116 protein-coding genes, 2 tRNA genes and 1 other RNA gene (2 of these 119 running past the window's edge) are annotated in these 108,983 nt (G+C 63.6%); 68 read left to right on the forward strand and 51 right to left on the reverse strand.

What is annotated here, in order from left to right; all coding sequences use genetic code 11:
* Positions 1 to 817, forward strand: partial view of an AEC family transporter gene (locus ASD01_RS27725; protein ID WP_034805271.1) — the 3' portion only. Its footprint begins 128 nt before the window's first position; the window shows 817 of its 945 coding nt (coding positions 129-945); the start codon falls outside the window, past its left edge; the stop codon is at positions 815 to 817.
* A 146-nt stretch (positions 818 to 963) separates the two neighbouring features.
* Here the strand turns inward: ASD01_RS27725 and ASD01_RS27730 are convergent, their stop codons facing one another.
* Positions 964 to 1,647 carry a c-type cytochrome gene (locus ASD01_RS27730; RefSeq protein ID WP_034804787.1) on the reverse strand — a complete coding sequence of 228 codons (684 nt, stop codon included), beginning with the start codon at positions 1,645 to 1,647 and terminating at the stop codon, positions 964 to 966.
* A gap of 156 nt (positions 1,648 to 1,803) precedes the next feature.
* Here ASD01_RS27730 and ASD01_RS27735 point away from each other — a divergent pair, with 156 nt between their 5' ends.
* The 3 genes from ASD01_RS27735 to ASD01_RS35035 all read left to right on the forward strand — a co-directional run bounded on the left by ASD01_RS27735 (position 1,804) and on the right by ASD01_RS35035 (position 4,001).
* On the forward strand, positions 1,804 to 2,559 hold the full coding sequence (locus tag ASD01_RS27735) for a 3-deoxy-manno-octulosonate cytidylyltransferase (protein ID WP_034804784.1): 756 nt from the start codon (positions 1,804 to 1,806) through the stop codon (positions 2,557 to 2,559).
* Between the two features lie 26 nt (positions 2,560 to 2,585).
* Positions 2,586 to 3,440 carry a prephenate dehydratase gene (locus tag ASD01_RS27740; protein WP_034804771.1) on the forward strand — a complete coding sequence of 285 codons (855 nt, stop codon included), beginning with the start codon at positions 2,586 to 2,588 and terminating at the stop codon, positions 3,438 to 3,440.
* A 423-nt stretch (positions 3,441 to 3,863) separates the two neighbouring features.
* Entirely contained in the window at positions 3,864 to 4,001 is a 138-nt protein-coding gene (locus tag ASD01_RS35035) for a DUF1127 domain-containing protein (RefSeq protein ID WP_064817013.1), read from the forward strand.
* A 64-nt stretch (positions 4,002 to 4,065) separates the two neighbouring features.
* Here the strand turns inward: ASD01_RS35035 and ASD01_RS27745 are convergent, their stop codons facing one another.
* From ASD01_RS27745 to ASD01_RS27760, 4 genes are all read right to left on the reverse strand, one after another.
* Complete coding sequence (locus tag ASD01_RS27745) at positions 4,066 to 4,434, reverse strand: VOC family protein (RefSeq protein WP_034804768.1); 369 nt, start codon at positions 4,432 to 4,434, stop codon at positions 4,066 to 4,068.
* A gap of 80 nt (positions 4,435 to 4,514) precedes the next feature.
* Positions 4,515 to 5,222: a helix-turn-helix transcriptional regulator gene (locus ASD01_RS27750; RefSeq protein WP_029742353.1), complete on the reverse strand. Its 708-nt coding sequence runs from the start codon at positions 5,220 to 5,222 to the stop codon at positions 4,515 to 4,517.
* Between the two features lie 25 nt (positions 5,223 to 5,247).
* Positions 5,248 to 6,228, reverse strand: coding sequence for an NAD(+) diphosphatase (gene nudC, locus ASD01_RS27755; RefSeq protein WP_034804765.1), 981 nt, complete (start codon positions 6,226 to 6,228; stop codon positions 5,248 to 5,250).
* A 2-nt stretch (positions 6,229 to 6,230) separates the two neighbouring features.
* Positions 6,231 to 6,683 (reverse strand): HIT domain-containing protein, encoded by a 453-nt coding sequence (locus ASD01_RS27760; protein WP_029742355.1) that lies wholly within the window; start codon positions 6,681 to 6,683, stop codon positions 6,231 to 6,233.
* A gap of 64 nt (positions 6,684 to 6,747) precedes the next feature.
* Here ASD01_RS27760 and ffs point away from each other — a divergent pair.
* The 5 genes from ffs (at position 6,748) to ASD01_RS27785 (ending at position 11,171) form a co-directional block, all read left to right on the forward strand.
* Positions 6,748 to 6,845: signal recognition particle sRNA small type (gene ffs, locus ASD01_RS27765), an RNA gene on the forward strand.
* 45 nt (positions 6,846 to 6,890) lie between these two features.
* The gene (locus ASD01_RS27770; protein WP_051659686.1) at positions 6,891 to 8,759 is read left to right on the forward strand and encodes a DNA polymerase III subunit gamma/tau; all 1,869 of its coding nucleotides are present in this window, start codon (positions 6,891 to 6,893) and stop codon (positions 8,757 to 8,759) included.
* 39 nt (positions 8,760 to 8,798) lie between these two features.
* Entirely contained in the window at positions 8,799 to 9,122 is a 324-nt protein-coding gene (locus tag ASD01_RS27775; protein WP_029742357.1) for a YbaB/EbfC family nucleoid-associated protein, read from the forward strand.
* A gap of 162 nt (positions 9,123 to 9,284) precedes the next feature.
* Positions 9,285 to 9,890, forward strand: a complete 606-nt coding sequence (recR, locus tag ASD01_RS27780) for a recombination mediator RecR (protein ID WP_029742358.1) — start codon at positions 9,285 to 9,287, stop codon at positions 9,888 to 9,890.
* 42 nt (positions 9,891 to 9,932) lie between these two features.
* Complete coding sequence (locus ASD01_RS27785; protein ID WP_029742359.1) at positions 9,933 to 11,171, forward strand: lytic murein transglycosylase; 1,239 nt, start codon at positions 9,933 to 9,935, stop codon at positions 11,169 to 11,171.
* Positions 11,172 to 11,280: 109 nt separating this feature from the next.
* Here the strand turns inward: ASD01_RS27785 and ASD01_RS27790 are convergent, their stop codons facing one another.
* Positions 11,281 to 12,915: an MFS transporter gene (locus tag ASD01_RS27790; RefSeq protein WP_029742360.1), complete on the reverse strand. Its 1,635-nt coding sequence runs from the start codon at positions 12,913 to 12,915 to the stop codon at positions 11,281 to 11,283.
* Between the two features lie 273 nt (positions 12,916 to 13,188).
* On the opposite strand from ASD01_RS27790, the gene rimP reads away from it, so the two are divergent.
* The 12 genes from rimP (at position 13,189) to ASD01_RS27850 (ending at position 27,310) form a co-directional block, all read left to right on the forward strand.
* Complete coding sequence (gene rimP / locus ASD01_RS27795) at positions 13,189 to 13,809, forward strand: ribosome maturation factor RimP (protein WP_029742361.1); 621 nt, start codon at positions 13,189 to 13,191, stop codon at positions 13,807 to 13,809.
* 46 nt (positions 13,810 to 13,855) lie between these two features.
* Positions 13,856 to 15,475, forward strand: coding sequence for a transcription termination factor NusA (gene nusA / locus ASD01_RS27800; RefSeq protein WP_029742362.1), 1,620 nt, complete (start codon positions 13,856 to 13,858; stop codon positions 15,473 to 15,475).
* 5 nt (positions 15,476 to 15,480) lie between these two features.
* On the forward strand, positions 15,481 to 16,188 hold the full coding sequence (locus tag ASD01_RS27805) for an RNA-binding protein (RefSeq protein ID WP_029742363.1): 708 nt from the start codon (positions 15,481 to 15,483) through the stop codon (positions 16,186 to 16,188).
* Between the two features lie 105 nt (positions 16,189 to 16,293).
* Positions 16,294 to 19,005, forward strand: a complete 2,712-nt coding sequence (gene infB, locus ASD01_RS27810; protein WP_034804758.1) for a translation initiation factor IF-2 — start codon at positions 16,294 to 16,296, stop codon at positions 19,003 to 19,005.
* Complete coding sequence (locus tag ASD01_RS27815) at positions 19,005 to 19,457, forward strand: hypothetical protein (protein ID WP_034804755.1); 453 nt, start codon at positions 19,005 to 19,007, stop codon at positions 19,455 to 19,457. Before infB ends, ASD01_RS27815 begins: the two co-directional genes overlap by 1 nt.
* A gap of 79 nt (positions 19,458 to 19,536) precedes the next feature.
* Positions 19,537 to 19,944, forward strand: coding sequence for a 30S ribosome-binding factor RbfA (gene rbfA / locus ASD01_RS27820; RefSeq protein WP_029742366.1), 408 nt, complete (start codon positions 19,537 to 19,539; stop codon positions 19,942 to 19,944).
* A gap of 8 nt (positions 19,945 to 19,952) precedes the next feature.
* Positions 19,953 to 20,888 (forward strand): tRNA pseudouridine(55) synthase TruB, encoded by a 936-nt coding sequence (gene truB / locus ASD01_RS27825; protein WP_034804752.1) that lies wholly within the window; start codon positions 19,953 to 19,955, stop codon positions 20,886 to 20,888.
* Between the two features lie 183 nt (positions 20,889 to 21,071).
* Positions 21,072 to 22,784 (forward strand): sensor histidine kinase, encoded by a 1,713-nt coding sequence (locus ASD01_RS27830; RefSeq protein ID WP_162251050.1) that lies wholly within the window; start codon positions 21,072 to 21,074, stop codon positions 22,782 to 22,784.
* Between the two features lie 270 nt (positions 22,785 to 23,054).
* Positions 23,055 to 23,324 (forward strand): 30S ribosomal protein S15, encoded by a 270-nt coding sequence (gene rpsO, locus ASD01_RS27835; protein WP_029742369.1) that lies wholly within the window; start codon positions 23,055 to 23,057, stop codon positions 23,322 to 23,324.
* 355 nt (positions 23,325 to 23,679) lie between these two features.
* Entirely contained in the window at positions 23,680 to 25,833 is a 2,154-nt protein-coding gene (gene pnp / locus ASD01_RS27840) for a polyribonucleotide nucleotidyltransferase (RefSeq protein WP_029742370.1), read from the forward strand.
* Between the two features lie 81 nt (positions 25,834 to 25,914).
* Entirely contained in the window at positions 25,915 to 26,931 is a 1,017-nt protein-coding gene (locus tag ASD01_RS27845; RefSeq protein WP_034804749.1) for a class I SAM-dependent methyltransferase, read from the forward strand.
* A 157-nt stretch (positions 26,932 to 27,088) separates the two neighbouring features.
* The gene (locus ASD01_RS27850) at positions 27,089 to 27,310 is read left to right on the forward strand and encodes a hypothetical protein (protein WP_029742372.1); all 222 of its coding nucleotides are present in this window, start codon (positions 27,089 to 27,091) and stop codon (positions 27,308 to 27,310) included.
* 34 nt (positions 27,311 to 27,344) lie between these two features.
* On the opposite strand, the gene ASD01_RS27855 is transcribed toward ASD01_RS27850, so the two are convergent.
* Together ASD01_RS27855 and ASD01_RS37025 are read right to left on the reverse strand one after the other, a co-directional pair.
* A complete protein-coding gene (locus tag ASD01_RS27855; protein WP_060529531.1) occupies positions 27,345 to 28,544 on the reverse strand; it encodes an MFS transporter in 1,200 nt (399 codons plus the stop codon).
* Between the two features lie 13 nt (positions 28,545 to 28,557).
* A complete protein-coding gene (locus ASD01_RS37025; RefSeq protein WP_051659694.1) occupies positions 28,558 to 28,809 on the reverse strand; it encodes a DUF1127 domain-containing protein in 252 nt (83 codons plus the stop codon).
* 139 nt (positions 28,810 to 28,948) lie between these two features.
* On the opposite strand from ASD01_RS37025, the gene ASD01_RS27865 reads away from it, so the two are divergent.
* On the forward strand, positions 28,949 to 30,454 hold the full coding sequence (locus ASD01_RS27865) for a winged helix-turn-helix domain-containing tetratricopeptide repeat protein (RefSeq protein ID WP_034804746.1): 1,506 nt from the start codon (positions 28,949 to 28,951) through the stop codon (positions 30,452 to 30,454).
* Positions 30,455 to 30,567: 113 nt separating this feature from the next.
* Here the strand turns inward: ASD01_RS27865 and fabI are convergent, their stop codons facing one another.
* From fabI to fabA, 3 genes are read right to left on the reverse strand one after another with little or no spacing between them, the layout of a single operon-like run.
* Positions 30,568 to 31,374 carry an enoyl-ACP reductase FabI gene (gene fabI, locus ASD01_RS27870; RefSeq protein ID WP_029742377.1) on the reverse strand — a complete coding sequence of 269 codons (807 nt, stop codon included), beginning with the start codon at positions 31,372 to 31,374 and terminating at the stop codon, positions 30,568 to 30,570.
* A 4-nt stretch (positions 31,375 to 31,378) separates the two neighbouring features.
* Positions 31,379 to 32,602, reverse strand: coding sequence for a beta-ketoacyl-ACP synthase I (gene fabB, locus ASD01_RS27875; RefSeq protein ID WP_029742378.1), 1,224 nt, complete (start codon positions 32,600 to 32,602; stop codon positions 31,379 to 31,381).
* Positions 32,603 to 32,649: 47 nt separating this feature from the next.
* Entirely contained in the window at positions 32,650 to 33,165 is a 516-nt protein-coding gene (fabA, locus tag ASD01_RS27880) for a 3-hydroxyacyl-[acyl-carrier-protein] dehydratase FabA (protein WP_029742379.1), read from the reverse strand.
* 321 nt (positions 33,166 to 33,486) lie between these two features.
* Between fabA and irrA the strand changes: the two genes are divergently transcribed.
* A complete protein-coding gene (irrA, locus tag ASD01_RS27885; protein WP_029742380.1) occupies positions 33,487 to 33,909 on the forward strand; it encodes an iron response transcriptional regulator IrrA in 423 nt (140 codons plus the stop codon).
* A gap of 45 nt (positions 33,910 to 33,954) precedes the next feature.
* Here irrA and ASD01_RS27890 read toward each other — a convergent pair whose 3' ends face one another.
* The 3 genes from ASD01_RS27890 to ASD01_RS27900 form a co-directional block, all read right to left on the reverse strand.
* On the reverse strand, positions 33,955 to 34,380 hold the full coding sequence (locus ASD01_RS27890; protein WP_034804743.1) for a plastocyanin/azurin family copper-binding protein: 426 nt from the start codon (positions 34,378 to 34,380) through the stop codon (positions 33,955 to 33,957).
* 104 nt (positions 34,381 to 34,484) lie between these two features.
* Complete coding sequence (locus ASD01_RS27895; RefSeq protein ID WP_060644806.1) at positions 34,485 to 35,120, reverse strand: trimeric intracellular cation channel family protein; 636 nt, start codon at positions 35,118 to 35,120, stop codon at positions 34,485 to 34,487.
* 107 nt (positions 35,121 to 35,227) lie between these two features.
* Positions 35,228 to 36,013, reverse strand: a complete 786-nt coding sequence (locus ASD01_RS27900) for a YdcF family protein (protein WP_034804736.1) — start codon at positions 36,011 to 36,013, stop codon at positions 35,228 to 35,230.
* Here ASD01_RS27900 and ASD01_RS35800 point away from each other — a divergent pair.
* Positions 35,982 to 36,512: a hypothetical protein gene (locus ASD01_RS35800; RefSeq protein ID WP_143106248.1), complete on the forward strand. Its 531-nt coding sequence runs from the start codon at positions 35,982 to 35,984 to the stop codon at positions 36,510 to 36,512. The genes ASD01_RS27900 and ASD01_RS35800 overlap by 32 nt on opposite strands.
* A gap of 32 nt (positions 36,513 to 36,544) precedes the next feature.
* On the opposite strand, the gene ASD01_RS27910 is transcribed toward ASD01_RS35800, so the two are convergent.
* A tRNA-Ala gene (locus ASD01_RS27910) sits at positions 36,545 to 36,620 on the reverse strand.
* Between the two features lie 200 nt (positions 36,621 to 36,820).
* Positions 36,821 to 37,213: a TIGR02300 family protein gene (locus ASD01_RS27915; RefSeq protein WP_029742385.1), complete on the reverse strand. Its 393-nt coding sequence runs from the start codon at positions 37,211 to 37,213 to the stop codon at positions 36,821 to 36,823.
* A gap of 297 nt (positions 37,214 to 37,510) precedes the next feature.
* Here ASD01_RS27915 and aroA point away from each other — a divergent pair, with 297 nt between their 5' ends.
* The 4 genes from aroA to rpsA all read left to right on the forward strand — a co-directional run bounded on the left by aroA (position 37,511) and on the right by rpsA (position 42,196).
* Positions 37,511 to 38,857 carry a 3-phosphoshikimate 1-carboxyvinyltransferase gene (aroA, locus tag ASD01_RS27920; RefSeq protein ID WP_034804733.1) on the forward strand — a complete coding sequence of 449 codons (1,347 nt, stop codon included), beginning with the start codon at positions 37,511 to 37,513 and terminating at the stop codon, positions 38,855 to 38,857.
* 23 nt (positions 38,858 to 38,880) lie between these two features.
* The gene (locus tag ASD01_RS27925) at positions 38,881 to 39,687 is read left to right on the forward strand and encodes a hypothetical protein (RefSeq protein ID WP_034804730.1); all 807 of its coding nucleotides are present in this window, start codon (positions 38,881 to 38,883) and stop codon (positions 39,685 to 39,687) included.
* On the forward strand, positions 39,684 to 40,322 hold the full coding sequence (gene cmk, locus ASD01_RS27930; protein WP_034804727.1) for a (d)CMP kinase: 639 nt from the start codon (positions 39,684 to 39,686) through the stop codon (positions 40,320 to 40,322). Before ASD01_RS27925 ends, cmk begins: the two co-directional genes overlap by 4 nt.
* 149 nt (positions 40,323 to 40,471) lie before the next feature.
* On the forward strand, positions 40,472 to 42,196 hold the full coding sequence (gene rpsA, locus ASD01_RS27935; protein WP_082005877.1) for a 30S ribosomal protein S1: 1,725 nt from the start codon (positions 40,472 to 40,474) through the stop codon (positions 42,194 to 42,196).
* A gap of 137 nt (positions 42,197 to 42,333) precedes the next feature.
* Here rpsA and ASD01_RS27940 read toward each other — a convergent pair whose 3' ends face one another.
* Positions 42,334 to 43,926: an ICP22 family protein gene (locus ASD01_RS27940; protein ID WP_034804724.1), complete on the reverse strand. Its 1,593-nt coding sequence runs from the start codon at positions 43,924 to 43,926 to the stop codon at positions 42,334 to 42,336.
* A 340-nt stretch (positions 43,927 to 44,266) separates the two neighbouring features.
* Between ASD01_RS27940 and ASD01_RS27945 the strand changes: the two genes are divergently transcribed.
* Complete coding sequence (locus ASD01_RS27945) at positions 44,267 to 44,608, forward strand: DUF6665 family protein (RefSeq protein ID WP_034804722.1); 342 nt, start codon at positions 44,267 to 44,269, stop codon at positions 44,606 to 44,608.
* Here ASD01_RS27945 and ASD01_RS27950 read toward each other — a convergent pair.
* Complete coding sequence (locus tag ASD01_RS27950; protein ID WP_034804720.1) at positions 44,597 to 45,352, reverse strand: hypothetical protein; 756 nt, start codon at positions 45,350 to 45,352, stop codon at positions 44,597 to 44,599. The genes ASD01_RS27945 and ASD01_RS27950 overlap by 12 nt on opposite strands.
* A gap of 233 nt (positions 45,353 to 45,585) precedes the next feature.
* The gene (locus tag ASD01_RS27955; protein ID WP_244495313.1) at positions 45,586 to 46,191 is read right to left on the reverse strand and encodes a BA14K family protein; all 606 of its coding nucleotides are present in this window, start codon (positions 46,189 to 46,191) and stop codon (positions 45,586 to 45,588) included.
* Between the two features lie 145 nt (positions 46,192 to 46,336).
* On the opposite strand from ASD01_RS27955, the gene ASD01_RS27960 reads away from it, so the two are divergent.
* The 3 genes from ASD01_RS27960 (at position 46,337) to ASD01_RS27970 (ending at position 49,154) form a co-directional block, all read left to right on the forward strand.
* Entirely contained in the window at positions 46,337 to 47,764 is a 1,428-nt protein-coding gene (locus tag ASD01_RS27960; RefSeq protein WP_034805249.1) for a phosphomannomutase, read from the forward strand.
* A 77-nt stretch (positions 47,765 to 47,841) separates the two neighbouring features.
* Positions 47,842 to 47,928, forward strand: a tRNA-Leu gene (locus ASD01_RS27965).
* A 278-nt stretch (positions 47,929 to 48,206) separates the two neighbouring features.
* Positions 48,207 to 49,154: an adenylate/guanylate cyclase domain-containing protein gene (locus tag ASD01_RS27970; protein ID WP_060644807.1), complete on the forward strand. Its 948-nt coding sequence runs from the start codon at positions 48,207 to 48,209 to the stop codon at positions 49,152 to 49,154.
* Positions 49,155 to 49,157: 3 nt separating this feature from the next.
* Here the strand turns inward: ASD01_RS27970 and ASD01_RS27975 are convergent, their stop codons facing one another.
* The 3 genes from ASD01_RS27975 to ASD01_RS27985 form a co-directional block, all read right to left on the reverse strand.
* Positions 49,158 to 51,164 (reverse strand): adenylate/guanylate cyclase domain-containing protein, encoded by a 2,007-nt coding sequence (locus ASD01_RS27975; RefSeq protein WP_082584707.1) that lies wholly within the window; start codon positions 51,162 to 51,164, stop codon positions 49,158 to 49,160.
* 149 nt (positions 51,165 to 51,313) lie between these two features.
* Positions 51,314 to 52,342 carry a hydroxyacid dehydrogenase gene (locus ASD01_RS27980; protein ID WP_034804717.1) on the reverse strand — a complete coding sequence of 343 codons (1,029 nt, stop codon included), beginning with the start codon at positions 52,340 to 52,342 and terminating at the stop codon, positions 51,314 to 51,316.
* Between the two features lie 209 nt (positions 52,343 to 52,551).
* The gene (locus ASD01_RS27985) at positions 52,552 to 52,860 is read right to left on the reverse strand and encodes a hypothetical protein (RefSeq protein ID WP_060644808.1); all 309 of its coding nucleotides are present in this window, start codon (positions 52,858 to 52,860) and stop codon (positions 52,552 to 52,554) included.
* Positions 52,861 to 52,967: 107 nt separating this feature from the next.
* On the opposite strand from ASD01_RS27985, the gene ASD01_RS27990 reads away from it, so the two are divergent.
* Complete coding sequence (locus ASD01_RS27990) at positions 52,968 to 53,594, forward strand: ribonuclease D (RefSeq protein WP_029742400.1); 627 nt, start codon at positions 52,968 to 52,970, stop codon at positions 53,592 to 53,594.
* Between the two features lie 14 nt (positions 53,595 to 53,608).
* Here the strand turns inward: ASD01_RS27990 and ASD01_RS27995 are convergent, their stop codons facing one another.
* Both ASD01_RS27995 and ASD01_RS28000 read right to left on the reverse strand, forming a co-directional pair.
* Positions 53,609 to 53,953 (reverse strand): YqaA family protein, encoded by a 345-nt coding sequence (locus ASD01_RS27995; RefSeq protein ID WP_082566375.1) that lies wholly within the window; start codon positions 53,951 to 53,953, stop codon positions 53,609 to 53,611.
* An 83-nt stretch (positions 53,954 to 54,036) separates the two neighbouring features.
* Positions 54,037 to 54,318: an Rdx family protein gene (locus tag ASD01_RS28000; RefSeq protein WP_029742402.1), complete on the reverse strand. Its 282-nt coding sequence runs from the start codon at positions 54,316 to 54,318 to the stop codon at positions 54,037 to 54,039.
* Between the two features lie 214 nt (positions 54,319 to 54,532).
* Between ASD01_RS28000 and ASD01_RS28005 the strand changes: the two genes are divergently transcribed.
* The gene (locus ASD01_RS28005; RefSeq protein ID WP_029742404.1) at positions 54,533 to 54,988 is read left to right on the forward strand and encodes a DoxX family protein; all 456 of its coding nucleotides are present in this window, start codon (positions 54,533 to 54,535) and stop codon (positions 54,986 to 54,988) included.
* A 95-nt stretch (positions 54,989 to 55,083) separates the two neighbouring features.
* On the opposite strand, the gene rnk is transcribed toward ASD01_RS28005, so the two are convergent.
* On the reverse strand, positions 55,084 to 55,488 hold the full coding sequence (gene rnk / locus ASD01_RS28010; protein WP_029742406.1) for a nucleoside diphosphate kinase regulator: 405 nt from the start codon (positions 55,486 to 55,488) through the stop codon (positions 55,084 to 55,086).
* A 354-nt stretch (positions 55,489 to 55,842) separates the two neighbouring features.
* Between rnk and ASD01_RS28015 the strand changes: the two genes are divergently transcribed.
* From ASD01_RS28015 to ASD01_RS28030, 4 genes are read left to right on the forward strand one after another with little or no spacing between them, the layout of a single operon-like run.
* Entirely contained in the window at positions 55,843 to 56,598 is a 756-nt protein-coding gene (locus ASD01_RS28015; RefSeq protein ID WP_034805243.1) for a type 1 glutamine amidotransferase, read from the forward strand.
* Entirely contained in the window at positions 56,595 to 57,074 is a 480-nt protein-coding gene (locus ASD01_RS28020; RefSeq protein ID WP_034804714.1) for a GFA family protein, read from the forward strand. Before ASD01_RS28015 ends, ASD01_RS28020 begins: the two co-directional genes overlap by 4 nt.
* On the forward strand, positions 57,071 to 57,634 hold the full coding sequence (locus tag ASD01_RS28025) for a sugar O-acetyltransferase (RefSeq protein ID WP_034804712.1): 564 nt from the start codon (positions 57,071 to 57,073) through the stop codon (positions 57,632 to 57,634). The genes ASD01_RS28020 and ASD01_RS28025 overlap by 4 nt, the downstream gene beginning before the upstream one ends.
* A 26-nt stretch (positions 57,635 to 57,660) precedes the next feature.
* Positions 57,661 to 58,173 carry a GNAT family N-acetyltransferase gene (locus ASD01_RS28030; RefSeq protein WP_034804709.1) on the forward strand — a complete coding sequence of 171 codons (513 nt, stop codon included), beginning with the start codon at positions 57,661 to 57,663 and terminating at the stop codon, positions 58,171 to 58,173.
* Positions 58,174 to 58,364: 191 nt separating this feature from the next.
* On the opposite strand, the gene ASD01_RS28035 is transcribed toward ASD01_RS28030, so the two are convergent.
* Complete coding sequence (locus tag ASD01_RS28035) at positions 58,365 to 58,967, reverse strand: TetR/AcrR family transcriptional regulator (protein WP_226020639.1); 603 nt, start codon at positions 58,965 to 58,967, stop codon at positions 58,365 to 58,367.
* Between the two features lie 141 nt (positions 58,968 to 59,108).
* On the opposite strand from ASD01_RS28035, the gene ASD01_RS28040 reads away from it, so the two are divergent.
* Positions 59,109 to 60,575 (forward strand): MFS transporter, encoded by a 1,467-nt coding sequence (locus tag ASD01_RS28040; protein ID WP_034804703.1) that lies wholly within the window; start codon positions 59,109 to 59,111, stop codon positions 60,573 to 60,575.
* Between the two features lie 175 nt (positions 60,576 to 60,750).
* Here ASD01_RS28040 and lepA read toward each other — a convergent pair whose 3' ends face one another.
* On the reverse strand, positions 60,751 to 62,577 hold the full coding sequence (gene lepA / locus ASD01_RS28045) for a translation elongation factor 4 (RefSeq protein ID WP_371273231.1): 1,827 nt from the start codon (positions 62,575 to 62,577) through the stop codon (positions 60,751 to 60,753).
* A gap of 70 nt (positions 62,578 to 62,647) precedes the next feature.
* On the reverse strand, positions 62,648 to 63,889 hold the full coding sequence (locus ASD01_RS28050; RefSeq protein WP_034804697.1) for an MFS transporter: 1,242 nt from the start codon (positions 63,887 to 63,889) through the stop codon (positions 62,648 to 62,650).
* 207 nt (positions 63,890 to 64,096) lie between these two features.
* Between ASD01_RS28050 and ASD01_RS28055 the strand changes: the two genes are divergently transcribed.
* The 4 genes from ASD01_RS28055 to ASD01_RS28070 all read left to right on the forward strand — a co-directional run bounded on the left by ASD01_RS28055 (position 64,097) and on the right by ASD01_RS28070 (position 67,026).
* Positions 64,097 to 64,675, forward strand: a complete 579-nt coding sequence (locus ASD01_RS28055; protein ID WP_177235726.1) for a helix-turn-helix domain-containing protein — start codon at positions 64,097 to 64,099, stop codon at positions 64,673 to 64,675.
* 2 nt (positions 64,676 to 64,677) lie between these two features.
* Complete coding sequence (locus tag ASD01_RS28060; RefSeq protein ID WP_034804683.1) at positions 64,678 to 65,205, forward strand: GNAT family N-acetyltransferase; 528 nt, start codon at positions 64,678 to 64,680, stop codon at positions 65,203 to 65,205.
* Between the two features lie 340 nt (positions 65,206 to 65,545).
* Positions 65,546 to 66,571 carry a histone deacetylase family protein gene (locus tag ASD01_RS28065; RefSeq protein ID WP_034804680.1) on the forward strand — a complete coding sequence of 342 codons (1,026 nt, stop codon included), beginning with the start codon at positions 65,546 to 65,548 and terminating at the stop codon, positions 66,569 to 66,571.
* 101 nt (positions 66,572 to 66,672) lie between these two features.
* A complete protein-coding gene (locus tag ASD01_RS28070; RefSeq protein ID WP_051659684.1) occupies positions 66,673 to 67,026 on the forward strand; it encodes a hypothetical protein in 354 nt (117 codons plus the stop codon).
* Positions 67,027 to 67,138: 112 nt separating this feature from the next.
* On the opposite strand, the gene ASD01_RS28075 is transcribed toward ASD01_RS28070, so the two are convergent.
* Positions 67,139 to 67,777, reverse strand: coding sequence for an exopolysaccharide biosynthesis protein (locus tag ASD01_RS28075; RefSeq protein WP_034804677.1), 639 nt, complete (start codon positions 67,775 to 67,777; stop codon positions 67,139 to 67,141).
* A 203-nt stretch (positions 67,778 to 67,980) separates the two neighbouring features.
* Here ASD01_RS28075 and ASD01_RS28080 point away from each other — a divergent pair, with 203 nt between their 5' ends.
* A complete protein-coding gene (locus ASD01_RS28080; RefSeq protein ID WP_029742421.1) occupies positions 67,981 to 68,643 on the forward strand; it encodes an OmpA family protein in 663 nt (220 codons plus the stop codon).
* A gap of 72 nt (positions 68,644 to 68,715) precedes the next feature.
* On the opposite strand, the gene ASD01_RS28085 is transcribed toward ASD01_RS28080, so the two are convergent.
* The 6 genes from ASD01_RS28085 to epmA form a co-directional block, all read right to left on the reverse strand.
* Complete coding sequence (locus ASD01_RS28085) at positions 68,716 to 69,531, reverse strand: class I SAM-dependent methyltransferase (protein WP_029742422.1); 816 nt, start codon at positions 69,529 to 69,531, stop codon at positions 68,716 to 68,718.
* Positions 69,532 to 69,616: 85 nt separating this feature from the next.
* The gene (locus ASD01_RS28090; RefSeq protein ID WP_082572888.1) at positions 69,617 to 71,044 is read right to left on the reverse strand and encodes an MFS transporter; all 1,428 of its coding nucleotides are present in this window, start codon (positions 71,042 to 71,044) and stop codon (positions 69,617 to 69,619) included.
* A 90-nt stretch (positions 71,045 to 71,134) separates the two neighbouring features.
* Positions 71,135 to 72,028, reverse strand: a complete 894-nt coding sequence (sigJ, locus tag ASD01_RS28095; protein ID WP_034804673.1) for an RNA polymerase sigma factor SigJ — start codon at positions 72,026 to 72,028, stop codon at positions 71,135 to 71,137.
* A 1-nt stretch (position 72,029) separates the two neighbouring features.
* Positions 72,030 to 72,461, reverse strand: coding sequence for a carboxymuconolactone decarboxylase family protein (locus tag ASD01_RS28100; RefSeq protein WP_034804671.1), 432 nt, complete (start codon positions 72,459 to 72,461; stop codon positions 72,030 to 72,032).
* Between the two features lie 169 nt (positions 72,462 to 72,630).
* Entirely contained in the window at positions 72,631 to 73,683 is a 1,053-nt protein-coding gene (locus tag ASD01_RS28105; RefSeq protein WP_034804669.1) for a lysine-2,3-aminomutase-like protein, read from the reverse strand.
* The gene (gene epmA / locus ASD01_RS28110; protein WP_060644809.1) at positions 73,680 to 74,732 is read right to left on the reverse strand and encodes an EF-P lysine aminoacylase EpmA; all 1,053 of its coding nucleotides are present in this window, start codon (positions 74,730 to 74,732) and stop codon (positions 73,680 to 73,682) included. The genes ASD01_RS28105 and epmA overlap by 4 nt, the downstream gene beginning before the upstream one ends.
* 160 nt (positions 74,733 to 74,892) lie before the next feature.
* Here epmA and efp point away from each other — a divergent pair, with 160 nt between their 5' ends.
* Both efp and ASD01_RS28120 read left to right on the forward strand, forming a co-directional pair.
* A complete protein-coding gene (efp, locus tag ASD01_RS28115; RefSeq protein ID WP_029742428.1) occupies positions 74,893 to 75,462 on the forward strand; it encodes an elongation factor P in 570 nt (189 codons plus the stop codon).
* 160 nt (positions 75,463 to 75,622) lie between these two features.
* On the forward strand, positions 75,623 to 76,864 hold the full coding sequence (locus ASD01_RS28120; RefSeq protein WP_029742429.1) for an SAM-dependent methyltransferase: 1,242 nt from the start codon (positions 75,623 to 75,625) through the stop codon (positions 76,862 to 76,864).
* Here ASD01_RS28120 and ASD01_RS28125 read toward each other — a convergent pair.
* The gene (locus tag ASD01_RS28125; RefSeq protein ID WP_034804665.1) at positions 76,854 to 77,684 is read right to left on the reverse strand and encodes a C40 family peptidase; all 831 of its coding nucleotides are present in this window, start codon (positions 77,682 to 77,684) and stop codon (positions 76,854 to 76,856) included. The genes ASD01_RS28120 and ASD01_RS28125 overlap by 11 nt on opposite strands.
* Positions 77,685 to 77,849: 165 nt before the next feature.
* Between ASD01_RS28125 and mbfA the strand changes: the two genes are divergently transcribed.
* Positions 77,850 to 78,833 carry an iron exporter MbfA gene (mbfA, locus tag ASD01_RS28130; RefSeq protein ID WP_029742431.1) on the forward strand — a complete coding sequence of 328 codons (984 nt, stop codon included), beginning with the start codon at positions 77,850 to 77,852 and terminating at the stop codon, positions 78,831 to 78,833.
* Positions 78,834 to 78,905: 72 nt separating this feature from the next.
* On the opposite strand, the gene ASD01_RS28135 is transcribed toward mbfA, so the two are convergent.
* A complete protein-coding gene (locus tag ASD01_RS28135; RefSeq protein WP_029742432.1) occupies positions 78,906 to 79,526 on the reverse strand; it encodes a transglutaminase-like cysteine peptidase in 621 nt (206 codons plus the stop codon).
* A 289-nt stretch (positions 79,527 to 79,815) separates the two neighbouring features.
* A complete protein-coding gene (locus ASD01_RS28140; protein ID WP_034804664.1) occupies positions 79,816 to 80,619 on the reverse strand; it encodes an alpha/beta hydrolase in 804 nt (267 codons plus the stop codon).
* 220 nt (positions 80,620 to 80,839) lie between these two features.
* On the opposite strand from ASD01_RS28140, the gene infC reads away from it, so the two are divergent.
* Positions 80,840 to 81,376, forward strand: coding sequence for a translation initiation factor IF-3 (gene infC / locus ASD01_RS28145; RefSeq protein ID WP_034804663.1), 537 nt, complete (start codon positions 80,840 to 80,842; stop codon positions 81,374 to 81,376).
* Between the two features lie 174 nt (positions 81,377 to 81,550).
* Here infC and ASD01_RS35805 read toward each other — a convergent pair whose 3' ends face one another.
* A complete protein-coding gene (locus tag ASD01_RS35805; protein ID WP_034804662.1) occupies positions 81,551 to 81,865 on the reverse strand; it encodes a hypothetical protein in 315 nt (104 codons plus the stop codon).
* Positions 81,866 to 81,880: 15 nt separating this feature from the next.
* On the opposite strand from ASD01_RS35805, the gene ASD01_RS35810 reads away from it, so the two are divergent.
* The 9 genes from ASD01_RS35810 (at position 81,881) to pheT (ending at position 90,240) form a co-directional block, all read left to right on the forward strand.
* A complete protein-coding gene (locus ASD01_RS35810) occupies positions 81,881 to 82,069 on the forward strand; it encodes a hypothetical protein (protein ID WP_029742436.1) in 189 nt (62 codons plus the stop codon).
* A 280-nt stretch (positions 82,070 to 82,349) separates the two neighbouring features.
* Positions 82,350 to 82,817: a PepSY domain-containing protein gene (locus ASD01_RS28160; protein ID WP_051659683.1), complete on the forward strand. Its 468-nt coding sequence runs from the start codon at positions 82,350 to 82,352 to the stop codon at positions 82,815 to 82,817.
* A 9-nt stretch (positions 82,818 to 82,826) separates the two neighbouring features.
* Positions 82,827 to 83,492 (forward strand): response regulator transcription factor, encoded by a 666-nt coding sequence (locus ASD01_RS28165; protein ID WP_034804661.1) that lies wholly within the window; start codon positions 82,827 to 82,829, stop codon positions 83,490 to 83,492.
* Positions 83,489 to 84,679 carry a sensor histidine kinase gene (locus tag ASD01_RS28170; protein WP_244495314.1) on the forward strand — a complete coding sequence of 397 codons (1,191 nt, stop codon included), beginning with the start codon at positions 83,489 to 83,491 and terminating at the stop codon, positions 84,677 to 84,679. Before ASD01_RS28165 ends, ASD01_RS28170 begins: the two co-directional genes overlap by 4 nt.
* Before the next feature lie 399 nt (positions 84,680 to 85,078).
* Entirely contained in the window at positions 85,079 to 85,282 is a 204-nt protein-coding gene (gene rpmI, locus ASD01_RS28175; RefSeq protein WP_025425550.1) for a 50S ribosomal protein L35, read from the forward strand.
* Between the two features lie 39 nt (positions 85,283 to 85,321).
* A complete protein-coding gene (gene rplT / locus ASD01_RS28180) occupies positions 85,322 to 85,726 on the forward strand; it encodes a 50S ribosomal protein L20 (protein WP_060644811.1) in 405 nt (134 codons plus the stop codon).
* A gap of 145 nt (positions 85,727 to 85,871) precedes the next feature.
* Positions 85,872 to 86,645, forward strand: a complete 774-nt coding sequence (locus tag ASD01_RS28185; protein WP_051659681.1) for a BUD32 family EKC/KEOPS complex subunit — start codon at positions 85,872 to 85,874, stop codon at positions 86,643 to 86,645.
* 52 nt (positions 86,646 to 86,697) lie between these two features.
* The gene (gene pheS, locus ASD01_RS28190; RefSeq protein ID WP_034804648.1) at positions 86,698 to 87,780 is read left to right on the forward strand and encodes a phenylalanine--tRNA ligase subunit alpha; all 1,083 of its coding nucleotides are present in this window, start codon (positions 86,698 to 86,700) and stop codon (positions 87,778 to 87,780) included.
* Between the two features lie 33 nt (positions 87,781 to 87,813).
* On the forward strand, positions 87,814 to 90,240 hold the full coding sequence (pheT, locus tag ASD01_RS28195) for a phenylalanine--tRNA ligase subunit beta (protein ID WP_034804645.1): 2,427 nt from the start codon (positions 87,814 to 87,816) through the stop codon (positions 90,238 to 90,240).
* Positions 90,241 to 90,303: 63 nt separating this feature from the next.
* Here the strand turns inward: pheT and ASD01_RS28200 are convergent, their stop codons facing one another.
* The 3 genes from ASD01_RS28200 to ASD01_RS28210 form a co-directional block, all read right to left on the reverse strand.
* Positions 90,304 to 90,702: a VOC family protein gene (locus ASD01_RS28200; protein WP_051659680.1), complete on the reverse strand. Its 399-nt coding sequence runs from the start codon at positions 90,700 to 90,702 to the stop codon at positions 90,304 to 90,306.
* Complete coding sequence (locus ASD01_RS28205; RefSeq protein ID WP_034804642.1) at positions 90,699 to 91,061, reverse strand: nuclear transport factor 2 family protein; 363 nt, start codon at positions 91,059 to 91,061, stop codon at positions 90,699 to 90,701. The genes ASD01_RS28200 and ASD01_RS28205 overlap by 4 nt, the downstream gene beginning before the upstream one ends.
* 98 nt (positions 91,062 to 91,159) lie before the next feature.
* Positions 91,160 to 92,155 carry an aldo/keto reductase gene (locus tag ASD01_RS28210; RefSeq protein ID WP_034804639.1) on the reverse strand — a complete coding sequence of 332 codons (996 nt, stop codon included), beginning with the start codon at positions 92,153 to 92,155 and terminating at the stop codon, positions 91,160 to 91,162.
* 249 nt (positions 92,156 to 92,404) lie between these two features.
* On the opposite strand from ASD01_RS28210, the gene ASD01_RS28215 reads away from it, so the two are divergent.
* Both ASD01_RS28215 and ASD01_RS28220 read left to right on the forward strand, forming a co-directional pair.
* The gene (locus ASD01_RS28215; RefSeq protein WP_034804636.1) at positions 92,405 to 93,295 is read left to right on the forward strand and encodes a LysR family transcriptional regulator; all 891 of its coding nucleotides are present in this window, start codon (positions 92,405 to 92,407) and stop codon (positions 93,293 to 93,295) included.
* Positions 93,296 to 93,375: 80 nt separating this feature from the next.
* Positions 93,376 to 94,011, forward strand: a complete 636-nt coding sequence (locus tag ASD01_RS28220) for a hypothetical protein (RefSeq protein WP_034804634.1) — start codon at positions 93,376 to 93,378, stop codon at positions 94,009 to 94,011.
* Here ASD01_RS28220 and ASD01_RS28225 read toward each other — a convergent pair.
* Positions 93,963 to 94,436: a GNAT family N-acetyltransferase gene (locus tag ASD01_RS28225; protein ID WP_034804631.1), complete on the reverse strand. Its 474-nt coding sequence runs from the start codon at positions 94,434 to 94,436 to the stop codon at positions 93,963 to 93,965. The genes ASD01_RS28220 and ASD01_RS28225 overlap by 49 nt on opposite strands.
* Positions 94,437 to 94,455: 19 nt before the next feature.
* Positions 94,456 to 95,406, reverse strand: coding sequence for an aldo/keto reductase (locus tag ASD01_RS28230; protein WP_034804629.1), 951 nt, complete (start codon positions 95,404 to 95,406; stop codon positions 94,456 to 94,458).
* Positions 95,407 to 95,605: 199 nt separating this feature from the next.
* Between ASD01_RS28230 and ASD01_RS28235 the strand changes: the two genes are divergently transcribed.
* On the forward strand, positions 95,606 to 96,592 hold the full coding sequence (locus ASD01_RS28235; RefSeq protein ID WP_029742452.1) for a Gfo/Idh/MocA family protein: 987 nt from the start codon (positions 95,606 to 95,608) through the stop codon (positions 96,590 to 96,592).
* A 66-nt stretch (positions 96,593 to 96,658) separates the two neighbouring features.
* On the opposite strand, the gene ASD01_RS28240 is transcribed toward ASD01_RS28235, so the two are convergent.
* A complete protein-coding gene (locus tag ASD01_RS28240; RefSeq protein ID WP_051659679.1) occupies positions 96,659 to 97,114 on the reverse strand; it encodes a hypothetical protein in 456 nt (151 codons plus the stop codon).
* A 77-nt stretch (positions 97,115 to 97,191) separates the two neighbouring features.
* Here ASD01_RS28240 and ASD01_RS28245 point away from each other — a divergent pair, with 77 nt between their 5' ends.
* The gene (locus ASD01_RS28245; protein WP_034804627.1) at positions 97,192 to 97,971 is read left to right on the forward strand and encodes a helix-turn-helix domain-containing protein; all 780 of its coding nucleotides are present in this window, start codon (positions 97,192 to 97,194) and stop codon (positions 97,969 to 97,971) included.
* Between the two features lie 4 nt (positions 97,972 to 97,975).
* On the opposite strand, the gene ASD01_RS28250 is transcribed toward ASD01_RS28245, so the two are convergent.
* From ASD01_RS28250 to ASD01_RS28265, 4 genes are read right to left on the reverse strand one after another with little or no spacing between them, the layout of a single operon-like run.
* Positions 97,976 to 98,185, reverse strand: a complete 210-nt coding sequence (locus ASD01_RS28250) for a hypothetical protein (protein ID WP_034804625.1) — start codon at positions 98,183 to 98,185, stop codon at positions 97,976 to 97,978.
* Positions 98,186 to 98,202: 17 nt separating this feature from the next.
* A complete protein-coding gene (locus tag ASD01_RS28255; RefSeq protein WP_234798717.1) occupies positions 98,203 to 98,571 on the reverse strand; it encodes a DMT family transporter in 369 nt (122 codons plus the stop codon).
* Between the two features lie 3 nt (positions 98,572 to 98,574).
* A complete protein-coding gene (locus ASD01_RS28260; RefSeq protein ID WP_034804623.1) occupies positions 98,575 to 99,282 on the reverse strand; it encodes a class I SAM-dependent methyltransferase in 708 nt (235 codons plus the stop codon).
* A complete protein-coding gene (locus ASD01_RS28265; protein WP_049811024.1) occupies positions 99,279 to 100,340 on the reverse strand; it encodes a glycosyltransferase family 2 protein in 1,062 nt (353 codons plus the stop codon). The genes ASD01_RS28260 and ASD01_RS28265 overlap by 4 nt, the downstream gene beginning before the upstream one ends.
* A gap of 136 nt (positions 100,341 to 100,476) precedes the next feature.
* Here ASD01_RS28265 and ASD01_RS28270 point away from each other — a divergent pair, with 136 nt between their 5' ends.
* The 4 genes from ASD01_RS28270 to ASD01_RS28285 all read left to right on the forward strand — a co-directional run bounded on the left by ASD01_RS28270 (position 100,477) and on the right by ASD01_RS28285 (position 105,382).
* Entirely contained in the window at positions 100,477 to 102,297 is a 1,821-nt protein-coding gene (locus ASD01_RS28270; RefSeq protein ID WP_034804621.1) for a hypothetical protein, read from the forward strand.
* Between the two features lie 73 nt (positions 102,298 to 102,370).
* Positions 102,371 to 103,975 (forward strand): exodeoxyribonuclease VII large subunit, encoded by a 1,605-nt coding sequence (gene xseA, locus ASD01_RS28275; protein ID WP_034805207.1) that lies wholly within the window; start codon positions 102,371 to 102,373, stop codon positions 103,973 to 103,975.
* A gap of 66 nt (positions 103,976 to 104,041) precedes the next feature.
* On the forward strand, positions 104,042 to 104,626 hold the full coding sequence (locus ASD01_RS28280; protein ID WP_051659678.1) for a chloramphenicol phosphotransferase CPT family protein: 585 nt from the start codon (positions 104,042 to 104,044) through the stop codon (positions 104,624 to 104,626).
* Positions 104,627 to 104,791: 165 nt separating this feature from the next.
* Complete coding sequence (locus ASD01_RS28285; RefSeq protein ID WP_034804619.1) at positions 104,792 to 105,382, forward strand: NAD(P)H-dependent oxidoreductase; 591 nt, start codon at positions 104,792 to 104,794, stop codon at positions 105,380 to 105,382.
* Positions 105,383 to 105,388: 6 nt separating this feature from the next.
* Here the strand turns inward: ASD01_RS28285 and ASD01_RS28290 are convergent, their stop codons facing one another.
* A complete protein-coding gene (locus ASD01_RS28290; RefSeq protein ID WP_090426724.1) occupies positions 105,389 to 105,883 on the reverse strand; it encodes a MarR family winged helix-turn-helix transcriptional regulator in 495 nt (164 codons plus the stop codon).
* A gap of 89 nt (positions 105,884 to 105,972) precedes the next feature.
* Between ASD01_RS28290 and ASD01_RS28295 the strand changes: the two genes are divergently transcribed.
* From ASD01_RS28295 to ASD01_RS28305, 3 genes are all read left to right on the forward strand, one after another.
* Positions 105,973 to 106,851, forward strand: a complete 879-nt coding sequence (locus ASD01_RS28295) for an EamA family transporter (RefSeq protein ID WP_034804613.1) — start codon at positions 105,973 to 105,975, stop codon at positions 106,849 to 106,851.
* Positions 106,852 to 106,926: 75 nt separating this feature from the next.
* Positions 106,927 to 107,556, forward strand: a complete 630-nt coding sequence (locus ASD01_RS28300; protein ID WP_034805190.1) for an RNA polymerase sigma factor — start codon at positions 106,927 to 106,929, stop codon at positions 107,554 to 107,556.
* 21 nt (positions 107,557 to 107,577) lie between these two features.
* Positions 107,578 to 107,976 (forward strand): VOC family protein, encoded by a 399-nt coding sequence (locus ASD01_RS28305; RefSeq protein WP_034804610.1) that lies wholly within the window; start codon positions 107,578 to 107,580, stop codon positions 107,974 to 107,976.
* 90 nt (positions 107,977 to 108,066) lie between these two features.
* Here ASD01_RS28305 and ASD01_RS28310 read toward each other — a convergent pair whose 3' ends face one another.
* A protein-coding gene (locus ASD01_RS28310) for an aminopeptidase (protein WP_034804607.1) crosses the window boundary here: on the reverse strand, positions 108,067 to 108,983 show its 3' portion. Its footprint extends 337 nt past the window's final position; only the last 917 of its 1,254 coding nucleotides appear in the window; its start codon lies off the right edge, out of view; its stop codon occupies positions 108,067 to 108,069.

Genomic DNA, 108,983 nt, shown 5'->3' on the forward strand with positions numbered 1-108,983 from the left:
CGTGCCCATCCTGCTGTTTCGCACGATTGCGGAAGCGGATTTCAAGGACGGTTCGCCCTGGCCGCTCTGGGTCGCCTATTTCTCGGGCGTCGCGGTGACCTGGACGTTGGGACACGTGGCGGCGACGCTCGTCTTCGGGCGGGATGCGCGCATGGGGGTTCTCGCTGGCGTCTCCTCCGCCTTCGCCAACACGGTCTTCATCGGCCTGCCGCTGGTGTCGCGAATCGTCGGCGAGGAGGGCATCGTTGCGATCTCGATCCTGCTTTCGGTGCATCTGCCCGTCATGATGATAGCGGGCACGCTCTTGATGGAGCGTGCGGAGCGGCGCGCCGGCGGCAAGCCGGGGCAAAGCCCGCTGCAGCTCTTGGCCGGTGTCGCCCGCAATCTGGTGCGCAACCCGCTGGTGATCGGCCTTGCCTGCGGCGCCGCCTTCCACCTTATCGGCCAGCCGCTTGGCGGTCCGGTCAAGACCGTCGTCGATCAACTGGCGTCGATGGCAGCACCCGCGGCGCTGATCTCGATCGGCATGGCGCTGGATAAATACGGCCTTGCCGGCAATCTCGGGCTCGCTTCGGTGACGAGCGTCTTGAAGCTCGCCGTCATGCCGGCGGTCGTCTATGCGAGCTGCCACCTGCTCGGCCTCAACGACAACTGGACGACGGCGCTGGTGCTGACGTCGGCGGTGCCGACGGGTGTCAATGCCTGGCTGATCGCCAACCATTTCAATGTCGGCCATGGGCTGGCGTCCTCGACGATCACGCTGACGACTGCGCTCGGCGTCATCAGCGTTTCGGTCTGGGCCTATCTGCTGATGTGATTACCGCTCTCTCCGGCAAACTGTTTCGCCGCGGAGGCTTGGATCCGCCTGAACGTTCCGTGCGCAACATCTCCGCCTATCCCCGAATACGAAAAGGCCCGGCGCGAGCCGGGCCTTTTGCATGGGATCGTTTCCGACCGCTGAACTTATTGAGCCGGTGCCGGCTGGCCTTCGGCAGGCTTGGCTTCGGTTGCCGGCGCTTCGGCCGGCTTTGCACCTTCGGCGCCAGCAGCCGGTGCTGCTTCACCGGCAGCCGGTGCGGCTTCGGCAGAACCGGCAGATGCGTCCGGCAGTGCTGCCGGAGCGTCGGCCTGCTCGCGCAGCCAGGCGATCAGGTTGGCGCGCTCGTCGGGCTTCTTGACGCCGGCAAAGCCCATGGCGGTGCCCGGAACGTGCTTCTTCGGTGCTTCGATGAAGTAGCTGAGGTGGTCGTAGTCCCAGACGACCTTGCCGCCTTCGGCAAACGTCTTCATGCCGGCCGAGTAGCTGAAGCCCTCATGCGAAGCGATCGGACGGTTGACGAGGCCCCAGAGGTTCGGACCGACTTTGTTTGCGCCGCCCTTGTCGGCGGTGTGACAGCTTGCGCATTTCTTGAACACGGTTTCACCGGCAGAAGCGTCGGCCTTGAGCAGCAGCGGCTTGATGTCGACTTCGACTTCCGCGGCACCACCGGCACCGGCTTCAGACGTGCCTTCTTCCGCAACGATCGTAAAGCCTTCCTTCTCGGGAGCTTCGGAATGGAAAATGCCTTCCGATGCAATGGACACGGACATCAGAACGAAGACCGTTCCCAGAAAGGCGCCCACGCCCATGTTCACATATGAATTCATCTGCAAACGCTCCCTTTGCCACCGGCGCAAACAAAAACCCGGCCTATCTTGAAATCGCGCGGAACCTATGTCTTTTGGCTCTGCGTTGCAACAGTGATTATCGGCCCCTAACTGAGACTTATTGACACTTTCGGCGGGGTTTTTGAAGGCCAGATCATGAATCGCGAAAATTCAGGTAAAGTCATCGTGCTCATTCCGGCGCGCATGGCCTCGACACGCCTACCCGGAAAGCCGCTCGCCGATATTTGCGGCCTGCCGATGATCGTCCAGGTCGCGACCCGAGCGCAGGAAGCGGACGTCGGCCGCGTCGTCGTTGCCGTTGACGACCAGCAGGTCTTCGACGTCGTGCGCGAGGCCGGCTTCGAAGCGATAATGACCCGCATCGACCACCAGTCCGGCTCCGACCGGATCTACGAAGCGCTGCAGAAGGCCGATCCGAACGGCGAAGCCGAGATCGTCATCAACGTCCAGGGTGACCTTCCGACGGTCGAACCGGCATCGATCCGCGCGGCGCTGAACCCGCTCGAAAATGCCGCCACCGATATCGCCACGCTGACGGTGGCGATCGCCGAGGAGAGCGAGAAGACCAACCCGAACATCGTCAAGGTCGTCGGTTCGCCGCTTTCCGACACGCGCCTGCGTGCGCTCTATTTTACCCGCGCGACCGCGCCTCATGGCGAAGGCCCGCTCTATCATCACATCGGGCTCTATGCCTATCGACGGCAGGCGCTGGAACGCTTCGTCTCGCTTCAGCCCTCCGTGCTCGAACGCCGCGAATCGCTGGAGCAGCTGCGTGCGCTCGAAGCCGGCATGCGCATTGATGTCGAGATCGTCGATTCGGTCCCGCTTGGTGTGGACACGCCGGTGGAGCTGGAAAAGGCCCGCCGCATCCTGTCTGCCCGTACCCGCTGATATCAGAACCTGAGAAGGACGCTACCGTGACCGCCAAGACCAACAGGATTTCCTTCCAGGGCGACTATGGCGCCAATTCCGACATGGCCTGCCGCGACATGTTCCCGTCGATGGAGCCGCTGCCCTGCCAGACCTTCGAGGATGCCTTCGTCGCGGTCGAGAACGGCAACGCCGATCTGGCGATGATCCCGATCGAGAACACGATCGCCGGCCGGGTCGCCGACATCCATCACCTCCTGCCGGAATCGCGGCTGCACATCGTCGGCGAATATTTCATGCCGATCCGTTTTCAGCTGATGGTGCTTCCGGGTGTCACGCGTGACGAGATCCGCACCGTGCACAGCCACATCCATGCGCTCGGCCAGTGCCGCAAGATCGTGCGCTCCAACGGCTGGAAGCCGGTCGTCGCCGGCGATACGGCGGGCGCGGCAAAGCTCGTCTCCGAAAAGGGCGACCGCTCGATGGCCGCGCTCGCGCCGCGGCTTGCCGCCGATCTCTATGGCCTCGAAATCATCGCCGAGAACGTCGAGGATACCGAGAGCAACGTCACCCGCTTCGTCGTGCTGTCCCGGGAAGAGCAGCGCATCGCCCGCACCAGCGACGAAGAGCTGATCATCACCACCTTCGTCTTCAATGTCCGCAACATCCCGGCAGCGCTCTACAAGGCCATGGGCGGTTTCGCCACCAACGGCATCAACATGACCAAGCTCGAGAGCTACCAGCTTGGCGGCCGGTTCGTGGCGACGCAGTTCTATGCGGATATCGAAGGCCACCCGGATGATGTCGGCGTGCGCCATGCCATGGACGAGCTTCGCTTCTTCTCCGAAAAGGTCCGCATCCTCGGAACCTATAACGCGCACCCGATGCGCGGCGTTCTCTGAACAGGCGGCTCCGGCGCCAAGCTGTTGAGAAAGGCCTGCGTAGGCGGGCCTCGACCGCCTCCCAAAGTGGTGAGGCGGTCGCTATCGTTAGCACGCTGCTTGGCCCCTCAGCTCCGCCTGAAGGCCGCGAATGCGCCTGATTTCTGACCAAAATGAAGCCTGCGGTTGTGGTCTTCTCGCGCCGCACATATCTGATCCTGCCATTTGGCTAAGGTTTTCAGAGCATCACGTTTAAGTCCTGAGCGTACCGTTCGCGGTGATTTTCCGAGAGAATCATTGGTTTCGCCGCGCCCTACCGGGGTGAAAGTGGCAAAAATTCGTTAACCGGCTACGCGTCTGACGCATGCCTAGTTTGCAATCGTGGCGCTACACAAATTTTAGGCAAATGCCTATTTGACGCTCGTCAAGTAAGGAGTGTTAAAGATGAAGATCCGTCAGAAGATCATGGAATATGCGAAGACCCGCCGTGCGATCCGCGAGCTGAATGCTCTCGACGATCACGCACTGAGCGACATCGGTCTGTCCCGTTCGCAGATCCAGGCCGCCGTTTACGGCCGCTAATTCCGTACCATTCGCGCATCCCGCCGCTTCAGGCTGGTGGGATGCGCGCAGCATACCCTCTCGCTTAAGAATCGTAGAGGCAGACGCGCAGCCGGTGACCATCCGGATCGAGCGCGACGAAAGTCGGACCGAAATCCATTTCGGTCAATTCCTGCGCAATCGGCAGGCCTTTCCCCTTCCAATCCTCGTAACGTGCGCGCACCGCGCTCTCGTCTTCCACCATGAAGGCCAGTTCCGACCGGCTGCCCGATGCCGCCGGCTCCGGCGCGACCGTATGTTCGGCCCAGAGCCCGAGCGTGAAGCCACCCGGCAGCTCGAAGGACGAGAAGGTCTGGTAGGTGACGCTTGGTTCCTGCGCGAGAAGCGCGCGATAGAAGGTCACGCTTGCGAGCGGGTCCTTGACGTAGAGAACGATGAGATTTGCCTTGGCCATGCTGTTCCTCCTTGTTGCGGAAGGTGCAGGCTAGGGCTGGCCGCTGCCAGTTTCTGTCAGCATCGGCGCACCAACACCCGTCAGGAGCCGACCGTCTCTCGCTTCGACGCCGCCATGTTCTGGCTCGAGCGCCAATCCTTCATCAGCACCTGCCGGCGGCGGGGATAGCGCGCCTCAGTCACCGTCATCTTCTGCATGCGGTCGGCGCGAAAGTGCCGGAAGTCCAGGCGCAGCTCGCACCAGGCCATGACCATGCGCACGTTCTCAAAGAAGCCGAGGGCAAAGGGCCAGACGGTGCGCTGCGTCGCGCTGCCGTCATTGTCGACGTAGTCGAGTTCCACCTTGCGCTCGTTGCGGATTGCGCGCCTAAGCGCGGCGATGTCGATGCCGTTGGTGGCCGGCGGGCTCGGGCCGACGAGCAGGGTCGAACTGTCGAGCTCCTCGCGAAGTTCGGCCGGCAGCACCGCGGCAATCTTGGCGAGCGCATTGGCGGCAGCGCCGGCGAGATCGTCGTCGGTGCGCTTGGAGACCCAGCGCGAGCCGAGCACCAAGGCTTCGATCTCCTCGGCGGAAAACATCATCGGTGGCAGCATGAAGCCGGGCTTGAGCACATAACCGAGCCCCGGTTCGCCCTCGATATCAGCGCCCTGCGCCTGGAGGCTGGCGATATCGCGGTAGAGCGTTCTGAGGCTGACGCCGGTTTCTTCCGCCAGTCGCTGGCCGCTCACCGGCTGGCGGTAGCGCCGGAGCACCTGCAGAAGGTCGAGCAGCCGTTCGGAGCGGGACACGGTCGATCTCCCTGTATCCGTCGCCTTATGTCCGCTCGCCCCAGGCGAGCCAGTCACGCATCAGCTGGTGCGCGATCGCGCCCTTCGGCGGCGGAATATGCGCGTCGCCGGTGTCGGCGACCCCGGTCGACCTTTCGAGCATCGCGATCGTTTCATCGCGCGTGAACCAGCGCACGTCTTCCAGCTCGTGCTCGTCGCGCTTGATGACGGTTGATTTCGCCTCCGCATAGCAGCCGATCATCAGCGTGTGCGGCATCGGCCAGGGCTGCGAGGCATGGTAGCGTACCCGGCCGATATGGATGCCGGACTCCTCGAGCGTTTCCCGCCGCACGGCGTTTTCGATCGTCTCGCCCGGCTCGACGAAGCCGGCAAGGCAAGAATACATGCCCGGCGCGAAATGCGGGCTGCGGCCGAGCAGGCAAAGATCGCGCTCAAGGTCGATCGTCATCATGATGACGACAGGGTCGGTGCGCGGGAAGACCATATGGCCGCAGGCGGTGCAGACCCGGCGATAGCCGCCAGCCTTGCCTTCCATCGGGCCTGCGCAGCGACCGCAGAAGCGGTTGTTGGCATTCCAGGTAATCAAGCTCGAGCCTTGCGCGAACTGGCCGAGCAGTTCCTCCGGCAGCATCTGCTGGCGATAGAGGGTGCGGCCGTCGGCGATCTTGAAGGGCTCGGTGATCGTCTCGTCCGTCAGGCCCGTCGGCACGGCCAGCCGGGGCTCGCCGTTGGCGAGGTAGCCGAGCAGGATCGTCTCGTCGAGAACGGGTTCGAGACCTTCGAGCTCATAAGGCGCAAACAGTGGGTCGATGATCTTCTCGTCATGCTTGACGATCAGCTTCGGTCCGGAGAAGGCCAGGAAATGCGCACCCGGGTGCTTCAGTGCCACCTGCACGCAATCGTCGGCCCGGTGCTCCGACTGGCGATCCAGATGATTCTCCGAGAAGGCGACGAGGGTGCTTGGCTCTGGATGCGGGCTGCGAAGGTCAAAGATCGATTTCGTCATGTTCAGAGGTTTTCCAGAATGCGGGCTGCGAAGGCCTGATGTTCTTTTTCGTCCCACGGCTCCGCCTTGCCGAAGCCCCAGACCGGCCCCGGCCAGTTCGGGTCGCCGTCGCTGCGGGCGATGATATGCACGTGAAGCTGCCGGACGATGTTGCCCAATGCGCCGATATTGATTTTCTCGGCGCCCGTGACCTTCTTCAGCGCCGTCGCTGCCATGGTCGTCTCGAAGGTCAGCATCGTCTGGTCGAGCGGGGTGAGGTCGAAGATCTCAGAAATGCCTTCACGCTGAGGAATGAGCACGAGCCACGGCCAGCGGCGGTCGTTCATCAGCCGCATCTGGCAAAGCCCGATCGAGGCGATCGGAATGCCGTCGCGCTCGAGCCGCTCGTCGAGGGTGAAGGTCGTCAACTGGGTCTCCTCGGCTATTGAGAATGGCGGATTCGCCTTGTTTTGCATATCGATATCAGTTTTTTGACGGCTTGGCTTGCATTTGCTTTCGATATTGCCGATATGGAAGCCGGGAGGTTGGTGGTGGACGAGCCACTCGCCAACCGGGTCAGGTCCGGAAGGAAGCAGCCCCAACGAGCTCCGGCACGGGTCATCGTGCCAGCCTCCCACCTTCTCCGTCCTGTCGGGACAAGAGTTCGAACAGCGGCAGGGTCGATGAGCGACGATACGTCCATTTCATCCGTTGAGAAACCAGCCGCCTACCGTGTTCTGGCGCGCAAGTATCGCCCCAAGGATTTCTCCGACCTGATGGTCGGCCAGGAACCGATGGTGCGCACGCTCACCAACGCGTTCGAAACCGGCCGCATCGCCCAAGCCTACATGCTTACCGGGGTGCGCGGGGTCGGCAAGACCACCACCGCCCGCATTCTCGCCCGCGCGCTGAACTATAAGACACCGGATATCGATCGGCCGACCATCGACCTGCGCGTTCCCGGCGAACATTGCCAGGCGATCATGGATGGGCGTCACGTCGACGTCATCGAAATGGACGCGGCGTCACACACCGGCATCGACGATATCCGCGAGATCATCGAACAGGTGCGCTACCGCCCGGTTTCGGCCCGCTACAAAGTCTACATCATCGACGAAGTGCACATGCTCTCGACCCAGGCCTTCAACGGCCTGCTGAAGACGCTCGAAGAGCCGCCAGAGCATGTGAAATTCATCTTCGCGACCACCGAAATCCGCAAAGTGCCGATCACGGTTCTGTCGCGCTGCCAGCGCTTCGACCTGCGCCGCATCAGCGCGTCCGATCTCGTCGGCCTGTTTTCGACGATCCTCGGCAAGGAAGGCGTATCCTTCGATCCGGAAGCGCTTGCGATGGTGGCCCGCGCTGCCGAAGGCTCGGCGCGCGACGGTCTGTCGCTGCTCGACCAGGCGATCGCCCACGGCGGCGGCGCTGTGGAAGTCGAAACCGTGCGTTCGATGCTCGGCCTTGCAGACCGCGCCCGCATCGTCGACCTCTTCGAGCACGTCGTCAAAGGCGATGTCGCCGCGGCCCTCAAGGAATTCACCGCACAATACGAGGCCGGCGCCAATCCGACGGTCGTATTGACCGACCTTGCCGATTTCACCCATCTCGTCACCCGGATGAAATACGTGCCGGAGGCGGTCAACGACCAGTCCTTGAGCGAGATCGAGCGCACCCGCGGCGCCGTCTTTGCCGAGAGCGTGGCGGTTACGGCGCTCTCGCGCATCTGGCAGATGCTCCTGAAGGGCATTCCGGAAGCCGAAAGCTCGTCGCGCCCGGCGGGTGCCGCCGAAATGGTGCTGATCCGCCTGGCGCATGCGGCACATCTGCCGGCGCCTGAAGAGGCCGCGCGGCGCTTGCTGGAACTTTCCGGCAATGAAGGCGGCGGCGCTCGCCCTGGCCCTTCAGGTGGCAACGGCGGCGGCGCACAGGCCCAGGCTTCCGTGTCCGTGTCGGCGCAGGCATCGCAGCCGATGCCGGTGCAGCGCCCGACGAGCAATGGCGCGACCATGCTGCGCGCCGTCCCGGACGTGCCGCCCCAGGCGGTTGCCGTTGGCCGCATCGAAGAACGCCCGGTGGCGGCGCCTGCGGCCAAGCCGCAGCCGTCGGTGCCGGTCAATTCGATCGCCGACATCGCCGATCTCTGCGCCAAGAACCGCGACATCAAGCTGAAGACGCTGGTGCGCGGCTTTCTGCGGCTCGTGCGGATCGAGCCCGGACGTCTCGACGTCAACGTCTCGGACGACGCGCCGAAGACGCTGCTTGGCGAAGTGGCCGTCAAGCTAAAGGAATGGACCGGCATCCACTGGATCGTCAGCTACAGCCGCGAGGCCGGTGAGCCGACGCTGATCGAGGCGGAACAGCGGGCGCAGGAGCAGCGCGTCAACGACGCGCGCCAGGACCCCGATGTCGCCGCCATTCTCGCCCGGTTCCCGGGCGCCAAGATCACCGACGTGCGCATTCGCGCCGTTGAAGAAGAGGCCGAGAGCCAGGCTCCGGCTACAGCCGAATCCGCCGACGGCGATATCGTCCCTGGCGACGACATCGAATAGTCCCGTCTGCGAGCAGAAACAGAAAGACAGGAGACGACGATGCGCGACATCATGGGGATGATGGGCAAGGTCAAGGAAATGCAGGCCAAGATGGAAAAGATGCAGGCGGAAATCGCCGCGCTCGAAGTCGACGGCACCTCTGGCGGTGGCCTCGTCACCGTTCGCCTCGACGGCAAGGGCACCCTCAAGAGCCTGAAGATCGATCCCTCGCTGTTCAAGGAAGACGACGTCGAGATCCTCGAAGACCTGATCGTCGCCGCCCACAAGGACGCCAAGGACAAGGCCGAAGCCGTGCAGGCGGAAAAGACCCGCGAACTGACCGCCGGCCTGCCGATCCCGCCCGGCATGAAGCTGCCCTTCTGATCGTCTCCGGGCAGTAGGTTCGGGAAGCAGGGCGGTCTGCCGCCCGCAGCATTTGCGCGCCGGCGGTGGTAGCCGCCGGGTACCGCGTCGATACCCGCCGCTTCGCGTGCGGGCGTTTCGAAGGCGATTCCGTTTCGGCGCGATATGGGCTAAAAGCGCCGCATGGCAAAACGAGTCACCGGCCCCGAAATCGAAAAACTCATCCAACTCCTGGCGAAAGTGCCGGGGCTCGGACCGCGTTCGGCGCGCCGCGCCGCCCTGCATCTCGTCAAGAAGAAGGACCAGTTGCTGGGTCCGCTCGCCGACGCGATGGGCGAAGCGCACCGCAAGGTCCGCATCTGTTCCTGCTGCGGCAATGTCGATACGATCGATCCCTGCACCGTTTGTTCGGACGAGCGTCGCGACCACTCCGTGCTCATCGTTGTCGAGGACGTTTCCGATCTCTGGGCACTGGAACGCGCCGGCGCGATGAACGCCGCCTATCATGTGCTCGGCGGCACGCTCTCGCCGCTCGACGGCGTCGGCCCCGACGATCTCAACATCAAGGGTCTCGTCCAGCGCGTCGCCAATGGCGGCGTCCGCGAGCTGATCATCGCCGTCAATGCCACCGTCGAGGGCCAGACGACGGCGCACTACATCACCGACCAGCTCGAAGGCATGGAGGTGAAGATCACCCGGCTTGCCCATGGCGTGCCGGTCGGCGGCGAGCTCGACTACCTCGACGAAGGCACCTTGGCGGCTGCCCTTCGCGCCCGCACGTCGATCTGAGCGTCATTTCGGACGCTGCAATCCAACCGATGGGGAAGCCTTATGCTGAGACTTCTTTCACTGACGACCTTGCTGCTCTGTGGCTGGCTGGGGCTCGCGCAAGCCGCGACCAAAGCCGACGTCGAGGCGCAGTTTCGTACCTGGCTGCAGAATGATCTCTGGCCGGAGGCGAAGAAGGCCGGCATTTCCGCCGGATCCTTCAAGGCGGCCTTTTCCGACGTGAAGCTCAACTGGGACCTGCCGGATCTGGCGCCGCCCGGCTTCCCGAAGCCGAAGGAACAGAAGCAGAGCCAGGCGGAGTTTTCCTCGCCCGGAAACTACTTCTCGGAAAAGCGTCTGCAGGGGCTCGCCGCCACCGGCCGCAGCCTGGCTTCCACCCATGCGTCGACCCTGAAGAAGATCGAGCGCACCTATGGCGTGCCGGGCTCGGTGATCGTTGCCATCTGGGGCCGCGAATCCGGCTTCGGCCGCGCCAAGATCCCCTATCCGGTGGTCGACGTGCTCGCGACCAAGGCGTTTATGTCGACGCGGCCAGACCTGTTTCGCCGCGAGCTGATCGCGGCACTGCACATTCTCGACAGCGGCGATGTCGACGAGGCGGCGATGCGCGGCTCTTGGGCCGGCGCGATGGGTCAGCCGCAGTTCATGCCGTCGAGCTTCCTGCAATATGCCGTCGATTTCGATGGCGACGGCCGCCGCGACATCTGGAATTCGGTGCCAGACAGCCTGGCGTCGATCGCCAATTATCTGGTCAAGAAGGGCTGGCAGCGCGAGCGTGACTGGGGCTTCGAAGTATCGATTCCCGAAGCCGTCTCCTGTGCGCAGGAAGGGCCGGACCTCGCCCAGCCCCTGTCGAGTTGGGCAAACAAGGGGATCGTCAGGATTTCCGGCAAGGCCTTTCCGTCGCACGAATTGTCCGCATCTTCGATGATGCTGGTGCCCGCTGGTCGCCATGGGCCGGAGTTTATCGTCACGCCGAATTTCTACGTGCTCAAGGAATACAACAACTCCGACCTCTACGCGCTCTTCATCGGCAACCTCGCCGACCGCATTGCGACGGGCGGCGGCGCGTTCCGCGGCACGTGGGGCGACGTCGGCAACATGCTGCGCTCGGACGTTCTGAAGATGCAGAAGGCGCTGGTTGCCAAGGGCTACGACGTCGGCAAGGTCGATGGTCTCCCCGGCTACAAGACACGCCGTTCGCTCGGCGACTGGCAGGCAAAGAGCGGCCTTGCCGCCACCTGCTTCCCCGATGCTTCGCTGAAGGCGAAGCTGCGATAGAGCCAATTGCAGCCGGAGGCACTGGTGTGCCGACTGCCGAAAAGAAAAGGCCCCGTCATCGGGGCCTTTTTCGTTGCATGTTCGAGACCGGCGCGAGGGCCGGCACAAGCTAGTGCATGTCCACATTCACCTGGCGCTTGTAGCGCTCGTAATGGGTCGGCACGATCGTCTGGCGCTCGATCATCCGGTGCACGCGCGGTGGTGCTTTGCCGCTATGCAGCGCCGTCAGCCTGTCGCCGACGGCCGCGTCCGCCTGGGTGCGCCGCTGGTTGTGACGCACATATTCGACCCAGGTCGGCACGTGGTAGGTCTCCGTCCAGGTGGTCGGGTTTTCAAGGTCGCGCATCAGCGCCCAGTGTCCGGCGCCGTCACGGATGCGGATGCGCCGCCGTTCCGCCATGGTTGTCAGGAACTCCGGGATGTCGTCGTCGGCGATTTCGTAGTCGATCATGATGACGATCGGGCCGCTGCGCGGTTTCAGGTCCAGTTCGAGCGGCGGCTCGTTGAAGCGGTTCAGCGGATCGAGGTTGAGCGAGGTGAATTCCGGCAAGGGCAGGCGGAAGCCGACCACGACGCCGGCGAACATCAGCAGACAGGAGCCCATCAACGCGTTGGCCGCGCCATATTGCTCGGCGGCCGTACCCCAGAGCCAGCTGCCGCCGGCAATGCCGCCGAAGGTCATGGTCTGGTAGAGCGAAAGGGCGCGGCCAACCACCCAGCGCGGCGTCGACAGCTGCACCGTGGTGTTGAACAGCGATAGCGCCAGCACCCAACAGGCGCCGGAGATGAGCAGCACGAGACAGCTCAGCCAGGCATAGGTGCTCCAGGCCGTGATCGCGGCGCTGGCGGCAAAGCCGGTGAAGGCGATGCGCACGATCGCCTCGCTCGAAAGCTTCTCGCGCAGGCGGGCGGAGAGCAGCGCCCCGCCGATCGCGCCAAGGCCGAAGGCGCCGAGCATCAGACCGTAGGTGAGCGGCCCACCCTGAACGAGGTCGCGGGCGACGAGCGGCAGAAGAGCGAGGATGGCGCTTGCCGAAAGGCCGAAAAGGAAGCCGCGCAAGAGAACCTTGCCGATGTTCGGCGACATCGCGACGTAGCGCAGGCCAGCCGAAATGGCGCGCCCCAGCGTCTCGCGCGGCAACGTGCTCGTCGGCACCTCGCGACGCCAGCGCACCAGCGCAAAGAGGATGGCGAAATAGCTGAGCGTATTGGCGAAGAAGGCAGCCGCCGCACCGAGTGCCGCGACGATGGCGCCGCCGATCGCCGGGCCGACGCTTCGGGTGATGTTGAAGCCCATGCTGTTGAGCGCGACCGCTGCCGGCAGGTCTTCGCGCGGAACCATGTCGCCGACCGACGCCTGCCAGGACGGGTTGTTGAGCGCCGTGCCGCAGCCGATGAGGAAGGTGAAGAGCAGGAGCAGCCAGGGCGTGATCAGCCCGACATAGGCACAGATCGTCAAGAGCGCCGAGACGAAGAGCATGAAACACTGCGCCACCAGCATGATCCGCCGCCGGTCGAAATTGTCGGCAAGCGCGCCAGAGACAAGCGAGAAAAGCATGATCGGCAGCGAGGTCGAAGCCTGCACCAGCGCCACCATGTTCGCCGATGAGGAAATGGAGGTCATCAGCCAGGCGGCCCCGACCGATTGAATAAGGCCGCCGAAATTGGAGGCGAGGCTCGCGATCCATATCGTGCGGAAGATGTCGTGCTTGAAGGGGGCAAGCGGCGAAATACGGGTTGGCACCTCGTCTTCTCTCTTCGTTTCTTGATTGTCGTCTCGAAGCGGTTCGTCTCCTGTTATAGGCCCGACAACGCGAAGTGCCACCCGCTGAAACTGACCTTGTTGGCGAAGATGCTCGCCGGCGGTTCGTCCGGCCATTTGCGTCGGACGGCCCAATGCCTTGCAATTTGCGGCGATGGGGCGTATATGAGCCTCAAATTCTTGATCGGTAGATGAAGAGTGGGCCCGTCAGGACCCGCTCTTTTTTATTAGCCGGTCCGATGAGGAGATGATCGTTTGTCCGATACGACAACGGCTGAAAATGCAAATGAACCCCGCCTGATCACCGAAACCGGTCTCGACCAGCGCGTCGCCGACATCATCGAGCCGGTGATCGTGCCGATGGGCTACCAGCTCGTGCGGGTGCGCATGTCGGGCCAGAACGGCATGACGCTGCAGATCATGGCAGAGCGCACCGACGGCACCATGACCGTCGAGGACTGCGAAGAGATCTCCAAGGCCATTTCGCCGGTGCTCGATGTGGAAGATCCGATCGACAAGGCGTATCATCTCGAAGTGTCGTCGCCGGGCATCGACCGCCCGATGGTGCGCAAGTCCGACTTCTTCCGCTGGCAGGGTCACCTGCTGAAATGCGAGACGTCGGTTCTGGTCGATGGCCGCAAGCGGTTCCGCGGCAAGATCGTTTCTGTCGATGACGACGGTTTCCGGCTTGAGCGCGACCAGGTGGCCTATGGCGAGGAGCCCGTCGTCGTGATCCCGTTCACCACGCTTTCCGAAGCGCGGCTGATCCTGACCGACGATCTGATCCGCGATGCGCTGACGGCCGACAAGAAGGCCAAGGCTGCGCGTGCCGCGAACGAGAATTTCGAAGACGAAGATTCACCTATTGAGGAATAAGTCGGGCGGAGCTTGAAAGCCCCCTGCAACCCAACGGAGACAAGACATGGCAGTCAGTGCTAACCGGCTCGAGCTTCTGCAGATCGCGGATGCTGTCGCGCGTGAAAAGGTGATCGACCGCGAGATCGTTCTGGCCGCGATGGCCGACGCGATCCAGAAGGCCGCCCGCTCGCGCTATGGGTCGGAATCGAACATCCGCGCCGACATCAACTCCAAGACTGGCGAAATCCGCCTGCAGCGTCTTCTGGAAGTGGTCGAGAAGGCTGACGACTACTCCACGCAGATCCCGCTCGAGCTTGCTCGCGATCGCAATCCGGACGCCAAGCTCGGTGACTTCATCGCCGACCCGCTGCCGCCGATGGATTTTGGCCGCATCGCCGCCCAGTCGGCCAAGCAGGTCATAGTGCAGAAGGTGCGTGAAGCCGAGCGCGACCGTCAGTTCGACGAGTTCAAGGATCGCGTCGGCGAGATCGTCAACGGCACGGTCAAGCGCGTCGAATACGGCAACGTCATCGTCGACCTCGGCCGTGGCGAAGGCATCATCCGTCGCGACGAGATGATCCCGCGCGAAAACATGCGCTACGGCGATCGCGTCCGCTCCTTCGTCTACGACGTTCGCCGCGAACAGCGCGGCCCGCAGATCTTCCTGTCGCGTACCCATCCGCAGTTCATGGTGAAGCTCTTCACCATGGAAGTGCCTGAAATTTACGACGGCATCATCCAGATCAAGTCGGTTGCCCGCGACCCGGGTTCGCGCGCCAAGATCGCGGTCGTCTCCAACGATAGCTCGATCGATCCGGTCGGCGCCTGCGTCGGTATGCGCGGTTCGCGCGTTCAGGCCGTCGTTGGCGAGTTGCAGGGCGAAAAGATCGACATCATTCCGTGGTCGCAGGATCCGGCATCGTTCATCGTCAACGCGCTGCAGCCGGCCGAAGTCGCCAAGGTCGTTCTCGACGAAGACGCCGAGCGCATCGAAGTGGTCGTTCCCGACGAGCAGCTGTCGCTCGCCATCGGCCGACGCGGCCAGAACGTTCGCCTCGCTTCGCAGCTGACCGGCTGGGATATCGACATCCTGACCGAGCAGGAAGAGAGCGAACGCCGCCAGAAGGAATTCACCGAGCGCACCAACCTCTTCATGGATGCGCTCGACGTCGACGAAATGGTCGGTCAGGTGCTGGCTTCGGAAGGCTTTGCCGCCGTCGAGGAGCTTGCCTATGTCGATCTCGACGAAATTGCGTCGATCGACGGTTTCGACGACGAGACCGCCAACGAAATCCAGACCCGCGCTCGCGAGTACCTGGACCGGATCGAGGCGGAAATGGATGCCAAGCGCCGCGAACTCGGCGTTGCCGACGAACTGCGCTCAATCGACGGCCTGACGAGCCAGATGCTCGTTGCGCTGGGCGAAGAAGGCATCAAGACGGTCGAGGACTTTGCTGGTTGCGCCGCTGACGATCTCGTCGGCTGGAGCGAACGCAAGGACGGCGAGACCAAGCGTTTCGAAGGCACCTTCTCGAAGTTCGACGTCTCGCGCGCCGAAGCCGAAGCCATGATCGTTCAGGCCCGCCTCGCAGCCGGCTGGATCACGCAAGAGGACCTGGCAAGCGAAGAGGTCGAAGGTGAAGAGCCGATCGACGTTGCCGAAGGCGCCGAGCAGGACGCTTAAGGACGATGATCGCCTCTGATCATGCCGACAGCCTGCCTTCGGACGCCCTGCCCACGGATGGGGGGCCGAAGGATCGCAACGGCAGCACGCGGACCTGCATCGTCACCCGTGAAAGCGGTTCGCCAGACGAGTTGATCCGCTTCGTGGCTGGGCCAGACGGTCGCGTCGTTCCCGATCTGAAGCGTCAGCTTCCGGGGCGCGGCTGCTGGGTCAAGGCCGAGCGGGCGCTGATTGAGAAGGCGGTGGCGAAGAAGTTCTTCGCCCGCGCCCTGAAGGCGGACGTCAAGGCCGACGCGACGCTCGCCGACGATGTCGACCGGCTGCTCGCCGAGCAACTGGCCGGAATGATGAACATGGCGCGCAAGGCGGCCCAGTTCATCTCCGGCGCAACGAAGACGGAGCAGGCCGTCAGGGGACTGGCGGCACTCGCCGTGTTTCACGCGTCCGACGCTGCGGCCGACGGCGTGCGCAAGATAGACCAGGCCCGCAAGGCGATGAGCTTTGTGGCCGACGATGAAATGGAAATACCTTCGTTCCGTCCCTTCACCGGGGCGGAAATGGAGGGCCTTTTAGGAAGTAATGCTTTTATCCATGCCGCAGCGCTTGCAGGGCAGGCGGGTGAAGGTGTAGTGAAGCGCGCAATCATGCTCGAAAAGTACCGAGGATCCGTCCCGGTCCGGGCCGACGGCGGCGCTGGCAAGCCACAGCAATGACCCGCGTCACCGGCACAGTCTGGCATCGCGTACATTGTTTGAGACAATTTGGAAGACAGGGTCAGGTGATACGCATCCGGCCCTGATCGCTAGGAACGGAACGGAATGACCGACAACAACGACGACAAGACAGGCAGCGCAGCGGGCAAGAAGACGCTGACCCTGAAGCCCCACGGGGTTTCGCAGGGGACCGTGCGTCAGGACATGGGCCGTGGCCGCACCAAGGCGGTCGTGGTCGAAACCAAGAAACGCCCCTTCCACCGCCCCAAGGACGAGCGTCCGATCACACCGGTTGCTGCAGCTCCCGCTGCGCGCCCGGCCGATCAGCGCCCGGCTCAGCCGCAGCCTTCGGGTCGCCCGGCACCGCAGCCGCAGCAGCATTCGACGCGTCAGGAAGCCAACCAGGCCAATCGTCCGCGCGTCGGTGTCGTTCTGAACCAGCTATCCGCCGGTGAGATCGATGCGCGCCGCCGTGCTCTGGCCGAAGCCCAGATCCGGGACGCCGAAGAAGCGGTCATCCGCGCTGAGAACGAAGCACGCCGCAAGCGTGAGGAAGAAGCCCGTCTCCAGCAGGAGAAGGAAGAAGCCGCACGCCGCGCTGCCGAGGAAGCAGCCCGCGCGGCGGCCGAGCCCGAAGCCAAAGCCGAAGTTAAGGCCGCAGAGGTTGTTGAAGAGCGCCCCGTGGCTGCTCGCGCACCGGCTTCCACCGAGCGTCGCGTTGACAGCCGCCCGCAGGCAGGACGGCCCGCCGACCAGGCAGGTGGACTTCCGACCCCGGCTCCGGCCGGCGCACTGCGCGGCCGTAAGGTCGACAACGAAAAGGATGACGATCGTGGTCCGCGTCCCGGCGCAGGTCCGGCGCGCGGCAAGGTCGTGCGTCCCGAGCCTGCCAAGGTTCCGGCCCGCCCGAAGGGCGACGACGGCCGCCGCCAGGGCAAGCTGACACTGACCACCGCTGCCGACGAGGATAGCGGCCAGCGCGCCCGTTCGCTGTCGGCCATGCGTCGCCGCCAGGAGAAGTTCAAGCGCAGCCAGATGCAGGAAACCCGCGAGAAGATTTCGCGCGAAGTCATCCTGCCCGAGACCATCACCATTCAGGAGCTGTCGCAGCGCATGTCTGAGCGCGCCGTTGACGTCATCAAGTTCCTGATGAAGGAAGGTCAGATGATGAAGCCCGGCGATCTGATCGATGCCGACCTGGCCGAACTCATCGCCGGCGAATTCGGCCACACGGTCAAGCGCGTTTCGGAATCCGACGTCGAAGAGGGCATCTTCAACGTTTCGGACACGGACGAAGAAATGGAACCGCGTCCGCCGATCGTCACGATCATGGGTCACGTCGACCACGGCAAGACCTCGCTGCTCGATGCGATCCGCCACGCCAACGTGGTGGCCGGCGAAGCCGGTGGCATCACCCAGCACATCGGCGCCTACCAGGTCGAGCAGAACGGCAACAAGATCACCTTCATCGACACCCCCGGCCACGCGGCGTTCACCGCCATGCGTGCTCGCGGTGCCCAGGCGACCGATATCGCGATCCTGGTGGTTGCGGCTGACGACAGCGTGATGCCGCAGACGATCGAATCGATCAACCACGCCAAGGCGGCCGGTGTTCCGATCATCGTGGCGATCAACAAGGTCGACAAGCCGTCGGCAAATCCGCAGAAGGTTCGCACCGAACTGCTGCAGCACGAAGTCTTCGTCGAATCCATGGGCGGTGAAGTCCTCGACGTGGAAGTGTCCGCCAAGAACGGCACCAACCTCGACAAGCTGCTCGAAGCGATCCTGCTTCAGGCGGAAATCCTCGACCTGCGCGCCAATCCGAACCGGACGGCCGAAGGTACGGTCGTGGAAGCCGAGCTTGACCGCGGTCGCGGTGCGGTTGCCACCGTCCTCGTTCAGAAGGGCACGTTGCGTCCGGGTCAGATCATCGTCGCCGGTGATCAGTGGGGCCGTGTGCGCGCGCTCGTCAACGACAAGGGCGAACACGTCAAGGAAGCCGGTCCGTCCATGCCGGTCGAGGTTCTCGGCCTGTCCGGTACGCCGGCAGCCGGCGACAAGTTCGCCGTCGTCGAGAACGAAAGCCGTGCTCGCGAGATCTCCGAGTACCGCCAGCGTCTCGCCCGTGAGAAGCAGGTTGCCCGTCAGTCCGGCTCGCGCGGTTCGCTCGAGCAGATGATGACCCAGCTCCAGACCTCCGGTCTCAAGGAGTTCCCGCTGGTCATCAAGGGCGACGTGCAGGGTTCGATCGAAGCGATCGCCGGTGCTCTCGACAAGCTCGGAACCGACGAAGTGCGTGCGCGCATCGTGCATTCGGGTGCCGGCGGTATCACCGAGTCCGATATCTCGCTCGCCGAGGCATCGAACGCCGCGATCATCGGCTTCAACGTCCGCGCCAACTCGCAGGCCCGTTCGGCCGCCGAGCGTGCCGGCATCGAAATCCGCTACTACAACATCATCTACGATCTGGTAGATGACGTGAAGGCGGCGATGTCGGGCCTGCTCTCGCCGGAGCGTCGCGAAACCTTCCTCGGCAACGCCGAGATCCTGGAGGTGTTCAACATCACCAAGGTCGGCAAGGTCGCGGGTTGCCGCGTCACCGAAGGCAAGGTCGAGCGTGGCGTCGGTGTCCGTCTGGTTCGCGACAACGTCGTTATCCACGAAGGCAAGCTCAAGACCCTCAAGCGCTTCAAGGACGAAGTCTCGGAAGTCAATGTCGGTCAGGAATGCGGCATGGCCTTCGAGAACTACGAAGACATCCGCGCCGGCGATACGATCGAGTGCTTCCGCGTCGAGCATATCACCCGGACGCTCTAATGGGCCTGAAAGCCCGGCAAATCTGCACAACGGCGGCCCTGGCCGCTGTTGTGTCGTTTTGGTGGACGCCGGTCTTCGCGGAAGTCTGCGACAAGATCTATCCCGAATGGGATGGTCAGAAATTCTCGGTTCTCAACGAGGTGGCCGCTTTTCTGACCAATTGGGTCGGCCTGGCGGCGCTTTTCTGTCTGGTTACCGGTTCAGCGGTTTTGCGCCTTCGGGCGCTGCTTTGGGTCGGGAGCCTTCTCGGCGGCCTCCTCCTCCTGGTGGCCATCATGTCCTGGGGAGATGCCGAGCACCAGGTATGGCAGTCGGCCATCAATGAGGGTTGCGCACATCCGCAGTTCGAACTGATCCAATTGCTGTCCGCGCTCGTGTTGACGGCTACGGGCGTCTTTCTGGGACTGCGTCGAAGAAAGCGGGCGCAGGCAATCAGAGCTACCCGTGCCTGAGGCACGGAAGGTATATTACGCTGAAGAGTAAAACGGTTTGCCGCCCCGAGCGGGCGCAATACCTTGGAAAGCAACGACCATGAGCAAAGCCACATCCTCTGCCCCCTCACAGCGCATGCTGCGCGTCGGCGAACAGGTGCGCGCTGCCATCACCCAGGTTCTGCAACGCGGCGAGGTCCGCGATCCGGTGATCGAGAAGACCGTCATCGCGATTTCGGAAGTGCGCATGTCACCGGATCTGAAGATCGCCACGGCCTATGTCACGCCGCTTGGCGTGCCTAACCATGCCGAGGTCATCGACGCGCTCAACCGCAATGCCAAGTACATTCGCGGCCGCCTCGGCCCGCAGCTGCGACAGATGAAATACATGCCCGACGTTCGTTTCCGCGACGATACGAGCTTCGACAATTACAAGAAGATCGACGAGCTCTTGCGTTCGCCGGAAGTTAGCCGCGATCTCGACCAGACCAGCGAAGACGAAGAATAGTAGATTTCATGTCCAAACCGCGTAAGCCCAAGGGCCGCCCGATCTCGGGCTGGCTGATCCTCGACAAGCCGCTCGACTTCGGCTCCACCGAAGCTGTCTCGAAGATCAAGTGGCTGTTCAAGGCCCAGAAGGCCGGCCATGCCGGCACGCTCGATCCGCTGGCCTCCGGCATGTTGCCGATCGCGCTTGGCGATGCGACGAAGACCGTTCCTTACGTCATGGACGGCCGCAAGATCTACGAATTCACCGTCGCCTGGGGCGAGGAACGCTCCACCGACGATCTCGAAGGCGAAGTAACCCATTCCTCGGCCGAACGGCCGAACGAAGAGGCAATCCGCGCGCTTCTGCCGAAATACACCGGCGTCATCAGCCAGGTGCCGCCGCAGTTCTCGGCGATCAAGATCGATGGCGAGCGCGCCTATGATCTCGCCCGCGACGGCGAGACGGTCGAAATCCCGGCCCGCGAGGTCGAGGTCCACCGGCTGACTCTGCTGGGTGCCGCACCCAACCTGGCCCACTTCGAAATCGAATGTGGCAAGGGCACTTATGTGCGCTCACTCGCCCGCGACATGGGCCGCGACCTCGGCTGTTTCGGCCACATCGCGTCGCTGCGCCGCACCTTCGTCGCGCCCTTCGGCGAAGAGGACATGGTGCCGCTTGCCGACCTGGTGGCGTTGGAAAAGATCGAGGACGACCAGGAACGTCTGGCGGCACTCGATGCCTATCTGATCGAGACCGGCGAGGCGCTTTCCAGCCTGCCGCACGTGCCTGTCAATGACGACCAGGCGCACCGTCTGAGGATGGGCAATCCCATTATCCTGCGCGGCCGCGACGCACCGCTGGCGACGCCCGAGGCCTATGCCACGGCGCGCGGCAAGCTGGTCGCGATCGGTGAGATCGCCGAGGGCGAATTCCGCCCCAAGCGCGTCTTCGCCGGAAGCTAAGCACCCGGAACCATTTGCCTTTGCTTTATCCTTGACGCATGATCCCGGCATGGGTTCCCAGTCCATCCGAGGTGATTCCGTTTCCGTATCGCGTTTCGTTGCCGTTTGGCGGTTGCGCCGCTTGCGGCGGCGTGCGCCGAAGGCGTTGATGCCGCCGACAGGGAACCGCAAGGGACGTTGCAGGTGACCGGTGTGACGGAGGAAGGAAAGCGCAGGGCAAGCGATGGCCTGGCGGCGATGGTTGATCGCGCCCGTCATCGGCTGACCCGCCCGTTCAGTTTCTATCTGACGTCGCTGCTGCTGGTCGCCATCGTTCCGGCCTTCATCTTCTCGCTGGTCGTGCTGAAGCGCAGCGTCGACGCGCAGGAACAGGTCATCACCTCGCTGCTGCAGGCCTCGACCGGATCGGTGACGCGCATCGTCGAGCGCGATATCGAGGGCATGTTGACGACGCTGAAGGTGCTGTCGACCTCGCGGGCGATTGAGGACGACAATTTGCAAGCCTTCTACGAGAGAGCCTCGACGGCGCTCGCGCAGACGGATTCCTACCTGATCGTCATGGATCGCAAGCACGAGCAGCGGCTTAACACCCGCGTCCCCTTCGGCACTGAGCTTGGCAAGGGGTCGGATGCGGACTCCATCGAGCGCGCCTTCACCAATAGCGGCGCGCCGCTCGTCTCCAACGTCTTCTTCGGCAAGACCGCCGGAAAATGGGTGTTCAACGTTTATCTGCCGGCAAAACTCTCGACCGGTGAGGAGTATCTGCTGGCGTTGACGCAGAACGCCGAGAACATGGCCAAGGCCGTCAACCGCGATACGCTGTCGCCTGGTTGGAACGCGGCCCTCGTCGACGGCGCGGGAAAGGTCATCATCTCCTCGGACGCGGCGGTCAAGGCCGGGGAGCCGTTCTTCCTCGACAAGGTTCCGGCGATCAGCATCGGCGTTCGCAACATCAAGGAGAACGGCACGGAGTACCGGGTGGCGACCGAATTCTCGGTGATCACCGGCTGGCGGATCATCGCCTGGGCACCGCGGGCGATCGTCGATGCTCCGGCCGTCTGGTCGTTCCTGTGGCTTTCGCTCGGCGGCATCATCTTTGCCGGCATCGCGATCGCCGGTTCGCTGGCAATCGCGCGGCTGTTGTCGCAGGGCGTCAAGCTCGTGGCGCAGGATGCCCGCCGCCTTGGCGCCGGCGAGCGGATCGAGCCGCGCCCGCATATGATCGCCGAGGTCGAACAGGTCTCGGCAGCTCTGGCCCGTGCGGCGGCCGCGCGCACCAAGGCGGAGAGCGAAATCCGTTTCTTGATGCGCGAGGTGGCGCACCGCTCGAAGAACCAGCTGACGGTGATCCAGTCCATGCTGAACCAGTCGGTCTATTCGGCCGAGAGTGCCGCTGATTTCGCCGACAGTTTCCGCAAGCGCATCGCCGGGCTCGCCCGCTCCACCGACCTTATGATCGCCAACGCCGCCCAAGGGGTCGATTTCCGGGAACTGGCCCAGAACCAGCTTCAGCCATTCACGCCTGACGATCCGAGGCGGGTGATCCTGTCCGGCCCGCCTTTGCGGCTCGAGACCCAGATCGCCCAGACACTCGGCATGGCGCTGCACGAGCTCGCGACCAATGCGACCAAATATGGCGCGCTCGCCAACACCTCAGGCGTCGTCAAGCTGAGCTGGTCGCTGGAGGATGAGGGCATTGCCATACGCTGGCGGGAGGAGGGGGCCGATCTCGCGGGCAAGCCCTCAGATCCGATCCGCAAGGGGTTTGGCACGCTCGTGCTCGAACGCATGCTCGGCATGGCCCTGAATGCGGGGCTCGAGCGGATGATGCATGCCGACGGCATCGAGTGGCGGATCACCGTGCCGCGACCGGCCGAAGGGGATGACGTGCCATGACCTGCCGCCGTCACTTTTTCTCCCTCGATCGGGGCCGAACTCCTCCCGATCGCGGCCGAATGAAATCGCCGCCGATGCACCCGTTCCCGACCGGCAATTGAGGCCTTCCGCCGGCCCTCCCGGGCGCCGGTCCATGACCCTTTCCTTTTTCATCCAATTCGTTTATAGGCACGCCAGCAAAAGGCGCATGCCCGTTGCATTCACGGCCGCAGCTGGACGACATCCCGGCTGACGGCGTCCCGAAATCCTCGAAATCGAAAGGATCATCCGATGTCGATTGCTGCAGAGCGTAAGGCTCAGCTCATCAAGGAATTTGCAACCGTTGAAGGCGACACCGGTTCTCCGGAAGTCCAGGTTGCTATCCTGACGGAACGGATCAACAACCTGACCGAACACTTCAAGGGCCACAAGAAGGATAACCATTCCCGCCGTGGTCTGCTCGCGATGGTTTCCAGCCGTCGTTCGCTCCTCGACTATCTGAAGAAGAAAGACGAAGCGCGCTACACCAAGCTGATCGGTGCCCTGGGCATCCGTCGCTAAGCGACTTATCCGGCGGGTCTTTGCGGCCCGCCGGCTTTTTTATGGAGCGTTGAACGCTCGACGATTAAACTCTCCAGCCGCATAGGAAACGTGGCTAAACGAGAGAATCCAGCGAGCCGGATGGGCCGGTATCGCGGATCAACCGATGGCCCGTCATGGGGCAGGATTGCAGGATGCTTCGGCCCCTGCTTGTCGGAAACGCCGCTGAAAGCGGATGGTCGGGCAAAGCGGAAAACAGCCGATTATAGCGTGAAGCCTCCCGTTGTCTTGCCCGTGATGCGCCATTTCATGCGGCCCTTCGACCGCCCGCGCTGTAACAGCCGCGGAGAGGTCCGCCGCACACGAAGGACAGAACATGTTCGATACCCACAAGGTTGAAATCGAATGGGCTGGGCGTCCGCTCAAGCTCGAAACCGGCAAGATCGCCCGTCAGGCTGACGGCGCCGTTCTCGCCACCTACGGCGAAACCGTCGTTCTCGCCACCGTCGTTTCGGCCAAGTCGCCGAAGCCGGGCCAGGACTTCTTCCCGCTGACCGTCAACTACCAGGAAAAGACCTACGCCGCCGGCAAGATCCCGGGTGGCTACTTCAAGCGCGAAGGTCGTCCGAGCGAAAACGAAACGCTCGTCTCGCGCCTGATCGACCGTCCGATCCGTCCGCTCTTCCCCGATGGCTACAAGAACGACACCCAGGTCATCGTCACGGTCATGCAGCATGACCTCGAAAACAACCCCGACGTCCTGTCGATGGTCGCCGCTTCTGCAGCGCTGACGCTGTCGGGCATCCCCTTCATGGGCCCGATCGGTGGCGCGCGCGTCGGCTACATCAACGGCCAGTACGTTCTGAACCCGCATCTCGACGAGATGGACGAATCGACCCTCGACCTCGTCGTCGCCGGCACCCAGGAAGCGGTGCTGATGGTCGAATCTGAAGCCAAGGAACTGCCGGAAGACGTCATGCTCGGCGCCGTCGTCTTCGGTCAGAAGGGCTTCCAGCCGGTCATCGACGCCATCATCAAGCTCGCTGAAGTCGCTGCCAAGGAGCCGCGCGAATTCGAAGCCGAAGATCATTCCGCTCTCGAAAACGCCATGCTCTCGCTTGCCGAAGACGAGCTGCGCAACGCCTACAAGATCACCGAGAAGGCTGCCCGTTACGCTGCCGTCGACGCCGTCAAGGCCAAGGTGAAGGCACACTTCCTGCCTGAGGGCATCGAGAACCCAGCCCATTCGGCCGAAGAAATCGGCGCCGTCTTCAAGCACCTGCAGGCCAAGATCGTTCGCTGGAACATCCTCGACACCAAGAGCCGCATCGACGGCCGCGATCTGGAAACCGTTCGCCCGATCGTGTCGGAAGTCGGCGTTCTGCCGCGCACCCACGGTTCGGCGCTGTTCACCCGCGGCGAAACGCAGGCGATCGTCGTTGCCACGCTCGGCACCGGCGAAGACGAACAGTACGTCGACAGCCTGACCGGCATGTACAAAGAACGCTTCATGCTGCACTACAACTTCCCGCCCTTCTCGGTCGGCGAAACCGGCCGCATGGGCTCCCCGGGCCGCCGCGAAATCGGTCACGGCAAGCTCGCCTGGCGCGCTATCCGCCCGATGCTCCCGGAAGCCGAGCAGTTCCCCTATACGCTGCGCGTCGTTTCCGAGATCACCGAGTCCAACGGCTCGTCCTCGATGGCCACCGTCTGCGGCACCTCGCTCGCTCTCATGGACGCCGGCGTTCCGCTCGCAAAGCCGGTTGCCGGTATCGCCATGGGCCTGATCAAGGAAGATGAGCGCTTCGCCGTTCTCTCCGACATTCTCGGCGACGAAGACCACCTCGGCGACATGGACTTCAAGGTTGCCGGTACCGACGCCGGCATCACCTCGCTCCAGATGGACATCAAGATCGAGGGCATCACCGAAGAGATCATGGGCATCGCGCTCAACCAGGCCAAGGGCGGCCGTCTCCACATCCTCGGCGAAATGGCCAAGGCCATTTCCGAAAGCCGTGGCCAGCTCGGCGAGTTCGCCCCGCGCATCGAAGTCATGAACATTCCGGTCGACAAGATCCGCGAAGTCATCGGTTCGGGTGGCAAGGTCATCCGCGAAATCGTCGAAAAGACCGGCGCCAAGATCAACATCGAAGACGATGGCACCGTGAAGATCGCCTCCTCGTCCGGCAAGGAAATCGAAGCGGCCCGCAAGTGGATCCACTCGATCGTTGCCGAACCGGAAGTCGGCCAGGTCTACGAAGGTACCGTTGTGAAGACCGCCGACTTCGGCGCCTTCGTCAACTTCTTCGGTGCCCGTGACGGTCTCGTCCACATCTCGCAGCTCGCCTCCGAGCGCGTCGCCAAGACGACCGACGTCGTCAAGGAAGGCGACAAGGTCTGGGTCAAGCTCATGGGCTTCGACGAGCGCGGCAAGGTTCGCCTGTCGATGAAGGTCGTCGACCAAGCCACCGGCAAGGAAATCGTTGCCGAAAAGTCTGAAAAGAAGGGCGACGGCGAAGCCGCTGAATAAGCGCGCTTCACCCGAATGCATTCGGGGCGCGGGGCGGATCGCTCCGCGCCCCTTTCTTGTAGGAAGATGACGGATAGACCGATGAGCCGAGATTCGTTGAAGACCCTGTTTTACCCGTTCGACAGCGGCGTGATCGACCCGCCGGGCGAGAGCGAGCGCGTGCTGTTCCTCGGCGCCGAGGCGGGCTACAGGCTGCCGCAGGGCTTCGAGGCGTCGATCTCGGCGGTGCAGCCGCTGCGGCCGCTCTATCGCGCCCTGGAAGCCGCCCGCGCCGACGTGGCGCCTGAAATCACCGGCGAGGACTACGACGTCACGCTGATCCTCTGCGGCAAGCACAAGGGCGAGAACGAAGACCGGATCGCCGAGGCGCTGAAGCGCACGCGCGAGGGCGGTCTGATCGTCGTTGCCGGCGGCAAGGAAGACGGCATCCAGTCGCTGAAGAAGCGCATCGCCAAGTTCGAATGGGACGGCGACCATCTGCCGAAGTATCACGGCGTCGCCTTCTGGTTCACCCGCCCGGAAGATGTCACCGACGCAGTGCAAAAGCTTGCCAAGGTGCCGGTACGCGTCGACGGTCTGTTCGAGGCGTCGCCCGGCATGTTCTCGCACGACCGCATCGATGCCGGCTCCGAGCTGCTGGCGTCGCGTCTGCCGAACGATTTCCATGGCCACGCCGCCGATTTCGGCGCTGGCTGGGGCTATCTCGCAGCCAAGCTTGCTGAAGCGTCACCGGGCACCAAGGGGGTCGATCTCTTCGAGGCCGATCACGAGGCGCTCGAGGCGGCCCGCGTCAACATGATGGCAAACGCGCCTCGCATGCCGGCCCGTTTCTACTGGTTCGACTTGACGAGCGAAGAGCCGCGCGACAAGTACGACCTCATCGTCATGAACCCGCCCTTCCATGAAGGCCACGCGGCTGAGCCGTCGCTCGGCGTCGCCATCATCAAGACGGCGCTGAAGGCGCTGAAGCAGGGTGGCAAGCTGATGATGGTCGCCAATCGTGGCCTTCCCTACGAGCAGGTGCTGGCGGAAAATTCCAAGGAATATGGCGAGACCTGCCGCAACGCCCGATTCAAGGTGCTCTGGGCCAAGCGCTGAGACGCCGCAGGACGCATTTTGCGCCATCCGAGAATGGAAAAAGCCGGGCAGATGACCCGGCTTTTTTGCATCTGGCTGCAAGTCAGAGTTAGCCCGTTGCCTTCGTCGCAGATCCGGCTCACCATGTGCCCGGTTTTACTGCCGGAGGATGAGTTCCATGACGTCGGGAGTGAACAGGCCGCCCTTGAGCGAGGATGCGGCCGAAGCTATTGCCAAGGACATCAAGCAGGGCGAGGGACATGGCGCGACCTCCGAGGTGCCCATGTCGTTCTTGCAGAGCCTCTATCGCTCGCCGCTTGACCCGGCACGCCGGACCCATACGGGCTTCGTCGTGCTGGCGGTCATCGTGGCTCTGCTCGTGCTGTTCGTCCTGATTTGAGCTTGCCGGCAAAAGGCAGGCGGACCGGCGCGCCTCAACCGCGCCTTCTCGCAACGACCAATACCCCCGCAAGGACGGCGCAGAGCAGGCCGAGTGACAACGGCAACCCGTGGTGTCCCGTCACTTGCATGACAAGGCCCGTTGCTGGCGAGCCAACCATGCCGCCGAGGCCCCAGGCGAAGGCAAAGGCGGCGTTGCCGGCGATCAGGGTCAGGCCGCTGAATCGCTCGCCGAGCTGGATCAGCGACAGGGTATAGATCCCGAACGTCACCCCGCCCCAGACGAAAACAAGCGGCCAGATGAGCCAGCTTTCGAACAGCCATGGCAGCAGCAGGCAGCCGGCCAGGGAGGAAAGCACGCAGAACAGCATCGTCTGCCTCGATCCCCTGCGTTCGGAGAGGCGCCCGAGCAGGATCTGCAACGACGCGTTGCCGGCAATGAAGCAGGTGATGAGCGGCGCGACGCGCTCCTCATTGCTGCCAAGCGCTGCGCCATAGACCGCAAGCAGCGAAAGCAGGGTCTGCTCGAAGGCCGCAGCCGTTGCGACTGCAAACAGCAACAAAGGCGCTAGCGCGAAAAACCCGGCGACGGACGTTGCTTCCCCATCCTGCGGCATCTCCGGCAGGCGCGACACCAGGGCAAGCAAGATCAGGCCGCAGGCGACAAAGGCCACGATGCCGATCAGGAACGGCGACCAGCCCGCCGTTCCGACCATCCCGAGCGACAGCGGCCCTATGGCGAAACCGGCTGAAACGACGGAGGAATAGAGACCCATGATGCGGCCCCGGCGGGACGCGGGCGTAATGGCCACCAGCCAGGTCTCGCTGATCACGGAAAGCGGATTGGCGAAGACGCCCAGCAGAAAGCGAAGCGGCATCCAGGCCCAGACGTCGTCAGTCCACGCAATGGCGGCAAGCGTGCTGGCGGCCAGCACCGAACAGAGGATCGCGAGCCGGGCACCGCCCAGCCGCCGCGAAAGCATCGGGATCAGAGGCGCCGACAGGATGAACCCCAGCGGCGTCATGGCCGCCGACAGGCCGATCAGGGCGGGTGCGGTTCGCTGCCGCTCCAGGATGAAGCTGAGCAGCGGATAGGTGAGCCCTTGCGCCACCGCAAAGACGGTAACGGTGGCGATGATACCCGCCATCGCCGCCCAGGGGGCTTGATCCTCGCGGAACGTCGTGATCACCTCGCCAAGGGTCGGCGCCGGTGGCGGTCGCTGGTCCGATGTCATTGCGCGGCTCACCTCAAAGCACTTGCCAGAAGGGCCTGGCGAGCTCCTCCTCGACTTGACGTCGCGTCAGGCCGATATCGTCGATCAGATGCGGATCGCCCTTGAGCTTTCGATCGAGTTCTAGGTGAAATTGGTTCCGTTCACGCCAGGCGGCGACCATCCGTTTCAGCGTCTCGACAGGGGAATGCGAAAGCGTCGGGCTCCTCGGCGCCTCAGGCGCCGCGGCCTGAGGCGATGCAATGGGAGAAAAGGGGGCGTTGTTCATGACAACCTCGCTATCGGCTTTGAGGGTCGGGGGGACCCTCGATCTGAAGGAGGTTGGATTCTGCGGAATAGGATCGGTGCCGTACTTAAGCCCTTCCAAAAAGTTCTCAAAAACTTCCAAACGGGCTATAGATCGCCGCATGCAGGATACACGGTTTGCCTTTGGTCCGTTCGTGCTTGATCCGGGTGCGGGAACGCTCCTGCGGAACGATGATCCGGTTGCGGTCGGGCATCGCGGCGTGAAGCTGCTTGCGGCGCTCGTGGAAAGGCCGGGCGAAATCCTCGCCAAGACCGAGCTGATGGACGCGGCCTGGCCTGGTACGGCCGTCGAGGAAGGCAATCTCACCGTACAGATCGCACAGCTCAGGAAGCTGCTCGGCCGGGCTGCCGACGGCGGCGAGTGGATTTCAACGGTTCCGCGCATCGGCTACCGTTTCATGGGCAGTATCGAGCGGCTGGCAGGCGGGCGAAAGCCGCTGCCGTTGCCGGGCCGGCCTTCGATCGCGGTGCTGCCCTTCGTCAATCTCAGCAACGATCCCGATCAGGATTCCTTCGCGGACGGGCTGACGGAGGATCTGATCACCGATCTCTCCCGGAGCGGTGGTCTGTTCGTCATCGCCCGCAATTCCACCTTTGCCTACAAGGGCAGGGCGATGGATGTACGCGCGATCGCCGAAGACCTCGGCGTGCGCTACCTCCTGGAAGGAAGCGCAAGGCGCGCCTCCGGACGCGTACGCATCAACGCCCAGCTGGTCGATGCGCTGAGCGGAGAGCACCTCTGGGCAGAACGCTTCGACCGCAACCTGGAAGACATCTTTGCCGTTCAGGACGAGGTGACGGCCAAGATCGTCGAGGCGTTGCTCGGTCGGCTGCGCACCCCGCCGTCACGCAATCGCCCCAGGAGCCTCGAGGCCTATGATCTCTGCGTTCGGGCGCGCAAGCTGATCGACGATTCGCCGCAGACCGCCCGGGAAGCGCATCTGATGCTCACTCGCGCCGTTTCGCTCGACCCTGATTATGCCGAGGCCTATCGCTGGCTCGCCATGAACCACTGGATGGGGTGGGTGCACTGGGGCGAGCCGATCGTACCGACCCGCGGCATCGCCCTGGATCTGGCGCGCAAAGCCGTCGCGATCGATCCCAACGACGCCGGTTGCCGCTGGGTGCTGGCCAATCTGCTTGCCTATGAGCGCAACTTCGCCGAGGCCGACGCGGAATTTGCCAGGGCCATCGAGCTTGACCCGAACGAAGCCGACACCTGGGCGACATTGTCCGACATCACGATCCTGGCAGGCCGGGTCGAGGAAGGGCTGGAGCACATTCGCAAGGCGTTCCGGCTGAACCCCTATCCGGCAAGCTGGTACTATCTGACACTCGGCCAGGCGCAGTATGCGGCCGGAGACTACGAAGCCGCGGTCGAGACGCTGCGCAAGGACGAGACCTACCGCACCAGCTCGCGTCGCTTCCTGGCGGCGAGCCTCGCGCAATTGGGGCGGTTCGACGAGGCACGCGCCGAGGTCGACCTGTTCCTCGTCGCCAACCCGCATTTCACGACCGGTTTCTGGGCGACGACCGAGCCGTTTCGTGACGCAGCGACGCTCGCGCACTTCGTGGACGGATTCCACAAGGCCGGCCTTCCGGACTGATGTTTTCTCGGGCCGTCGGGCCCTGTCGACCTCAAAAAAGAAACCCCGGCGAGGTGTCTCGCCGGGGTTTTCTATAGAAGCTGGGTCGTCAGTCAGCGGCTTTGCCGCTGCCGTCACTCTGCGTCGGCGGTCCTGAGCGCATCGAGTGCCGGCATCGACGTAATGTTGTAGCCGGAATCGACATAGTGGATTTCGCCGGTCACGCCGCGCGAAAGGTCCGAAAGAAGGTAGAGGGCCGAGCTGCCGACGTCGTCGATCGTGACGGTGCGGCGCAGCGGCGAATTCTTCTGCTGCCAGGACAGCATCGCCCGGGCGTCGGAAATGCCGGCGCCGGCAAGCGTGCGGATCGGGCCCGCCGAGATCGCGTTGACGCGAATGCCGCGAACGCCATAGTCGGCGGCGAGATAGCGCACCGACGCCTCGAGCGCTGCCTTGGCGACACCCATGACGTTGTAGTTCGGCATGACGCGCATCGAGCCGCCATAGGTGAGCGTCAGCATCGAGCCGCCCTCATCCATCAGTTCGGCAGCCCGCTTGGCGATCTCGGTGAAGGAGAAGCAGGAGATCACCATCGTGCGGCTGAAGTTGTCGCGCGAGGTGTCGGCGTAGAGGCCCTTCAGCTCGTTCTTGTCCGAAAAGCCGATGGCATGAACGATGAAGTCGAGCTTGCCCCAGCGTTCCTTGATCGCATCGATGACCGCATCGACAGACGCAATGTCTTCGACATCGCAAGGAAGCAGGAAGTCGGAACCGAGCTCGGCCGCCAGCGGCTTGACGCGCTTACCCAGCGCCTCGCCCTGAAAGGTGAAGGCCAGTTCCGCGCCTTGCGCTGCAAGCGCCTTGGAGATGCCCCAGGCAATAGAATGGTTGTTGGCCACACCCATGATGAGGCCACGCTTTCCAGTCATCAGTCCCGTCATGGTGTTATCCGTTGTAGCGCTGGAAGACGAGCGTTGCGTTGGTGCCGCCGAAGCCGAAGGAGTTCGAAAGAACCGTATCGATCTTGGCATTGTCGATGCGCTTGCGAACGATCGGAACGCCATCGAATTCCGGATCGAGCTCGCTGATATGCGCGCTTTCGCCGATGAAGCCCGCCTGCATCATCAACAGGCCGTAGATCGATTCCTGCACGCCGGCCGCACCGAGCGAGTGACCCGTGAGCGACTTGGTCGACTGGATGTGCGGCATCTTGCTGCCGAACACTTCGCGGATCGCGCCGATTTCCTTGCTGTCGCCAACCGGGGTGGAGGTGCCGTGGGTGTTGATGTAGTCGACCTCGCCCTTCACGGTCGAGAGCGCCTGACGCATGCAGCGGATTGCGCCTTCGCCCGACGGAGCCACCATGTCGTAGCCGTCGGAGGTGGCGCCGTAGCCGACGATTTCGGCGTAGATCTTCGCGCCGCGGGCCTTGGCGTGCTCCAGTTCTTCGAGAACGAGAACGCCTGCGCCACCGGCAATAACGAAGCCGTCGCGGTTGGCGTCATAGGCGCGCGAAGCCGTCGCCGGCGTTTCGTTGTACTTCGACGACATGGCGCCCATGGCGTCGAACAGGTTGGACATGGTCCAGTCGAGGTCTTCGTGACCCCCGGCAAACATCACGTCCTGTTTGCCCCACTGGATCATCTCGGCGGCGTTGCCGATGCAATGGGCCGAGGTCGAGCAGGCCGACGAGATCGAGTAGTTGACGCCGTGGATCTGGAACCAGGTGGCAAGCGTCGCCGACGCCGTCGAAGACATCGCCTTGGGAACGGCGAACGGGCCGATGCGCTTCGGGCTGACGTTCTTGCGGGTGATGTCGGCCGCTTCAACGATGGTGCGGGTGGACGGTCCGCCCGAGCCCATAATGATACCGGTACGCTCGTTGCGGGCGATGACGGCTTCTTCCAGACCGGAGTCGGCGATCGCCTGCTTCATCGCCACGTGGTTCCAGGCGCCGCCCTGAGACAGGAAGCGCATGGCACGGCGATCGACGAGTTCGGTCGGATCGAGCGACGGCGCGCCCCAGACCTGGCACTTGAAGCCATTCTCGGCGAAATCGGGAGAAAACGTGATGCCCGACTTGGCATCGCGCAACGACGCCGTAACTTCGTCTGCATTGTTCCCGATCGAGGAAACGATGCCGAGGCCCGTGACAACAACCCGTCTCATGGTACTGACCTTTTCTTTATTTCGTTGGCTGCGGAAAGGCCTGAATTTTACTCGGCCTTATCCTTCGACAGGCCGACGCGGAGGTCGGTTGCCTGATAGATAGTCTCGCCATCGGCTTTCAGCCAGCCGTCGGCCGTGCCGAGCACGAGCCGTCCGCGCATGACGCGCTTGAAGTCGATGCCGTACTCGAGAAGCTTGGTATGGGGACGCACCATGCCCTTGAACTTCACTTCGCCGGTGGAAAGTGCCATGCCGCGGCCGGGCTCGCCGAGCCAGCCGAGGTAAAAACCGGTCAGCTGCCACATGCCATCGAGGCCGAGGCAGCCGGGCATGATCGGGTTGCCCTGGAAGTGGCAGGGAAAATACCAGTCGTCCGGCCGCACGTCGTACTCGGCGCGCAGGTAACCCTTGTCGAAGGCGCCGCCGGTCTCGGAGATTTCGGTGATGCGGTGGACCATCAGCATCGGCGGCAGCGGCAGCTGGGCATTGCCGGGGCCAAACAACTCACCACGGCCGCAGGCCAGGATTTCCTCATAGCTGAAGCTGGATTGTCTGGTCGTCATGAATAGATGTTTCCCCGCGTAACAAATTGTGTTGTCCGACCTGCTTTAGAGCAAGTTCGGCTTGAAATGAAGCGTGGCGACCCGGATCTTGCGGTTTTCCGTCCGGTCTCCATCGCTTCTGATGGCGATTTCACTCCGCCGTCGCTTACAGGATCAATGTGGGCGCGACCAGAGTTAATTGCCAGCATTCCCCGAGTTTGACCGGTTTTTCGGGCTTTGCAACGCCTGTCAGGGCTGGAATCTATTGAAAGGCGAGGACGTAAAAGTTATATCGCGGAGGAAGTATTGTGAATTTCGCCGGGATACATGGAACGACCCTTGATGACGAAAGCAACAGAAGTGAGTTCGGAAGAAAGGCTACGCCACTCAGGCCTGCGTCCGACCCGTCAACGCGTTGCCCTCGCCGATCTGATCTTTGCCAAGGGTGATCGCCACCTGACCGTCGAAGAACTGCACGAAGAGGCCGTCATGGCCGGCGTGCCAGTGTCGCTGGCGACCGTCTACAACACGCTGCACCAGTTTACCGAAGCCGGCATGATCCGCGTGCTGGCGGTGGAAAGCGCCAAGACCTATTTCGACACCAACGTGTCGGACCATCATCACTTCTTCGTCGAGGGCCAGAACGAGGTTCTCGATATTCCGGTCAGCAACATCCACATCGACAATCTGCCGGAACCGCCCGAGGGCATGGAGATCGCCCATGTCGACGTGGTCATTCGTCTGCGCCGTAAAAACGACCGCTGATCCGGCGGCCACCGTCATGGTGGCCGCGATGGCGATCGATCGCCGCTATTCCGTCACCGTCAGATTGGCGCGCATGCCGGCCTCGTAGTGTCCTTTGATGTTGCAAAGGAGCACGTAGCTGCCCGGCGCGAGCTTGGCTTTCAGCTGGCCGTCGGCTCCGGGCTTCAGCTCGGAAACCTCGCCGAGGCTCTTGAGCTGCTTTTCGTCGACCCGATGCTTGGCCGCGATGAGATTGATCTTCTGGTCGGCTGATTTCAGCTTCACCAGCACCATCTCGTGCTCTTCCGTCATGGCGTCGTTGTGCACCAGGAAGACAGTCTCTCCGGCCTTTATCGTCGACTGGTCGAGTGTCAGTGTCATCGGGCCGCCCGCTTCACCACCTTCGACGACCTTGACGGTCGTGGCGGCAAATGCCGGCGAGGCCATGCAAAGAAGGGCGAGTGCGGCAAGCTTGTTGCTGAAGAAACGCATGCGGTATCCCTTTCGCTGAAGCCGCCCGGGTGGCGGCCGACACCGCATCAACTACGATACCGGCGCTGTCCGCCGCCTGTCATAGGCACGCACGTGCGAAAGGCTCACATCACGTCGTCCGGATCGCGGCCCGGCAGCGCCTTGCCGGTCGGCAGCGTCCATCCGCACTTGAGCGCACCGGCACGCACGGCAAAGGCCGAGGCCACGCCGAGCGTTGAGGCGGCCACAAGTGGTAGTCCCGCCATCGTCGCCAGCACGTAGGCACTGGCACCGATCAGCGCTGCCGTCACATAGACTTCCGGCCGCAGCAGCACCGAGGGTTCTCCGGCCAGCAGATCGCGAAGCACGCCGCCGAACGTCGCCGTCAGCATGCCGGTAACGAGCGCGACGCTCGGCGACCCCGTCGCTGCATAGCCTTTCGCCGCACCCATCACGCAATAGGCCGACAGCCCGATCGCATCGAGCCAGACGAGGACCCGGTAGCGGGAATCGAAGAGATGGGCGGTGAAGAACAGGAGAACGGCGACCGTCGCGCAGACCAGAAGATAGGTCGGATTGGTGACCCAGAAGACGGGCGTTGCGCCGAGCACGACGTCACGCATCGTGCCGCCGCCGATGCCGGTGACCGAGGCCAGGAACAGATAGCCGATGATGTCGAGTTGCTTGCGCGAGGCCGACAGCGCCCCGGTTGCGGCAAACACGGCCACACCGGCATAGTCGAGGATTTCGAGGATCGGCATGGGCGCTCCGTTTCAGCCCGATTGGCTCCCGCAGATCATTAGCGCACCGTCGGGATGAAGTCAGGAGGCGCGCTGCCATTTGCTGCACTGGGGCGTGTCATGGTCGTCTAGCGCGGCAGCACCGTCTGAGTGCGGCCGAGCAGGTAATAGGCGACGAGCCCGGTCCATTCCTTGGCGGCCGTCGTTGTCAGCTGCGCGTTCAGTGAGGGCTGGGTGAAATCGAAGCCAAGCCGCACCTTGCCGCTGGTGCGGTAGTCGGTCGGCCAGGGCAGGACGTCGATGTCGTTGGCGCGGAACAGCCCGACGGAGCGCGGCATGTGATACGCCGAGGTGACGAGCGCACATTGCGTCAGCCCGTTTGCCGCCAGAAGATCCTTGGTGTAGCGCGCGTTCTCGAAGGTGGTGCGCGAATCTTCCTCGCGGATCACCCGATCGGCCGCAATGCCGAAGATGTCGAAGAACGCCTTCGAGGCCAGCGCATCGCCCTCGTAGGCGCCGCTGATCGAGCCATCGCCGCCGGAGACGAGGATTCGTGCTTCGGGATAGCGCTTGGCGAGGCTCGCTGTCTCGATGAAGCGGTCTGCTGCCTGGTTGAGCTCCGTGCCGCCGCGGCTTGCCATGACTTCGTTTTCGAAGGCGCCGCCGAGCACAATGATGCAGGAAAGCGCTGTCGGCGGCGTCGGGCGCACAAATCGATCCTCAAGCGCTTGCAGGGCATAGGGGCCAGCGGTGGTGAACAGGCTGACGAAAAGAACCAGCGCGCCCAGGCTGCCGAGAACGGCGCCGATGCGTCGCCAGCCGATGGCCGTCGCAAGCAGCCCGGCGATGACGGCGAGCAGCGAGAACGACAGCGGCTGCACAATGAGCCAGAAGATTTTCGAGATCAGAAACATGGCACCAGCTTCTGCGTTCCGCTGCTTAACAAATCATGAATGCATGGCGCGCGGCCGGATGTTGCGCGCGAAACGGCTGTTCGCGTTCGCGCAAGGTAACGCATGCACCATGTTCATCCGAACGTTGCGTGGGCGGCCCCGGCCACCACTTTCATTTGAAGCCGAAAGGAGTATCATCCGCGAGATGACCACGATAGCCGGCTTCCGATCGCAGCTGTTTCGTGCCGCCAACGAGGTCCATGACCTCACCCCGGTGCAGGCACAGCGTTTGCTTGAAGGCGCAGTGGCGCTGATCCGCTGCATGCGCGAGCAGACGGGCATGGAACCGAACACCGAAGCGCCGGACGTGACCAACATCCTGCTGGACATTGCCGGTTCCATACCCAAACGGTCCGAGCGCGAAATCCGCAATGCTCTGCTCGAATCCGCCGACATCATCCGGTTGCTGACGATGATCCTGGATTCGCTGGACGAAATGGCCGCGAACGAGGGTCCCTGAGGACTGGGTACTGATCAATCGAAGGAAGGTTTTGGTGGAGCTAAGCGGGATCGAACCGCTGACCTCTTGCATGCCATGCAAGCGCTCTCCCAGCTGAGCTATAGCCCCATATCGGGTTCCGGCTAGGCCGGTCCGGGAAGTTCGTCGAGCTGTTGTGCTCGGCGAGTGGCGGCTTATTACTTCCCCTTTTTGAGGATGGCAAGCCGAAAAATGCGTGGCCCGTGGATTTATTTTTTGTCCGGGCCGTTTTTCTCCCGTCCGGGCCACTTTGGCCGAGGACGGGAGCATTTCTTTGTCATTTGAAGCGCTTAGACGTCTTCTTCGTCGTCCGACACGCCAATGAGGTCGCTCATGTCGTCGTCATCGTCTTCGTCGTCGGTCTGCAGGAAGGTGTCGTCATCGTCGTCGCCGTCGATTTCGACGTCGTCGTCGCCGAGATCCGGCAGGTCGTCGCCGCCCGCTGCCTCATCATCGGCATCCTCGAGCGAAACGAGTTCGACTTCGGTGTTCTCTGCGTCGACTTCCGTTACCTCTTCTTCTTCTTCCTTCTCGAGCACCTTGGCGACCGAGGTTTCTTCGAAGAAGGACAGCGGATAGGACTTGCCGGTGTAAGGCGAAACGATCGGATCACTGTTCAGATCGTAGAATTTGCGCCCCGTTTCCGGGTCGATGCGCTTTGTTCCAAGTTCCGGTTTTGCCACAGTCAAAGCCTCTTGAATGGCCGGCCGAGCCGGCGCTTGCCGGAAAGCCGGCGGGTGGAAAGGGTATCAAGCTTATGATGATTAGCCGGTCCCCATAATCGTCTTGGCCGCATCTGTCAAAGACAAATCGCCAAAGCCCCGGCGTTGCTGGCTTTCCGGCTCTTGCCCGCCCCTTGTGGCGCTCCTCGAGCGGCCGCAATTTATGGAAACACGCAGCGAGGGTGTGATAGGAGTGCCGCGGTGCGGGCGCGGTTGTGCCCTTCGGTGAGAGCGCCCTTTCGGGCCAGAGGATGCCGCATGTCTCATGGATCGGGCCCGAGACCCGCCACTGCCCGAAAGTCCGCCGATCTGCGCGGCTCGATCCGCATCCCCGGCGACAAGTCGATCTCGCACCGGGCGCTGATGCTGGGCGGGCTTGCTAGCGGCGAGACGCGCATTACCGGCCTGCTACAAGGCGCGGACGTGCTGGCCACCGGCCGCGCGATGCAGGCGATGGGGGCCCGCATTCGTAAGGAGGCCGATACCTTTATCGTCGATGGTGTCGGCAACGGTGCACTGCTTGCGCCGGAAGCGCCGCTCGATTTCGGCAATGCTGGCACAGGCTGCCGTCTGGCGATGGGGTTGGCGGGCGTCTACGACTTCGAAACGACATTCCTTGGCGATGCTTCGCTCGGCCGCCGGCCGATGGCGCGGGTTCTCGAGCCCTTGCGTGAAATGGGCACGCAGGTGAGGGCCGCCGCAGGCGATCGCCTGCCGGTGACCCTACGCGGACCGAAGACGCCTGCCCCGATCACCTATCGCGTGCCCGTCGCCTCGGCACAGGTGAAGTCGGCGTTGCTGCTTGCCGGTCTCAACGCGCCCGGCATCACCACTGTCATCGAACCGGTCATGACGCGCGATCATACGGAACGGATGCTGGAGGCATTTGGCGCCGCGCTCTCTGTCGAGACCGACGTCAGCGGCGTCCGTACGATCCGCCTTGACGGTCGCGGCAAGCTTACCGGCCAGGAGATCGACGTGCCCGGCGATCCCTCGTCCGCGGCTTTCCCGCTGGTCGCAGCCCTGATCGTCCCAGGCTCGGACATCACGATCACCAACGTGCTGATGAACCCGACGCGCACGGGCCTGATCCTGACGCTTAAGGAGATGGGAGGGGATATCGAGGTGATCGGCAGCAGACAGGTTGGCGGGGAGGACGTGGCGGATCTGCGCGTACGGCACTCGGAACTCAGCGGTGTCACCGTTCCCGAAGAGCGCGCCGCCTCGATGATCGACGAGTACCCGGCTCTCGCCATCGCCGCCGCCTTCGCCGAGGGGAATACCGTCATGGCCGGGCTCGACGAACTGCGTGTGAAGGAGTCCGATCGCCTCGCCGCCATCGCCGCGGGCCTGAAGCGCAATGGCGTCGATTGCGAGGAGGGCGCCTCGTCGCTGGTCGTGCGCGGCCGTCGCGACGGTAAGGGGCTCGGAAGCGCTGCCGGCGCGACCGTAAACACCCATCTCGATCACCGCATCGCCATGAGCTTCCTTATTTTCGGGCTTGCATCCGAACATCCGGTCACCGTCGACGACGTGTCGATGGTCGCGACAAGCTTTCCTGAATTCATGCACCTCATGACCAGCCTCGGCGCGAGGATCGCGTGAGACCCACGATTCCGGCGGTAACAATGAGATGGCTGCTGACACTCGCGGTCGTGGTTCTTCTGACGTTGCTGACGCAGATCGGTGGCGCCGTCTGGATCGTCACTCTTGGGCTCCTGCGTCGAAGGAGAGCCGGCGTTGCCGTATTTCTGGCGCTCTTTCTCGGCCTCTATGCGGCAGGGACCGCGCTCAGCTATGCCATTGCGCCGATCTTCGGCCGCGTTCCTCTGCCCTGTTTCGACGACGGCACGTCGCGGCTGAAAATGCAGTCGCCGCTCTTCTGTGTCCTGAACCGCCAATATGTCGTTCCGGAACTGAAGGAAGCGGCCGCTGCCCTGTCACGCCATGTGGATCAGGTATTCCCCGGAACGACCACCTTGGCGCTCGACGCCAACTTTCCGTTCTTCGACGGTTTTCCGCTCTTCCCGCATTTGTCCCATTCGGACGGTCGGAAGCTCGATGTCGCGTTCTTCTATCAGGATGCCGAGGGCAGCTATAAGGATAAGGCGACCCGCTCGCCGATCGGCTATTTTGCCTTCGAGCAGCCGCGACCGGACAGCATTCTCCCATGCCGGGATCGCGAAGACCTCTTGACCTTGCGCTGGGACTTGGACTTCTTGCAATCGCTGTGGCGGCCCTTGCCGCTGGAAGAAGGCCGGACCGCAGAGGCGCTCCGCTGGCTCTCGGCCGAGGGGAGCGGTTTCGGCATCGAGAAGATTTTCGTGGAGCCGCATCTGGCGCAGAGACTTGGCGTCGAAGCGGAGTCCATTCGGTTTCAGGGTTGCCGGGCCGCCAGGCACGACGACCACATACATATGCAGGTTGGAAAATGACGTTCACCATCGCTATCGACGGACCGGCCGCAGCCGGCAAGGGCACGCTCTCGCGCCGCATCGCCGAGGAATACGGCTTCCATCATCTCGATACCGGCCTCACCTACCGCGCCACCGCCAAGGCGCTGCTCGATGGCGGCTTGCCGCTCGACGACGAGGCGGTCGCCGAGAAGGTGGCGCGCGAGGTTGAACTGGCCGGGCTCGATCGCTCGGTGCTTTCCGCCCACGCGATCGGCGAGGCCGCCTCGAAGATCGCGGTCATGCCGGCCGTGCGCCGGGCGCTGGTCGAGGCGCAGCAGGCTTTTTCGCTGCGCGAGCCCGGTACGGTGCTCGACGGCCGCGACATCGGCACGGTCGTCTGCCCGGATGCGCCGGTGAAGCTCTATGTCACAGCATCGCCGGAAGTACGGGCGCAGCGCCGCTACGACGAGATCACCGGCAATGGTCAGCCGGCCGACTACCAGACGATTTTCGAAGATGTGAAGAAGCGCGACGAGCGTGATATGGGCCGCGCCGACAGTCCTTTGCGCCCGGCCGACGACGCGCACTTGCTTGATACGTCTGAAATGAGTATAGAGGCGGCGTTTCAGGCCGCGAAGTCTTTGATCGATGCGGCCCTGATCAAGAAGATCTGAAGAAGAGCCCATCCCCGACACTGTCAGGATCGCTCCTCTTGCATAAGCCTGAAATTCCGTCCACGCGCCGGATTGTCCCTTCGATGGGGCGGACTGGGTTCAGGCCTGTTCAACACCAGCCCCCGGCGCATATGCGTCTCCCCCGTGAGATGCATGCAGGAGATTCCATGTCTGCTACCAACCCAACCCGTGACGATTTCGCAGCGCTTCTCGAAGAATCCTTCGCGAAGACCGATCTCGCCGAAGGCTATGTTGCCAAGGGCATTGTCACGGCCATCGAAAAGGACGTCGCCGTTGTCGACGTCGGTCTGAAGGTCGAAGGCCGCATCGCTCTGAAGGAATTCGGCGCGAAGGCGAAGGACGGCTCGCTCAAGGTCGGCGACGAAGTCGAAGTCTACGTTGAGCGCATCGAAAACGCGCTCGGCGAAGCTGTTCTGTCGCGCGAAAAGGCTCGCCGCGAAGAAAGCTGGATGCGCCTGGAAGTGAAGTTCGAAGCCGGCGAACGCGTCGAAGGCATCATCTTCAACCAGGTCAAGGGTGGCTTCACCGTCGATCTCGACGGCGCCGTTGCCTTCCTTCCGCGCTCGCAGGTCGACATCCGTCCGATCCGCGACGTCACCCCGCTGATGCACAACCCGCAGCCCTTCGAAATCCTCAAGATGGACAAGCGCCGCGGCAACATCGTCGTATCGCGTCGTACGGTTCTCGAAGAGTCCCGCGCCGAGCAGCGTTCTGAAATCGTTCAGAACCTTGAAGAAGGCCAGGTTGTCGAAGGCGTCGTCAAGAACATCACCGACTACGGTGCGTTCGTCGACCTCGGCGGCATCGACGGTCTGCTCCATGTCACCGACATGGCATGGCGCCGCGTGAACCATCCGTCGGAGATCCTGAACATCGGCCAGCAGGTCAAGGTCCAGATCATCCGCATCAACCAGGAAACCCACCGCATCTCGCTCGGCATGAAGCAGCTCGAGTCGGATCCGTGGGATGGCATCGGTGCGAAGTACCCGGTCGGCAAGAAGATCTCCGGTACCGTCACGAACATCACCGACTACGGTGCGTTCGTCGAGCTGGAGCCGGGCATCGAAGGCCTGATCCACATCTCCGAAATGTCCTGGACCAAGAAGAACGTACACCCCGGCAAGATCCTGTCCACGAGCCAGGAAGTCGACGTTGTCGTTCTCGAAGTCGATCCGACCAAGCGTCGTATCTCGCTCGGCCTCAAGCAGACGCTCGAGAACCCGTGGCAGGCATTCGCGCATAGCCATCCGGCTGGCACCGAAGTCGAAGGCGAAGTCAAGAACAAGACCGAATTCGGCCTGTTCATCGGCCTCGACGGCGACGTTGACGGCATGGTTCACCTTTCCGACCTCGACTGGAACCGTCCGGGCGAGCAGGTCATCGAAGAGTTCAACAAGGGCGACGTCGTTCGCGCTGTTGTTCTTGACGTCGACGTCGAGAAGGAGCGCATCTCGCTCGGCATCAAGCAGCTCGGCAAGGATGCAGTCGGCGACGCCGCTGCTTCGGGTGAACTGCGCAAGAACGCCGTTGTTTCGGCCGAGATCATCGCGATCAACGATGGCGGCATCGAAGTGAAGCTCGTCAACCACGAAGACATCACCTCGTTCATCCGCCGCGCTGACCTGTCGCGTGATCGTGACGAACAGCGTCCGGAGCGTTTCTCGGTTGGTCAGGTTGTCGACGCTCGCGTCACCAACTTCTCCAAGAAGGACCGCAAGATCCAGCTGTCGATCAAGGCTCTGGAAATCGCTGAAGAGAAGGAAGCCGTTGCTCAGTTCGGTTCGTCCGACTCGGGCGCTTCGCTCGGCGACATCCTCGGCGCTGCTCTGAAGAACCGCCAGAACAACGAGTAATCGTTGCCTGACGTTTGAATTGGAAAACCCGCGGAGAGCGATCTCCGCGGGTTTTTCTTTCCAACCAAGTCCGAATTGTGAAATCGGCCCCCAGCCCTGGATGGGGCTAGGCCCGCGCTTAAGGCTGAACCGGCGTCTTAGCCGAGACCGCCGAGCCTGCGGTAAAGATCGTAGGCGTCGGGCGTTTCCTGTGCCTCGCCCTCCTGCATGGCTTCGCCGGTCGGCTCTCCGTCTTCCGGATTTCCGTCGCCTCCCTCTTGTGCCGTTTCTTCCTCACTCGCTGCATCTTCGCCCGAGCCTCCGGGCATGCCGCGCGAATGGTCTTCGCCTTCCACCTCGCCGGCGGCCACTGGATAGGGGATCATAGCGAAGGGGATGGCCTCGCGCGGCAGGCCGTTTTCCACCAGTCTGGCGATCATCTGCTGCACCGTCTGCTCGTCCGTGGCGCGTTGCGGGCGAATGTCCGTGGGTCCGCGCGGTGGTGCAGCGGTCTCCTCGGAGCGATCGTCGAGCAGCGACGGCAAGGTCGTGCCGGCGTCCATTACGGCGCGCTGGCGGGCGGCGGCATCAGCGATGCGCATTCCAGCTTCCTTGGCGGCGGGCTGGGGCTGCGTAGCCGGCTCGTCCGTCTGCTGCGTCGCCGATCCCGGATCGCCATCGGCCGCGCCGGCAGGCAAGGCCAAGCTGTCGCGGATGAGCGTCTTGATGGCCTCGGAGAGCACGCGTGCCGAGCGCACCTCCGGATCGTTGCGACCGGCGGCGGTGGTCCTATGGCCGTCTTCTTCGTCGGCATCGGGCAGCGGGCCGTAGGTGCCGTCGGGATCCTCGCCTTCGATCGTGTCGGCAGCCTCCATTTCATCGGCGCCATGCGCTTCAAGCGGTGTTGCGGCACTGTCTCCGGCGGGCGCTTCCGTCTCGCCGTGTCCGACTTCGCCGGATTGCAGGTCCTGCTCGGCCTCGGCGATGGGGCCAGACAGCGATGCCGCTTCCGCGATCTCGCCTTCGCCCGCAAGCAGCGAGGCAGCGCTCCCGATCGGCGTGTCGCCCGATGAAGCGCTCTTCGCGGCGTTCGCGCGCGCCTCACCCCGCTCCGTGGGCTTTTCGCTTCCGCTCTTTGATGGCGCTTCGGTTCCGGCCGCGTCCAGATCCTCGCCCTGCGGCTCGGTCACATCGTTGCCGACGCTAAAGGTCTTCCGCAGCACAGCCTGTAGAAGTGCGACTTCACCACCGAGCGGCGTTCGTGCCGCGGTCTGGCTGAACGGCAGCGCCGGCTGGAGCGAGGGGTTGCGCAGGATGACGTCGCGCGCCTGCGCCGGCATGGGTGTCGCGGTGCCGCCCGGCGCGCTCGTGCCGTTGCGGATCGCCGGCAGGTCCGCTAGCAGGCCGACGCGGATTGAAAGATTGCGCCCGCCAAGCTGACGCTCCAGAAGCAGCCGGTCGGACGTCGGCATCGATTCGAGGAAGGCCACCAACCGCCGGACGAAATCGCGCCCCCCCTCCTGCGGGAGTGGCGGGAACTTCAGGATGCGTGCCAGATCCTCCATCAGGCGCACCAGCGCGTCCTTCGAAAGGATCTCACGACCGGAAAGATGCCGCGTCAGCGCATCGAGGATCTTCTGTATGGCTTCGCCACGCTGGCTGGCGGTCAATGGTGCTGCAGGCTGCAGCGTCCTTGCGCTCGTCTCTTCCGTGGCGGCCGCGGTTCGAGCCGCCTGGATGGGTATCAGCATTCTGGTCTCCATCTCGCTTGACCTCGGTTTGACCATTCGTCGTGGAACGACGAAACGCGCTCGGGCGCGGTCCGATTTTTCGGCTTGCGCGCGACTTTCTGTTCATCACTTGCGGGTTGGCGCCTCATGCGCGTCGTGGCGAATGGCCAGACAGCCGCGGCTCGGCCGCGGATAGGAGAATCGGCATGATGGTTTGAGGTTAGGGCAAAGAGGTTTATGAATTCTTAACCATGTTTCGGCGCCCGGCATGTCGCAGCCCGGCTTGCGGACGGGTCTGCAAGGCCTATCTTTAAGGGAGCCGCTCTGCAGGCTCGAATGGTGTCTGTGCCAGGAGTTTCGGATGACAGTCCGTCCCCCAAAAGCCCTAGGCCCGAACTTCTCGACGGCCGGCGCCTTCAACGTGCTCGAATGCGAATTGATGTCCGAGCGCGCCGATGCGCTTGGCCGGCATGGCCTCAAGGTCGAAAAGGCGCTTGCAGCGCTTGCGGCATTGAAGGGAGATGTGGCGAGGGATCTACGCGAGCGGGTGCTCGACGAGGCGGCCGATGCCGTATGGGCCTTCCTCATTCAGCGGGAGATTTGCGGCCTGCGTGACAGCCGCGATGTGGTTCGCCGCTATGGCATACCCAAGGAGGTCATGGCGCGGCTCGGCATCGTGCGCCGAACGCCGTCAGAGGCTTAGCGCAGCGAGCCTATAGAGGCCGTTGTCGTCGAAGCGCAAAAAGGGGTCGGCTGCCGTGCGTTGGTCGGCAATATCTTCCATCTCGTCCTTGAGGTGGAGCGCCCGCAGATGCTGCTCCTCTTCGTCGAGCGACAGCTTGTCGGTTCTGCGCGTCGGGTCACCGCGCAGGCTGTTGAGCTGGGCTTCCTCGGTCGACGCAGGCTCCGTCGCGCTCTTCAGGCGGTCGACGGCATTTGCGGCTTGTGCAGCGCTTTGAGGTCCCTTGTCACTCGTCTCGCCGAGCGCAACCTTCAGTGCGTCGTTTTCCGGGCCGCCGGGGTTTTTGAGCGCCTCGACCAGCTCCGTAAGCGACAGTCCGAGCTTGTCGAGCCCCAGTTCTTCCTCGATTTTCGCAATGGCGGGCGATTCCAGCTGCTTCAGCTGGTTCTCGATTTCCCTTGCAAAGGCGGAATCGGACTTGAACGTTTCACGCTCGATGTCGAAAAATTTTCCGACCTCACGGATGAGCACGGCGCGGTTGTTGTTGGCGTCGTTGCGAGCATGATCGAAGAAATAGCCGTTGATCTTCTCGTTGGCGGCCTTTTGAGCGCCATCGGGCTCGACCTGCGCCCTCAGGAGCCGGTCGTCCTTTGTGCTCTTGGCCTTTTCTTCTTCCTCCGTCTGCCGCTTTTCGATGTCCTTGAGGATCGAGCCGACCAGATTGGTCGTCGCGGTGGCGGCAGATTGCTGGGTCGGAAGCAGCATGATTCATCCTGGCAGCACAGTGGATCGTTTTGAAACGGTAGGCTCTTGCAGTTAATGCCGGTTTAACTGGCGCTGCCGAGATGTTGGGGCACGCAAGCGCCGGTGATGGCGCGCAAAACTTCTAACTCCCGCTAATGCGGGGCGGAGAGAAGGTGCGCAGGCGGTATGGCCAGGCCGCGCCCCAATTAGGGCGCTAGAGCGTTTCTCGTGCGTTCATGCGGACGCGCCGCGCTCTAGCGATAGGGCGAATAGCAGACCTTGTAAGCGCCGCCGTAGCTCAAGAACCGGTTGGTTGCCGGATTGTAGGAACGGTAGCGCGACAGGCACCAGCTGACATGGGCGTTGCCGCCACCGACATACCGATCGCGATAGTAGTAGTTGCCGCCGTAGTAACGGCGGGGATAATAGCCGCGATTGTAGCCGTAGCGGGGATAGTAGCCGTAGCGGGGGTAGTATCCGCCGCCATAGTAACCGCCGCCGTAGTATCCGCCCGAGCCGAAGTAGAGGGTCAGGCCGGAGCCGCCATAGTAGGGGCTACCCCATCCGCGTCTGTAATAGGGGCCTCCCCAACCGCCTCGCCAGCCGTATCCGCCATATCCGCCGTACGGCGGTGGTAATACTGCACATTCTGGACGTCGCCTTGTGCCTTGATCTGAAGGTCGGGCGCCTGAAGCGGCATCGCCTGCACAGGTCCGACGGGGGTGATCAGGGAGGCGGCGGCCAAGCTGCAGCCGATAACGAAATTGCGAAATCCCGTCATTTTGTCCTCGCTTTCGGAAAGCACTGCCTTCCGGTTGTGTCCCTGCCTGTATTACGTTTTCTTTTCTTGGTTTATTCATGGCAACGGGCAAGGAGCGCGTGGCGGAGAGCCACCGGATTTCCGTCCGTGCGTTGTCATGTCCAGAATGCGCCGGTCCGTGCCGCGCGTCACTGTAATATTTGCCCTGTTTTCCCCGAAACTGGGCAGCGGAGAATGCGATGCAGTTGAAGTTTGGTACCAGCGGCCTGCGTGGCCTTTCAGAGGAACTGAAGGGTGAGCCTTCGGCCCGCTACGCGACCGCGTTTGCGCGCTATCTTCTGACGTCCGGGCGCAGCCAGCCGGGTGACCCGATCGTGATCGCCCGCGACTTTCGCGATTCGAGCCCGGAAATCGCGGCAGTCTGTGCCTCGGCACTCGCGCGCGAAGGACTGCGCGTCTTCGATTGTGGCACGGTGCCGACGCCGGCGCTTGCGCTCTATGGCCGCGAATGCGGAGCCGCTGGTCTGATGATCACCGGCTCCCATATCCCGGCTGATCGAAACGGCATCAAGTTTTATCGGCCGGACGGCGAGATCGACAAGGAAGATGAGGTCGCCATCAGCCGGATTGCCGATGAAATCGCCGGGCAGATCGAGCCGGTCGCCAATCAGGGGATTGGTGAGGACCATGCGTCCCGCGCAGCCATGCTCTTCATCCAGCGAAACCGGCAGTTGTTGCCCGCCGGCGCGCTCGCCGGCCTCAAGGTCGGCGTCTACCAGCACAGCACCGTCGCGCGGGATCTTCTCGCCGATCTGATCGCCTTCTTTGGCGCCGAGGTCGTCGCCCTTGGACGTTCGGAACACTTTATCCCCGTCGATACCGAAGCGGTGTCCACCGACACGATCGAACGCCTTCAGGAATGGGCCCGCGAACACCGGCTCGATGCGATTGTATCGGCGGACGGCGACGGCGACCGGCCGCTGGTCGCGGACGAGAACGGCTTGCCGCTGCGCGGCGATCTCCTCGGGCTGATTGCCTGCGGCTTCCTCGGTGCTACGCTTGCCGTCACGCCGGTCACCTCGAATTCGGGCCTGGAGCGCAGGGAAGGGCTCTCCGTGCTGCGCACCCGTGTCGGGTCGCCCTTCGTGATCGCCGGAATGCAGGAGGCCCTGGACGAGGGGTCGACCAAGGTCGCCGGCTTCGAGGCCAATGGCGGCACGCTGACGGCCAGCCCCTTCGTCGTCAACGGCGCAACCCTCCAGCCGCTGCCCACCCGCGACTGCGTCCTGCCGATCGTCGCCGCATTGGCTGCGGCGGCAGAGGCCAAACTCTCGCTGTCGGTGCTGGCCGCCTCCTATCGGCTTCCCGTGGCGCTCAGCGACCGGCTCGAAAACTTCCCGGTCGAAACCAGCGCCCGGCTGATGGCCCATTTGCGCGGCGGCGACGAAAATCTCGCGGCATTCCTGGCGCCGATCGGCCGGCCGGTCGCCGTCAGCGACATCGACGGGCTGCGGGTGACGCTTGACGACGGTCGCATCATTCACTTCCGCCCCTCCGGAAATGCACCGGAGATGCGTTGCTATGTCGAGGCGGACACGGCCGAGGCGGCCGAGGGACTGCTGTCGAGCGGTCTATCCACAATCCGGCATTGGGCAAAAACCGCCTCGAACTGAGTTTTTTGTCCTCCGACACGAAAACTTCAAAAAGCCTGTTGACACTTCGACTCGAGCCTTTTACACACCCGCTCGTCGCCCAGATGGCGGAATTGGTAGACGCGCCAGCTTCAGGTGCTGGTACTCGAAAGGGTGTGGAGGTTCGAGTCCTCTTCTGGGCACCAAATTCCCAAACCAAATCTTTGATTTGGTTCTGAAAAACCCCGGTTCGCCGGGGTTTTTTCGTTTCTGGCGTTTGGCCGGATTCCGTGGCGATTTCCTGCCTTCCGAGCCTCGCTCTTCGACCAGGATGGTTGCATGCCCAGGATATTTTCGCGTGGTGCGCCTTGAAGCTTGGGCCGGCAGCATTGATATTCTATCGGCTATGAAGGGCAGGCTTTCCGCGTGAGGGCAGTCCCATGTTATCGTCCGCCGGGGCGGCGGCTTTGAGAAGGACGAAGCGATGTCTGAGACACGTCGCAAGCTGACGACCATATTCTCCGCGGACGTCCAGGACTACACGCGGCTGATGCGCGCCGACGAGGAGGGCACGCTCACCACGTTGAAGCGCCATCGCGATGCCATGGGAAGGCTCATCGAGGCGCATGAGGGCCGTGTCGTCAACACCTGGGGTGATGGACTGATCGCCGAGTTTCCGAGCGTCGTGGAAGCGCTGCGCACCGCGATCGACGTGCAGAACGAACTCGCCGGCTGCAACGAGAAATGCGCGGCCGACGAGCAGATGCTGTTTCGCATCGGCATCAATCTCGGCGACGTGATCGCCGAGGGCGACGATCTCTACGGCGACGGCGTCAATGTTGCAGCCAGGCTGCAGGCGTCCGCGCCGGCTGGCGGCATCGTCATCTCCAATACCGTGTACGACCAGGTGCGCAACAAGGTCGCCGTCGGTTTCGATTTTCTGGGGCCTCTTGAGGTCAAGAACATCGATGGCGGTGTGCCGAGCTATGCCGTGCGCATCGGCGCGGACGATCCCCGTCCGACCTTTGCCGCAGAGACCTTCGGCCGCCGTGCTGAAGCAGCCGCTGCCGAGGCGGCCAAGCCGCGTCCGGAGCCGGTGGGCGTGATTGCGGCAATCAGGAGCGGATCGCTCCCGGTTCTCTACATCGTTGCCGCTGGCTTGGTCGCTCTCAACCTGTTGACCTGGAACGGAACCTTCTGGTCCGTCTGGCCGCTGCTTGGCCTCGCCATCCTTGCCGGCCTTGCCTGGATCAAGACCAACCCGTGGGTGGACCGCAGCATCGGCATACTGGTGCTCTCGGGATTGGTGCTTCTCACCATCAATCTCTTGACCTGGCGCGGCGTCTTCTGGGCCGTCTGGCCACTGCTCGCCTTCGCCGTGGTCGGCGGCATTCGCTGGGTCACCCGGCAGAACCGCCGCCTCGGCTCCTGACGTCTATTCGCGGCTTTCGGAGCCGGCCGACAAGTTGTCGTGTGTCTTCGGGCCGTCATCGAGGGCTTCCGGCTCTTTCGGCTCCGCGCCCAGCACTTCGTAAATCTCCAGGGCCGAGGCTCGGCCCTTGGCCTGCGCTGTGCCGAGCGGCCGGAAGTGGATCGTGCCACCCGTATGGGCAACGACCGCGCCGCTCGCCATGATCATCGTGCCGTAGTTCTTGTTCATGCCCTCGAGGCGCGAGGCGACGTTCACCGTGTCGCCCATGGCGGTGTATTGCAGCCGCTCCTTGGCGCCGACATTGCCGACGACGGCGGTGCCGGTGTGAATGCCGAAGCGTGTGCGGAACTCCGGCAGTCCTTTCTTGCGCTGTGCTTCGTTGAAGATGCTGAGGCGCTGCTGGACCGCGAGCGCGCACCGACAGGCATTCTCGGCGTGTTTGTCGTCCGGTGCCGGGGCGTTCCACATCGCAAAGACCGAATCGCCGAGGAACTGGATGATCGTGCCGTCGTGCTCGCCGACCGTCTCGCTGAAGATATCGAAATACTCCGACAGCATCGCCACCACCTCCTCGGGCGAATGCCGTTCGCTGAGCGTAGTGAAATCGTAGATGTCGGTGAAGAGCGCGGTGACTTCCTGACGCCAGGCGGAGCGGCCGCTGAAATGGCCGGATTCGATGCCCTTGCGCACCAGTTCCTTCGGCACATAGAGCGCAAAGGTGAAGATTGCATCGCGGGCCCGGTTCATGGCGCCGCCGAGGGTCGAGATTTCGCTGACATGCGAGGAAACATCGATCGGGGTGGTGAAGTCGAGGTCCTGCAGCCGGTTGGCGCTGGCGGTCAGCTGGTTGAGCCCCTTGGTAATCAGATGCGCCAGCACCAGCGAGGCGAGTACCGCCAAGGCTACCACGGCCCCGGAAATCGCCAGCCCCTGAACGAGCGTCTTGTTGGCGTCCGCCATCAATTCGTCGAGCGGTGCGGCCACCACGGCGCGGTTGCCGGAGAGAAGCAGCGCGGATTCGAGCGGCGTTACCATGACGAGGTAGGTGCGGTCCCCGACCTGGACGAAGTCGGCCTTGTCGGGCGCTGGTGGATGTTGGCGGATGCTCTGGATCAGCGGTTCGCTGTCGGCCTGCACGATCGGGGCGTCCTTGTCCTTGGCAGCCATGATGCGTCGCATCATCACCCGGTCGGAATGGATGATCGGCCGGCCGACGGCATCGAGGATGAAGGACACCGAACCAGCAGTCAGCCGTTCGCGGGCGAGGAAGTCGGTGATCGTATCGAGCACGACATCGGCGCCGATGACGATCTGCGGATTGCCGCGATGCGCCTGCGAGATGGTCATGCCCAGTGTTTCGGTGGTGGCGCTTTCATAAGGGCCGGTCGAGACCGCGGCCTTGCCGTTAACGGCCGCGCGATACCAGGGCCGCGTGCGCGGGTCGAAGCTCGATGGCGGTAGCCGCCGTTCGGAGAATTGCGTGCCGTCCTTGTCGACGAAGAGAACGCGCTGGAGCGGCTTGCCGTTTGAGTCCCTTTCCATCGAGCGCACCGCAATGGCGGCGCCACGGGGCGCGTCGAGCGCCATGCGCCAGGCAACCTGCTTGAGGTCGACGACCTGAAAGAAGGCGCCGTTGGGATAGCCGACATACACCCCATCGATGTGCGGCGAGCGGGTGATGCCTTCACGAAGCACCGCCACCTTGTCGTTCATGCGTTCAGGCGGGGGCACGAGGAAGGAATTGGCGACGGAGGAGACGAGATTGACGAGGGCGGAAGTGTCGCCCGAGAGCACGCCCAGCCGGTCGACAAGGCGGTTCATGAAGCCGCGCATGTTGGCCTCGGCATCAGCGATCGCGGCGTTGCGCGAGCGATGGTAGTCAAGCCCGACAAGCGTCGCGGAAACGACGATCAGCATGGCGACCATGACGAGGCTGAACAGCGATCGCAGCGAACTGTTCCAGCCATCGCGTGCTTTGCCTTGTCGAGCGCCGGGCGCCGTGTCTACCATCGCGTTTCTCTGATCCCGTAACGATGCCTCGGCGACGACCTTAACGTGCAAGGTTGATCGCATGTGCAAGAAAAGTTAAATGCGAATCCCATAAAACACGTTAATCGGCGGGATGCACGATCCCGCCGAGATCCGCAGCGAAAAATGTCTCAGTTCATCGTTACCGGCTTCGAGCGCATGCGCGCGACGGTTTCGCGCTCGGCACGCTTGCAGCGCATCGGTGGCAGGCCGCGATCCATCAGGTCCATGTCTTCGAGCACCATGTCGCCCATTTTCTTGAAGGCGCTGTCGAGCGCGCCGGCGCGGTGCGCCGAACGCAGGAAGCCCGGCAGGCGGCGAACGGGATGGTCGAGCGGCAGGGGCTCCTCCGGAAAGACGTCGCTCGCCGCCACGATATGGCCGCTTGCGACCGCGGCCATCAGCGCCTCGAAATCGACGACGCCGGCGCGACTGAGGAGAATGAAGGCAGCACCCGGACGCATGCGGGCAAACGCCTTCTCGCCAAGGAAGCCTTCGTTCTCGCTGGTAACGGAAGCAACGACGAAGACGAAGTCGCTTTCGCCCAACACGGTCTCGAGCGATGCCGGTTCAACGCCATTGTCCCGCAGGATCGAGGCCGGCATCCAGGGGTCGAAGACGCGGATTTTCGCCCGGAAGCCGGAGAGCACGCGGTTCAGGGCCTTGCCGAGATCGCCGAAGCCGATGATGCCGATCTCGGAGCCGGAAAGCAGGCGCGCCGAACGGTTGCCATCGCCACCCCAGAGTTCGCGGCCTTCACGGAAGGAAAGGTCGGCGTCGACGACGCCGCGGGCGATGTTGAGCGCCATGGCGAGGCCGAGTTCCGCCACCGGCTCGGCAAAGACCTGCCCGGTGGTCACCACATGGATGCCGCGCTCGAACAGCACCTCATAGGGCATGTTGTTGATCAGGTTGCTTTCGACGTTGAGGATCGCCTTCAGCTGGCTCATGCGCCTGAGGGTGGCGTGGTCGAGCGGGGGCTGGCCGATGATGTAGTGGGCGTTGCCGAGCACGTCGTCGCCAAGGCCGGCGATATCCTCCGGGTCCGCTTCGACGATGCGGTAGCGGCGATGCAGGTCCTTGAGGGTTTCCGGTGTGAAGATGAGATCGAGCGTGCGTGGTGCGGGTGCACTGATGGCAAGCGGCCGGTTGTCGGGCATGGTTCCTCCCACTGCAGGTTTCCTTTGATCGGGTCGATCGAAGGATAAAAACATGCAGCACCTCAAAGCGCTACCGTGACCTTTGCGCGGCGCTGAGACGGAGGACGCCCATGCTCTGGCCGTGAGGCTAGGAACAGCTCCACCGCTTGCCAAGCGGCGTGGCGGTCCCGATGCTGTCTTCGCACGAGGATTGCTTGTCGTGTTTTTGCTTAGTAGCCGAGACCACGCTTCTGCCGATAGAGCGAAGGCGGCAGGTCGCTGCCCTGGAAGACCGGCCCGTCGCCACGGCGGCAGTTGTAGATCGTGTCGTAGATGGGGCCGCCGCGGGCCGACGATTCGAACGGATAGTTTCGGTCGACAAAGGTCTGCTCGCATACGGTTTGGTCGCCACCACCATTCAACGGATCCATCTGGCGCACGCCCGGCAGGTCCCGATAGGTCTGCGCCGGTGCCGGCATGGCCGTCAGCCCGATCGCCAGCGCGAGCGTGGAGAGAGCGAGGGCGGGTTGAAAAGACATCGTCAGGACTTTCAAAGGGCAGCCGGCGGGCGGAACGTGACAACGGTATCGCCGACGCCAAACTTGCGCTATAGGCCACACCACTTCGTTTGATCTGGGGATTTTCGATGGCGAATGCAATACGGTTCCATGAAGGCGATATCTCCGCAGCCGACGCCGACCGTTATCGAGGCGCAATCGCGATCGACACGGAAACGCTCGGCCTCATCCCCCGCCGTGATCGCCTTTGCGTGGTGCAGCTGTCTCCGGGCGACGGTACGGCCGACGTGATCCGCATCGCAGCCGGCCAGAAGCAAGCGCCGAACCTCGTCGCCATGCTTGCCGATCCGGCCCGCCAGAAGATCTTCCATTTCGGCCGCTTCGATATCGCCGTCCTCTTCCATACCTTCGGGGTGACGACGACGCCGGTCTTCTGCACCAAGATCGCCTCGCGGCTGACCCGCACTTACACCGATCGCCACGGCCTCAAGGACAACCTCAAGGAAATGCTCGACGTCGACATTTCCAAGCAGCAGCAGTCGTCCGACTGGGCAGCAGAGACCCTGTCGCAGGCGCAGCTCGAATATGCCGCCTCCGACGTGCTGCACCTGCATGCGCTGCGCGACAAGCTGACGGCGCGCCTCATCCGCGATGGTCGCATCGAGCATGCCGAAGCCTGCTTCGCCTTCCTGCCGACGCGCTCCAAGCTTGACCTGCTTGGCTGGGACGAGACGGATATCTTCGCGCACAGCTGAGTTGTGCGGGGCTGTTATGGCGTCAGGTAAAGGACGACCGCATAACGTGCGGCCTTGCCGATGGTGACGAACAGCAGGAACAGCGGCAGCTTCATGCGCAGCAATCCGGCGACCAGCGTCAGTGGGTCGCCGATGACCGGCAGCCAGGAAAGAAGCAGCACCGGCTGGCCGTAGCGGGCAAAGAGCGCCTCTGCCTTTTGCCGATTGGTCGGCGAAACTGGAAACCACCGGCGCCCCTCGAAGCGGATCAGAAAACGCCCGAGCGCAAAATTGACGACGGCGCCGAGCACGTTGCCTGATGTCGCGGCGATGAAGAGGGCAGGGCGGCTCGTTTCGCCGTGCAGGGCGGCGGCCACGATCGCAGCTTCCGACATGCCGAAAAGCAACGTCGCCGACAGGAAGGCCGCGGAAAAGACGCCGGCAAGAATTCCGAAATCCAGGATCAGCTCCTGTCCGTATGACCGAGATCGCGCTCCGGCTCGATGATGTCGCGGATGCGCTGCTTCAGTTCCTTCGGCCCGGGGAAACCGCCGTCCCGCTTGCGCTCCCAGATGAGCGCGTCATCGACGCGGATCTCGAAATTGCCGCCGGTGCCGGGAATGAGCGCCACTTCGCCGAGCGACTGCCCGAACGTCTGCAGCAGTTCCTGCGCCATCCAGCCGGCGCGAAGCAGCCAGTTGCACTGGGTGCAGTAAAGGATGGTGATGCGCGGCTTCTGGTCCATCGGGTGTCTCGGATGTGCTTCGGGCGGCGACCATAGCGGTCGCCTCAGTTGGAAACAACTGCGTTCCGGGGCTCATGCTCACGCTGCGCTCACACGATTGTCAACCAATTTAGTCATGTTTTTATCGGCGGATAGCTTGCTTTGCGCGGTCGTCGCGGCGAGACAATGCGGCATTGCACAAATTGTCGCACCCAACCGCCGGAGAGGCCCCTTAATGACCGACGTCACCGTTTCCAGTTCCCGCCCGCGCGCCATCCTGCCGGCGCTGGAAAAGATCTATCTGCCGCTCAATACATCCGCCGAAACGCTGTTGCGTGTGCTCGCCGGCGCTCTGCTTGCGGTTCACGGTTTTGGCAAGATCACCAATCCCTTCGGCGCGATTGGCATGGTCGAGGGCCTCGGCTTCTATCCCGGCGTCTTCTGGTCGCCGCTGCTCGCCGCGACCGAATTCTTCGGCGGCATTTTGATCGCGATCGGTTTGTTGACGCGCCCGGCCGCCTTTGCCGGCATGATCGTTCTGCTCGTCACCGTCTACTTCCATGGCATCGTGCAGGGTGAGGGCCTCTTCGGCGCAGAGAAGTCGATCCTCTGGGCAGCGATCCTGTTCTTCTTCGCCATCCGCGGCGCCAACAGCCAGTCTGTCGACGCCAAGCTCGGCAAGCAGTTCTGATCGAACGAACGACGCTTAGAAAAACGGGGAGGCGGTGAAAACCGGCCTCCCCGTTTTCGTCTTGCAGCTGGTGAGGCTTTCGCCGTCGCGACCTCTCAGGCGCTTTCCTTCGCCGTCACGCTGCGAATGGTCATCCGGTGGACCTTGCCCGACCGGTCCTGCCAGTCGATCGACTGGCCGACGGAGAGCCCGATCAGCGCCGCGCCGACAGGGGTCAGCACAGAGATGCGGCCGGCCTCGATATCGGCCTCGCCGGGATAGACGAGCGTTACCTGCTTGGCAAAACCATTGTCCGCCTCGAAGGCGACGGTGGAGCCCATCTGCACGCTGTCGGCGGGCAGCGCGTCGGGCGCGCCGACCCGGGCGCGGTCGAGTTCAAAGAGCAGTGCCTCGGCCACATCAGGCACGCGCTCGAGCGCGGAGGAGGCGAGCGCCGTCAGCCGCTTGTGGTCTTCGGCATTGATGATGATCGGGGGAAGTTTCTTGCGGGTTGCCGCCATGATGGGACCTGACACGTTCAATCGAAGCGCACGACAGGGCGCAATCGAATAGGTTTTCTGGAGATTAGGCGCTCGTTCAGCCGCGCTCGGAAATTTCTTCTGCCGACGCGAAAGGCTCCCCTGACCCGGAGAGCGCAAGCGTCCGGGCTGGGGTCAGGTTCCTGCGATCGGGCACACCCGGAAGCAGCAATGAGAAGAAATCGTCGGCATCATCATGTCCCAAGGGTCGGAAAGTTCGCTCACGAAGTCAAGGCCCGCATGAACCCGTCCGCATCATCGCATCGCTATGTGACCTCTTGAACAGTGGCCGCGCTCGTGGTCAATCTCCACGGTCGATGCGAAGGGAATGCGATGATGCGGGTGCTGGTGGTTGAAAACATGGCGAAGACCGAGCTCGGCCAGGTCGGCACGGCGCTTCGCGAGGCAAAGGCCGAGATCGAGATCCGCCGCGCCTATCTCGGCGAGGCCGTTCCTGAAACACCGGAAGGATACGACGCACTGGTGGTGCTTGGCGGCGAGCAGAGCGCGCTCGACGATGCCGCCTATCCCTATCTGCCTGATCTTGCCGCGCTGATGCGCCGCTTCGGTGACAGCGGCCGTTCCGTGCTCGGCATCTGCCTCGGCAGCCAGCTTCTCGCCCGCGCCTATGGGGGCCGGAACCTGCTGGGCGAGGCCAAGGAGTTCGGTTGGTGCGAGGTGGAGGTGCGCGGCGAAGGCGCCGAGGACCCGGTCCTTTCCAGCGTCGGTGAGAGCTTCCCGATCTTCCAGTGGCACGGAGATACTTTCACGCTGCCCGAGGGGGCTGTCCATCTCGCCGAAAACGCCGTCACCCGACATCAGGCCTTCCGCGTCGGCCGCGCCGCCTACGGCACCCAATTCCACTTCGAGGCCGACACACACCTCGTCGAAGACTGGAACCGCGCTTTCCCGGACACCATCAAGCGGCTCGATCCGACCTGGCTTGCGCGCTATCGCGAACACGCCGCGCGCCACGGCCGGCAGGCGGATGCCGCGGGCCTGTCTCTTGCCCGCGCCTGGGTCGCGACGATCGTTCGCCATCAGGGCGGCGCGGTGAATGAGGAACCGGCGTTGGAGGAGGTTACCGGATGAACGAGGCACTAAACGGCGGCTGCTTCTGCGGCAGGATCCGCTATCGGCTGAAGGCGGCGCCGATGTTCGTCAACTGCTGCCATTGCAGCGATTGCCAGCGCCAGGTCGGTAGCGCCTTCGTCGTCAACGGCGTGATCGAGCGCGACAATATCGAACTCATTGAGGGCGAGCCGGTCGTCGTGACGCTTCCGACGGACAGCGGCCGTCCGCATGATGTCTACCGCTGTGCCGAATGCCAGACGGCCCTCTGGAGCGACTACGGCCGGCGCGGCTGGCTTTCCTTCGTCCGGATCGCAAGCCTTGACCGCCCGTCGGACTTCCCGCCGGATGCGCATATCTTCACCCGCTCCAAGGTTGCTTGGCTGTCGCTCGAGGGCGGCGCACCGGCTTTCGAGATTTATTACGACATGAAGACGATGTGGCCGCCGGAAAGCCTGGCACGGCGCGAAGCCGCGGAAGCGAAAGCAAAAGCGTGACAGCCAGCGAACGCGACAAGATGGCAGCCGGAGAATGGTACTCCTGCCTCGTCGACGAACTCGAGGCGCTTCGGATGACGGCACGCAATGCTGTCCATCAGCACAACGCCATGGCGCCGATCGAGCGTGGAAACATGGCGTCGGCGCTGCGGGTGCTGTTCGGTGCGGTCGCTGACGACGTCTTCATCGAGGCGCCATTCCATTGCTCCTACGGCATCAACATCCACCTTGGCGCCCGCGTCTATCTCAATGCCGGCTGCACGATCCTCGACAGCGGCCGCGTGGCGATCGGGGCGGGGACGATGCTGGGGCCGAACGTGCAGATCTATTGCGCCGAGCACCACAGGGATGCCGTGCTTCGCGGCCAAGGCCTCGAAGTCGCCAAGCCGGTGACGATCGGTGCCGATGTCTGGATCGGCGGCGGCGCGATCATTCTCGGCGGTGTCACGATCGGGGATGGCGCGATCGTCGGTGCGGGCTCGGTGGTGACGAAGGACGTGGCGGCCGGCGCCGTGGTCGCCGGCAACCCGGCGCGGCCGCTCCGCCGCGTGTCTACGTAAGGCGATTTCAGGAGGAATGATTTTTGATGACGATTGAGATGAAGACGATCCACGTGCGCCCGGCGCGGCCAGAAGATGCACCTGCGTTGTGCGCTTTCCTCAACGAGATCATCGCGATCGGTGGCACCACGGCCCATCAGACGCCGTTCACGCCTGAGAGCTTCGTGGCGCACTATCTCGCCGGCCCGGGCTTCGTCAGTTGTTTCGTCGCCGAGGACGAGGCGGGTGAGCCTTGCGCCTTCCAGGCGCTCGACCGCTGGGACGGCATACCGCAGGATTGGGCCGACATCGGCACGTTCTCGCGCCCCGACAACAAGGTGCCCGGCGCCGGCACGGCGCTCTTTAAGGCCACCTGCGACTTCGCCCGCTCGATCGGCCTGAAAGCCCTCAACGCCACCATCCGTGCGGACAATGTCAGCGGGCTCAGCTATTACGGCAAGATGGGTTTCGTCGACTACAAGGTCGACAAGGCGGTGCCGCTGAAGGACGGGCAGTTGGTGGATCGCATTTCGAAGCGGTACGTGCTTGAGGACGGATGAGGCGAGCACTGCCGCTCTGGCAGCGCCACCCTCCCGGTCTTCATCCCCGGGCCTGAAGTTCAGTCCGGGGAGGCAGCCGACATCATAGGATGGATCCGTCTTGAGGAGATCGGCCCCACGCCTTGGCGAGAGGCGTCGGCGATAAAAGAGCGTCGACGCTCGCCAAGGGCATCTCTTGAAAGCGTGCCGCTCTAACGGCAGCTTCTGTTCACCATGGCAATGATCGTCTCGTAAAGCTCGTCCTGAGCCTCGTCGGCGGTGATTTCGCTCGTCGCTGCAGCGTGGGACAAGCCATCGGCTGCGCCGAGCATTGCCCAGAAACCGGCCTGTGCGATGCCCCTCTGCCCGATGAACGGGCCCAGCACCTTTCGGCACTTTTCGATATAGACCAGCTGATAGTCCCGTTTAACGGCCGCAAGCTCGGGCGAGCCGGCGAGGGCCGCCAGCACGCCGGGCATCTCGCGACCCTGCGTGAGCACGCAGTCGACATAGGAGGCGGCAATCGTCCTGACTGTCGCTTCCAGCGTTGGGTCGCTCGCGGCAATGGCAGCGTCCATCACCACCGTCTGGCGCACATCAAAATCCTGGTAGAGCGCGGCGAGCAGTCCGTTGCGTGTTCCGAAATGATCATAGACGACCGGCTTGGCGACGGCCGCTTCCTCGGCCAGGCGCGGCAGCGTCAGCACATCGGTCCCTTCCTCGCGAACGAGCCTCCAGGCGACGTCCAGCAGCTGGCGTAGCCGCTGCTCGCGGGTGAGGCGAACGCGTTTGGCGGTGACCGTGTCTCTTTCCATGGTGCTTGACATCACTATATACCAAAAGTAACTTACCTTAAGTATATAGAAGATATCTCCCAACCGCAACCATCCGCCTCCTCACGGGCGGCGGCCGAAGCGGCATGCCGACGCGTGCCGTTTGCAAAGGATTCGTGCCCAATGACTGACGTCTCACTCCCTCACTCCCAAGGCCGAAGCGCATGGCTCGGCCTCATCGCCGTGCTGCCACTGGTCCTCATCGTGGCCATGGATGGCTCCATCCTCTATCTCGCCATGCCGCGCGTGACTTCGGCTCTCTTGCCCACCGCCGACCAGGCGCTCTGGATCCTCGATATCTACGGTTTCGTCGTCGGTTCGCTGCTGATTGCCTTCGGCAATATCGGCGATCGCTACGGGCGGTTGAAGCTGATCATGATCGGCGCGGTGATCTTCGGTGCAGGATCGCTCGGTGCGGCCTATGCGCAGTCGCCCATGGCGTTGATTGCTTCCCGGGCGCTGATGGGGCTCGGCGGCGCGACATTGCTGCCCTCGGGGCTGGCAATCGTCAGCGCGCTGTTTCCGGATCCGCGACTGCGGGCGCAGGCGATCGGCATCTTCGCCGCCACCTTTGCAGCCGGCTTCGCCATCGGTCCGGTTATCGGCGGCATCCTGTTGCAGCGGCTCGAGTGGGGCGTGGTGTTCCTGATTAACGTTCCCGTCGTGCTCGGCTTCCTGGTCGCCGCACCCATTCTGCTTCGCGAGGTGCGCTCCACGACCTATGGCCGCATTGACCTGCCAAGCCTTGTCCTGTCCTTTGCCGGTATCCTGCTCACCACCTATTCGCTGAAGACCGCGGCCGCCTACGGCTTCACGCCGCTGCAGACGCTTGCCGGGATCGTCGGCGTCCTCGCCATCGCGTTGTTTATTCGCAGGCAAACGCGGATCGCCTATCCGCTGCTCGACCTCGGCCTGTTCCGGGACCGCATCTTTTCCATCGCCATTCTCACCGGCCTCCTGCCGCTGGTCGTCTGGTCCGCCGTCGGTTACCTCTCGGGCATCTATCTGCAATCGGTCCTCGGCTTCGATGTTTTTACCGCAGCACTTTTGACCTTGCCCGGCGCCGTCGTGCTGATGGCGACTTGTGTCGGGACAGCGCGCATCGTCGATGTGGTCGGCCGCAAGACGGCGCTTGTTGCGACGCATTTCCTGATCGCAGCCGGCCTCTTTCTACTGCTCCTCACGAGCACCGAGGCGGGCGTGGCAGCGCTCATCGCCTCGACTGTGGTTGCGGGCATCGGCTACGGCCTCTCCTTCAGCCTCGTCGCCGAGATCGCCGTGTCGGCGGTGCCTGCGGAACGCGCCGGTGCCGCGGGCTCGATCGCCGAGACCAGCAACGAACTCGGAAATGCGCTCGGTATCACACTTTTGGGTTCACTGGCGGCACTCAGCTTCCGGCTGCTCGGCCCCGGCGTGGCCGGCACGCTGAACGAAACCCTCGATCATCCGGGCCTTGCTTCTGAAACGGTGCTGCAGGCCAAGGAAGCCTTCCTCACCGGTCTTCACATCGCGACCGGCGTCGGCGCCCTGTCGCTGCTCGCATTGGGCATCATCGCCTGGCTCTGGCTGCCGAAGAAGCTGCCGGAGTAACCGTCGTGAGAGGTCACTGTGAGACGCCGTGGCCCAGAATAACGGAGTAGCTAGTCCGGGAAACCACGCCTGCGTGCGACCAATCCTGCTGCTCCAGCATCGCCTCACCTTCACAAACCAAAAAGGGCGACCCGAGGGCCGCCCTTTCAAACGTTGAAACATGCAGCGCTGCCGCTTATTCGTCGCCCATCTTGAGGGCGGCGATGAAGGCTTCCTGCGGGATCTCCACCTTGCCGAACTGGCGCATGCGCTTCTTGCCGGCCTTCTGCTTTTCGAGCAGCTTGCGCTTGCGGGTGGCGTCGCCGCCATAGCACTTGGCCGTCACGTCCTTGCGCAGAGCCGAGATGGTTTCGCGGGCAATGACGTTGCCGCCGATCGCCGCCTGGATCGGGATCTTGAACATGTGCTTCGGGATCAGCTCCTTGAGCTTCTCGCACATTTCGCGGCCGCGCTTTTCGGCCGCCATCCGGTGCACCATCATCGACAAGGCGTCGACCGGCTCGCCATTGACGAGGATCGACATCTTCACAAGGTTGCCTTCCTTGTGCTCGGTGATCTGGTAGTCGAACGAGGCATAACCCTTGGAGATCGACTTCAGGCGGTCGTAGAAATCGAACACGACTTCGTTGAGCGGCAGGTCGTAGGTCAACATCGCGCGGGTGCCGACATAGGTCAGCTCGATCTGGATGCCGCGGCGGTCCTGGCAGAGCTTGAGGATGCCGCCGAGATAGTCGTCGGGGGTCAGGATCGTCGCGCGGATCCACGGCTCGTGGATTTCGGCGATCTTGACGACGTCGGGCATGTCGGCCGGGTTGTGCAGTTCGCGCTCCGAGCCGTCGGTCATGAACAGCTTGTAGACGACCGAAGGGGCCGTCGCGATCAGGTCGAGGTCGAACTCGCGTTCGAGCCGCTCCTGGATGATTTCAAGATGCAGAAGCCCAAGGAAGCCGCAGCGGAAGCCGAAGCCGAGTGCTGCCGAGGATTCCATTTCGAACGAGAACGAGGCGTCGTTGAGGCGCAGCTTGCCCATCGCCGAGCGCAGGTCCTCGAAGTCGGCGGCGTCTACCGGGAAGAGACCGCAGAAGACCACCGGCTGCGCCGGTTTGAAGCCCGGCAGCGCCTTGTCGGTCGGGCGCTTGTCCTCGGTGATGGTATCGCCGACGCGGGTGTCGGCCACTTCCTTGATCGAGGCGGTGATGAAACCGATCTCGCCCGGGCCGAGCGCATCCATCGCCACCATCTTCGGGGTCAGCACGCCGACGCGCTCGATCGTGTACTTGGCGTCGGTGCCCATCATGCGGATGGTCATGCCCTTCTTGAGCGTGCCGTCGATGATGCGCACGAGAACCATGACGCCGAGATAGGTGTCGTACCAGCTGTCGACGAGCAGGGCCTTCAACGGCGCCGTATCGCCGCCGTCGCTCTTCGGCGCCGGAAGCCTGGTGACGATCGCTTCGAGCACATCGGGAATGCCGAGGCCGGTCTTTGCCGAAATCAGCACCGCGTCGGATGCGTCGATGCCGATGACTTCCTCGATCTGTTCCTTGATGCGGTCGGGTTCTGCCGCCGGCAGGTCGATCTTGTTGAGCACGGTGACGAGCTCGTGGTTGTTGTCGATCGCCTGGTAGACGTTGGCGAGCGTCTGGGCTTCGACGCCCTGGGATGCGTCGACGACCAGCAGCGAGCCTTCGCAGGCCGACAGCGAGCGCGAGACTTCGTAGGCGAAGTCGACGTGGCCGGGCGTGTCGATGAGGTTCAGCACATAGGTTTCGCCGTCATTGGCCTTGTAGTGCAGACGCACCGTCTGGGCCTTGATGGTGATGCCGCGCTCGCGTTCGATATCCATGCTGTCGAGCACCTGCTCGGACATCTCGCGTTCGGCGAGGCCGCCGGTGGACTGGATCAGCCGGTCGGCAAGCGTCGACTTGCCGTGGTCGATGTGGGCCACGATCGAGAAGTTGCGGATATGCGAAAGGGGCGTTTTCGAAGATGTTGTGCTCATGGGCCGCATATAGCAGTGCCTTCAATCGCCGCAAAGCGGGAAATGAAGGCTTCGTTCACTATAAATCGGCCTATTCGGCCCTTGCCTCGGCCTCGACCAGCGCGCCTGCATTCGGCATCTGCGCGCTCTTGAGTTCGAAGCTCTCGCGCTCGGCCGCCGGCACCTCGTCCCGCTTCCTGAGCCTTGCCAGCACGAAGAGCGCATAGAGCGCGGCAACCGCCATCGCCGCATAGATGAAGGTGCGCGGCCCGAAGACCGGCATCAGCACCGTCACCATCAGCGGCACCACCGTGGCGGCGGCCGACCAGGCGACCAGCATGGTGCTCGCAAGCGGCACGAAATCGGCCGGATCCGTCCGGTCGTTGGCATGCGCATTGGCAATCGAATAGACGGTCTCGACCGCGCCGGCAAAGAGCGCGAAAACCAGCATCAACAGGATCAGGTTGCTGAACGTGGCCGAGAGCGCGAGGAAGCCGGCGACGAGGATCAACAGGCAGGTGCCGATCAGCACGAGCCGGCGGTCGATCCGGTCCGACAGCGTTCCCATCGGATACTGGATGGCGATCAGCCCGAACTGCATGACGAACATCAGGTTGGCGACATCGCCTTGGCTGACATTGTTGGCGGCGGCGTAGATCGGCGTGAAGCCCTGCACCACCATGGAGAGGCCGCCGGCGGCAAGCACGCCGATGAAGGCGACCGGCGAATTGCGCCAGACCATCGGGATATCGATGCTGACCTTGGCGGGCGCGGGCGGCGTCGGCAGCCGCGTCAGCCCGATCGGCAGGAGCGCAAGGGCGGTGAAGAAGATGGTCACGAGTGGCGGCAGGTTGCCATCGGCGGGGATCTGCCCGAACAGCCAGGCGCCGGTGCCAAGGCCGATGACATAGGCCATGTAGAACAGTGCCATCGCCTTGCCGCGCCAGTGGTTCGCGCTTGCGTGGTTGAGCCAGCTCTGGGCGATAATGAAATTGGTGTTGCCGGATGCACCGTAGAGACCACGGGCCAGCACCCAGACAAGTGGATGCATGCCGAGCGCGATTGCCAGGGCCGAGAGGATGACGAGCGCCATCGAGCAGGAGAAGGCGCGCGCATGGCCGACGCGGCGGATCATCGGCCCGGCGATGACGCAGCCGACCAAGCCGCCGAAGGCGATCATCGTCACCGCTGCCCCCGGCACCCAGTCCGGCGCGTCGGAACGCGTCAGCGCGAAGGGCACATAGGCGAGCATCATGCCGTTGCCGATCGCCACGGCCGTCATCGAGGCAACAATGCTGGCGATCGAGGTCAGCGAGGAGGGCTGTTTGGTCATGTGCAACCTGTGAATGGGATCCGCGCAGGGCAAAGCGCGTGAGAACTATCTAAAGTATTGAAGCGTAAGCATTTCTCGATTTCGTCGGTTCGGCCGACACCATAGCCGAAAGACTGGTGTCGCGCTGTCGCCAAAGCGGCATCGCATGCCCATATTTTCAGTTCCAGCAGACTTGACTCCATTATATGAGAAATGCAATCTCAAATAATGGAAAACCCAACCGACCCTCTTGAACACGCGATCGGCGAGCGCGTCCGGGCGTTACGCCTCAAGCAGGCGCTGACACTCGATGAACTTGCCTTAAGCTCCGGCGTCAGTCGGGCGATGATCTCGCGCATCGAGCGCGGCGAGGCGAGCCCGACGGCGCAGCTTCTGGCGAGGCTGTGCAGCGCGCTCTCGACCACGCTTTCGGCGCTTTTTGCCTTCGAGGCGAGGGTGGCGTCGCCGGTTGCAAGGCGTGCCGACCAGCGCCTCTGGCGCGATCCGGAATCCGGCTATCTGCGCCGCTCCGTCTCGCCGGATGGTCTTGGCTCCCCCGTCGATATCGTCGAGGTCGAGTTTCCGCCGGGTGCGCGCGTCGTCTTCGAGCGGCAACCGTCCGACCGGGGCATCACCCAGCATCTCTGGCTGTTTTCCGGGCGACTGGAACTCACGACCGAATCCGGCTCCCATTCGCTCGAAGCCGGCGACTGTCTGTTCATGGGCCTGGAGGCGGGCCACATCTTTCACAATCCGCACGATGAGCCGGCACGCTACGCCGTCGTCCTCTGCCGCACCAAGGCTTGACCATGTCCGATCTTCGTATCCGCCTGCTTGATGAAAATGGAGCTGTGACCGCCATCCCGGCGCTTTCGGATGTGCTGTCCGATTGCGTGGAAGGTGGCGCGTCGGTCGGTTTCATGCAGCCATACCCGCCGGAAAGTGCGCGTGGCTACTGGCAGGGAGTTGCCGGAGCGGTCGCGGTCGGCGACACGCTGCTGATGGTGGCGGAGGAGGCGGGCCGCATCCTCGGCACGGTGCAGGTGGGCGTCGCGCAGATGCCGAACCAGCCGCACCGCGGCGACCTGAAGAAGCTGCTTGTGCACCGCGACGCCCGCGGCAAGGGCGTTGCCCGGCGGCTGATGGAAGCGGTCGAGCGCGAAGCGGCCGCCCGCGGCAAGACCCTGCTGGTGCTCGACACCGCCACCGGCAGCGAGGCCGAGGCGATCTATCCCCGTCTCGGCTGGGAACGCGTCGGCGTCATCCCCGACTATGCCATGTGGCCGGAAGGCGGCCTGTGCGCCACCACGTTCTTTTACAAACGGATCGCTGCTTAGGGGTGACCGCAGCACGGTGGCCGGCTGCCTCAGTCGTCTCCCTTACCCCAATTGCCCCCCCCATCGGGTTTAACCCGAGGACTCACCCTCTCCCGGCAGGCCGGAGACGTGTACGATGCGTCGGCTGACCACTTCACGTACGCCTGATTGGAGAGACCGCGAGCGTGCGACGTATGGGGAGCGGGTGCCGCGCGTCTCCTTCGCCCCGCTTGCGGGGAGAAGGTGGCCGGCAGGCCGGATGAGGGGCGAGCCCTCACCGGGCGGATGAGGGGCAGGTTGCCAAGCCTGAAACCGCGGGTAGGGTACCAGCACCCTTCCGTTGCCTCTTCAGGATACGTTCATGCACATCTTCTACTCCGAGGACCACAAGCTCCGTGACGCCAAGACCGAGCTGTTCGGTGGCGAGCTCGTTGCGCCCTTCGAGGCGCCGTTCCGGGCCGAGTGGATCCTTGCGGCGGTGAAGGAAGCGGGGTTTCGCGATGTCGTTGCCCCCGACCACCATGGCCTCGACGTCGCCCTCAAACTGCATTCGCCTGACTATCTCGACTTTCTCGAAACCGCCTGGTCGCGCTGGGTCGCCGACGGCTATCGCGGCGAAGCGATCGCCACCTGCTTTCCGGCGAGGCGCATGCGCCAGCATCCGCCCCGCGATATCGATGGCGCGCTCGGCTACTATTCTTTTGCGGCGGAAACGGCGATCACCGAGGGTACCTATGCCGCGGCGCGGGCGGCGATGGACTGCGCACTTTCTGCCGCCGACCATATCCATGCCGGAAACCGTGCGGCGTTCGCACTCTGCCGTCCGCCCGGCCATCATGCGGCTATCGACCTTTATGGCGGCTATTCCTTCATCAACAATGCCGCCTGCGCCGCCCAGCGCCTGAGGGATCAGGGTGCCGCCAAGGTGGCGGTGCTCGACGTCGACTTCCATCACGGCAACGGCACCCAGGACATCTTCTACGAGCGCAACGACGTCTATTTCGCATCGCTGCATGGCGATCCCGTTGACGCCTTCCCCTATTTCCTCGGCTTTGCCGACGAGGAGGGGGCCGGCGAGGGGCTGGGCACGACGAAAAACTACCCGCTGCCGCGCCGCACCGGTTACGACGTGTGGTCGGCCGCCATGGCCGACGCGCTTGCCCGTATTGCGGCCTTCGGCGCGGAGGCCATGGTCGTGTCGCTCGGCGTCGACACCTTCGAGCGCGATCCGATCTCGTTCTTCCGGCTGACATCCGACGATTACATCCGCATGGGCGCGGCGTTGAAGCGCACGGGCTTGCCGGTGGTCGTCTGCATGGAGGGCGGTTACGGCGTGCCGGAGATAGGGCTCAATGTCGCCAATGTGCTGAAGGGACTTTCCGGCTGACGGCGCCGGCGCGAGTAAAAGCGCGATCACCGCTATTGACCTCAACTTTACTTGAGGTCGTACGACTGCTCCTGTTCAAAAGAGACGAAGAGGAAAGAGCAATGAGCAGCCAATCGAAGCCGGCCGTCGTGGCGCCGCTTTACCGTATCAATAAGTACACCGTGCCGCTGGAAGCACGCCAGCAGTTCGTCGAACTCGTCGACAAGACGCTCGCAGTCATCCGCAAGCAGGACGGCTATGTGAAGGACCTGTTTCTGGAGCAGCACGCCGGCCCCGGCCAGTTCGACTTCATCACCCTGATCGAGTTTGCGAGCGCCGACGTCGCGCCGAAGGTCGCGGCCGCCCTCGTCGAGTTCGACCGCCAGCTCGGCCTTAACCGCGAGGCGCTGATGAAGACACTCGGCATCCGCACCGACTTTGCCAGCTACCGGGCTTTCGGCGGTCTGGCTGCCTAGAGCAATTCCAGGAAACGTGTACAGCGGTTTCGGTCCGGAATTGCGTGCCACAGATGGTCAGAACGAAAAGGCCCGGCAGTTGGCCGGGCCGATCCACACGCCTGATGAGGTGTCAGGAGACGAAGAACGACGACAGGCCCTGACCGGCGGCAAAGGCCATATAGGCAAGCACGGTGAAGTAGACCGTGGTCGCGATCAGGAAGAGATAGCCCCCGGCCACCATCAGTCCGTCGCGCTGAATGATACCGAGCGAGAGTAAGAGGATCGCGATCCCCGGCAGCGTGTTCGACAGCGGGATCAGGCCGAGCGGGAACATCAGGAGAATGCCGCCGGCCATGATCATCAGGCCGTTGAATCGGTTCATCAGCGCGCCCTTCGTCAGGAAGCCGAGACGCGGACGGACGTAACGATCCAGCTTGGAAACGAGATTCGCGCCTTTCTGCAGCGTCGGCACCAGCTTCTCGGTTTCGATCCGGCGATCGAGAATGCGCTGCGGCATCCACGGCAGGCGATTGAGCGTGACCGATACGGAAATCAGGATGATCGCTGCGCCGAAGACGGTGCTGACGCCCGGGATCGACACCGGCAGCAGAAACGGCAGCGTCAGCAGGGCGCACAGCAGCAGGAAGCCCTGTTCGCCGATTTCCGTCATCAGCTCGCGTAGCGTGATCGTCTCGCCGCGGATCGAGGCAATCATGCCGTTGAGCGTGTCGCTGAGACTGCGTTGCGTGTCGCCGAACTCGATTGCCATTGGAGCTTGCCTCTCTTTTCTTTGGTGCCCGTCCTATCAAGAGCGTGTGAAGGATCGGTTTATGTGTGCCCTGATGGCCACGCCAGCCGCTGGCGAAGCTGGATTTGCCGGTAAACCTTGGCGTGAATGGGACGCCTCTTCATCTTCCTGCCGCAATCGCTAGTATGAAGCAACTTCGAGCACCAATGGGGACAACTGATTCCATGATCAAGAAATGCGCCATTCTGGCTGTCGCGGCCATCTATCTTTCGGGATGCACCACCACCGATCCCTATACGGGCGAGCAGAAGATGTCGAACACGGCCGGTGGCGCGCTGATCGGCGCAGGCCTCGGCGCGGCGACCGGTCTGCTGGTTGGCGGCAGTGCCGCAGGACGGCGTGACTCCGCACTCGTCGGCGCCGCGATTGGCGGTCTCGGCGGCGGCCTGATCGGCAACTACATGGACAACCAGGAAGCCGAACTGCGCGCCCAGTTGCAGGGCACCGGCGTATCGGTCACCCGCGCCGGCGACCGCATCATCCTCAACATGCCGTCCAACATCACGTTCGCGACCGACCGCGACCAGGTGATCCCGGCTTTCTACGACACGCTGAACTCGGTGGCGATCGTGCTGCGCAAGTTCAACAAGACGATGATCGACGTCGATGGCCACACCGACGCGACCGGCAGCGCCTCCTACAACCAGGGCCTCTCCGAGCGCCGCGCCGCTTCGGTCGCCAACTACCTGGCGGGCCAGGGCGTCGACCAGCGCCGCATGTCGGCCATGGGCTACGGCAAGGAGCGTCCGATCGCCTCCAACGGAAGCGAAGCCGGCCGCGCGCAGAACCGCCGCGTCGAAATCTCGATCGCGCCGATCAAGGCCTGATCGGCCGAAAGCGACCGCTTGCAATCGAAGGGGCTGCGCCGCAAGGCGCGGCCCTTTTCATGCCTTGCCGGGCTAGAAACGGTAGCGCAACAGGCGGCCCATCCGGCGCAGCATCGGCAGGGCGCTGACGACATGCGCCGCTATCCGCGCCATCGGCGACAGGCGTGCGACCTGGCCTGAATCATACTCGCTGATCTCGTCGAGCAACGTCAGCCCGGGCACGTCGCGTTCCAGCGTTTGCGCGTTTTCCAGCCCCCAGCGAAGCTCCGCCCCCGTTGCCCGCAGCGATGGGCTCAGCCGCAAAAGCTCGATACCGAGATGGCTGTAGGCGTCAAAGACGATTTCCCCGCCGGCAAGGCAGGAGGTCAGCCGTCGCAAGACGTCGCGGACCTCGTGTTCTGAGAGATAGGGAAACACGCCCTCGGCGACGACGATCGCCGGGCGGTCCGCCGGAACGAGGTCGATCCACTCGCGCTCCGTTATCGAGGAGGCGATCGTCGTGCAGCCGGCGCGCGCCGGGAAAAGCTGTCGCCGCAAGGCGATCACATCGGGAAAGTCGACATCGAACCAGCCGACGGACGCGGGCGGATCGAGCCGCAATATACGTGTGTCGAGACCGCAGCCGAGGTTGAGCACGATTGCGTCCGGGTGGCGCCCGATAAAGGCGCGCGCCCAGCGGTCGAGCATATGGGCGCGCACGGCAATGCCGATGGTCATGTCGTGGCCGGCATCGGGCGGTTTCGGCCTGCCGGCGAGCCGCCGCATGAGATCGGCGGCAAAGTGATCGTTGAGCAGGGAATCCGGGAACGCGCTCTCTGCGGCTTTGGCCTGGAGCGTGACCAGCAAGGTCTCCCGTACGCCGTGAAGGCCGATCTCCTCGGCTTCCATCCTCTCCTCCCAAGGGCGTGATGCACCCCGCCGCACAGCTTGCATTTTGCAGGCCCTCCACCCCGGGGAAGGCCCGCAAAGGCGCCTATTTCGCCGTTCGGCGCGCCCGCCAGACACGTCCGGCTGTCAGAACGGCCAGCGCCGGCATCAGCGCAAACAGCCAGAAGAGCCAGCGTGTCGCCATCGCCACGCCTTCCGTCGACGGCGTTTCGATGCCGGCGAGATTGGCGGTAAGCCCGGCCAGCGCCGCGCCGAGTGCTGCGGCGAAGAGCTGGACCGTGGTAATCGAGCTCGACGCCTTCTCCGCTTCGCCTTCCGGCGCAAATTCATAGACGGCCGTCACGATGTGCGGCCAGGCAAAGCCCATGCCGAAGCCGACCGCCATGATGCCGAGGCTGAGCGGCGCGGCGATCACCATGAATTCCGATCCTGCCATCGGCATGAACAGCGCAATCAGTGCCAGGCCGACAAAGCCGAAGGCCGGGCCGGCAAAGATCGTCTGCTTTGCCCTTTCCCCATGCCAGTGGGCGCTTGTCATCGACCCGGCGGTCCAGCCGATCGACATCAGCGCCGCAATGTAGCCGGCTACCAGCGGCGACAATCCGTGCAGCTCCTGCAGGAGGTACGGCACATAGATTTCCGGCTGCAGGCCGACCATCAGCAGGGTGATCGTAGCATAAAGGGCTGCCAGCGGGGAGGTCGGGGTGAAACTGCCGGAGGGGAGCAGCTTGCCGGTTGCCCGCTTCTCGACGACGAGCAGCGCCAGGAACATGAATATCGCCGCGCCGACGCAGCCTACCTGCGCCGCCGCCGTGGTCAGCGTGCTGGCGATGGAAAGCGCAAGCACGATGGCGACGAGCAGCGTCAGTTGCACCAAGGGAAGCGGCGTGCGTGCGCCTTCGCCGGCAGCCTTGCGCGGCAAAGTCGAGAAGGCGAGGGTCGCCAGCAGCGCCGTCAGCGGCAAGAGCGACCAGAAGGCGACTCGCCAGGTGGAAAACTCCGCGAACATACCGCCGATCGCCGGACCGACCAGCGTCGCCGTACCCCAGGTGGCCGAAATCAGGCCGATGGCGCGGGTCCAGAGCTCTGGCCGGAAGACCTCACGGATCACGCCATAGGCAAGCGCATAGAGCAGCCCGCCGCCGAAACCCTGGATCGCGCGGCCGGCGAGCAGCATCGCCATCGAGGGGGCCGCAGCGCAGAGGAGTGTGCCCAGCCCGAAGACCAGCGCACCGATCGCATAAGCGCCGCCGGCGCCGACGGCACCAAGCAGCCGGGCCGACAGGGCCGCGCCGAGGATCGAGGCGGCGACGAAGACGGTCGTGCTCCAGGCGTAATATTCGAGCCCGCCGATCTCGCGCACGATCGACGGCATGATCGTCGTCACGACGTAGATGTTGAGCGCGTGCAGCGCGACGCCGCCGCTGAGCACCAGCGAATGCACGGCGTTCCCGCCGGTCAAAAGCGCGCGCCAGCCGGTTTCCTGGTGGGCTGCGGATGTTTTTTCGAGCATGTCAGTACCTCATGCAGCGGTATTGCCGAAAACGTGCGACCGGCCTGGCCGGTGGGGAGGATCACGTTTGCAAGGGCGATGCCGCCAGTATCAGTGGAGCGCAGCCTCGCCGAAATGCGTGAGCTTGTCCGGGTTGCGCATGATGAAGATGTCGTTGACGTTTCCGTCGCCGTCATAGCCGAAGGCGACGGTTGCCGCGATCTCGTTTTTCGCTTCGTCCCGAAGCACGATGCCGCGGCCGCCATTGATGTCGCCGATTTCCCAGACGTAATGCGACCAGTATTCGGTAAGCCGATCGATGATGAAGGCGAGCACCGTCTCCTTGCCCGAGAGCACTCCGAGCACGGTCGCCACCTTGCCGCCGCCGTCGGCTGTCAGCTTCACATCGGCCGAAAGCAGGGCCGAGAGGCTAGCGACATTGCCGCCGTGGATTGCCTGGTGGAAGGCCGAAAGCAGTTCGTCCTGTCGCTCACGCGGCGTCTGGTGCCGGGCTTTTTCGAGCCCGATATTGGTCTTGGCGCGCGACACCAGCTTGCGGGCGGCGGTTTCCTGCATGTCGAGCGTTTCGGCCACTTCCTCATAGGGCTGGCCGAAGATCTCGTGCAGCAGATAGGCGGCGCGCTCCTTCGGTGTGAGCCGTTCGAGCATCAGCAGGAAGGCCGTCGTCAGTGAGGATGTCAGCGCAAGCTTCTCCTCGGCATTGTCATCGCTCGCCGTATGGATCGGCTCCGGTAGCCATGCGCCGACATAATCGATGCGCTTGCGGTGCGCCGCCTTCAGGAGGTCGAGGCAGCGCCGCGTGCAGGCGGTCGTCAGCCACGCCGCCGGCGTTTCGATCGTTGTCCGGTCGACCTCCTGCCATTTCAGGAACGTATCCTGCACCGCATCTTCCGCATCGGCACGCGAGCCGAGGATGCGGTAGGCAAGGCCGAGAAGGCGCGGGCGCGCCTCCTCGAAGATCTGCATGTGCTGCCGGTCGTTCATGTCAGTGCCTCGAGATCTGGATGCGGTTCCAAAGGTTGATCATCGCCACCGTCGCGGTGATGACGCTGATCTCCTTTTCGCTGAAATGCTGGCGCAGCTCGGCGCGAAGCGGCGCAAAGTCGGTGCGCGGCTCGAGTTCGGTCAGAGCTTCGGTCCAGGCAAGCGCTGCCTTCTCGCGCGGCGTGAAATCATTGACCTGGTCCCAGACGATGATGCGGTCGAGCCGCTCGTTGCTCTCGCCCTCGGTGCGGGATTCCTTGGTGTGCATCTTCACGCAGAAGCCGCAGCGGTTGATCTGTGAGGCGCGCAGCTGCACGAGATTGTGGATCGTGCGGTCGAGCCCGTGCAGGTCCATGGTCTTGTGCACGTCGGCGAGCGCGCCGAGCACGTCGGAGATTTCCTGTTCGTAGCGGACGGCCTTGGTATCGGTCATGGTCTCAACTCCATCGTTGTCGTGTTGCTTATGACCAATTGACGATCGACGCCGGACAGCTGTGACGCGGGCACGATGATTTTTCTCGCAGGATGCGAAGAAAAATGCATGAGCTGATTATTTTGAAGAAGTTTCAATAATTTGGAGAGTCGCGATTTCTCGCCGTGCATCAGGCTTTCGGTGGATAGCTGTGCTCGCCGCCGCGAAAATCCGTGACGGTGTAGCAGCCGCCGCCCTCGTCCGCGATCGAGGCAGCGCTGATCACCGCCTTGCCGTGCCCGCCGGGAATGTCGAGGATATAGGTCGGCTGGCAGAGGCCGGAGACGCGGCCGCGCAGGGCGGCAACCAGCGCCTGGCCTTCCTCGATCGTCAGGCGAAAATGGCTGGTGCCGGGGGCGAGATCCGGGTGGTGCAGGTAGTAGGGCTTGATCCGCGTTTCGACGAAGGCGCGCATCAGGCTGGCAAGCACCTCGGCATCGTCGTTGACGCCCCTCAAGAGCACCGATTGGCTGATCATGACGATGCCGGCATCGATCAGGCGGGCAGAGGCGGCACGCGCCTCGTCCGTCAGCTCGCGCGGGTGGTTGGCATGCAGCGCCACATAGGTCGCCTTGCCGCTGGCTTTGAGTGCAGCGATCAGGTCGGCGTCGATGCGTGCCGGCTCGACCACGGGCACGCGGGTGTGGAAGCGGACGACCTTTACATGCGGGATCGGCTTCAGCCGTTCCATGAGTTCGGCGAGCCGCCGCGGGGACAGTACCAGCGGATCGCCGCCGGTGAGGATCACCTCCCAGATTTCCTCGTGGCTTGCGATATAGGCGATCGCGGCATCGAGTTCGGCTGGCGTCAGCGTGCCGAGCCCTTGGGGCCCGACCATTTCGCGGCGGAAGCAGAAGCGGCAATAGACCGGGCAGACATGCACGGCCTTCAGGAGCACCCGGTCGGGATAACGGTGGACGATGCCGGTCACGGGACTGTGCGGCTTGTCGCCGATCGGGTCCTCGCGCTCTTCGGGTAGCAGGGTCAACTCGGCGGCATCCGGCACGAACTGCCGTGCAATCGGGTCATTGGGGTCGTTGGGATCGATGAGACCGGCGATGACGGGGCTGATCGCAACGGCATAACGCTCGGCAACGGCGGCAACCGCCGCCTCCTTGGCGCTGTCGATGAGGCCTGTTTCGACCAGTTCGCGTGCGGTCTTGATCGGGCGGTGCGCGTTCACGCTCGTGTCTCCGCCACTGGCGCCCAGAGCACCTGGTCGATGCGTGAGGCTCCGGTTGCGAGCATCACCAGCCGGTCGAAGCCGAGCGCGATGCCGCTTGCCTCGGGCATGATCGCGAGCGCTGCAAGAAAATCCTCGTCGAGCGGATAGGTCTCGCCGTAAACGCGGGCCTTCTCCGCCATCTCCATTTCGAATCGACGCCGTTGTTCCGGCGCATCCGTCAGCTCGCCGAAGGCATTGGCAAGCTCAACGCCGCAGGCATAGAGCTCGAAACGTTCGGCAACGCGAGGGTCGCGTGCGGCAGGACGCGCCAGTGCCGCCTCGGCGGTTGGATATTCGTCGAGGATCGTTGCGCGGCCGAAGCCGAGGTGCGGCTCGACCTTTTCGACAAGCACCCGGCTGAAAAGATCGGCCCAGGTGTCGTCATGGGCGACCCGAAGGCCGGCTGCCGCCATCGTGGCAGCCAGATGGTCGCGGTCGGTCTCGCCATTGGCGGCGATCGAGGCCAGCAGGTCGATGCCGGCAAAGCGCTCGAAGGCGTCCGCCACGCTGAGGCGCTCCGGAGCGGCGAAGGGATCGCAGGCCTGCCCCTGGAAAATAAAATGCTTGGTGCCGGTGGTTTCCGCCGCAAGCGCCAGGATCTCGGCGCAGTCGCGCATCAACGCCTCGTAGCTTTCGCCGGCGCGGTACCATTCGAGCATGGTGAACTCGGGGTGATGAAGCGGCCCGCGCTCGCGATTGCGGTAGACATGGGCAAAGCAGGCGATGCGCTCTTCGCCGCCGGCCAGCAGCTTCTTGCAGGCAAATTCCGGCGAGGTGTGCAGATAGAGCGGATGGTCGGTTCCGTCGTGGTTGAGCGCCTCGGTCGCGAAGGCATGCAGGTGCGCCTCGTTGCCGGGCGAGACCTGCAGGGTCGCGGTGTCGACCTCGATGAAGTCGCGTGTCTCGAAGAACCGGCGCAATACCGATTGGATCCGGTTGCGGCCGAGAAGAAACGGGCGCCGGTCGGCATGGACATCGGGTGTCCACCAGGGTGAGGCATGCGACATGATCGGTTCAGTCCAGGCTTTCTTCGTGCAGATACCGGCTCAGGCTGGCTATTTGCGCGAAATTAGGGTAGTGGCGGCGCGAAATCCTTCTTTCCGCGTCCTTCAGGGCCCGTGTTTCCGGCCCGCGGTGTCGCGCATACCTCTGTTACAAGGAAGACTAATGGTCAAGGTCATCGCTTCATCTGTCCGTAAGGGCAACGTTCTCGACGTCGACGGCAAGCTCTATGTCGTGCTTACCGCCCAGAACTTCCACCCGGGCAAGGGCACGCCGGTCACCCAGGTCGACATGCGCCGCATTTCCGACGGCGTGAAGGTCTCCGAACGCTACCGCACGACCGAACAGGTCGAGCGCGCCTTCGTCGAAGACCGCGAGCACACCTTCCTCTATGAAGATGCCGAAGGCTTCCACTTCATGAACCCGGAAAGCTATGACCAGCTGGTCATGACCACCGAGGACATCGGCGATCTCAAGGCCTACCTGCAGGAAGGCATGGCCGTCATTCTTTCGATCCACGAAGGCCTGGCGATCGCCATCGACCTGCCGCGCCACGTGACGCTCGAAATCACCGAGACCGAGCCGGTCGTCAAGGGCCAGACGGCTTCGTCGTCCTACAAGCCGGCCATTCTGTCGAACGGCGTCCGCACGCTGGTTCCGCCGCATATCCAGGCCGGCACCCGCGTCATCATCGCGACGGAAGACGGCTCCTACGTCGAGCGCGCCAAGGACTGAGGCATCGACCAGGTCAGTTTGGACGGGGACGGCAGCGAAGGTTGCCGTCCCCGTTTTCGTTTCGGGCAGACCGCATGAGCAACCAGAAATTTAAGGGGCGCATTTCGAAAAACGGGTGCTAGGATGCGGCGCCGATACGACGTGTCACGAGAGGGCCTGCATGTTCCCATTGTCGCATATGATGAAGTCGTTCATTCGCAAGGGTCGCCTGACGGTGATCGATGCCGATGGCAAGAGGCACGTTTATTCCGGGACGCCAGGACCGGAAGTGACGATGCGTCTCACCGACAAGAAGCTTTATCGCAGCCTCGTCTTCAATGCCGAACTGGCCGCCGGCGAAGCCTATATGGACGGCACCATGCGCTTCGAGGAGGGCTCCACCCTCCGCGATTTCCTGACGCTGTTTTCGATCAACCGCCTGTCGCTCGGCTCCTACCCGATCCAGAAGTTGCTGCGCGCGGTAAAAATGCGTTTCCGCAAGCGTCAGCAGGCCAACCCCAAGGGCAAGGCCCAGCAGAACGTCGCGCATCACTACGATCTCGGCAACGAGTTCTACAAGCTGTTCCTCGACGAGAACATGCTCTACTCCTGCGCCTACTTCCGCGAGCCCAACGAGACGCTCGAGACGGCGCAGCGCAACAAGCTGAGGTTGCTTGCCTCCAAGCTTTGCCTGGAGCCCGGCATGAAGGTGCTGGATATTGGCTGCGGCTGGGGCGATCTCGCGATGTACTTGGCGCAGCTGGCGGATGTTCAGGTGCTCGGCGTCACGCTTTCCAAGGAGCAGCAGGCGCTTGCCACCGAACGGGCGCGCAAGGCGGGCCTGTCGGACCGGGTGCGTTTCGAGCTCAAGGACTATCGCGATGTGCAGGGGCCGTTCGACCGCATCGTCTCGGTCGGGATGTTCGAACATGTCGGCGTCCATCACTATGACGAGTTCTTCAAGAAGCTGAACGCGCTGATGCCGGACGACGGCCTGGCGGTGCTGCATTCGATCGGCCACATGAGCCCGCCCGGCATGGCGAGCTCGTGGCTTCGCAAGTACATCTTCCCGGGCGCCTATTCGCCGGCACTGTCGGAGGTCTTCGAGGTCGTCGAGCGCAACAGCCTCTGGGTCAGCGATCTCGAATTCCTGCGGGTGCACTACGCGACGACGCTTGCCCATTGGGGCGCGCGCTTCGACGCGAACCGCGACAAGGTGATCGCGCTATACGACGAGCGCTTTGCCCGCATGTGGGAGTTCTATCTGATCAGTGCCGAGATGATGTTCCGCACCGGCAGCCAGCTTGTCTTCCACATGCAGCTGTCGCGCTCGCGTGATGCGGCGCCGATCGTTCGCGATTACATCACCGACCGCCAGCGCGATTACATGGCCCGCGAACAGGCGCTCGCTCTCAACCTTTGAACGGGTGTTCTCCGTCACCTTGCCAGAGTAATCGCTTGTAGTCGAAGCCGAACTCCAGCGTCGGCTTGACGATCGCGAAGAACGGCGAGAGGTCGAAATCCCTGGGCGTGTAGAGCGAATGATGGCGGATATGCAGGATCTCCTCGCGTGAATAGGTCGAGGTCGCGGACGCCCGTCCGGGCGCGCGGGTAACCTCGGGCAGGATCGGATAGCGGATCTGCTCGAAGGCGGCCGCAATCAGCGTCGAGCAGATCGCGCGCGTCGGGTCGCCGGAACCGAAGGCAAGCAGGCGCCGCCGCCAGCGCACCGGAACCGGCGGCGTCGGCATGAAATAGCGCAGCATGTCCAAAATGTTCTTCAGGTCGTATTTCATCCCGAGCCTCGAGATCATGAAGCCGACGAGTGCTGTGCGATCATCCGGCGTCAGCGCGATAGGCCGGCAGATGCGGGTGTTGAACGAGGCGTATTTCTTCAACGGCACGGCAACGCAGCCCTCGCCGATGTTTACCTCGATCAGTTGCGGCCGCTCGATGACGGGTAGTGTCGCCTGATCGAGCGTCAGCGGCATCTGGTCACCGGCAAAGAAGGCGGCATGCGACCAGGTCGATTGCGTCAGATACTTGATCGCTGCCGAAACCTTCTGGTTGCCTTCGATCAGGAGAATGTCGCCCGGGCGCAGCGTGCGCGCCAGCGTTTCCTGATCGGATGGCGTGTAGGGCTCGTAGCCCGACGTCTGCGCCTGCAGGCGTGCGGCGAGCCTGGCGCCGAGACGATCGAGCAGCGTGTCCTTGCTTTCGGAAAGTGGATAGATGGTCCTCATCGAGGCGATCGCTCCGGGGAGGGGATGGGGATTCGAAACTGGCGGGCATGGTGGCCGAGCCGCGACACTCTGTCGAGTGATTGTTACATGATTGCATAGCTTTGGGCTTGACGGTGCGATCCTGCATTTCTATTTTAGAATTATTCTAAAGAAGGTTTCCTCCCAATGTTTTCCCGTCTCTTCTCCCGTTCCAAACGCCCGTTTTTGTCTCTCAGCGAACAGGAAATCCTGGCGCTCGCCATCTCCTCCGAGGAGGACGACGGGCGCATCTATCTCGCCTATGCCGATGCGCTTCGGGCACAGTATCCCCACTCGGCAAAAGTGTTCGAGGAGATGGCGGAGGAGGAAAGCCACCACAGGCAATGGTTGATCGATCTGCACGTCCAGCGCTTCGGCAACCGCATTCCGCTGATCCGGCGCGAACATGTGCGCGACTTCCCCGAGCGCAAGCCTGACTGGCTGATTGCCGAAATGCCGATCGAAAAGGCGCGCGAGGAGGCCGAAGCGATGGAGGAGGCGGCGCACCGCTTCTATGTCGAGGCCGCCACCAGAACCCAGGATGCCGCCACCCGCAAACTGCTCGGCGATCTCGCGATCGCCGAAAAGTCGCATGAATCGCTCGCCCGTCGGCTTGGCGAAGAGCATACGCCTGAGGACGTGCGCGCCGAGGAGGACCAGACCGCGCGCCGCCAGTTCATCCTCACTTACGTTCAGCCCGGTCTCGCCGGCCTGATGGACGGCTCGGTCTCGACGCTGGCCCCGATCTTCGCCGCTGCCTTCGCCACCCAGGATACCTGGCAGACCTTCCTTGTCGGTCTCTCGGCCTCCGTCGGCGCTGGCATCTCCATGGGCTTCACCGAAGCCGCCCATGATGACGGCAAGCTTTCCGGTCGCGGCTCACCGATCAAGCGCGGCCTTGCCTCCGGCATCATGACCGCGCTCGGCGGTCTCGGCCATGCGCTGCCCTATCTGATCCCGCATTTCTGGACGGCGACCGCGACTGCAGCGGTAATCGTCTTCGTCGAGCTTTGGGCGATCGCCTTCATCCAGAACCGCTACATGGAAACGCCGTTCCTCAGGGCCGCATTCCAGGTGGTGCTCGGCGGCGGTCTGGTGCTCGCGGCCGGCATCCTGATCGGCAACGCCTGACGGGCGAGCGGGAGATACGAAAAAGGGCCGGTTCGACCGGCCCTTTTTTGAAACTCTTCTGTCGCCTTGAGGTCAGTTGCCGACCGAGCCGACGAGGACTTCCGCGCCGTTCTGGATGGTGACCCAGCGGCCGCTGTGGTTCGACGCCTGGCGCTTCAGGTAGCGGTAGGGCGTGTTGGTCCAGAGCTTGACGCCGTTTTCGAGGTTATCGAGGATGAAGTCGCCCTGCGAGGTGCGAACGGTCAGAACCGCATGGCCTTCGCCGTCAGGCTTGCGCACCACGGTGATCAACAGGTCGCTTGCCGAGAAGCCCCTGCTCATCAGGCGCTTGCGCTTTTCGAGCACGAAGTCTTCGCAGTCGCCGGCGCCGTCCGGATAGGACCAGACTTCGTCCCGGCCGTGCAGTTCCAGGTCGGTCATCGGCGTGATCTCGCGGTTGACCGCCGCGTTCACCTGCCGGATCGTTGCCCAGCCTCGTTCGGTCACGCGCGCAGCGACGGTTCCCTTGGAGCGTACGTTGCACTCGCTCTTGTACTTCTGGCAGAATTCGTAGTGGCCGATCGGCTGCGAGGTCGCGGAGCCGGTCTGCATCCAGGGAGGCGATCCCGCCTGCGCGGGGATTGCCGTGTTTGCTGAAATGAAAAGTGCGCAGAACGCCGCGATACTTCCCTTAACCCCAGTCCAAGACGCCATACAAGTCCCCTGCGGCGCGGTATGCCGGACGCTCTTTGTCCGGACGCATTCGCGCAATCCTGAGTTGAAGGCAGCTTGTTTAGGTTCGTCCCCGGCGCTGCTCTAATCGTTAATAAAGAGTTAATAACGTCGGGGCTGCGGAGTCAATCTCCGGAATCGGGGCATCGGACTTTATGGTTAAAACCGGAACCGGGCGCACGCGAACCGTTGCGCCGCAGGGGATCTGCGGCACGGGACGGGTTTTGTCCTTGGGATTCGGTCGAAAAGGGAGGGCTATTCCGGCATGGGCTCAGGCGAGCATCGTGCCGATCGCCTGTTTCATTTTAGCAATGTCTTCTTCACGCGAGAGGCGATGGTCGCCGTCGCGAATGAGCGTCATGACGACGTCGTCGGCGGGTAGGTGCTCCATCAGCCGCAGGGCGTGGGAGTAGGGGACATCGGGGTCGCGCATGCCCTGCAGGATGTGCACCGGGCAGCCGGTGGAGATCGTGCCGTCGAGCACCCGGTTGGCCCGGCCGTCCTCGATGAGCGCGCGGGTAAAGATGTTCGGCTCGGGGCTGTATTCGGAAGGCTCCTCGAAATAGCCGCGTTCTAAAAGCGAGGCCCGCTCGGCCTCCGTCAGGTTGGGCTCGATCAGTTCGGCGGTAAAGTCGGGTGCCGGCGCGATCAGGACGAGACCGGCGAGCCGGTTTCCGTCGCCCCGGCGCCTGAGCTCCTGGATGACCCGCAAGGCAATCCAGCCGCCCATCGACGAACCGATCAGCACCACGCGCCCCGGTGCCGCCTGATCGATGACGGCGAGGCTTTCTTCCAGCCAGCGCGAGATCGTGCCGTCGGTGAAGGCGCCGCCGGAGGAGCCATGGCCGGAATAATCGAAGCGCACGCAGCTAGCCCCCCGTTCCATGGCATAGCGCTCGACTTCGACCGCCTTGGTGCCGGTCATGTCCGAGCGGTAGCCGCCGAGCCAGACCAGCGTCGGCTGTCCATCCGTCGGCTTGTCGGCGTGCCGCACGCGCATCGCGATCTTGCGCGCGGCCTCCGCTGCGCCGACCTCGATGAAGCTGATTTCCGTCTCTGCTGGCGTATTCTGCATGCAAATTCTCTCCAAGGGCCCGTTTCGCTGGCGATTTTCTTTCTAAAACAGATTCGTCTTGCTATCGACAGGTGGTGATTTTCCTTGCAAGCCGTGCTATTGACTCTCCCGTCGCAATTCACACATTGCCGTCGGTGACAGATTCAGGCGCTTCGTTTGGGATCGCGCCGGCGAACGAATTAAACAACATTTTTCGAAATAGCTCGAGGAGAGTACGACCATTCGCAGACCGTTCAAAGCGGACGCCCCCGTCAAGGAGGGGCCGCGCTCAAACAAGGAAATCCGGGTGCCCCGGGTTCAGCTTATCGACGCCGAAGGCCAGAACATCGGCGCCGTCCCGATCGACCAGGCGCTCCGTATGGCGGAGGAAGCCGGTCTTGATCTGGTGGAAATCGCGCCGAACTCCGAACCGCCGGTGTGCAAGATCCTCGATCTTGGCAAGCTGAAGTTCGCCAACCAGAAGAAGGCGGCCGAAGCGCGCAAGAAACAGAAGATCGTCGAAATCAAAGAAATCAAGATGCGTCCCAACATCGACACGCACGATTATGACGTGAAGATGCGGGCGATGAACCGGTTCTTCGAGGACGGCGACAAGGTCAAGGTCACGCTGAAGTTCCGCGGTCGCGAAATGGCCCACCAGGAACTCGGCATGAAGCTTCTGCTGCAGGTCAAGGACGACACCCAGGCGATTGCCAAGGTGGAAGCCGAGCCGAAGCTCGAAGGCCGCCAGATGATGATGGTTCTCGCGCCGCGCTAAGCGCGTGCCGCCCATCCGTCGAGATTACGAAAGCCGCCTCCGGGCGGCTTTTTTCGTTTGCGGGATCCTTCGGGCTTTGCTGACAGAATGCTGACAATCGCCCTCAGCGAGCTGTCAGGCGTCCCGTGCCATTCTCTCCGCATCGCATCGGGAGAAGGAGCCGAGATCATGACTTCAGTACTGCGCAAGGCCTTGCTCGTTTCTACGGTCGCCGTCTGCGGCCTCGTTTCGGCGCCGATTGGCGCTTCCCTCGTTGCCACCGGAGCGTCGCATCCCTTCTCGACCATGGCGCTCGCCGACGATGACGATGACGGTGACGATAACGGCGGTCGTGGTGGCGGCAATGACGACCGCGACGACGATCGGGACGACGGTCGTCACAACGATCGAGACGATGACGATGATCGTGGCCCCGGTCATCGCGACGACGATGATGATGACCGCTTCGACGACATCGACGACGACTTCGACGATGCCCGAGATGATCATGAGATTGAACTGCGGGTGACCGACGAAAATCTCCGGGGCCTGCGCAATGGTTCGCTGGTTGCCGTCGACAATCTCGGCCGGGTGCTCGAGGTCGAGGTGGAATACGAACATGGCGTTCGCGTCGTGACGGTCGAGCCGCACGACAGCGATATCCGCCGCAATCCGGGACCGGTCGGCAGCGTCTCCATCCGGCCGGCATTCTGATCAGGTCACAATTTGCCCGGCGCATTCGCCCCACACCATGCGCCGGAGCGATGGTCGGCCGTCACCAGCCCGCCCGGCGGCCCGACCCGGCAAGCGCATGCCCCCTGTGCCCGAAACGGCGCCGGGGGCATGCGCGTCGCTGGCGTTCTCGTCAAGGCTGGCATAGGCTCGCCCCGAACGATGCCCGCGGCGTCGCCGCAGACGAAGCACCTGGCGGATGCTTGCGCAAGCGCATTTGGAAGGACCCGACGCTGAGGAGCAGTTGCGACAGGATGAAGCCATGGCGATGACACGACGAGACCTGATCGCGCTCTTCTGCTGCTCGCTCCTGCTTTCGCTCGCGCCGCAGCCCGGCGGCATGGCGGCTCTCGCCAAGGATGACGACGACGATGATGACGGTGGCTCGCATGGCGGTGGCGGGCACGGCAACGACGATGACGACGATGATGACGAAGACGATGATGATGATGATGACGACGAAGACCTAGGGCCGGATGATGCCGGCGGTATCCGTCGAAGCGATCAGGAGCGGGCGCGCGACGGCGTCGAAAAGGGCGACATCCTGCCGCTGAAGGAGGTTCTCCGGCTGGTCGACGAAGACAGATACGGCCAGGTCATTGCGGTCGATCTCAAGCGATCGGGTGGCAGCGAGATTTACCGGCTCCGCACCCGCGACGAGCAGGGCACGATCCGCAACCTGCGCATCAATGCTCGAACCGGCAAGTTCGTGAACATTTTCGGGTTCTAGAGGAACGACATGCGGATTCTTCTGGCGGAGGACGATCCCAACATCGCGGCCCATGTGGCAAGCCGGCTGGAGGCGGAAGGCTACGGCGTCGATACGCTCACCCATGGCCCGGATGTCTGGGAGCAAGGGGAGAGCGGTAACTACGCCCTGGTCATCCTCGATCTCGGCCTGCCGGGCATGGACGGGCTGTCGATCCTGAAGCGTTGGCGGCAGGCGGGGCTGGAGACGCCGGTTCTGGTTCTGACGGCGCGCGGCTCTTGGATGGAGCGCGTCGACGGTTTCGATGCCGGGGCGGACGACTATCTGCCGAAACCCTTTCGGGCCGAGGAGCTTCTGGCGCGGCTGCGCGCCCTTCTGCGGCGCGCCGGTCCGCGTGTTGCGTCGGTGCGTGCTGCCGGACGCTTCACCCTCGACGAGGCGGGGCGCCGGGTGACCTTCGACGGGCTGCCGCTCGACCTCAGCCCGCTCGAATACCGCATGCTTGCACTGTTCGTGGAGCGCAAGGGGCAGGTTGTCACGCCGCTCGAGCTGGCAAGCCACGTTCAGGGCCGCGACGATGATGCCGCCAAGAACGCAGTGGAAGCGATGATTGCCCGTCTGCGCAAGAAGACGGAGAGCGGTGCGATCGAAACGCGGCGTGGATTTGGCTATGTCCTGCCGGACGGTGGCGCATGATCCGCTCGTTGCGGCTGAGGCTGGCAATCGGCGCATCGGTCGCCATCTGCCTGGTTCTGCTGGTGGTCTGGCTCTCCTTGAGCCGGCTTTTTACCGACTACGTTGCCGGGCGCTACCGCGCCGAAATGGCAACGCTCGTCGATACGGTTGCCGCCCAGGTGCGGGTGCGCAACGGTGAATTGGTGCTGCCGCGCGCGCCGGCCGATCCGCGCCTGAGCCTGCCGGCCGGCGGCCGCTACTGGCAACTCAACCGCGACGGCGGCACTCCTTTGCGTTCGCGCTCCCTGTGGGACACGGTGATCGATGCCGATCGACCGTCGGCGCCGCACCACCTGGGCTTCCTCGAAGCGGAGGGGCCGGACGGCGCGCCGATCCTTGTCTACCGCCAGGCCCTGACGCTTGGCGAAGGCGCGGATGCCAGGCAGTTCGCGGTTACTGCCGGCTTTGCGCGCAGCGAACTCGATGACGCTCTTTCCGCCTTTCACGGCCGTATCCGGCTGATGCTGCTGGCGACGGCCGTCGTGCTTGCCGGCGCCGCATTCCTGCAGGGTGCCCTCGGCCTTCTGCCACTGGTGCGGCTGCGGGAACGAGCCGCCCGCGTCCGGTCGGGCGAGGAGAAGGATTTTGGCCTGGCCGGGCCGCGCGAGGTGCAGCCGCTCGTCAGCGAAATCAATCTACTGCTTGCGGAGCGCGCGACCGCGCTGGCGCAAGCCCGGGCGCGCGCCAGCGACCTCGCCCACGGGCTGAAGACGCCGCTGACGGTGCTGGCGCAACTCGCCGAAGGCCTGCCGAAACACCAGCGCGACATCGCGCTCGAACAGGTCGACCTCGTACGCCAGCGAGCCGACCGCCAGCTTCAGGCGGCCCGCATGGGCGTCGAGCGCATGGCAACGACCTTGCTCGCCGATCTCGGCAACAAGCTGGTCAGCGTCCTGCGTCCCGTGACCGCGGAGCGCGACGTCGTCTGGGAGGTCGACATCGATCCGTCGATTTCACTCGACGTCGACCCGGCCGACCTTGCCGAATGTCTCGGCAATCTGCTCGACAATGCCGCCAAATGGGCGCGGGCACGGATCCGCCTATCGGCCGAGGTGGTCGACGGGCGCGTGCGGATCACGGTCGGTGACGATGGGCCGGGGGTTGCCGAGGGCGACCGCGAGCAGGCGATGCGCCGCGGGGGGGCATAGTGCCAATGCAGCGCCGGGCCACGCCTCCGGCAATGGCCTGGGGCTTGCGATCAGCGCCGATATAGCGGAGGCCTATGGCGCGACCATGTCGCTCGGGCAGTCGGCCCTGGGCGGTCTCGAGGTCGCACTGATCTTCGACGTCGGCGGCGGCAGCCGGCGCCCGCGCGATCCGACCTGAGGCGCAATGCGTCGTCGCAAAAAAAAGCGGCATGCGCAGGCGGCGAGGGCACTGGATCGCCGCTTGCAGCCCGCTCTTTCGATTCCCCAGTTGCGCTTTTCGGGATGTGCGGTTATAAGCCCCCGTCCGAACGGTCCGGCAGGGCATGCCGTGGCCGTTCTTAACGCTGGAAATGGACCTCGTCTGTCCGTTTCGATTCTTAAGAACAATGGAGTAGCAAAATGCCCAAGATGAAGACGAAATCGTCTGCCAAGAAGCGGTTCAAGATCACCGCGACCGGCAAGGTTCGTGCAGCAGCTGCTGGCAAGCGCCACGGCATGATCAAGCGTTCCAACAAGTTCATCCGCGACGCACGTGGAACCATGGTTCTCGCGGAGCCTGATGGCAAGAAGGTCATCAAGAACTACCTGCCCAACGGTCTCTAAGACTTTCAGGCATATTGGACACGTTAAGGAGATCATGACATGGCACGTGTAAAACGCGGCGTAACCGCTCACGCCAAGCACAAGAAGACGCTCAAGGCAGCCAAGGGCTTCTATGGCCGTCGCAAGAACACCATCCGCGCCGCCAAGGCAGCGGTTGACCGTTCGAAGCAGTTCGCTTACCGCGACCGCAAGGTCAACAAGCGCAACTTCCGCGCTCTCTGGATCCAGCGTATCAACGCTGCCGTCCGCGAATTCGGCCTGAGCTACGGCAGGTTCATCGACGGCCTGAACAAGGCTGGCATCGAAGTTGACCGCAAGGTTCTGTCCGACATGGCTATCCATGAGCCGGCAGCATTCGGCGCCCTCGTCGAAGCTTCCAAGAAGGCGCTCGCCTATCTCAAGGAAGCCGGCACGGCAAACGAGTTTGAAAGCGCTGTTCGTTAAGCCAGCGTTTTCCCAAAATCGTTTTTGAAATTAGTTGGGAAACCCGCGCTGGCAGGGCTGGCGCGGGTTTTTCTTGTTTTACGGGACGAAAGTGTACCACGATCGAAGGGGACCATGCGCGGTCCCGGAGCTTGATGACGACGATATGACGTCTCTGCTGGCAGCGCTTGCAGCCGGCCGGGAGCGCGTTGAGCGCTGCGAGCTCAAGGATCGTATGGTCTGGATCAAGCGCTATCGTCGTCAGGGCCCTCGTCTTTGGCTGCGCACGCAAGCCTTTGTCGCGCGGATTTGTGGCCTTCCGGTGCTGTTGCCGTCCCCGCTTCTCGACATCGAGGGCATGATCGAGCGCGAAGTTCGCCAGATCGCGACCTTCTCCGCGGCCGGTTTCATGACGCCCGAGGTCGTCTACCGTGGGCCGAAGGTGCTGGTTCTCTCCCATCTTGGTCTGCCGGTCAGCAAGCATATGGGGCCGCTGCGCAACAGCGACGCCGCCGCGCACGATCAGCTGCTGGTGCGCTGCGCTGCGGAACTCGGGCGCCTGCACCGCGCAGGTCTCTGCCACGGACGTCCGCATCCGCGCGATTTCATCATCGACAACGGCGAATTCGGCTTCCTTGATTTCGAGGAGGTGCCTGCGAGCGTCATGCCGCTGGCGACCGCCCAGGCGCGCGACCTCTGGCTCCTGTTCCTGCAGGTGGCGAGCCGGGCCGTGCAGCCGGAAACCCCGGCCGCGGCCTTTGCCGCCTGGAGGCGCGCAGCGCCGGCGGAAGCCAGCCGGGCGCTCACCGAAATCATGCCGCTCTTCATCCGCTTCCTGCCGCTGGCGCGCTTCGTCCTGCGCTTCCGCAAGGGCAACGATATCATCCGTTTCATCGCTGCGACGGACTATCTGGCGGGTGCAACGCGATCACATTCCTGAAGACAAGAACCGATATAGAACCGAACCCATTCCCGCATCGAGGCAGGACAGAATGAGCGAACTGGAAACACTGGAACGGACACTCCTGGCGGACATCGACGCCGCCGGCGACGAAGGATCGATCGAGGCGGTGCGCGTCAACGCGCTCGGCAAGAAGGGCTCGATCTCCGAGCTCCTGAAGACGCTCGGCACCATGACGCCGGAAGAGCGCCAGACCCGCGGCGCGCAGATCAACGCGCTGAAGAACACGGTCGCCGAAGCGATCGCCGCCCGCAAGTCGGCGCTGAAGGACCAGGCGATCGCCGAGCGCCTGGCGCGCGAGACTGTCGATATCAGCCTGCCGGTCCGCTCCTCGCCGGCCGAGCGCGGCCGCATCCACCCGATCAGCCAGATCGTCGACGAGATCACCGCGATCTTCGGCGACATGAGCTTCTCGATCGCCGAAGGTCCGGACATCGAGACCGATTACTACAACTTCACGGCGCTGAACTTCCCCGAAGGTCATCCGGCCCGCGAGATGCACGATACGTTCTTCTTCAACCCGGATGAGAACGGCGATCGCAAGGTGCTGCGCACGCACACCTCGCCGGTGCAGATCCGCACGATGGAAGCGCAGAAGCCGCCGATCCGCATCATCATCCCCGGCAAGACCTACCGCCAGGATTCGGACGCGACCCACTCGCCGATGTTCCATCAGGTCGAAGGCCTGGTCATCGACAAGGCGGCCAACGTCGCCAATATGCGCTGGGTGCTGGAAGAATTCTGCAAGGCCTTCTTCGAGGTGGACCAGGTGACGATGCGCTTCCGCCCGTCCTTCTTCCCCTTCACCGAGCCGTCCTTCGAGGTCGACATCCAGTGCGACCGCTCCGGCCCGATCGTGAAGTTCGGCGAAGGCACCGACTGGATGGAGATCCTCGGCTGCGGCATGGTGCACCCGAACGTGCTGCGCTCGGGCGGGCTCGATCCGGACGAGTACCAGGGCTTCGCCTGGGGCATGGGCCTCGATCGCATCGCCATGCTGAAATACGGCATGCCGGACCTGCGCGACTTCTTCAACGCCGACGTTCGCTGGATGACCCATTACGGCTTCCGCCCGCTGGACATGCCGACGCTGTTCGGCGGTCTCTCGGCCTGATCGCGCGTAGATATTTAGGACACAGGTGAAATCATGAAATTCACGCTTTCCTGGCTCAAGGACCACCTTGAAACCGACGCTTCGCTGGAAGACATCTGCGCGCGCCTGACGATGATCGGGCTCGAAGTGGAAGACGTCGACGACAAGGCCGCCTTCAAGCCCTTCGTCATCGCCAAGGTCGTTTCGGCCGAGCAGCATCCGAACGCCGACAAGCTGCGGGTACTGATGGTCGACACCGGCGCCGGCGCTCCGATCCAGGTCGTCTGCGGCGCACCGAATGCGCGCGCCGGCCTTATCGGCGCCTTTGCAGCCCCCGGTACCTATGTTCCCGGCATCGACGTGACGCTCGCCGTCGGCACCATCCGTGGCGTCGAAAGCCGCGGCATGATGTGCTCGGAAAAGGAACTGCAGATCTCCGAGGACCACAACGGCATCATCGACCTTCCGGCCGACGCACCCGTTGGCACCAGCTATGCGGCCTATGCCGGCCTCGACGATCCGATGATTGAGATCAACCTGACGCCGAACCGGCCGGATTGCACCAGCGTCTACGGCATTGCCCGTGACCTCGCCGCTTCCGGCCTCGGCACCTTGAAGGCGCGCAAGGCGCCGGCCTTCAAGGTGGAAGGCGACACGCCTACCAAGCTGACGCTCGATCTCGGCGAAGACAGGCATCTCTGCCCGGGCTTCTCGCTGCGCCTGGTGCGCGGCGTCAAGAACGGCCCGTCGCCGAAGTGGATGCAGCAGCGCCTGCTGGCAATTGGCCTCCGCCCGATCAATGCGCTGGTCGACATCACCAACTACATGACCTTCGACCAGGGCCGGCCGATGCACGTCTTCGACGCCGCCAAGGTCGAGGGCAACCTGACGGTCCGCCGCGCCAAGGACGGCGAGACGGTGCTGGCGCTTGACCAGCGCGAATATAAGCTCGGTCCCAACAACGTGGTCATCGCCGACGAAAAGGCGATCGAGTCGATCGGCGGCGTCATGGGCGGCGAACATTCCGGCTGCGACGAGAACACCACCGACGTCCTGATCGAATCGGCTCTCTGGGACCCGATGAACATCGCCAAGACCGGCCGCACGCTCGGCATCATCACCGATGCGCGCTACCGCTTCGAGCGTGGCGTCGACCCGGAATATATGGTGCCCGGTCTCGAGCGCACCACCGAACTGGTGCTCGAGCTTTGCGGTGGCACCGCCGCCAAGGCGGAAGTGGTCGGTTATGCCGGCCATGAGCCGAAGATCGTCGACTTCCCGGTTTCCGAAGTGAAGCGCCTGACGGGCCTTGAGGTTTCCTCCGAGGAAAGCGTCTCGATCCTGAAAAAGCTCGGCTTCGGCGTGGAAGGTTCTGGCGACCGCTTCAAGGTGTCGGTTCCTTCCTGGCGTCCCGATGTCGACGGCAAGGCCGATCTCGTCGAAGAGGTCATGCGCATCCACGGCGTCGACAACATCGTTGCTGCCCCGCTGCCGAGCCATGGTACCGTCAACGGCAAGATCCTGACGACGCTGCAGATCCGCACGCGCCTTGCCAAGCGCGCGCTTGCCAGCCGCGGCATGCTCGAAGCCGTTACCTGGTCGTTCATCTCCGAAGAGCAGGCAAAGCTCTTTGGCGGCGGCGCACCGGCACTGAAGCTTGCGAACCCGATTGCCTCCGACATGTCGGACATGCGCCCGTCGCTGCTGCCGGGCCTTTTGACGGCTGCCCAGCGCAATGCCGACAAGGGTTTCGGCGACGTCGCGATCTTCGAAGTCTCCGGCACCTATGAAGGCGATACGGCGGACGCGCAGCGCCGCGTAGCCGGCGGCATTCGTCGCGGCACGGCTTCCTTGAACGGTGCAGGTCGTCTCTGGTCGAACGCCGCCAAGGGCGGCGGCAAGCCGGTCGACGTGTTCGACGCCAAGGCCGACGCGATTGCCGTGCTCGAAGCCTGCGGCGTGCCGATGGGCAACGTCCAGTTCGAGCCGGGCGGTCCCGCTTGGTATCATCCGGGCCGCTCCGGCACGATCAAGCTCGGCCCGAAGATCATTCTCGGCACCTTCGGCGAGTTCCATCCGAAGACGCTGGAAGCGCTCGACGTCTCCGGCGCACTCTGCGGCTTCGAGATCTATGTCGATGCCATGCCGGAGCCGAAGAAGAAGGCGACCCGCACCAAGCCGGCGCTCGATCTCTCGCCGTTCCAGGCGGTCAAGCGCGACTTCGCCTTCGTTGTCGACAAGGCGGTGGAAGCCGGCGCAATCCTGCGCGCCGCTTCGGGTGCCGACCGCAAGCTGGTGACCGGCGTCAGCGTCTTCGACGTCTTCGAGGGTTCGTCGCTCGGCGAAGGCAAGAAGTCGATCGCCATCGAGGTGACCATCCAGCCGGTCGAGCGTACGCTCACCGACGAGGATTTCGAGGCGCTCACCGCCAAGATCGTCGCCAATGTGACGAAGACGACCGGCGGCGTACTGCGCGCCTGATCCGATCGACAAAACGGATACCGAAAGGGCCGCTGCCACCGCAGCGGCCCTTTTCGTTGCGGCCTATTGCGCGCGCTGCATCAACTCGATGCGGTTGCCGAACGGGTCGTTGACATAACATCTGCGGTAGCCGGCAAGCGGCTCGTCCTCGGCGATCGTCACGCCGCCGGCTTCGAGCCTGAGGATCATCCGCTCGAGATCGTCGACCAAAAAGGCCGGATGGGCCTTGCGCGCCGGCACGAAATCCTGGTCGATGCCGAGGTGCAGGCGGATGCTGCCCCGCTCGAACCAGCAGCCGCCACGGCCAAGCAGATTGGCGGGCTTGGCGACCTCCGTCAGCCCGAGCAACCCGCCATAGAAGCCGCGCGCCAAGTCTTCGCCGCCTTCCGGTATCGCAAGCTGCACATGGTCGATGGCAAGCAGCCGGCCGGTCGATGTGGACTCGGGTCCGCCGTCCGTCACTGCGCGTGCAGGTGATAGATCTTGTTGACGATCAGCCAACGGCCGTCGATCTTCACCAGCGACAGGTAATCGGAGAAGCGCTCTCCGGCGAAGCTGTCGATGACCTTCACCGTGGCGGCGTCGCCGGTGATGTCGATCATCTGCACGTCCATTTCCGGCTGTGTTCCGGGTGGTGCCGCACCGGTATCGAGGATCGCCTTGATGAAGCCGTCACGCGTCATCCATTCGAGCGCGCCCTGGTAGTTGCCGATGATCGCCGCATCGGGATGGAACGCCTTGCGCAGCGCCCCTTCGTTGGCAAATGCCATGCCGTCCACATAGAGGTGCACCACTGCACTGATCGCCTGCTCGTCGGACATCCCGCTCCTCCCCAGTTGCTTGTTGCTCAGAGGTAGTGCGTTCAGCGGGAATTTCGATGGGCATTCTCTCCGCTGCGGGAGCGGAGAGAAATTTTGGCTCAACGATTGGTGAGTGCCAGCGAGGCGTCGGTGTAGCGTTTTCCTGCGACCAGGGTCGGCGAGAGTGCGTCGGACAGCCGGGTGGTTTCTTCGACCGTGAGCCGGATTTCCGCAGCGGCGGCGTTCTGCTCCAGATGGTCGAGCTTGCGGGCACCCGGGATCGGCACGATGAAATCGCCTTGGTTGATGACCCAGGCGAGCGCCAGCTGGGCGGCGGTCACGCCCTTCTCCTCGGCCAGCGCCTGCAGCGTCTCGACCAGTCGGACGTTGGCGTCGAAGTTCTCCGCCTGGAACCGCGGCAGCGAGCGGCGAAAATCGTCGGCTTCCAGATCCTCGGCTTTGCGGATCGCGCCGGTCAGCATGCCGCGTCCAAGCGGGCTGTATGGCACGAAACCGATGCCGAGTTCGCGGCAAGTGGCAAGCACGTCTTCTTCCGGATCGCGCGTCCACAGCGAATACTCGCTCTGCACCGCGGCGATCGGATGAACCTTGTGGGCGCGGCGGATGGTGGCGGCACTCGCTTCCGAGAGACCGAGCGCGCGCACCTTGCCCTCGCGCACCAGCTCGGCCATGGCGCCGACGGTGTCCTCGATCGGTACGTCAGGGTCGACGCGGTGCTGGTAGTAGAGATCGATGACATCTGTGCCGAGCCGCTTGAGCGAGGCTTCCGCTACCGCCTTCGCATGCTCCGGCCGGCCGTCGACGCCCCTGATCGCCTGGACGCTCGGCACGCCGGTCTCGATGCGGAAGCCGAACTTGGTGGCGATGACCACCTTGTCACGCACCGGGCCGAGCGCCTTGCCGACGAGCTTTTCGTTCTCGAAGGGACCATAGACTTCGGCCGTGTCGAAGAAGGTGACGCCGAGATCGACGGCGCGCTGCAGCGTGCGGATCGATTCCGCTTCGTCCGCAGCGCCATAGGCGAAACTCATGCCCATGCATCCAAGGCCGATGGTGGAGACGGTAAGCTCACTTCCGAGTTTGCGGGTCTTCATGTCGTGTCCTTTATGGCTGCCATGCGTCGGAGCTAGCGCGTTGGGAGCGCACGTCTATCGTCCGAGGCATGAAATGGTGGGTGGCACCGCCGCCCACGCCCTTTTGTGGCGGCGCGACGGGTTCCTCTGCCTCATCGCCAGACGAGCTCCTCGCTTCGTCCTGACGCTGGCGACATGTGAAGAATAGGGCTCGATGGGGCGGCTGAAAATCACTGTCAATTCTCACGGGCTGTTCTATTATTTCGATCAATGAACAGAACACAGCTCTCCCAACTCGCGGTATTGGCCGCCGTCGCCGCCCACGGCAGCTTTCGTGGTGCCGCGCGCGAACTGGGCGTCGCACCTTCGGCCGTCAGCCACGCCGTCGGCAGCCTCGAGGCGAGCCTCGGCATTCGTCTGCTTGCCCGCACCACCCGCAGCGTCGCCCCGACGGAGGAGGGGCGCCGGCTGCTCGAACGGTTGGCGCCGGCGCTCGACGAGATCGCCCATGCACTGGAGGCAGCCGCCGACGCCCGCGAGCGCCCGGCCGGCAATCTGCGCATCACCGCACCGCGGTTCGCTGCCGATCTGATCCTGGCGCCGCGCCTGGGCGCCTTCCTGGATCGGTATCCCGAGATCGTGCTCGAAATCGCCAACGAGGACGGCTTCACCGATATCGTCGAAGAAGGTTTCGACGCCGGCATCCGGCTCGGCGAGAGCCTGGAGGCCGACATGATCGCGGTGAAGGTCGGCCCGGAGCTGGAAAGCGCCGTCGTCGCGTCTCCCGAATATTTCCAACGCTATGGCCGGCCGCAGCACCCGCGCGACCTCGCGCAGCATCGCTGCATCCGCCGGCGCTTCTCCAACGGCACGCTCTATCGCTGGGAATTCGAGAAGCATGGCGAGGAATTGACGGTATCGGTCGAGGGACCGCTGATCCTTGGCGAGGACCGGCCGATCATCAAGGCGACAATGGGCGGCGCCGGTCTCGCCTATCTCTTCCTCTCACGGGTCGAGACCGCGATTGCCGAAGGGAAGCTGGTGCGCGTCATGGAGGACTGGTGCGCGCCCTATGCCGGCCCCTATCTCTACTATCCGAGCCGCCGGCAGATGCGGCCGGCACTGCGCGCTTTCATCGACTTCTTCCGGCACAGCGGATAGCAGCCGGCGCAAAATCGGGTGGCGGGACGGGACCGGATCTGGAATGCCATTGGTTTCGTGTCTTGATGAGAGGAAGGCCTATGAAAAAGCCCGGTTCGATGAAGGGTCTTGAAGATCTCGGCCGGGTGCGGCTTTCTCGAAACTTCTTCTTTCGCGATTTCCTGCATTCGGAAATCGCCGACTTCTACCGTATCCCGAACATTCCCGATGATCCGGATCTGGCGATCGAGGCCGGGCGGCGTCTCTGCGAGGAACTGCTGGAACCGCTGGAAGCGACCTTCGGCCGCCTCGTCATCCGCTCGGGCTACCGCAACCGCGCCGTCAACGGCTTCGGCAATGCCAATGGGCTCAACTGCTCGACCAATGCGGCCTCTGCCGCCGACCACATCTGGGACATGCGCGATGCCGACGGGTGCATCGGCGCCACCGCCTGCATCGTCATTCCCTGGGTCTGGGATCGACGCGGCGAGATCGGCGGCTGGCAGTCGATCGCCTGGTGGATCCACGACCATCTGCCCTACGCCTCGCTCTGCTTTTTCCCAAAGCTATGGGCTTTCAACATCCAGTGGCACGAGCGGCCGGCGCGCCGGATCATGAGCTTCGTCGAGCCGCGCGGTGTCCTGACCAAGGCCGGCATGGAGAACCAGGCCGGCCGCCACGCCGAGGCCTATGCCGGGTTTCCGGATTTGAGGGCCGCGCCGATATTCACCTTGTAGCGCACGTGCTCGTCGGTGCCGGAGTAGCGGTCATAGAGCCGCCGCGCCGTCGCATTGTCGGCCTCGGTGTACCAGTAGAGCCGGTCCCAGCCCTTCTCCTCGCAATGCGCAATGAGACCGTCGATCATCGCCCGCGCCACGCCCTGGCCGCGCGCTGCAGGATCGACATAGAGATCCTCGATGTAGCATATCGACCGGCGAAAGAAGGTGGCGAGCTGCTCCTGGCAGATCGCAAAGCCGACCACCTGCCCGTCGAGCATCGCCAGCCGCGCAAAGAGCGGTGCGGCGGGATCCATAAGCCTCTTCCAGGTGAGGTCGATGATGTCTTCGGCGAGATCGGTGCCGGAAAAGGCGACATAGCCAGCCCAGAGGCGGCGCCAGTCCGCCTCGTCGCCGCCAGTCGCGGCGCGTATCGTCAATGCCATTGTGTGGTTTTTGCTCCCGTCACTCACCGACGTCGTTGAGTTTTTGCACCGCCTCGTCCGACAACTTGAGTTCCGCGGAGCGAATGAGGCTTTGCAATTGCTCAAGGCTGGTGGCGCTGGCGATCGGCGCTGTGACGCCCTTGCGTGTCCGGATCCAGGCGAGCGCGATTTCCGCCTGGGTCGCGCCCGTGTCGGCCGCGATGTCGTCGAGAACGCCAAGGATGCGCATGCCGCGTCCGTCGAGATATTTCTCGACTCCGCTGCCGCGCACGGAGCCTTCGAGGTCCTTGTGGGTGCGGTATTTCCCCGAAAGGAAGCCCCGCGCCAGCCCGAAATAGCTGATGACGCCGATCTCCTCGGCGATGCAGAGGTCGCGCAGCGGTCCTTCGAATGCGTCGCGGTCGTAGAGATTGTATTCCGGCTGCAGCACCTGATAGCGGGGCAGGCCCTGGTTGGCGGACACGTCGAGCGCCTCGCGCAGTTGCAGCGAGTTCAGGTTGGAGGCGCCGATCGCCCGCACCTTGCCTTCGGACAGCAGCTGGTCGTAGGCCGCAAGCGTCTCCTCGTAAGGCGTGTCGGGGTCTGGCCAGTGCGAGAGATAAAGATCGATATGGTCGGTCTGTAGCCGCTTCAGCGAATCTTCGACCGCCTGCAGGATCCAGCGGCGCGAAAGCCCCTTGCGGTCGGGGCCGAGCTCCGAGCCGACCTTGGTGACGATGACGGCCTTGTCGCGCGACCGGCCCGACTGTTTCAGCCACTTGCCGATGATCGTTTCGGACTCGCCGCCCTGATTGCCGGGCGCCCAGGAGGAATAGACATCGGCGGTGTCGATGGCATTGAAGCCGGCATCGAAAAAGGTGTCGAGCAGCGCGAAAGAGGTCTTCTCGTCGGCGGTCCAGCCGAAGACATTGCCGCCGAAGACGAGGGGCGCGATTGTCAGGTCGGTGCGGCCAAGTCTCAGTTTTTCCATGGTTTCGCTCCATTGGACTGGATGAGGGCATGTTGCGATCGGGAGGATTGCGAAGGAAAGATAGGGCAGAAAAGCTGACATTGTCACCCGCCTTTCGGCAATTTTCTGCACGTCGTACTTCTTCGCCAAACCGCTCACTGCCGCTTGCTAGGTACGTACCTCGGCGCTAGTCTCTGCCACCAAATCAGGGAGCCTTGTCATGTTACGTTTCGGAATTCTGTCCACGGCCAGGATCGGCCGCGACCTCGTCGTGCCGGCCATTCAGGATGCGGAAAACGCCGTCGTCTCGGCTGTCGCCAGCCGCGACTTCGCCAAGGCCCGGGCAATGGCCGATCGCTTCTCCGCGCCGCACGCCTTCGGTTCCTACGAAGAGATGCTCGCTTCCGATGTCATCGATGCGGTCTACATTCCGCTGCCGACGGCGCAACATGTGGAATGGTCGGTCAAGGCCGCCAATGCCGGCAAGCATGTGCTTTGCGAAAAGCCGATTGCCCTGCGCGCCTCTGAGATCGACCAGCTCATCGCCGCACGTGACCGCAACGGCGTCGTAATCGCCGAAGCCTTCATGGTCACCTATAGCCCGGTCTGGCGAAAGGTCCGCTCCCTAATCGCCGAAGGCGCGATCGGCCGGCTGCGCCACGTCCAGGGCGCTTTCACCTATTTCAACCGCGACCCCAACAACATGCGCAACATCCCGGCGCTCGGTGGCGGCGGCCTGCCGGATATCGGCGTATACCCGACGATCACCACCCGCTTCGTCACGGCCAAGGAGCCGGTGCGCGTTCAGGCAAACACCGATCGCGATCCGGAATTCGGCACGGATATCTATTCGAGCGTGCGCGCCGATTTCGGCGACTTCGAGCTGAGCTTCTACATCTCCACCCAGTTGGCGGCCCGCCAGGTCATGGTCTTCCATGGCGACAAGGGCTTCATCGAGGTGAAGTCGCCCTTCAACGCTGACCGCTATGGCCGCGAGGAAGTGGAGTTGACGAACCAGAACCACGCCCAATCCCAGCTTTTCCGCTTCCAGGACGCGCGCCAGTACAAGCTCCAGGCGGAGGCTTTCGCCCGCGCGGCCAAGGGCGAGGACGAGGAAGTGGTGACGCTGGAAAACTCCCGCCTCAATCAGAAATTCATCGACGCGATCTACCGCGCCAGCGCCAAGGACGGTTGGGAGACCATCTGATCAACGGAAAGGGCCCGCTGGTTTTGCCGGCAGGCCCCTTCCTCTTCATCTCCAGCGATCATCCCGTCAGGCAATCGCTGCCTGTTCCCGCGCAAGGCCGCGCAGCTTGAAGATCAGAAAGTCGGCGACCGTGATCAGGCCGATGACGATGAAGCCGATACCCGCGACAGTGAGGAACGGGTAAGCCGCGACCAGCAGTGCTACGCTTGCCACCTGCCAAAGGATGTCGCCAGCGATGCTGACGCGTGCCGCTGCTGCGACCGGCCCGCCGTTGCGCGCCGCGGCAAGGTGGAAGATCCCCCAAAATACCAACCCGACGCCGAGGATCTTCATCATCGGCGCTGTCGCGGCGGGGCTGAAGAGCGAAGCAAGCGGGGCGGCAAAAAGGATCAGCACGGCGCCGACGGCAAGAGAGTAGACGCCGTCGGCAAGGAAGGTCTTGTTGAGCAGGCTGCGGTTCGAGAGGTTCATCGTCGGCTCCATCGGTTTGTCGATGACCGGAGATTGCCGGTTCGGTGTCATCAAACCAATTACCTCTGAGGTAATGGATTTTACGACCGGCGCGCGCCACTCTCCGGCAGAACGGAGAATCACGATCCATGCAGTTTGGTGAACATCTGAAGGAATGGCGCGGGCATCGCCGCATGAGCCAGCTTGATCTTGCGGTTGCCGCCGGCATCTCGGCGCGCCACCTGTCCTTTCTCGAAACCGGCCGCTCGAAACCGTCGGAGGGCATGATCCTGCGGCTGGCCTCCGTGCTGGAAGTCCCCGCTCGCGACCAGGGCACGCTGTTTTCGGCAGCCGGCTATCGACCGCGCATGGCGACGCGGCCCGCCGCCGGGCTGGACGCCATGCCGCCGGTCGTTGCCAATGCCATCAGGCTGATCCTGGCGCGCCACGATCCCTATCCGGGGCTGGTGCTCGATCACGAGTATACGCTGCTGGTCGTTAATCCGGCGCTGGCGAGCTTGGCGGTTGCCGCCGACATTCCGTTCCAGCCCGGCGAGAACTTTCTCGACACGTTTCTCGGTGACGACAATGTGCGCAAGCTGGTCGTCAACTGGGAGGCCGCGGCCGCCGATCTGGTGCAGCGGGTCAGAACCGAAGCCTGGCTGCAGGGGCCCCGCAGCCGCCTCGGCAAGCGCCTGGAAAAAGCGGCGTCCAATCCGGCCGTGGCGCGTGCGACCGAAAACCATCCGGACACTGACCGGTTGCCGGTGCTGCCGATCGAGCTCGACATCGGCGGCTTGCGCTTAAGCTTCATCACCACGCTTCAGACCTTCGGCTCGACCCAGGATGCGCTGGTCGAGGGGGTGCTGATCGAATCCTTCTTTCCGGCCGACGAGGAGACCAGGGCGTTTTTCGAACGCAAGGGATGATCGGCTATCGGTCGCGCTCCAGGCCGATGGCAATCGCGCCGCAAATCATCAGCGCGACGCCCATGTTGTAAGCGCCGATCGCTGCCGCCGCCTGGATCCAGTCGCCGTTTGCGCCGGCAAGCGCCAGCAGCCCCGTGCCGGCGAACAGGCAGGCGCGGGCGGATTTGAGGCCGCATACGGCAATGCCGAGGACGAAGGATGCGGTGACGATCATGAGGCCCGCTTATCCCCTTAGGAGTTGATGATGATCATGCCGCTGATGATCAGCGCGGCGCCGAAGGCGTAGCGCAGCGTCACCGCCTCGCCGAGAAAGACGGCGGCAAGCAGCGGCACGATGCAGAAGGTAAGCGCCATGAAGGAATAGGCGATCGTCAGTGGCACCGACTTGATCGTGAAGATCCAGATGATCGTGCCGATGCCATAGACGGCGAGCGCAATCAGCAGGGTGGGGCTGAGGGCCAGAGCCAGGAGCCCCTGGGCACTGGCATTCCCGGTCTTCGCGCTTGTCAGCTTGAAGAGGATCTGCCCGGCCGAGATCAGCACCGGCGTGAAGAACAGCCCGAACCAGACGGTGGGCGTGAGATTGAGGTTCATCGCCATGCCTCACTCCGCCGCGGCAGTTCTGTCTTCGCAATAGAAGATATCGCGGCCGATATCGACGCATGTGTGCTCGGCCGGAACGGGATGCATCGCCCGCAGGAAGGAGTGGGTATAGGGAAAGAAATTGAAGTGCGGATTGAAGGTGTAGCGGTACTCGCGCTCGCGCGGCACGACGATGATCAGGCGCCGGCGAGTGACCCGGCGAAGCTCGGCGATCGCCTTGCGGTAGTCGAGAATGTGCTCGATCACATGCGTGCAAACGACCGTGTCGAATTCGCCGTCCGCAAAGGGCACGTCCTCGATCATCGCGGCGTGATATTCGATGCCTTCGATCCGGGCCGCATCGTCGATGGCGAAGTCGACACCGGCGAGGCGTTTAAGGTCGGGCTTGGCTTCCCGGATACGCTTCAACAGAACGCCGGTGCCGCAACCGACGTCGCAGACGCTGTCGCCGACGACGCTTGCCGCGATCTTGCGCACGCAGGCTTCGGAATTGTCCGTTCCCTCGTGCACTCTTGGGTGCTGCCGGTAGAGGTCCTCGTACTCGTTCGCCGACAGGAACGGCGCCCGTGCGCGAAAGTCGGCGAGATGGGCGATGTGCTTGCCCCAGGCGAGGCTCGCCATACCCTTGAACAGGCGCGAATCCCTGAGGATCGGCGGCATGACGTCTTCGATCAGGAAGCGTATGCGGTTGGTCGTTTCCCGGTTCATCCGCGGCGCTCCCGCACAATGCGTGGTGCCGACTGCAAGCCGGCTTCCTGGTCCTCGCCCCGGGGCAGAGCGACGCCGCTATCGACCTTCTCCAGCGGCGCAGCCCGTACCGGTGTCGCGATGTAGTGCAGCCGGAGCTGCTCGGTGCGGGCGCGCGAGACCGAATCGAGGATCAGGCCTGCGGTGAACATGATGATCGACATCATCAGCATGGCCAGCGCGAGGACCCAGGTCGGCATGCGCGGCACGAGGCCTGTGGCGAAATATTCGAGCAAGACAGGCATCATGAAGCCGATGCTCGTCGCAAAGAACGCCATGGCGATCACGCCGAAGAACGTGAAGGGCCGCGTTTCTTTCATGAGCATGGCGAAGGTCCAGAGGATCTTGGCGCCATCCTTGTACGTCGACAGCTTGGAATGGGAACCTTCCGGGCGCCGGCCATAGTCCAGTTCAAGCTCCGCGACCGGCAGTTTGAGACGCGAGGCATGGACGGACATCTCCGTTTCGATTTCAAAGCCGTTGGAAATCGCCGGGAAGCTCTTGGCGAAGCGGCGCGAGAGCACGCGGTAACCGGAGAAGATGTCGTTGAAATCGGTACCGAAAATTTCCCGGTACAGAATGTTGAAAAGCCTGTTGCCGAAGGCGTGACCCTGCCTGCCGGCATCGTCGTGAACGCCGCGCCGCGTGCCGACGACCATGTCGGCGCGCTCGGTGATCAAGGTGCGGATCAGGTCTTCCGCATCGGTCGGGCAATAGGTGCTGTCGCCGTCGGCCATGACATAGATGTCGGCGTCGATATCGGCGAGCATGCGGCGCACCACGTGCCCCTTGCCCTGCCGGCGTTCACGTACGACGGTCGCGCCGGCAAGCATCGCCTTCAACGCCGTGCCGTCGGTCGAGTTGTTGTCGTAGACGTAAATTCGCGCCGTCGGCAGTGCCGTCTGGAAACCCTCGACCACCTGTCCGATGGTCGATGCTTCGTTGTAGCAAGGCAGGAGAACGGCGATGTTGAAGCGGTCGAACATCAAGGTGGCTCGGTTGCTGTTGGATCGCGCCATCATAGGATCAGGGTGTTAACAAGACGCCAAGGTGCGCCGCGCGGGCCGGTCGAAGCGACCGGCCTCGCCGCCGCGCGCTTTACGCTTTCTTGATCGCAGGGACGTAAGATCCACGCGATCTAGTGGGCGGGAACCTATGTCGAGCGGAATGGCGGCACTACCGGAAATGGCGACTACGCCCAGGCAGCGGCGGCTCTCGTCGAGCCTGCTTGGGATGGTGCTCGCCTATGGCGTGCCCACGGTTCTTTTCCTCGTCACCCAGTTCATGCGGGCGCCGGATTATCTCGGCCGCGACAATGACGATGCCATGCGCCTGGTCGAGGTGCGCGACCTCCTCGCCGGACAGAGCTGGTTCGACCTCACCCAGCCCCGCCTGGGGCTCGAGGGCGGAACGCTGATGCACTGGTCGCGCCTGATCGATCTGCCGATCGCCGGGCTCATGTCGATTTTTCGGCCTTTTGTCGGCGTGGAGCAGGCGGAAGTCCTGGCGCTTGCGATCTGGCCGATGGCGCTCGCGGTCGGGCTGCTTGCGGCGATGGGGCTCGCCGGACGCCGTGCCGGCGGCACGGTCGCCATGCATTTCTGCCTGGGGCTGACCGCGATCTTCATCGCCACCTCGAACCGTTTCCTCGGGGGCGCCATCGATCACCACAATGTGCAACTGGTGCTGGCCGCGGTCATGGCGGCGATGCTCGTCGATCGACGGTATCGTGCCCTAAATTATGCGCTTGCGGGAGCGGCGGCCGCACTCGCGATCGCCGTAGGTGCCGAAACCACGCCACTCGTGGCGGTCGTCTGCGCAATCGTTGCCTGCCAGTGGCTCTGGGCCGGCCAGACGGCCGCGCGTTCGACCGTCGCCTTCGGCCTGTCGCTGACAGCCGGCCTCAGCGTCATCTTCTTTTCGACCGTGCCGCCGCGCCTCTATTTCGTCGCGACCTGCGACAATCTCTCGATCGCCTTCTATTCGCTGGCGCTGACGGGAGGCGTCCTCCTCGCGCTCGCCGCCGCCACTGTCAGCCACCGCGCGCCAGCGCTGCGCTTCGGCGCGCTCGCTCTCTGCGGTCTCGTCGTCGCCGCGGTCGCCCTGTCTGTGGCGCCGCAATGCCTCGGCAATCCACTGGCCGGTCTCGATCCGCTGCTCATCGAGCTCTGGCTCGACCATATCTCCGAAGCCCGTTCCGTCACGCTGATCGCTGTGCAGGAGCCGACCAATACCGGCGCCTACTATTTCACCGGCGCCTTTGCCTCGGCCATCTGCCTCTGGCGCATCTTGCGTCGCGACCGGATCGATCTCCATCTGGTGCTCCTTGCCTTGGTGCTTTCGAGCCTGGCGATCGCCCTCGTCCAGGTCCGCGGCATGGCATTTTCCAACCTGCTCGCCATCGTGCCGATGGCCCTGCTGCTTACCGACCTGCGTGCGCGGTCGAGCGGCGGAACGGCTGGCGCCCGCGCCTCCCTTCTCTATGTCGGAGCACTGCTCGTTTCCGTTCCGGCGATGTGGGCCGTTGCCGGAACGCTTGCGGAAAAGGGGATCAGCGGGTTTGCTGCCGCGGAAGCAGCGGTCACGAACGGCGAGGCGTGCCTGACCGACGCCGCCCTTGCCGATATTGGGCGGCTGGCGCCGTCGCTGGTCGTCGGACCGTCGGATATCGGCGCGACGCTGCTTCGCCGCACCGAACACCGCGTGCTCAGCGCGCCCTATCATCGCAATGCCGCCGGCATGCTCCGCGAGCTGAAGATCGGCCTGGCCGAGCCTGGAGCCGCCGCCGTCCTGTTGCGCCAGCTCGGGCAGCCAGTGCTCGCCTTCTGCGCCGTTGACGCTCAAACGCAGGTCATAGCTGCCCGCGCTCCGCGTGGTCTCTATGCGGATCTCGCCGCCGGGCGCGTGCCGGCATTCCTGTCGCCCCTGCCGGTTTCGGAAGGCTCGCCCATCCGGCTCTATATGCTTGCGCCTTGAGCGCCACGCCCCTGGCGCGTGGAAAGCGTGAGGGATGTGCTGGCCTTCGGCGAAGGGTGCGGTAAAAGAGGCGATGGCCTCTTTCTTCGACAGCGATTCTCCGAGCAACCTCACCGAATACTCGGTGTCCGAGCTTTCGGGCTCGATCAAGCGAACGGTCGAACAGGCCTTCGACCAGGTGCGCGTGCGCGGCGAAATCTCCGGCTATCGCGGCCCTCATTCGTCGGGCCACGCCTATTTCGCGCTCAAGGACGATCGGGCGCGCATCGATGCAGTCATCTGGAAGGGTACCTTCTCGCGCCTGCGCTTCCGTCCGGAAGAGGGCATGGAGGTGATCGCGACCGGCAAGGTCACGACCTTCCCGGGCTCGTCGAAGTATCAGATCGTCATCGAGATGATGGAACCGGCCGGCGCCGGCGCGCTGATGGCGCTGCTCGAAGAGCGCAAGCGCAAGCTCGCCGCCGAAGGGCTGTTCGACGCCAATCGCAAGCGGCAGCTGCCCTATATGCCCAAGGTGATCGGTGTCGTGACGTCGCCGACCGGTGCCGTCATCCGCGACATCCTGCACCGCATCGCCGACCGCTTTCCCGTCCATGTCGTCGTCTGGCCGGTTCGCGTGCAGGGCGATGGCTCGGGTGACGAGGTTGCAGCGGCGATCCGCGGCTTCAACGCGATCGAGCCCGGCGGGCCGATTGCGCGGCCGGATGTCCTGATCGTCGCGCGTGGCGGCGGCAGCCTCGAAGACCTCTGGGGCTTCAACGACGAGGCCGTCGTGCGCGCCGCCGCCGCCTCCGGGATCCCGCTGATTTCGGCCGTCGGTCACGAGACCGACTGGACGCTGATCGACTATGCCGCCGACCAGCGCGCGCCGACGCCGACGGGTGCAGCGGAAATGGCGGTGCCGGTCAGGGCCGATCTCGAAGCCGGTCTCTCCGGCCTGTCGGCACGCCTCAAGTCGGCTGTCGGACGCCAGATGGACAATCGCCGCCAGGCGGTGCGGTCTCTGGCGCGGGCGCTGCCGTCGCTCGACCAGTTGCTGGCGCTGCCGCGCCGCCGTTTCGACGAGGCTGCACTCGGGCTCGGGCGCGGGCTCACGATGAACACGGCCAACAAGCGCCGTCAGTTCGAACGCGTGTCTGCCGAGCTGCGTGCCGACCTTCTCAAGGGCAAGCTTTCCGAGCGTCGCCAGCGCCTGGTCGACGCCATGAACAAGGCCGACCGCATCGTCGAGCGGCAAGTCCATCGCGGCGAGGCGCGGGTTTCTGCGGCCGACGCTGCGCTGCGCGCCTTACCCTCGCGCCTCATCGGCCAGATCCATCGGGCATCCGATCGCGTCGCCGGGCTTGCTGCCCGGTCCGATGCGGCCGTGCGCGCAGACGTGCGACGCCTGCGCAGCGTCATCGTCGCCCAGGATCGCATCCTGCAGTCGCTTTCCTATCGCAACGTCCTGCAGCGCGGATTTGCGCTGGTGCGCGATGCCGAAGGCGGGCCGGTGCGCCAGGCTGCATCCGTCTCGGTCGGCATGACGCTCAGCCTGGAATTTGCCGACGGTCGCGTGTCGGCGATTGCCGGCGACGGGGAGGGCGAGCCAGGTTCTCCGCCGACGGCGCCCCGCAAGAAGCAGCCGAAGCCCGCAGACCCGGCGGGAGAGCCGCCGAAACAGGGTAACCTGTTCTAGCGCGTCATCCCGCTGTCATGCCGACGACGTAGCGCCAGCGTTCGCAAGAGAGTGACGGAGCCCGGCATGGTCGAGCGAGCCAAGATTATCTTCATCCACGGCGCTTCCAGCAGCGGGAAATCGACGCTGGCGCGGGCGGTCCAGGCGCAGATCGGCGCGCCGTTCTGGCATGTTTCGATCGACCATCTTCGCGATTCGGGGATGGTGCCAATGGAACGGTTCCGCCGCGGCGATTTTCGTTGGAAGGAACACCGGGCGCGCTTCTTCGACGGTTTTCACCGCTCGCTGGTCGCCTATGCGTCAGCCGGCAACAATCTCCTGCTGGAGCACATTCTCGAAGAGCCCGGCTGGGCGTCTGAGCTCGCGGTGATGCTTCAGCCGTTCGATGTGTTTTTTGTCGCGCTTCACTGTGAACTCGACGAACTGGTCCGGCGCGAACGGCTTCGCGCCGACCGGCCGATCGGCAGCGCCGCAGATGATTTTCACCGCATTCACGTCGGACAGTGTTACGATCTGGAGCTTGGTTCGGGACAGGCCGCCGATGACGCCGCCGCGCAGTTGATTTCCGCATGGTCGGTGCGCCGCTCGCCCTCCGTCTTTGACACACTGGCGCTGGAAGCCCGGCCAGGATCGGGCAAATCCCCGTTCTGAAGAAGGCGGCTGCTGGCGGTCTAGGGAGCGAGCGTGTCCGCTCGCATGACTGCCTCCTCGGCGCGGCCTGACGGTCGCGAAAAACGGCATTGTATTCGGTTGATTTTTAAGCTCATTTTCCCGGCGACGGATCTTGATTCCAGATCGATATGTTAGGAACACCGCATGCGCATCCTGCTCGTGCTTGCCCACCCGCTCGAAGACAGTTTTGCCGCGAACGTGGCGCGTGAGGCGCGCGCCGCCTTGGAGGCGAGCGGACATTCGGTCGACTTGCTCGATCTCTATCGCGAGGATTTCGATCCGCGCCTCAGCGTCGCCGAGCGCGGCAGTTACTTCTCCGACACCTATGATCGGTCAGGCGCGGCAGACTGGATCGGCCGGCTGCAGGCGGCCGATGGGCTGGTGCTCGTCTTCCCGCAATGGTGGTTCAATTTTCCGGCGATCCTGAAGGGCTTCTTCGATCGCGTCTTTGCGCCGGGCATCGCCTTCGACAACGACCCGGCCGGCGGCCGCATCATCCCGCGGCTCCACAATATCAAGCTCTTCTGGGCGCTGACGACGACCGGCTCGCCCTGGTGGGTGGTGCATCTCTACATGGGCAATCCGGTGAAGCGGCTCTTGAAGCGCGGCATCGCCGCCTTCTGCGCCAAGGGACTGAACTTCCGCATGCTCGCGCTGCACGACATGGACCGGGCGACCGACGCCAAGCGCAAGGCGCATCTGCAGCGTGTCCGTCGGCTTGCCTCCAGTTTGTGATCGCGGCTACTCGAAGGTCGCGAGATATTTGCGCAGCAGTGCGTTGAGCACCACGCGTTCCTCGGGCGACAGCGCGGAAACGACGCGATGCTGGTTGGCCACATGCGCGGTCGCGGCCTCGTCGACACGGCGCAAGCCCTCGTCCGTCAAGGCGATGATCACCCCCCGCCTGTCCTCGGGATTGGCGATCCGTTCGACGAGCCCGGCCTTTTCAAGCTGGTCGATGCGGTTGGTCATGGTGCCGGAGCTGACCATGGTCGTATCCAAAAGGTCTCCGGGCGAAAGCCGATAGGGCGGTCCGGACCGACGAAGCGTCGCGAGCACGTCGAAGCTCGACGCATTCAATCCGCGCTCGGAAAACGACTTCTCGATTTCCCGGGCGATATGTGTCGAAACCCGTGAGAGCCGGCCAAGCAGGCCCATGGCCGAAACATCGAGGTCCGGCCGCTCCCGGTGCCATTGGGCCAAAATCCTGTCGACGCGATCCATCAAACCCTCCATGCATTTATCTCAGCATAGAGTATCTTGACTTAGAGATAAACCGCGTTATCCTCATTTTATCTTGATATAGAGATTCTTGAGGTAAAGATATGAGTTCGAGCCGCACCGTCGACCTTGCCTTGACCGCGCTGGCACCGGCCATCTGGGGCAGCACCTATCTTGTCACCACAGAGTACCTGCCGTCTGGCTATCCGTTGACGGTCGCCATGCTGCGGGCGCTGCCGGCGGGGTTGCTCCTGCTCTTGATTGTGCGGCGCCTGCCGGACGGTATCTGGTGGCCGCGGACCTTCGTGCTCGGCGCGCTCAACTTCTCCTTCTTCTGGGCCATGCTGTTCGTTTCCGCTTACAGGCTGCCAGGCGGCGTCGCCGCAACCGTCGGTGCCGTTCAGCCGCTGATCGTCATCCTGTTGTCGCGCGTCTTCCTGGGCTCGCCGATCCGCCTGCTCAGCGTGGTTGCCGGCCTTGCGGGCATTGCCGGCGTCGCCCTGCTGGTGTTGACGCCGGGCGCCGCGCTCGATCCGCTCGGGGTGCTCGCTGGTCTCGCCGGAGCCGTCTCCATGGCCTTCGGCACGGTGCTGAGCCGCCACTGGGCGCCGCCGGTTCCGCCGCTCACCTTCACTGCCTGGCAATTGGCCGCCGGTGGCCTCATGCTCGTGCCGGCGGCGCTGTTCTTCGAGCCGTCGCTGCCGCCGCTGACCACCGCCAACGTCCTCGGTCTCGCCTATCTCGGCCTGGTCGGCGCCGCCTTCACCTATCTGCTCTGGTTCCGCGGCCTGTCGCGCCTCGAACCTTCTGCCGTCTCGCCGCTCGGTTTCCTGAGCCCGGTCGTTGCCATCCTGCTCGGCTGGGGCGTGCTCGGCGAGCAACTGACGCCGGTGCAGGCGCTCGGCATCCTTGTCGTCTTCGTCAGCGTCTGGCTCAGCCAGCGCGCGCAACTCGCCCCCAAGGTGCGACCGGCGCGGGCCTGAAAGCAGGGCTTGCAACCACAGCGCATGCGCTTCACATTGCCGGCAACGTCAATCCTCAAAGAAGCGCACGCCCTGATGACCGAGCATCTGACGCCAGCGCTCTATTCCGATCTCCTCCGTTTCGCGAGGCGGCAAAGCCGCCGTGCGGCCGAAGCGGAGGATTTGCTGCATGAGGCGCTGATCGTCGCGCTCAAGGCAGGGCGTTTTCCAACCGGCGGCGATCGCGCCTGGTTCTGCGGTGTTCTCCGCAAGCTCGCAGCGATGCAGGCGCGCACCGCTGCTCGCCGTTTGCGCCGGGAGCTGCAAGCGGACGTTTCCGAAGCGGAAGAGCGGCGCTCTGGCGATCCGCTGGCCTTCGCCGTCACGCTTTCCCCGAGCCTCAGGATCGTGATGCTGCTGGCGATCGGCGGCCACAATCGCCTCGAAATCCGTCATCTCCTCGGCATTTCCGATGAAGCGCTGCGCCAGCGCATCCTGATGCTGCGCCGGGCCTGGCGCGATGCCGGCCATGTCGAGACCAATCTGGAGTTGACCGGACTTCGCTATCCGCTCGAAAGCGGCCGTATTCGTCAGGCCCTGCTGCCGGTCACCCGCGGCGGCCGCGCCGCCTTTGCCAGCCACGATCCGGACGGCCATCTCTTCGCGATCAATTTTTCGCCGCGCGTGTCTCACGAAACGGCAACCGGCGGCAACAAGCCGGCGTAACAAACACAAGGGAAGCAACCAATGTTGTCGAAACCACGTATCGGGGCCATCTGCTACTTCGTCTCGGATCTCACCCGCACCGAAGCCTTCTACCGTGATGTTCTGGGTCTCAACGTCCAGCGCATGGAGGACGACGAAGCCGGCTCCTGGCTGATGGCGAAGATAGAAGACGAGGTCGAGTTGATCTTCTTCGTCGTGGAGAGCAAGCCGGGCAACACACCGATCGTTGTGTTCGATCTCGCCGAGGGCGGCATCGACGATGTGGTCGCGGGCCTCGCTGAAAAGGGAACCACCATCGTCACGCCGGTGAGCCATGCGCCCGGCGGCTGGTCGGCAGAATTCGCCGATCCCGATGGCCACGTGCTGTCCCTCTACCAATCGGCGGAGATGCCGCGTCTGAAGCGGGCTGCCAACGGCTGAAGGGGCAATTTCCCCAATAGAAAAGGCCGCCGCATGTGTTGCGGCGGCCACAAGCCTTTCAGGTCGGACGAGACCGGGGAGGGGCCGTGATCAGGCCCATTCACCCTTTCGCATGACCGGAACGCGGCTACCATCGGCGCGCACGCCGTCGATGTCGACCTGGCCCGAACCGATCATCCAGTCGATGTGGATCAGGCTGGAATTGCCGCCCTGGGCGCGGATCTGTTCCGGCGTCAGCTTGGTGTCGTCGACGAAGCAGCCGGAATAGCACTGGCCGAGCGCGATGTGGCACGAGGCGTTTTCGTCAAACAGCGTGTTGTAGAACAGGATGCCGCTTGCCGAGATCGGCGAGGAATGCGGCACCAGAGCCACTTCGCCGAGCCGGCGCGCGCCCTCGTCGGTGTCGAGCACCTTGTTCAGTACTTCCTCGCCGCGCGATGCCTTGGCTTCGACGATCCGGCCGCCCTCGAAACGCACCTGGATGTTGTCGATCAGCGTGCCCTGGTGCGACAGCGGCTTGGTCGAGGAGACATGGCCTTCGACGCGCAGCGCATGCGGCGTCGTGAACACTTCCTCGGTCGGGATGTTCGGGTTGCAGGTGACGCCGTTCTTGGCCTCCGATGCGCCGCCGCACCAGAGATGGCCATCGGCAAGCCCGACGGTCAGATCGGTGCCCGGGCCGGTAAAGTGCAACGCGGCAAAGCGCTCGCCGTTCAGCCAGGCCGAGCGCCGGGCGAGGTTGGCGTTGTGCTCCTTCCAGGCGGCCACCGGATCGGCGACATCGACGCGCGAGGCGGCGAAGATGGCGTTGGCGAGCTTCTCGACGGCAACCTCTTCCGGGTCGTTCGGGAAGACGAGCTTCGCCCAGGACGGGTTCGGGTAGGAAACGATGTTCCAGTTGATGTCGAAGTTCGAGATCTTTTCGAGCGCCGGCTTATAGGCAATGGAATTTGCCTTGTTGGCCCGCGCCACCTTGGCCGGATCCTGCGCCGAAAGCATCATCGGGT

The organism is Ensifer sp. Root423 (assembly GCF_001426275.1).
GTDB lineage: Bacteria > Pseudomonadota > Alphaproteobacteria > Rhizobiales > Rhizobiaceae > Ensifer > Ensifer adhaerens.

Coding starts and splice junctions, on each gene's coding strand:
- aroA (WP_034804733.1), top strand. CDS start 37,511: ATGTCTCATGGATCGGGCCCGAGACCCGCCACTGCCCGAAAGTCCGCC.
- ASD01_RS28015 (WP_034805243.1), top strand. CDS start 55,843: ATGCGGGTGCTGGTGGTTGAAAACATGGCGAAGACCGAGCTCGGCCAG.
- rpsO (WP_029742369.1), top strand. CDS start 23,055: ATGTCGATTGCTGCAGAGCGTAAGGCTCAGCTCATCAAGGAATTTGCA.
- ASD01_RS28295 (WP_034804613.1), top strand. CDS start 105,973: ATGAGTTCGAGCCGCACCGTCGACCTTGCCTTGACCGCGCTGGCACCG.
- xseA (WP_034805207.1), top strand. CDS start 102,371: ATGGCCTCTTTCTTCGACAGCGATTCTCCGAGCAACCTCACCGAATAC.
- ASD01_RS28140 (WP_034804664.1), bottom strand. CDS start 80,619: ATGCAGAATACGCCAGCAGAGACGGAAATCAGCTTCATCGAGGTCGGC.
- ASD01_RS28030 (WP_034804709.1), top strand. CDS start 57,661: ATGACGATTGAGATGAAGACGATCCACGTGCGCCCGGCGCGGCCAGAA.
- ASD01_RS28005 (WP_029742404.1), top strand. CDS start 54,533: ATGACCGACGTCACCGTTTCCAGTTCCCGCCCGCGCGCCATCCTGCCG.
- ASD01_RS28290 (WP_090426724.1), bottom strand. CDS start 105,883: ATGGAGGGTTTGATGGATCGCGTCGACAGGATTTTGGCCCAATGGCAC.
- ASD01_RS27975 (WP_082584707.1), bottom strand. CDS start 51,164: ATGGTAGACACGGCGCCCGGCGCTCGACAAGGCAAAGCACGCGATGGC.
- ASD01_RS28170 (WP_244495314.1), top strand. CDS start 83,489: ATGATCCGCTCGTTGCGGCTGAGGCTGGCAATCGGCGCATCGGTCGCC.
- pheS (WP_034804648.1), top strand. CDS start 86,698: ATGAGCGAACTGGAAACACTGGAACGGACACTCCTGGCGGACATCGAC.
- ASD01_RS28060 (WP_034804683.1), top strand. CDS start 64,678: ATGTCCGATCTTCGTATCCGCCTGCTTGATGAAAATGGAGCTGTGACC.
- ASD01_RS27925 (WP_034804730.1), top strand. CDS start 38,881: ATGAGATGGCTGCTGACACTCGCGGTCGTGGTTCTTCTGACGTTGCTG.
- ASD01_RS28075 (WP_034804677.1), bottom strand. CDS start 67,777: ATGGCAATCGAGTTCGGCGACACGCAACGCAGTCTCAGCGACACGCTC.
- ASD01_RS28070 (WP_051659684.1), top strand. CDS start 66,673: ATGAGCAGCCAATCGAAGCCGGCCGTCGTGGCGCCGCTTTACCGTATC.
- ASD01_RS28285 (WP_034804619.1), top strand. CDS start 104,792: ATGCGCATCCTGCTCGTGCTTGCCCACCCGCTCGAAGACAGTTTTGCC.
- ASD01_RS28205 (WP_034804642.1), bottom strand. CDS start 91,061: ATGTCCGACGAGCAGGCGATCAGTGCAGTGGTGCACCTCTATGTGGAC.
- ASD01_RS35800 (WP_143106248.1), top strand. CDS start 35,982: ATGAGCCAGAAGATTTTCGAGATCAGAAACATGGCACCAGCTTCTGCG.
- ASD01_RS28020 (WP_034804714.1), top strand. CDS start 56,595: ATGAACGAGGCACTAAACGGCGGCTGCTTCTGCGGCAGGATCCGCTAT.
- ASD01_RS28100 (WP_034804671.1), bottom strand. CDS start 72,461: ATGACCGATACCAAGGCCGTCCGCTACGAACAGGAAATCTCCGACGTG.
- ASD01_RS28280 (WP_051659678.1), top strand. CDS start 104,042: ATGGTCGAGCGAGCCAAGATTATCTTCATCCACGGCGCTTCCAGCAGC.
- rnk (WP_029742406.1), bottom strand. CDS start 55,488: ATGGCGGCAACCCGCAAGAAACTTCCCCCGATCATCATCAATGCCGAA.
- nudC (WP_034804765.1), bottom strand. CDS start 6,228: ATGACGAAATCGATCTTTGACCTTCGCAGCCCGCATCCAGAGCCAAGC.
- fabA (WP_029742379.1), bottom strand. CDS start 33,165: ATGACGACCAGACAATCCAGCTTCAGCTATGAGGAAATCCTGGCCTGC.
- ASD01_RS27980 (WP_034804717.1), bottom strand. CDS start 52,342: ATGCCCGACAACCGGCCGCTTGCCATCAGTGCACCCGCACCACGCACG.
- ASD01_RS35035 (WP_064817013.1), top strand. CDS start 3,864: ATGAAGATCCGTCAGAAGATCATGGAATATGCGAAGACCCGCCGTGCG.
- cmk (WP_034804727.1), top strand. CDS start 39,684: ATGACGTTCACCATCGCTATCGACGGACCGGCCGCAGCCGGCAAGGGC.
- ASD01_RS27895 (WP_060644806.1), bottom strand. CDS start 35,120: ATGCCGATCCTCGAAATCCTCGACTATGCCGGTGTGGCCGTGTTTGCC.
- ASD01_RS27735 (WP_034804784.1), top strand. CDS start 1,804: ATGAATCGCGAAAATTCAGGTAAAGTCATCGTGCTCATTCCGGCGCGC.
- ASD01_RS27770 (WP_051659686.1), top strand. CDS start 6,891: ATGAGCGACGATACGTCCATTTCATCCGTTGAGAAACCAGCCGCCTAC.
- ASD01_RS27865 (WP_034804746.1), top strand. CDS start 28,949: ATGCAGGATACACGGTTTGCCTTTGGTCCGTTCGTGCTTGATCCGGGT.
- ASD01_RS28000 (WP_029742402.1), bottom strand. CDS start 54,318: ATGGACCAGAAGCCGCGCATCACCATCCTTTACTGCACCCAGTGCAAC.
- ASD01_RS27855 (WP_060529531.1), bottom strand. CDS start 28,544: ATGACATCGGACCAGCGACCGCCACCGGCGCCGACCCTTGGCGAGGTG.
- truB (WP_034804752.1), top strand. CDS start 19,953: ATGTCCAAACCGCGTAAGCCCAAGGGCCGCCCGATCTCGGGCTGGCTG.
- pnp (WP_029742370.1), top strand. CDS start 23,680: ATGTTCGATACCCACAAGGTTGAAATCGAATGGGCTGGGCGTCCGCTC.
- ASD01_RS28185 (WP_051659681.1), top strand. CDS start 85,872: ATGACGTCTCTGCTGGCAGCGCTTGCAGCCGGCCGGGAGCGCGTTGAG.
- ASD01_RS27955 (WP_244495313.1), bottom strand. CDS start 46,191: ATGAATAAACCAAGAAAAGAAAACGTAATACAGGCAGGGACACAACCG.
- ASD01_RS28225 (WP_034804631.1), bottom strand. CDS start 94,436: ATGGCATTGACGATACGCGCCGCGACTGGCGGCGACGAGGCGGACTGG.
- ASD01_RS28240 (WP_051659679.1), bottom strand. CDS start 97,114: ATGACACCGAACCGGCAATCTCCGGTCATCGACAAACCGATGGAGCCG.
- ASD01_RS27940 (WP_034804724.1), bottom strand. CDS start 43,926: ATGCTGATACCCATCCAGGCGGCTCGAACCGCGGCCGCCACGGAAGAG.
- ASD01_RS28260 (WP_034804623.1), bottom strand. CDS start 99,282: ATGAACCGGGAAACGACCAACCGCATACGCTTCCTGATCGAAGACGTC.
- fabI (WP_029742377.1), bottom strand. CDS start 31,374: ATGACGGGACTGATGACTGGAAAGCGTGGCCTCATCATGGGTGTGGCC.
- ASD01_RS28250 (WP_034804625.1), bottom strand. CDS start 98,185: ATGATCGTCACCGCATCCTTCGTCCTCGGCATTGCCGTATGCGGCCTC.
- infB (WP_034804758.1), top strand. CDS start 16,294: ATGACCGACAACAACGACGACAAGACAGGCAGCGCAGCGGGCAAGAAG.
- lepA (WP_371273231.1), bottom strand. CDS start 62,577: ATGAGCACAACATCTTCGAAAACGCCCCTTTCGCATATCCGCAACTTC.
- ASD01_RS27845 (WP_034804749.1), top strand. CDS start 25,915: ATGAGCCGAGATTCGTTGAAGACCCTGTTTTACCCGTTCGACAGCGGC.
- ASD01_RS28245 (WP_034804627.1), top strand. CDS start 97,192: ATGCAGTTTGGTGAACATCTGAAGGAATGGCGCGGGCATCGCCGCATG.
- nusA (WP_029742362.1), top strand. CDS start 13,856: ATGGCAGTCAGTGCTAACCGGCTCGAGCTTCTGCAGATCGCGGATGCT.
- ASD01_RS28220 (WP_034804634.1), top strand. CDS start 93,376: ATGAAAAAGCCCGGTTCGATGAAGGGTCTTGAAGATCTCGGCCGGGTG.
- ASD01_RS27950 (WP_034804720.1), bottom strand. CDS start 45,352: ATGCTGCTTCCGACCCAGCAATCTGCCGCCACCGCGACGACCAATCTG.
- ASD01_RS28080 (WP_029742421.1), top strand. CDS start 67,981: ATGATCAAGAAATGCGCCATTCTGGCTGTCGCGGCCATCTATCTTTCG.
- ASD01_RS27745 (WP_034804768.1), bottom strand. CDS start 4,434: ATGGCCAAGGCAAATCTCATCGTTCTCTACGTCAAGGACCCGCTCGCA.
- ASD01_RS27890 (WP_034804743.1), bottom strand. CDS start 34,380: ATGCGTTTCTTCAGCAACAAGCTTGCCGCACTCGCCCTTCTTTGCATG.
- rbfA (WP_029742366.1), top strand. CDS start 19,537: ATGAGCAAAGCCACATCCTCTGCCCCCTCACAGCGCATGCTGCGCGTC.
- ASD01_RS27970 (WP_060644807.1), top strand. CDS start 48,207: ATGTCTGAGACACGTCGCAAGCTGACGACCATATTCTCCGCGGACGTC.
- ASD01_RS28305 (WP_034804610.1), top strand. CDS start 107,578: ATGTTGTCGAAACCACGTATCGGGGCCATCTGCTACTTCGTCTCGGAT.
- ASD01_RS28230 (WP_034804629.1), bottom strand. CDS start 95,406: ATGGAAAAACTGAGACTTGGCCGCACCGACCTGACAATCGCGCCCCTC.
- mbfA (WP_029742431.1), top strand. CDS start 77,850: ATGTTTTCCCGTCTCTTCTCCCGTTCCAAACGCCCGTTTTTGTCTCTC.
- ASD01_RS28165 (WP_034804661.1), top strand. CDS start 82,827: ATGCGGATTCTTCTGGCGGAGGACGATCCCAACATCGCGGCCCATGTG.
- ASD01_RS27945 (WP_034804722.1), top strand. CDS start 44,267: ATGACAGTCCGTCCCCCAAAAGCCCTAGGCCCGAACTTCTCGACGGCC.
- ASD01_RS28135 (WP_029742432.1), bottom strand. CDS start 79,526: ATGGCGTCTTGGACTGGGGTTAAGGGAAGTATCGCGGCGTTCTGCGCA.
- fabB (WP_029742378.1), bottom strand. CDS start 32,602: ATGAGACGGGTTGTTGTCACGGGCCTCGGCATCGTTTCCTCGATCGGG.
- ASD01_RS28055 (WP_177235726.1), top strand. CDS start 64,097: ATGGAAAACCCAACCGACCCTCTTGAACACGCGATCGGCGAGCGCGTC.
- ASD01_RS28035 (WP_226020639.1), bottom strand. CDS start 58,967: ATGGAAAGAGACACGGTCACCGCCAAACGCGTTCGCCTCACCCGCGAG.
- epmA (WP_060644809.1), bottom strand. CDS start 74,732: ATGTCGCATGCCTCACCCTGGTGGACACCCGATGTCCATGCCGACCGG.
- ASD01_RS27760 (WP_029742355.1), bottom strand. CDS start 6,683: ATGCAAAACAAGGCGAATCCGCCATTCTCAATAGCCGAGGAGACCCAG.
- ASD01_RS27900 (WP_034804736.1), bottom strand. CDS start 36,013: ATGTTTCTGATCTCGAAAATCTTCTGGCTCATTGTGCAGCCGCTGTCG.
- ASD01_RS28255 (WP_234798717.1), bottom strand. CDS start 98,571: ATGGCGATGAACCTCAATCTCACGCCCACCGTCTGGTTCGGGCTGTTC.
- ASD01_RS28065 (WP_034804680.1), top strand. CDS start 65,546: ATGCACATCTTCTACTCCGAGGACCACAAGCTCCGTGACGCCAAGACC.
- ASD01_RS28090 (WP_082572888.1), bottom strand. CDS start 71,044: ATGCTCGAAAAAACATCCGCAGCCCACCAGGAAACCGGCTGGCGCGCG.
- ASD01_RS28040 (WP_034804703.1), top strand. CDS start 59,109: ATGACTGACGTCTCACTCCCTCACTCCCAAGGCCGAAGCGCATGGCTC.
- rpsA (WP_082005877.1), top strand. CDS start 40,472: ATGCATGCAGGAGATTCCATGTCTGCTACCAACCCAACCCGTGACGAT.
- ASD01_RS27805 (WP_029742363.1), top strand. CDS start 15,481: ATGATCGCCTCTGATCATGCCGACAGCCTGCCTTCGGACGCCCTGCCC.
- irrA (WP_029742380.1), top strand. CDS start 33,487: ATGACGAAAGCAACAGAAGTGAGTTCGGAAGAAAGGCTACGCCACTCA.
- ASD01_RS28050 (WP_034804697.1), bottom strand. CDS start 63,889: ATGACCAAACAGCCCTCCTCGCTGACCTCGATCGCCAGCATTGTTGCC.
- rplT (WP_060644811.1), top strand. CDS start 85,322: ATGGCACGTGTAAAACGCGGCGTAACCGCTCACGCCAAGCACAAGAAG.
- ASD01_RS28160 (WP_051659683.1), top strand. CDS start 82,350: ATGGCGATGACACGACGAGACCTGATCGCGCTCTTCTGCTGCTCGCTC.
- ASD01_RS27985 (WP_060644808.1), bottom strand. CDS start 52,860: ATGTCTTTTCAACCCGCCCTCGCTCTCTCCACGCTCGCGCTGGCGATC.
- ASD01_RS28210 (WP_034804639.1), bottom strand. CDS start 92,155: ATGAAGACCCGCAAACTCGGAAGTGAGCTTACCGTCTCCACCATCGGC.
- ASD01_RS27815 (WP_034804755.1), top strand. CDS start 19,005: ATGGGCCTGAAAGCCCGGCAAATCTGCACAACGGCGGCCCTGGCCGCT.
- ASD01_RS37025 (WP_051659694.1), bottom strand. CDS start 28,809: ATGAACAACGCCCCCTTTTCTCCCATTGCATCGCCTCAGGCCGCGGCG.
- ASD01_RS27850 (WP_029742372.1), top strand. CDS start 27,089: ATGACGTCGGGAGTGAACAGGCCGCCCTTGAGCGAGGATGCGGCCGAA.
- efp (WP_029742428.1), top strand. CDS start 74,893: ATGGTCAAGGTCATCGCTTCATCTGTCCGTAAGGGCAACGTTCTCGAC.
- ASD01_RS27990 (WP_029742400.1), top strand. CDS start 52,968: ATGGCGAATGCAATACGGTTCCATGAAGGCGATATCTCCGCAGCCGAC.
- ASD01_RS35805 (WP_034804662.1), bottom strand. CDS start 81,865: ATGATCATCTCGGGCATCGTCGAAGTCGTCGTCGATGTCGTCGAAGCG.
- ASD01_RS27785 (WP_029742359.1), top strand. CDS start 9,933: ATGCTGAGACTTCTTTCACTGACGACCTTGCTGCTCTGTGGCTGGCTG.
- ASD01_RS28120 (WP_029742429.1), top strand. CDS start 75,623: ATGTTCCCATTGTCGCATATGATGAAGTCGTTCATTCGCAAGGGTCGC.
- ASD01_RS28235 (WP_029742452.1), top strand. CDS start 95,606: ATGTTACGTTTCGGAATTCTGTCCACGGCCAGGATCGGCCGCGACCTC.
- ASD01_RS28125 (WP_034804665.1), bottom strand. CDS start 77,684: ATGAGGACCATCTATCCACTTTCCGAAAGCAAGGACACGCTGCTCGAT.
- pheT (WP_034804645.1), top strand. CDS start 87,814: ATGAAATTCACGCTTTCCTGGCTCAAGGACCACCTTGAAACCGACGCT.
- ASD01_RS28265 (WP_049811024.1), bottom strand. CDS start 100,340: ATGGCGCGATCCAACAGCAACCGAGCCACCTTGATGTTCGACCGCTTC.
- ASD01_RS28270 (WP_034804621.1), top strand. CDS start 100,477: ATGTCGAGCGGAATGGCGGCACTACCGGAAATGGCGACTACGCCCAGG.
- ASD01_RS27730 (WP_034804787.1), bottom strand. CDS start 1,647: ATGAATTCATATGTGAACATGGGCGTGGGCGCCTTTCTGGGAACGGTC.
- ASD01_RS28215 (WP_034804636.1), top strand. CDS start 92,405: ATGAACAGAACACAGCTCTCCCAACTCGCGGTATTGGCCGCCGTCGCC.
- sigJ (WP_034804673.1), bottom strand. CDS start 72,028: ATGAACGACCGGCAGCACATGCAGATCTTCGAGGAGGCGCGCCCGCGC.
- rpmI (WP_025425550.1), top strand. CDS start 85,079: ATGCCCAAGATGAAGACGAAATCGTCTGCCAAGAAGCGGTTCAAGATC.
- recR (WP_029742358.1), top strand. CDS start 9,285: ATGGCAAAACGAGTCACCGGCCCCGAAATCGAAAAACTCATCCAACTC.
- ASD01_RS27775 (WP_029742357.1), top strand. CDS start 8,799: ATGCGCGACATCATGGGGATGATGGGCAAGGTCAAGGAAATGCAGGCC.
- ASD01_RS28085 (WP_029742422.1), bottom strand. CDS start 69,531: ATGGAAGCCGAGGAGATCGGCCTTCACGGCGTACGGGAGACCTTGCTG.
- ASD01_RS28300 (WP_034805190.1), top strand. CDS start 106,927: ATGACCGAGCATCTGACGCCAGCGCTCTATTCCGATCTCCTCCGTTTC.